Annotated in this window: 78 protein-coding genes and 1 tRNA gene (1 of these 79 cut by a window edge); 42 read left to right on the top strand and 37 right to left on the bottom strand. The window is 63.4% G+C overall.

Annotated elements, in window-relative coordinates; genetic code table 11:
* Positions 1 to 98: 98 nt before the first annotated feature.
* Positions 99 to 272 carry a SlyX family protein gene (locus NKJ94_RS10295; protein WP_352524695.1) on the bottom strand — a complete coding sequence of 58 codons (174 nt, stop codon included), beginning with the start codon at positions 270 to 272 and terminating at the stop codon, positions 99 to 101.
* A gap of 166 nt (positions 273 to 438) precedes the next feature.
* On the opposite strand from NKJ94_RS10295, the gene NKJ94_RS10290 reads away from it, so the two are divergent.
* The 6 genes from NKJ94_RS10290 to deoA are packed head-to-tail and all read left to right on the top strand — an operon-like array spanning position 439 to position 6,613.
* Positions 439 to 1,971, top strand: a complete 1,533-nt coding sequence (locus NKJ94_RS10290) for an ABC transporter ATP-binding protein (RefSeq protein WP_352524694.1) — start codon at positions 439 to 441, stop codon at positions 1,969 to 1,971.
* A complete protein-coding gene (locus NKJ94_RS10285; RefSeq protein ID WP_352524693.1) occupies positions 1,968 to 3,107 on the top strand; it encodes an ABC transporter permease in 1,140 nt (379 codons plus the stop codon). Before NKJ94_RS10290 ends, NKJ94_RS10285 begins: the two co-directional genes overlap by 4 nt.
* A 1-nt stretch (position 3,108) precedes the next feature.
* Positions 3,109 to 4,080: an ABC transporter permease gene (locus NKJ94_RS10280; RefSeq protein ID WP_352509889.1), complete on the top strand. Its 972-nt coding sequence runs from the start codon at positions 3,109 to 3,111 to the stop codon at positions 4,078 to 4,080.
* A 6-nt stretch (positions 4,081 to 4,086) separates the two neighbouring features.
* Positions 4,087 to 4,479, top strand: coding sequence for a cytidine deaminase (gene cdd, locus NKJ94_RS10275; protein WP_352524692.1), 393 nt, complete (start codon positions 4,087 to 4,089; stop codon positions 4,477 to 4,479).
* On the top strand, positions 4,476 to 5,294 hold the full coding sequence (locus tag NKJ94_RS10270; protein WP_352524691.1) for a purine-nucleoside phosphorylase: 819 nt from the start codon (positions 4,476 to 4,478) through the stop codon (positions 5,292 to 5,294). Before cdd ends, NKJ94_RS10270 begins: the two co-directional genes overlap by 4 nt.
* Positions 5,294 to 6,613 (top strand): thymidine phosphorylase, encoded by a 1,320-nt coding sequence (deoA, locus tag NKJ94_RS10265; RefSeq protein WP_352524690.1) that lies wholly within the window; start codon positions 5,294 to 5,296, stop codon positions 6,611 to 6,613. The genes NKJ94_RS10270 and deoA overlap by 1 nt, the downstream gene beginning before the upstream one ends.
* A gap of 109 nt (positions 6,614 to 6,722) precedes the next feature.
* Here deoA and NKJ94_RS10260 read toward each other — a convergent pair whose 3' ends face one another.
* From NKJ94_RS10260 to NKJ94_RS10250, 3 genes are all read right to left on the bottom strand, one after another.
* On the bottom strand, positions 6,723 to 7,283 hold the full coding sequence (locus NKJ94_RS10260) for a TIGR02281 family clan AA aspartic protease (protein WP_352524689.1): 561 nt from the start codon (positions 7,281 to 7,283) through the stop codon (positions 6,723 to 6,725).
* Positions 7,284 to 7,484: 201 nt separating this feature from the next.
* Positions 7,485 to 8,114 (bottom strand): uracil phosphoribosyltransferase, encoded by a 630-nt coding sequence (gene upp / locus NKJ94_RS10255; RefSeq protein WP_352524688.1) that lies wholly within the window; start codon positions 8,112 to 8,114, stop codon positions 7,485 to 7,487.
* A gap of 119 nt (positions 8,115 to 8,233) precedes the next feature.
* On the bottom strand, positions 8,234 to 9,208 hold the full coding sequence (locus NKJ94_RS10250; RefSeq protein WP_352524687.1) for an adenosine deaminase: 975 nt from the start codon (positions 9,206 to 9,208) through the stop codon (positions 8,234 to 8,236).
* Between the two features lie 103 nt (positions 9,209 to 9,311).
* Here NKJ94_RS10250 and ubiE point away from each other — a divergent pair, with 103 nt between their 5' ends.
* From ubiE to coaBC, 3 genes are all read left to right on the top strand, one after another.
* Positions 9,312 to 10,088, top strand: a complete 777-nt coding sequence (gene ubiE, locus NKJ94_RS10245; RefSeq protein WP_352524686.1) for a bifunctional demethylmenaquinone methyltransferase/2-methoxy-6-polyprenyl-1,4-benzoquinol methylase UbiE — start codon at positions 9,312 to 9,314, stop codon at positions 10,086 to 10,088.
* Positions 10,089 to 10,101: 13 nt separating this feature from the next.
* On the top strand, positions 10,102 to 11,676 hold the full coding sequence (gene ubiB / locus NKJ94_RS10240; protein WP_352524685.1) for a 2-polyprenylphenol 6-hydroxylase: 1,575 nt from the start codon (positions 10,102 to 10,104) through the stop codon (positions 11,674 to 11,676).
* A gap of 65 nt (positions 11,677 to 11,741) precedes the next feature.
* Positions 11,742 to 13,199 (top strand): bifunctional phosphopantothenoylcysteine decarboxylase/phosphopantothenate--cysteine ligase CoaBC, encoded by a 1,458-nt coding sequence (gene coaBC, locus NKJ94_RS10235; RefSeq protein WP_352524684.1) that lies wholly within the window; start codon positions 11,742 to 11,744, stop codon positions 13,197 to 13,199.
* 149 nt (positions 13,200 to 13,348) lie between these two features.
* Here coaBC and NKJ94_RS10230 read toward each other — a convergent pair whose 3' ends face one another.
* The 6 genes from NKJ94_RS10230 to NKJ94_RS10205 all read right to left on the bottom strand — a co-directional run bounded on the left by NKJ94_RS10230 (position 13,349) and on the right by NKJ94_RS10205 (position 18,674).
* The gene (locus NKJ94_RS10230; RefSeq protein WP_352524683.1) at positions 13,349 to 14,839 is read right to left on the bottom strand and encodes an MFS transporter; all 1,491 of its coding nucleotides are present in this window, start codon (positions 14,837 to 14,839) and stop codon (positions 13,349 to 13,351) included.
* A gap of 431 nt (positions 14,840 to 15,270) precedes the next feature.
* Positions 15,271 to 15,744 (bottom strand): DUF992 domain-containing protein, encoded by a 474-nt coding sequence (locus NKJ94_RS10225; protein ID WP_352524682.1) that lies wholly within the window; start codon positions 15,742 to 15,744, stop codon positions 15,271 to 15,273.
* A gap of 136 nt (positions 15,745 to 15,880) precedes the next feature.
* Positions 15,881 to 16,726: a tetratricopeptide repeat protein gene (locus NKJ94_RS10220; RefSeq protein ID WP_352524681.1), complete on the bottom strand. Its 846-nt coding sequence runs from the start codon at positions 16,724 to 16,726 to the stop codon at positions 15,881 to 15,883.
* A 160-nt stretch (positions 16,727 to 16,886) separates the two neighbouring features.
* Complete coding sequence (gene rpsU, locus NKJ94_RS10215; RefSeq protein ID WP_023797519.1) at positions 16,887 to 17,153, bottom strand: 30S ribosomal protein S21; 267 nt, start codon at positions 17,151 to 17,153, stop codon at positions 16,887 to 16,889.
* Between the two features lie 266 nt (positions 17,154 to 17,419).
* A complete protein-coding gene (locus NKJ94_RS10210; protein ID WP_352524680.1) occupies positions 17,420 to 17,806 on the bottom strand; it encodes an SET domain-containing protein in 387 nt (128 codons plus the stop codon).
* A 109-nt stretch (positions 17,807 to 17,915) separates the two neighbouring features.
* Complete coding sequence (locus NKJ94_RS10205; RefSeq protein ID WP_352524678.1) at positions 17,916 to 18,674, bottom strand: SDR family oxidoreductase; 759 nt, start codon at positions 18,672 to 18,674, stop codon at positions 17,916 to 17,918.
* A 193-nt stretch (positions 18,675 to 18,867) separates the two neighbouring features.
* Between NKJ94_RS10205 and NKJ94_RS10200 the strand changes: the two genes are divergently transcribed.
* The 7 genes from NKJ94_RS10200 (at position 18,868) to NKJ94_RS10170 (ending at position 25,551) form a co-directional block, all read left to right on the top strand.
* Positions 18,868 to 19,614, top strand: coding sequence for a HEAT repeat domain-containing protein (locus NKJ94_RS10200; RefSeq protein ID WP_352524677.1), 747 nt, complete (start codon positions 18,868 to 18,870; stop codon positions 19,612 to 19,614).
* A gap of 129 nt (positions 19,615 to 19,743) precedes the next feature.
* Positions 19,744 to 20,997, top strand: a complete 1,254-nt coding sequence (locus NKJ94_RS10195) for a sarcosine oxidase subunit beta (RefSeq protein ID WP_352524675.1) — start codon at positions 19,744 to 19,746, stop codon at positions 20,995 to 20,997.
* A gap of 8 nt (positions 20,998 to 21,005) precedes the next feature.
* The gene (locus NKJ94_RS10190; RefSeq protein ID WP_352524673.1) at positions 21,006 to 21,416 is read left to right on the top strand and encodes a hypothetical protein; all 411 of its coding nucleotides are present in this window, start codon (positions 21,006 to 21,008) and stop codon (positions 21,414 to 21,416) included.
* Complete coding sequence (locus NKJ94_RS10185; protein ID WP_352524709.1) at positions 21,416 to 21,712, top strand: sarcosine oxidase subunit delta; 297 nt, start codon at positions 21,416 to 21,418, stop codon at positions 21,710 to 21,712. The genes NKJ94_RS10190 and NKJ94_RS10185 overlap by 1 nt, the downstream gene beginning before the upstream one ends.
* On the top strand, positions 21,709 to 24,702 hold the full coding sequence (locus NKJ94_RS10180; RefSeq protein WP_352524672.1) for a sarcosine oxidase subunit alpha: 2,994 nt from the start codon (positions 21,709 to 21,711) through the stop codon (positions 24,700 to 24,702). The genes NKJ94_RS10185 and NKJ94_RS10180 overlap by 4 nt, the downstream gene beginning before the upstream one ends.
* Positions 24,695 to 25,273: a sarcosine oxidase subunit gamma gene (locus NKJ94_RS10175; protein ID WP_352524671.1), complete on the top strand. Its 579-nt coding sequence runs from the start codon at positions 24,695 to 24,697 to the stop codon at positions 25,271 to 25,273. Before NKJ94_RS10180 ends, NKJ94_RS10175 begins: the two co-directional genes overlap by 8 nt.
* A 53-nt stretch (positions 25,274 to 25,326) precedes the next feature.
* Positions 25,327 to 25,551: a hypothetical protein gene (locus NKJ94_RS10170; protein ID WP_352524670.1), complete on the top strand. Its 225-nt coding sequence runs from the start codon at positions 25,327 to 25,329 to the stop codon at positions 25,549 to 25,551.
* Positions 25,552 to 25,652: 101 nt separating this feature from the next.
* Here NKJ94_RS10170 and NKJ94_RS10165 read toward each other — a convergent pair whose 3' ends face one another.
* Both NKJ94_RS10165 and NKJ94_RS10160 read right to left on the bottom strand, forming a co-directional pair.
* Positions 25,653 to 25,916, bottom strand: a complete 264-nt coding sequence (locus tag NKJ94_RS10165; protein ID WP_502900654.1) for a DUF680 domain-containing protein — start codon at positions 25,914 to 25,916, stop codon at positions 25,653 to 25,655.
* 172 nt (positions 25,917 to 26,088) lie between these two features.
* Positions 26,089 to 26,730 carry a TetR/AcrR family transcriptional regulator gene (locus NKJ94_RS10160; RefSeq protein ID WP_352524669.1) on the bottom strand — a complete coding sequence of 214 codons (642 nt, stop codon included), beginning with the start codon at positions 26,728 to 26,730 and terminating at the stop codon, positions 26,089 to 26,091.
* A 190-nt stretch (positions 26,731 to 26,920) separates the two neighbouring features.
* On the opposite strand from NKJ94_RS10160, the gene NKJ94_RS10155 reads away from it, so the two are divergent.
* Positions 26,921 to 27,622 (top strand): hypothetical protein, encoded by a 702-nt coding sequence (locus NKJ94_RS10155; protein ID WP_352524668.1) that lies wholly within the window; start codon positions 26,921 to 26,923, stop codon positions 27,620 to 27,622.
* Positions 27,623 to 27,664: 42 nt separating this feature from the next.
* On the opposite strand, the gene NKJ94_RS10150 is transcribed toward NKJ94_RS10155, so the two are convergent.
* The 3 genes from NKJ94_RS10150 to NKJ94_RS10140 all read right to left on the bottom strand — a co-directional run bounded on the left by NKJ94_RS10150 (position 27,665) and on the right by NKJ94_RS10140 (position 30,340).
* Positions 27,665 to 28,144: a MaoC family dehydratase gene (locus NKJ94_RS10150; protein WP_502896069.1), complete on the bottom strand. Its 480-nt coding sequence runs from the start codon at positions 28,142 to 28,144 to the stop codon at positions 27,665 to 27,667.
* A gap of 40 nt (positions 28,145 to 28,184) precedes the next feature.
* Positions 28,185 to 29,000, bottom strand: coding sequence for an SDR family oxidoreductase (locus tag NKJ94_RS10145; protein ID WP_352524667.1), 816 nt, complete (start codon positions 28,998 to 29,000; stop codon positions 28,185 to 28,187).
* Positions 29,001 to 29,512: 512 nt separating this feature from the next.
* Complete coding sequence (locus NKJ94_RS10140; RefSeq protein WP_352524665.1) at positions 29,513 to 30,340, bottom strand: MurR/RpiR family transcriptional regulator; 828 nt, start codon at positions 30,338 to 30,340, stop codon at positions 29,513 to 29,515.
* A gap of 145 nt (positions 30,341 to 30,485) precedes the next feature.
* Here NKJ94_RS10140 and NKJ94_RS10135 point away from each other — a divergent pair, with 145 nt between their 5' ends.
* The 15 genes from NKJ94_RS10135 (at position 30,486) to NKJ94_RS10065 (ending at position 46,145) form a co-directional block, all read left to right on the top strand.
* Complete coding sequence (locus tag NKJ94_RS10135) at positions 30,486 to 31,310, top strand: N-formylglutamate amidohydrolase (protein WP_352524664.1); 825 nt, start codon at positions 30,486 to 30,488, stop codon at positions 31,308 to 31,310.
* Positions 31,311 to 31,332: 22 nt separating this feature from the next.
* Positions 31,333 to 32,895 carry an amino acid permease gene (locus tag NKJ94_RS10130; protein ID WP_352524663.1) on the top strand — a complete coding sequence of 521 codons (1,563 nt, stop codon included), beginning with the start codon at positions 31,333 to 31,335 and terminating at the stop codon, positions 32,893 to 32,895.
* Positions 32,896 to 32,988: 93 nt separating this feature from the next.
* A complete protein-coding gene (locus NKJ94_RS10125) occupies positions 32,989 to 34,359 on the top strand; it encodes a glutamine synthetase family protein (protein WP_352524662.1) in 1,371 nt (456 codons plus the stop codon).
* 100 nt (positions 34,360 to 34,459) lie between these two features.
* The gene (locus NKJ94_RS10120) at positions 34,460 to 34,864 is read left to right on the top strand and encodes a helix-turn-helix domain-containing protein (protein WP_352524661.1); all 405 of its coding nucleotides are present in this window, start codon (positions 34,460 to 34,462) and stop codon (positions 34,862 to 34,864) included.
* Complete coding sequence (locus NKJ94_RS10115) at positions 34,854 to 35,273, top strand: type II toxin-antitoxin system VapC family toxin (protein WP_352524660.1); 420 nt, start codon at positions 34,854 to 34,856, stop codon at positions 35,271 to 35,273. Before NKJ94_RS10120 ends, NKJ94_RS10115 begins: the two co-directional genes overlap by 11 nt.
* Complete coding sequence (locus NKJ94_RS10110) at positions 35,236 to 36,672, top strand: aldehyde dehydrogenase family protein (protein WP_352524658.1); 1,437 nt, start codon at positions 35,236 to 35,238, stop codon at positions 36,670 to 36,672. Before NKJ94_RS10115 ends, NKJ94_RS10110 begins: the two co-directional genes overlap by 38 nt.
* Positions 36,673 to 36,717: 45 nt before the next feature.
* Complete coding sequence (locus NKJ94_RS10105; RefSeq protein WP_352524656.1) at positions 36,718 to 37,209, top strand: DUF2569 domain-containing protein; 492 nt, start codon at positions 36,718 to 36,720, stop codon at positions 37,207 to 37,209.
* A gap of 38 nt (positions 37,210 to 37,247) precedes the next feature.
* The gene (locus NKJ94_RS10100; protein WP_352454040.1) at positions 37,248 to 38,420 is read left to right on the top strand and encodes an iron-containing alcohol dehydrogenase; all 1,173 of its coding nucleotides are present in this window, start codon (positions 37,248 to 37,250) and stop codon (positions 38,418 to 38,420) included.
* A gap of 241 nt (positions 38,421 to 38,661) precedes the next feature.
* On the top strand, positions 38,662 to 39,768 hold the full coding sequence (locus NKJ94_RS10095) for an ABC transporter substrate-binding protein (protein WP_352524655.1): 1,107 nt from the start codon (positions 38,662 to 38,664) through the stop codon (positions 39,766 to 39,768).
* A gap of 64 nt (positions 39,769 to 39,832) precedes the next feature.
* A complete protein-coding gene (locus NKJ94_RS10090) occupies positions 39,833 to 40,747 on the top strand; it encodes an ABC transporter permease (protein ID WP_023675356.1) in 915 nt (304 codons plus the stop codon).
* A complete protein-coding gene (locus NKJ94_RS10085; RefSeq protein ID WP_023675357.1) occupies positions 40,744 to 41,535 on the top strand; it encodes an ABC transporter permease in 792 nt (263 codons plus the stop codon). The genes NKJ94_RS10090 and NKJ94_RS10085 overlap by 4 nt, the downstream gene beginning before the upstream one ends.
* 16 nt (positions 41,536 to 41,551) lie before the next feature.
* Positions 41,552 to 42,616 carry an ABC transporter ATP-binding protein gene (locus tag NKJ94_RS10080; RefSeq protein ID WP_352524654.1) on the top strand — a complete coding sequence of 355 codons (1,065 nt, stop codon included), beginning with the start codon at positions 41,552 to 41,554 and terminating at the stop codon, positions 42,614 to 42,616.
* A gap of 121 nt (positions 42,617 to 42,737) precedes the next feature.
* Positions 42,738 to 44,288: a cation:proton antiporter gene (locus NKJ94_RS10075; protein WP_352524653.1), complete on the top strand. Its 1,551-nt coding sequence runs from the start codon at positions 42,738 to 42,740 to the stop codon at positions 44,286 to 44,288.
* A gap of 89 nt (positions 44,289 to 44,377) precedes the next feature.
* Entirely contained in the window at positions 44,378 to 45,292 is a 915-nt protein-coding gene (locus NKJ94_RS10070) for an endonuclease/exonuclease/phosphatase family protein (RefSeq protein ID WP_352524652.1), read from the top strand.
* A 7-nt stretch (positions 45,293 to 45,299) separates the two neighbouring features.
* Positions 45,300 to 46,145 (top strand): EamA family transporter, encoded by an 846-nt coding sequence (locus NKJ94_RS10065; protein ID WP_352524651.1) that lies wholly within the window; start codon positions 45,300 to 45,302, stop codon positions 46,143 to 46,145.
* On the opposite strand, the gene NKJ94_RS10060 is transcribed toward NKJ94_RS10065, so the two are convergent.
* From NKJ94_RS10060 to NKJ94_RS10000, 13 genes are all read right to left on the bottom strand, one after another.
* Complete coding sequence (locus tag NKJ94_RS10060; protein WP_352524650.1) at positions 46,146 to 46,457, bottom strand: Dabb family protein; 312 nt, start codon at positions 46,455 to 46,457, stop codon at positions 46,146 to 46,148.
* A gap of 15 nt (positions 46,458 to 46,472) precedes the next feature.
* The gene (locus tag NKJ94_RS10055) at positions 46,473 to 48,101 is read right to left on the bottom strand and encodes a GMC family oxidoreductase (RefSeq protein WP_352524649.1); all 1,629 of its coding nucleotides are present in this window, start codon (positions 48,099 to 48,101) and stop codon (positions 46,473 to 46,475) included.
* A 12-nt stretch (positions 48,102 to 48,113) separates the two neighbouring features.
* Positions 48,114 to 48,875 carry a 3-ketoacyl-ACP reductase gene (locus tag NKJ94_RS10050; RefSeq protein ID WP_352524648.1) on the bottom strand — a complete coding sequence of 254 codons (762 nt, stop codon included), beginning with the start codon at positions 48,873 to 48,875 and terminating at the stop codon, positions 48,114 to 48,116.
* The gene (locus tag NKJ94_RS10045) at positions 48,872 to 50,392 is read right to left on the bottom strand and encodes a GMC oxidoreductase (RefSeq protein ID WP_352524647.1); all 1,521 of its coding nucleotides are present in this window, start codon (positions 50,390 to 50,392) and stop codon (positions 48,872 to 48,874) included. The genes NKJ94_RS10050 and NKJ94_RS10045 overlap by 4 nt, the downstream gene beginning before the upstream one ends.
* A 5-nt stretch (positions 50,393 to 50,397) precedes the next feature.
* The gene (locus tag NKJ94_RS10040) at positions 50,398 to 51,513 is read right to left on the bottom strand and encodes an ABC transporter ATP-binding protein (protein WP_352524646.1); all 1,116 of its coding nucleotides are present in this window, start codon (positions 51,511 to 51,513) and stop codon (positions 50,398 to 50,400) included.
* 4 nt (positions 51,514 to 51,517) lie between these two features.
* Positions 51,518 to 52,462 carry a carbohydrate ABC transporter permease gene (locus NKJ94_RS10035; RefSeq protein ID WP_352524645.1) on the bottom strand — a complete coding sequence of 315 codons (945 nt, stop codon included), beginning with the start codon at positions 52,460 to 52,462 and terminating at the stop codon, positions 51,518 to 51,520.
* Positions 52,459 to 53,418, bottom strand: coding sequence for a carbohydrate ABC transporter permease (locus tag NKJ94_RS10030; RefSeq protein ID WP_352524644.1), 960 nt, complete (start codon positions 53,416 to 53,418; stop codon positions 52,459 to 52,461). The genes NKJ94_RS10035 and NKJ94_RS10030 overlap by 4 nt, the downstream gene beginning before the upstream one ends.
* Before the next feature lie 152 nt (positions 53,419 to 53,570).
* Positions 53,571 to 54,824, bottom strand: coding sequence for an ABC transporter substrate-binding protein (locus NKJ94_RS10025; RefSeq protein WP_352524643.1), 1,254 nt, complete (start codon positions 54,822 to 54,824; stop codon positions 53,571 to 53,573).
* Positions 54,825 to 54,883: 59 nt separating this feature from the next.
* Complete coding sequence (locus NKJ94_RS10020) at positions 54,884 to 56,395, bottom strand: aldehyde dehydrogenase family protein (RefSeq protein ID WP_352524642.1); 1,512 nt, start codon at positions 56,393 to 56,395, stop codon at positions 54,884 to 54,886.
* A gap of 25 nt (positions 56,396 to 56,420) precedes the next feature.
* Positions 56,421 to 57,197, bottom strand: coding sequence for an enoyl-CoA hydratase/isomerase family protein (locus tag NKJ94_RS10015; RefSeq protein ID WP_352524641.1), 777 nt, complete (start codon positions 57,195 to 57,197; stop codon positions 56,421 to 56,423).
* The gene (locus tag NKJ94_RS10010; protein ID WP_352524640.1) at positions 57,190 to 58,791 is read right to left on the bottom strand and encodes an acyl CoA:acetate/3-ketoacid CoA transferase; all 1,602 of its coding nucleotides are present in this window, start codon (positions 58,789 to 58,791) and stop codon (positions 57,190 to 57,192) included. The genes NKJ94_RS10015 and NKJ94_RS10010 overlap by 8 nt, the downstream gene beginning before the upstream one ends.
* A complete protein-coding gene (locus tag NKJ94_RS10005) occupies positions 58,788 to 59,804 on the bottom strand; it encodes a Gfo/Idh/MocA family protein (RefSeq protein WP_352524639.1) in 1,017 nt (338 codons plus the stop codon). Before NKJ94_RS10005 ends, NKJ94_RS10010 begins: the two co-directional genes overlap by 4 nt.
* The gene (locus NKJ94_RS10000) at positions 59,801 to 60,856 is read right to left on the bottom strand and encodes a LacI family DNA-binding transcriptional regulator (protein ID WP_352524638.1); all 1,056 of its coding nucleotides are present in this window, start codon (positions 60,854 to 60,856) and stop codon (positions 59,801 to 59,803) included. Before NKJ94_RS10000 ends, NKJ94_RS10005 begins: the two co-directional genes overlap by 4 nt.
* Positions 60,857 to 61,099: 243 nt before the next feature.
* On the opposite strand from NKJ94_RS10000, the gene NKJ94_RS09995 reads away from it, so the two are divergent.
* Together NKJ94_RS09995 and fcl are read left to right on the top strand one after the other, a co-directional pair.
* Positions 61,100 to 62,254 carry a dihydrodipicolinate synthase family protein gene (locus NKJ94_RS09995; RefSeq protein ID WP_352524636.1) on the top strand — a complete coding sequence of 385 codons (1,155 nt, stop codon included), beginning with the start codon at positions 61,100 to 61,102 and terminating at the stop codon, positions 62,252 to 62,254.
* A gap of 165 nt (positions 62,255 to 62,419) precedes the next feature.
* Entirely contained in the window at positions 62,420 to 63,382 is a 963-nt protein-coding gene (fcl, locus tag NKJ94_RS09990) for a GDP-L-fucose synthase (RefSeq protein ID WP_352524635.1), read from the top strand.
* A 90-nt stretch (positions 63,383 to 63,472) separates the two neighbouring features.
* Here fcl and NKJ94_RS09985 read toward each other — a convergent pair.
* A tRNA-Val gene (locus NKJ94_RS09985) sits at positions 63,473 to 63,547 on the bottom strand.
* Positions 63,548 to 63,651: 104 nt separating this feature from the next.
* On the bottom strand, positions 63,652 to 64,014 hold the full coding sequence (gene cpdR, locus NKJ94_RS09980) for a cell cycle two-component system response regulator CpdR (protein ID WP_006199474.1): 363 nt from the start codon (positions 64,012 to 64,014) through the stop codon (positions 63,652 to 63,654).
* Between the two features lie 153 nt (positions 64,015 to 64,167).
* Between cpdR and NKJ94_RS09975 the strand changes: the two genes are divergently transcribed.
* The 3 genes from NKJ94_RS09975 to NKJ94_RS09965 all read left to right on the top strand — a co-directional run bounded on the left by NKJ94_RS09975 (position 64,168) and on the right by NKJ94_RS09965 (position 66,841).
* A complete protein-coding gene (locus NKJ94_RS09975) occupies positions 64,168 to 65,109 on the top strand; it encodes an N-formylglutamate amidohydrolase (RefSeq protein ID WP_352524634.1) in 942 nt (313 codons plus the stop codon).
* Between the two features lie 347 nt (positions 65,110 to 65,456).
* Positions 65,457 to 66,230 (top strand): histidinol-phosphatase, encoded by a 774-nt coding sequence (hisN, locus tag NKJ94_RS09970; protein ID WP_352524633.1) that lies wholly within the window; start codon positions 65,457 to 65,459, stop codon positions 66,228 to 66,230.
* Between the two features lie 101 nt (positions 66,231 to 66,331).
* Complete coding sequence (locus NKJ94_RS09965; RefSeq protein WP_352524631.1) at positions 66,332 to 66,841, top strand: DUF1579 domain-containing protein; 510 nt, start codon at positions 66,332 to 66,334, stop codon at positions 66,839 to 66,841.
* Between the two features lie 20 nt (positions 66,842 to 66,861).
* Here the strand turns inward: NKJ94_RS09965 and NKJ94_RS09960 are convergent, their stop codons facing one another.
* Positions 66,862 to 67,833 (bottom strand): alpha/beta fold hydrolase, encoded by a 972-nt coding sequence (locus NKJ94_RS09960; RefSeq protein WP_352524630.1) that lies wholly within the window; start codon positions 67,831 to 67,833, stop codon positions 66,862 to 66,864.
* 477 nt (positions 67,834 to 68,310) lie between these two features.
* Here NKJ94_RS09960 and NKJ94_RS09955 point away from each other — a divergent pair, with 477 nt between their 5' ends.
* Positions 68,311 to 68,775 carry an Hsp20 family protein gene (locus NKJ94_RS09955; RefSeq protein WP_352524628.1) on the top strand — a complete coding sequence of 155 codons (465 nt, stop codon included), beginning with the start codon at positions 68,311 to 68,313 and terminating at the stop codon, positions 68,773 to 68,775.
* A gap of 95 nt (positions 68,776 to 68,870) precedes the next feature.
* Here NKJ94_RS09955 and NKJ94_RS09950 read toward each other — a convergent pair whose 3' ends face one another.
* Entirely contained in the window at positions 68,871 to 69,923 is a 1,053-nt protein-coding gene (locus NKJ94_RS09950) for a threonine aldolase family protein (RefSeq protein WP_352524626.1), read from the bottom strand.
* A gap of 475 nt (positions 69,924 to 70,398) precedes the next feature.
* Between NKJ94_RS09950 and gltB the strand changes: the two genes are divergently transcribed.
* Together gltB and NKJ94_RS09940 are read left to right on the top strand one after the other, a co-directional pair.
* Entirely contained in the window at positions 70,399 to 75,111 is a 4,713-nt protein-coding gene (gene gltB, locus NKJ94_RS09945) for a glutamate synthase large subunit (RefSeq protein ID WP_352524625.1), read from the top strand.
* A 143-nt stretch (positions 75,112 to 75,254) separates the two neighbouring features.
* Complete coding sequence (locus NKJ94_RS09940; RefSeq protein ID WP_352524624.1) at positions 75,255 to 76,709, top strand: glutamate synthase subunit beta; 1,455 nt, start codon at positions 75,255 to 75,257, stop codon at positions 76,707 to 76,709.
* A 94-nt stretch (positions 76,710 to 76,803) separates the two neighbouring features.
* Here the strand turns inward: NKJ94_RS09940 and NKJ94_RS09935 are convergent, their stop codons facing one another.
* On the bottom strand, positions 76,804 to 78,054 hold the full coding sequence (locus NKJ94_RS09935) for an SGNH/GDSL hydrolase family protein (protein WP_352524622.1): 1,251 nt from the start codon (positions 78,052 to 78,054) through the stop codon (positions 76,804 to 76,806).
* Between the two features lie 26 nt (positions 78,055 to 78,080).
* On the bottom strand, positions 78,081 to 79,307 hold the full coding sequence (locus NKJ94_RS09930; RefSeq protein ID WP_352524621.1) for a lytic murein transglycosylase: 1,227 nt from the start codon (positions 79,305 to 79,307) through the stop codon (positions 78,081 to 78,083).
* Positions 79,308 to 79,515: 208 nt separating this feature from the next.
* Between NKJ94_RS09930 and galU the strand changes: the two genes are divergently transcribed.
* Positions 79,516 to 80,421 (top strand): UTP--glucose-1-phosphate uridylyltransferase GalU, encoded by a 906-nt coding sequence (galU, locus tag NKJ94_RS09925; protein WP_352524619.1) that lies wholly within the window; start codon positions 79,516 to 79,518, stop codon positions 80,419 to 80,421.
* A gap of 22 nt (positions 80,422 to 80,443) precedes the next feature.
* Here the strand turns inward: galU and NKJ94_RS09920 are convergent, their stop codons facing one another.
* Positions 80,444 to 82,207, bottom strand: coding sequence for an outer membrane beta-barrel protein (locus NKJ94_RS09920; protein ID WP_352524617.1), 1,764 nt, complete (start codon positions 82,205 to 82,207; stop codon positions 80,444 to 80,446).
* A gap of 150 nt (positions 82,208 to 82,357) precedes the next feature.
* Here NKJ94_RS09920 and NKJ94_RS09915 point away from each other — a divergent pair, with 150 nt between their 5' ends.
* The gene (locus NKJ94_RS09915; protein WP_352524616.1) at positions 82,358 to 83,359 is read left to right on the top strand and encodes a KpsF/GutQ family sugar-phosphate isomerase; all 1,002 of its coding nucleotides are present in this window, start codon (positions 82,358 to 82,360) and stop codon (positions 83,357 to 83,359) included.
* A 6-nt stretch (positions 83,360 to 83,365) separates the two neighbouring features.
* Here NKJ94_RS09915 and NKJ94_RS09910 read toward each other — a convergent pair whose 3' ends face one another.
* Both NKJ94_RS09910 and NKJ94_RS09905 read right to left on the bottom strand, forming a co-directional pair.
* Positions 83,366 to 83,830 carry an NfeD family protein gene (locus tag NKJ94_RS09910; protein WP_352524615.1) on the bottom strand — a complete coding sequence of 155 codons (465 nt, stop codon included), beginning with the start codon at positions 83,828 to 83,830 and terminating at the stop codon, positions 83,366 to 83,368.
* 10 nt (positions 83,831 to 83,840) lie between these two features.
* A protein-coding gene (locus NKJ94_RS09905) for an SPFH domain-containing protein (protein ID WP_352524613.1) crosses the window boundary here: on the bottom strand, positions 83,841 to 84,545 show its 3' portion. 246 nt of this gene lie beyond the right edge of the window; only the last 705 of its 951 coding nucleotides appear in the window; its start codon lies off the right edge, out of view — the gene reads right to left on this strand; the stop codon is at positions 83,841 to 83,843.

Raw genomic sequence — 84,545 nt, 5'->3', positions numbered from 1 at the left:
CGCCATCCGCTCGTACTTCATGCCCAAGCGGGTCAAAGCGGCCCGCATCTGAATCCTGCCTCTGTCAAGCAAGGACAGTCGTGCGGTGCTCGTGACGCTTACGCTTGTTCTTCCAGCGCCAGGAAGCGCTCGGCCAACGCGTCGAGCTTGCGCTGCATGCGCTCGATCACCTTCCACTGTTCGGCGATCTGGCCGGACAGTTCCTCGATGGTCTTCTCCTGCTCGGCGGCGCGGATTTCCAGCGTCGTCAGCCGGTCGGTGGGCATGGTCATTTGAAATCCTCGATCAGGCGATTGTGCAGGCTGCGGCCACGTTGGAAATTGACAAGCATGGCGGGATTTGTCGAGAGTGAACCCTGCTCCGGCCAATTGGCACAGACGGGGCGTCATGCTAGGCGTTTGACCAAGCGGTAAAAAAATAACAGTGGGAACAGGCTGCATGGCGCAAGCCGCAATCGAGCTGATCGGCATCGACAAGAGCTTTGGCGCCGTGCGCGCCAACCGCGACATCAATCTGGAAATTGTGCGCGGCACCATCCACGGCATCGTCGGCGAAAACGGCGCCGGCAAGTCGACGCTGATGTCGATCCTCTATGGTTTCTACCAGGCCGACGCCGGCGAAATCCGTGTCGGCGGCCAGCCGGCGTCGATCAAGACGCCCAATGATGCGATCGCGCTCGGTATCGGCATGGTGCATCAGCACTTTATGCTGGTCGATAATTTCTCGGTGCTGGAAAACGTCATTCTCGGCGCCGAAAGCGATGCGCTGCTGAAGAAGAGCATCGCCAAGGCGCGTTCCGAGCTGGAGCGGCTCGAGCGCGAATACGGGCTCGAGGTCGATCCGGACGCGATCATCGAGGAACTGCCGGTCGGCCTGCAGCAGCGCGTCGAAATCCTCAAGGCGCTCTATCGCGGCGCCGAGATCCTGATCCTCGACGAGCCGACGGGCGTGCTCACGCCGGCCGAGGCCGACCATCTGTTCCGCATCCTCAGGCAGCTGAAGGAGCAGGGCAAGACGATAGTGCTGATCACCCATAAGCTGCGCGAGATCATGGCGATCACCGACACGGTCTCGGTGATGCGCCAGGGCACCATGGTTGCGACGCGCGAAACCAGGAGGACCACGGTCGAGGAGCTGGCCGAGCTGATGGTCGGGCGGCGCGTGCTGCTGCGCGTCGAAAAGGGTGAGGCGAAGGCCGGCGGCGTCAAGCTCGCGGTCAAGAACCTGACGGTCAAGGATTCCCGCGGCGTCACCATGGTCGACGACGTCTCCTTCGACGTCCATGCCGGCGAGATCGTCGGCATTGCCGGCGTCGCCGGCAACGGGCAATCCGAACTGCTCGAAGCGATTTCCGGCATCAGGCGCGCCGTGTCGGGCTCGGTCACGTTGGACGGCAAGCCGATCGACCTTACCGGGGCCGCCGATCCCGGCGAGCTGCGCGAGCGCGGCCTTGCCCATGTGCCGGAGGACCGCCATCATGTTGGGCTGGTGCTGGCCTTCGAGGAGAACGAGAATTCAATCCTCGGCTACCAGGACGACGAGCGCTATCTGAAGGGGCCATTCCTCAACATCGACGCGATCCGTAACGATGCCAGGGACAAGATCGTCAAGTACGACATCCGCCCGGCCGACTGCCGTCTCAAGACCGCCAATTTCTCCGGCGGCAATCAGCAGAAGATCGTGCTCGCGCGCGAAATGGAACAAGATCCGGGCGTGCTGATCGTCGGTCAGCCGACGCGCGGCGTCGATGTCGGCGCAATCGAATTCATCCATAAGCGCCTCATCGCCATGCGCGACCAGGGCAAGGCGGTGCTGGTGGTTTCGGTCGAGCTCGATGAGATCCGCTCGCTTTCCGACCGCATCCTGGTGATGTTCGCCGGCCGCATCGTCGGCGAGCGCGGCCCCGAGGCGACCGAGGGCGAGCTTGGCCTGCTGATGGCCGGCGTCGAGCACCGGGAGGCCGCCGAGTGAGCACTCCCTACGCCAAGCTGCCGGCCTGGGCCGACTATGTGCTGATCCCGCTGATCAATCTGTTCGTCGCCTTCGTCGTCGCCGGCTTCGTCGTCATATTGGTCGGCGAGAACCCGCTGCGTGCAGCCGTCATCCTGGTCGAGGGTGCCTTCGGCCGTGGCCAAGGCATCGCGTTCACGCTTTTCTATGCCACCACCTTCATCTTCAGCGGGCTTTCGGTGGCGGTTGCGGCGCATTGCGGCCTGTTCAACATCGGTGGCGAGGGCCAGGGCTATATCGCCGGTCTCGGCATCGGCATCGTTTGCCTGGCCTTCGACAGCGTGCTGCCGTGGTGGCTGACCTTCCCGATTGCCATTGTCGCGGCCGCGACGATGGGCGCGCTGTGGGCGCTGATCCCGGCCTATCTGCAGGCCAAGCGCGGCTCGCACATCGTCATCACCACCATCATGTTCAATTTCATCGCCGCCAGCGTGATGGTCTATGCGCTGGTGGGCATGCTGAAGCCGCCCGGCTCGATGGCGCCGCAGACGCGCACCTTCCTCGAAGGCGCACAATTGCCGAAGCTCAACTGGATCATCGAATTGTTCGGCGCGAAAATTCGTTCGGCGCCGTTCAACGTCAGCTCCCTGCTGGCGCTGGCCATGGCCTTTCTGGTGTGGGTGCTGATCTGGCGCACGAAGCTAGGCTACGAGATGCGCACCTATGGCCACAGCCCAAAAGCGGCGCGCTATGCCGGCATTTCGGAGATACGCATCATCATCATTGCGATGATGATCTCGGGCGCACTGGCCGGCATGATGGCGCTCAACCCGACAATGGGCGACCAGCACAACGTCGCGCTGGAATTCGTTTCGGGCGCCGGTTTCGTCGGCATCGCGGTGGCCCTGATGGGACGCCTGCACCCGGTCGGCATCGTGCTCGCGGCAATTCTGTTCGGCATGCTCTATCAGGGCGGCGCCGAGCTCGCCTTCGAGATGCCGGCGATCAGCCGCGACATGATCGTCATCATCCAGGGCCTAGTCATCCTGTTCGCCGGTGCGCTCGAGCATATGTTCCGGCCCTATGTCCAGGCGCTGTTCGCCTCGCTCAGCCCGAGATCGGTCGGCATGGAAGCGGTCAAGGGGAAGGGTGCCTGAGATGGATTTCTTCAACGCCATCGTACAGGTCCTGGACTCGACCATCCGCCTGTCGGTTCCCTTGCTGCTCGCCTGCCTCGCCGGCCTCTATTCGGAGCGGGCCGGCGTCTTCGACATCGGGCTCGAGGGCAAGATGCTTGTCGGCGCCTTTGCCGGCGCCGCCGCCGCCTCGGTCTTCCACTCCGCTTATCTCGGCCTCGGCATGGCCATCCTCATCTCGGTCGCTTTCGCGCTGATCCATGGCTTTGCCTCGATCACCCATCGCGGCAACCAGATCGTCTCCGGCGTGGCGATCAATTTCATTGCCGCCGGGTCGACGATCATGCTCGGCCAGGCCTGGTTCCAGCAAGGCGGGCGCACGCCGGCGCTGGCCGCCGGCGAACGCTTCGAAGCGATCATCTGGCCGGGCGCGGATGCGCTCAGGGGCGTGCCGATCCTCGGGCCGATCTATTCGGAGCTCATCTCCGGCCATTCCGTGCTGGTCTATCTCGCCTTCCTCGCCGTGCCGTTCACCTGGTGGGTGCTGTTCCGCACCCGCTTCGGGCTCCGCCTGCGCGCCGTCGGCGAGAACCCGGCCGCGGTCGATACCGCCGGCATCTCGGTCGCGTGGCTGCGCTACCGGGCACTGATCTGCACCGGCGTGCTCACCGGCATTGCCGGTGCCTATCTGTCGATGGTGCAGAATGGCGGCTTCGTGAAGGATATGACCGCCGGCAAGGGCTACATCGCGCTGGCCGCGCTGATCTTCGCCAAATGGAAGCCGGTCAACGCTATGTTCGCCTGCCTGCTGTTCGGCTTCCTCGACGCGGCGTCGATCCGCCTGCAAGGCACGCCGCTGCCGCTGATCGGCAAGGTGCCGGTGCAGTTCATGCAGGCGCTGCCCTATGTGCTGACCGTCATCCTGCTTGCCGGCTTCATCGGCAAGGCAATCCCGCCGCGCGCCGGCGGCGTGCCGTATGTCAAGGAACGCTGATCTATCATGGCTCATGATCTGTTCGAAGCGGCGAAAGCCGCCATGGCCAAGGCCTATGCGCCCTATTCGAAATTTCCGGTCGGGGCGGCGCTGCGCACCGAGGACGGCCGTGTCTTTGCCGGCGCCAATGTCGAGATCGCGTCTTACCCGGAGGGCTGGTGCGCCGAAACCACCGCGCTCGGCCATTTCATCATGGGCGGCGGCGGCAAGATCACGGAAGTCGCCGTGATCGCCGAACGCGTGGCAAAATGCTCGCCCTGCGGCGGCTGCCGGCAGCGGCTGGCCGAGTTCTGCCGGCCGGAAACGAAGTTCTATCTCTGCGACGATGGCGGCGTGGTCGAGACCGTGACCATGGGCGAGTTGCTGCCATACGGATTCAAAGGCGATGTGCTGAAATGAAGGAAGCGCTCGATCATCTCGTCGAGAAGCTGGATGGGCTGGCGCCGACCACCGCTTTGGTGCTGGGATCGGGGCTTGGCGGGCTTGTCGACAAAGTCGAGGATGCGGTGCGCATCTCCTACGCCGACTTGCCGGGCTTCCCCAGAAGCGGCGTCAGCGGCCACGCCGGCGAGGCGGTGGCGGGGCTCTTTGCCGGCGCCCCGGTGCTGATGCTGTCCGGCCGCGCGCATTATTACGAGCACGGCAACGCAGCGGCGATGCGGCCGGCACTTGAGGTGCTCGCCGGTCTCGGCATCTCCAAGCTGATCCTCACCAACGCCGCCGGCTCGGTCGATCCCGGGATGGGGCCAGGCTCGGTGATGCTGATCACCGACCACATCAATTTCTCGGGCTCCAACCCGCTGATCGGCGAACCGAGCGACCGCCGTTTCGTCGGCCTGACCGAAGCCTACGACGCCGGCCTACGCGCGGCGATCGAGCAGGCGGCGAAGGCCACCGGTACCGCGCTGCACAAAGGCGTCTACATGTGGTTCTCCGGCCCATGCTTCGAGACGCCCGCCGAGATCCGCATGGCGCGTGTCATGGGTGCCAACGCGGTCGGCATGTCGACGGTGCCGGAGGTCATTCTCGCCCGCTTCCTCGGCCTGCGCGTCGCCGCCTGTTCGGTCGTCACCAACCTTGCCGCCGGCATGACCGGAGCCGAGCTGTCGCACCAGGAGACCAAGGACATGGCGCCAGTCGGCGGCGCGCGGCTGGCGACCATTCTGCAGCGTGTTTTTCAGGACGGGTTTCCGGAGCACAAGGTCGACGCCTGATGCTTCCCCAGGAAATCATCCGCCGCAAGCGCGACGGTCAAAAACTGTCGGCTGAGGAGATGGCGGTCTTCATCGAGGGCCTGACCGCCGGCACCGTCACCGACGCGCAGGTCGGCGCCTTCGCCATGGCGGTGTTCTTCAACGGCATGAGCCGCGACGAGGCGGTGGCCTTGACAATGGCGATGCGCGATTCCGGCGATGTGCTCGACTGGTCGGATCTGCCCGGCCCGGTCACCGACAAGCATTCGACGGGCGGGGTCGGCGACAATGTCTCCTTGATGCTGGCGCCGATCGTCGCTGCCTGCGGCGCCTATGTGCCGATGATTTCCGGCAGGGGCCTTGGCCACACCGGCGGCACGCTCGACAAGATGGATGCCATCCCCGGCTACATCAGCCAGCCGGATGTTGCGCGCTTCCGCAAGACGGTGCTCGAAACCGGCTGCGCCATCATCGGCCAGACCGCCGATCTCGCACCCGCCGATGCCAGGCTCTACGCCATCCGCGATGTGACGGGAACGGTGGAATCGGTACCGCTGATCACCGCCTCGATCCTGTCGAAGAAGCTGGCGGCCGGCCTCAATTCGCTGGTGCTCGACGTCAAGGTCGGCAACGGCGCCTTCATGGAGAAATCGCGCGACGCAACCGCGCTGGCCAACAGCCTGGTCGACGTCGCCAACGGCGCCGGCCTGAAGGCCTCGGCGCTGGTCACCGGCATGAACGAACCGCTGGCGTCCGCCGCCGGCAACGCGGTCGAGGTTCGCAATGCCGTCGACTTTCTCACCGGCCGCTTCCGCGACCGGCGGCTGGAGGACGTGACGCTGGCGCTGGCCGCCGAGATGCTGCAATCGGCAGGCTTGGTGTCGTCCAACCAGGACGGCCTGCGCCGCGCCGCCGAGACGCTGGCCGGCGGCCGCGCCGCTTCCATCTTCGCGCGCATGGTGGCGGCACTGGGTGGTCCCGTCGACTTTGTCGACAATCCGGAAAAATATTTGCCGAAAGCGGCAACGGAATTCGCGGTCAAGGCGAGCGCGAACGGCTTTGTCACCGGCATCGCGACCCGCGAGATCGGGCTTGCCGTGGTCGGGCTTGGCGGCGGGCGGACGCGGCCCGACGACAGGATCGATTACGCCGTCGGCATCACCAGGCTGTTGCCGGTCGGCGCTGAAGTGCGGGCCGGCGAAGCGCTGGCGCTGGTCCATGCCCGCAATACCGGGGATGCCGAAGCGGCCGCGGCCGCCGTGCTTTCGGCCTATACCATCGGGGCTTCCAAACCGGCCACGGAGAAAACCGTCATCCGGCGGATCCTGCCGCGCGGGTAGAGCCATTCCGATGGTATCGGATGGGCTCTATTTTTCTTTGGACCACGATCTTGTCCGAAAACCGGTCCCCACTTTTCGCTGACGCGGAGCTGCGGTTCGAGATCACCGTCTACTGAACCAGCAGAAGCGTGCCGTCTTCGACCTGGTATTTTTCGAGCCGCTGAAGAAAGCTCATGCCGATCAGATTGGTGTGCAGCGCCTTGTCGTCGAGCACGACGGCCTGGACGCCCTCGACGGTGATCTTGCCGATCTGCAGGCGGTCGATCGTCACCACGGCGGCCTTGATCGCGCCGTTGGCGGTGTTGACCTGATGGCTGAAGTCCGACGAATTCAGCGAAATGCCGATCCTGCGCGCGGTCGAGCTGTTCAAGGCGACGAGCGTCGCGCCGGTGTCGATCATGCCGTCGACCTGACGGCCGTTCAATTTGAAGGCCGACATGAAATGCCCGCGCGCGTCCGCGGTGACGACGACCTTGCGGCCGAGCGGCTGCGGCGTTGCCGGCCTGTCCGGAACGGCGGCAAGGTTCAGGTCGGTTTGTGTGTCCGCCGGCTTGGCCCCGATGGCGGATTTCAACAGGCGCTCGATCACCTGTGGATTCGACTGATAGACGATCGGAAGCGATGCCGACGTTCCGGCAAACACGCCAAGGATGAGAAGCTTGCGCAGCATGGACCGGCCTTTGTGATTGCCGATCCTTAGTCCGACATAGTGATTGCCGCTTTAACGAATGCGGAAACCAGCCGTTTGCGTAAACAATCGGTAAACGGCGCATGATCCTCTCCGGAACGCAGTCGGTTCTGGAAAGGATAAGGCGCAGATTAGAAGCGTTGGAGCGTCCTTTGCGCGTCCAATCGGACGCGGCGCTCTAAACTATTTGGTTCCGTACATGCGGTCGCCGGCATCGCCGAGGCCCGGCATGATATAGCCCTTCTCGTTGAGCTGGCGGTCGATGGAGGCGGTGAAGACGGGGACGTCCGGATGCGCCTGGATGAACCGCTCGAGGCCCTCTGGTGCCGCCAAAAGGCAAAGGAAGCGGATGTTGGTGGCGCCTCGGCCTTTCAGCTTGTCGATCGCCGCGATCGCCGAATTGGCGGTGGCCAGCATCGGATCGACGACGATCACCAGCCGGTCGGCGAGGTCGCCCGGCGCCTTGAAGAAATATTCGACCGCCTCCAGCGTCTCGTGGTCGCGGTAGAGCCCGATATGGGCGACACGCGCCGCCGGCACCAGATCGAGCAGCCCCTCGAGCAAGCCGTTGCCGGCGCGCAGCACCGAGGCGAAGACCAGCTTCTTGCCCTCCAGCGTCGGCGCCTCCATCGTCTCGATCGGCGTCTCGATCGTCGTTGTGGTCAGTTCGAGGTTGCGGGTGACCTCGTAGCCGAGCAGCAGCGAGATCTCGCGCAGCAGCCGCCGGAAGCCGGCCGTCGAGGTTTCCTTCTTGCGCATGATGGTCAGCTTGTGCTGGACAAGCGGATGGTCGACGACGGTGACGCCCTTCATGGTGCTCTCCAACTGCGCAGGTGAATAGTGAATAGTGAATAGTGAATAGGTTTGCGAGTCCTGGTTGAGCGGAAAACTCGCGGTTGACGGGCCGAAGCGCCGGGTGAACCATTCACCATTCACCTGCCCTTGACGTCGAGCCTGCCCAGCAGCGCCGCCCTCGTCTTCCTGTCGACGAAGGCTGCATCGATGGCCGTCCTGGTGACGGCGGTGAGCGCCTTGTCGTCCATCGCAAAATGCTCGGCGGCGATGTCGTATTCACGCTTCAGCGACGTCCAGAAATAGGGCGGGTCGTCGGAGTTGAGCGTTACTTTGCAGCTCGCCGCTTTCAGTGCGGGAAAGGGATGGTCGGCGAAACTGTCAAAGATTTTTAGGGCGATGTTGGAGCCGGGGCAGCATTCGAGCACGACGCCTTCGTCGGCGATGCGCCGGACGAGATCGGGGTTTTCGATGGCGCGCACGCCATGGCCGATGCGAGACGGGCGGATGTGGTCGAGTGCCGCCTCGACGCTCTCCCAGCCCATCAATTCGCCGGCATGGACAGTTATGCCGAGGCCGGCCTCGCGGGCGATTTCGAAGGCCCGGACATAGTCTTCCAGATCGCCTATCCGCTCGTCGCCGGCGACGCCGAAGCCGGTGACCAGCGGATGCCCGCTGCGGGCGGCGAAACGCGCCGCCCGCTCGATCGATTCGACACCGAAATTGCGCACGCCAGTGACGATCATGCGGCCTTCGATGCCGGTCTTCGCCTTCGCGCGGGCCATGCCTTCGCCGAGCGCGTCGGTATAGGCCTTCGGGGACAGCCCGGCCTTGCTGGCATGGTCGGGCGAGGTGAAAACCTCGGAATAGATGGCGCCGTCGCGGGCGAGGCTGGTCAGGTAGTGATCGGCCAGCCGCGCATAGTCTTCTTCGGTGCGGAACAGGTCGGAGGAGAAGTCGTAGGCCGCGAGGAACGAGGTGAAATCGTGCCAGACGAAGGAGCCGTTCTGGATGTAGGGCGAGGCATCCTTGCCGTATTTCTCAGCCTGGCGGAGGACGAGTTCAGGCGCCGCTGCCCCTTCGATGTGGCAGTGCAGTTCTGCTTTCAAAGGCATTCAATTATCCCGTCAGAAGCGCGGCCGAACACCGCGCCTTAAACAATAGCGCCCACACCATCGATCGGCTATGGTCCCGCCGATTTTATGGCGGATCAAAACGATGTCGGTTGAAAGAACCACGGCTGCGGGCGGCATGGAAACCTCCTATGGTTTCAGGCGGGTAGGGTCAGGCGACAAGCAGTCCCTGGTCAATGATGTTTTCCACAAGGTGGCGAACCGCTACGACCTGATGAACGACCTGATGTCGGCCGGGTTGCATCGGTTGTGGAAGGACGCCATGGTCGCCTGGCTCAATCCACCGAAGCGGCCGGGCTGGAGCGTTCTCGATGTTGCCGGCGGCACCGGCGACGTCGCCTTCCGCATCGTTGAGGCGAGCGGCAGGCACGCCCAGGCAACGGTTCTCGATATCAACGGCTCGATGCTCGCCGTCGGCCGCGACCGGGCCGAGAAAAAGGGCCTGTCGGCAAATACTGATTTCCTCGAAGCCAATGCCGAGGAACTGCCTTTTGCCGACGCTACTTTCGATGCCTACACCATTGCTTTCGGCATCCGCAACGTGCCGCGCATCGATGTGGCGCTTGCCGAAGCCTATCGCGTGCTGAAGCCCGGCGGACGCTTTCTCTGCCTTGAATTCTCCGAGGTCGACATGCCGCTGCTCGACAAGGTCTATGAGGCATGGTCGTTCAACGCGATCCCCAGGATCGGCAAGGCGGTGACCGGCGACGGCGAGCCCTATTCCTATCTCGTCGAATCGATCCGCAAATTTGCCAATCAGCAGAATTTCGCAGCGATGATTTCCCGCGCCGGCTTCGACCGCGCCTCGTTCCGCAACTACTCCGGCGGCATCGCCGCGCTCCATTCGGGCTGGAAGCTTTGAGGCAACGCCAGCCATGAGCAGCATCGGCGCTGGTTTAAGGCTCGTTCGGGCCGGCTGGGTGCTGGTCCGCGAGGGCGTCATCGCGGCGTTACCCGGCGACGAGCTCTCCGGTCTGCCGAGATTCGGCTGGCGGATGGCCCGGCTGTTCACCCGCCGCCGCGCGCTTGCCTATGAGCGCGGCGACCGGCTGGCCAAGGCGGTCGTGCGGCTCGGCCCATCCTACGTCAAGCTTGGCCAGTTCCTGGCGACGCGGCCGGACGTCGTCGGCAACGATATAGCGCTTGATCTCGCCATGCTGCAGGACAAGATGCAGACGTTTCCGAAGGCCGAGGCCGTTGCCGCGGTAGAAGCCTCGCTCGGACGCAAGGTCGGCGAGCTCTATGTCGGTTTCGGCGAGGCGGTCGCCGCCGCCTCGATCGCCCAGGTCCATACCGCCGAAACCCTGCAGGACGGCGTCGTTACCCGGGTGGCGGTGAAGGTCATCCGGCCGGGCGTGCGCCGCCGCTTCTTTCGCGATCTCGAGAGCTATTTCCTCGCCGCCCGGCTGCAGGAAAAATACATCCCGTCGTCGCGCCGGCTGCGGCCGGTCGAGGTGACCGAGACACTCGCCCAGACCACCAAGATCGAAATGGACCTGAGGCTGGAGGCGGCAGCTTTTTCGGAGCTCGGCGAAAACACCAAGGACGATCCCGGCTTTCGCGTGCCGTCGGTCGACTGGGAGCGCACCGGTCGCGACGTGCTGACCATGGAATGGGTCGACGGCATCAAGATGAACGATATTGCCGGCCTCGCTGCCGCCGGCCATGATCTGAAGGCGATCGCCGCCAATCTGGTCCAGTCGTTCCTGCGCCATACGCTGCGTGACGGGTTCTTCCATGCCGACATGCATCCGGGGAACCTGTTCGTCGAGGCCGACGGCACCATCGTTGCAGTCGATCTCGGCATTGCCGGCCGGCTCGGCAGGAAGGAGCGCCGGTTCCTCGCTGAAATCCTCTACGGCTTCATCACCCGCGACTATCTGCGCGTGGCCGAGGTGCATTTCGAGGCCGGCTACGTGCCGCGCCAGCACAATGTCGCGGCGTTCGCCCAGGCGATCCGGGCGATCGGCGAGCCGATCCACGGCCAGCCGGCCGAGACCATCTCGATGGCCAAGCTGTTGACGCTTCTGTTCGAGGTGACCGACCTGTTCGACATGGCGACGCGATCCGAGCTAGTGCTGCTGCAGAAAACCATGGTCGTTGTCGAGGGCGTCGCCCGCACGCTCGACCCGGCCTTCAACATGTGGAAGACGTCGGAACCGGTGGTCAGCGGCTGGATTGCCCGCAATCTCGGCCCGCGCGCCCTGCTGGCCGACGCGCGCGACGGCGCCAGCGCGCTGCTGGCGCTGGCCCGTCAGGCGCCGGACCTCGCAGCCCGTACCGAGCGGCTGTCGCGTGAGATCGACCTGATGGCCGAAAACGGCCTGCGCTTCGACGAGGGGACGGCGGACGCGATCGGCAAGGCCGAGGCGCGCCACACCCGCTCCGGCCGGTTGGCGCTGTGGGTGATCGCTCTGACGATGGTGTATATTGCCTGGCGTATATTCTAGCGCTTGTTCCAAAGTGATTGCATTGCTATCGTTGCTTTCACCGATTTCGGGCAAAGTGCAATCAGATGGCCAGCATCACGATCCGCAACCTTGATGACGAGGTCAAGGACCTGCTGCGCCGACTTGCGGCGGAGAATGGCCGGTCGATGGAAGACCAGGCGCGGGTGATGATCCGCGCAGCGGTCGAAGGTCAGCTCGGTCCGGTCGGCCGCATCGACCAGATCGAGAAAACACTGCGCGAGCTGACGAGTTCGCAAAGTCCGGCAACGCCGATGGTTGCCGTCTCCAGCGTGCGAGGCATCCTCTCCGGCAAGCGCATCCTGCTAATCATCGGCGGCGGCATCGCCGCCTACAAGGCGCTCGACCTGATCCGCCGGCTGCGCGAACGCGGCGCTGCGGTGCGCGTGGTGATGACCGCCGCGGCGCAGGAATTCGTCACCGCGCTGTCGGCCGGAGCACTGTCCGCCGACCATGTCTTCACCGGACTCTTCGACCGGCAGGACGAGCACGATATCGGCCACATCAGATTGTCGCGCGAGGCCGCTCTTGTGGTCGTGGCACCCGCCACCGCCGACCTGATGGCAAAGCTCGCCAATGGCCATGCCAACGACCTTGCCTCGACCGTCCTCATAGCCACCGACAAACCGGTGCTGATGGCGCCGGCGATGAACCCGAAAATGTGGTCGCATCCGGCGGTCCGCCGCAACCGTGCGACGCTGAGCAAGGACGGCGTCGGATTCGTCGGCCCGGCGAAGGGCGAGATGGCCGAAAGCAACGAAGCGGGCGAGGGCCGCATGGCCGAGCCGCTGGAGATCGTCGCCGCGATCGAGGCGCTGCTCGACAGCCGGCCAAAGCCGCTGGCGGGCAGGAAGATCATCGTCACCTCCGGGCCGACGCATGAACCGATCGATCCGGTCCGCTATATCGCCAATCGCTCGTCGGGCAAGCAGGGCCATGCGATCGCGGCGGCGCTGGCGAAGCTTGGCGCCGACGTTCGCCTCGTCTCCGGCCCGGTCGGCATTGCCGATCCGGCCGGCGTCGCTACGCTGCACGTCGAAACCGCCGTCGAGATGAAGGACGCGGTCGAGCAGTTGCTGCCGGCCGACGCGGCGGTGTTCGTCGCCGCTGTCGCCGACTGGCGCATTCAAAGTTCAGCCGGGGAAAAGATCAAGAAGGTGGCCGGCGAGGGGCCGCCGGCGCTGCAGATGCTGGAAAATCCTGATATCCTTGCCGGTGTCGGGCATCACAAAAAGCGGCCGATGCTGGTGGTCGGTTTCGCTGCGGAGACACAGGATCTGGTCAGGAATGCCGAGGCCAAGCTTGCGAGAAAGGGTGCCGATCTCATCGTCGCCAATGACGTCTCGCATGAACGCGGTTCCCCCGGCGTGATGGGTGGCGATCGCAACAAGGTGCGGATCGTTTCGAAATCCGGTGTCGAAGAATGGCCCGAGATGAGCAAGGACGAAGTAGCTGCGCGCCTTGCGGCATTGATCACCGAGCGGCTGAAGACGGTTGTGGTTTAGCGATCTCCCCCCTCGTGGGGAGATGCCAAGTGGTGGCAAAGAGGGCAGGCCAGAGGGGGGCGCTGTCCCGCCGACGTTTCGAAGGATCGTCTGCCGCCGCGCTCGAAACAAACAGGATCCCGGGAATCTGCGCGCTCGTATCGGGTAGCTTAAGTCCACGTTTGGCGATCCGTCGCGCCCCCCTCTGCCCTGCCGGGCATCTCCCCCACGAGGGGGGAGATCGGCAGCTTCGCCGCCCCGGAAATCCTGAGCGCGGCAAGGCACCCCAGGATGCCGAGCGGTATGAAGGCGAGGAAGAGCCAGGCGGCGACATTTGCCGCGGCCTCGCGGTTCAGGCCCTCGGAAAAGCCGCTGGCGTTGGCGACGATGCCGGTCAGCGCCGCACCCACGGCATAGCCGATGCGCTGCATGGTCGGCACGGCGGCCGAGGCGATCGTCTGCTCGCCCTCCCGCGCCGATGCCACGATGACGCGCGTGACGAACGGCCAGGCAATGCCGAAGCCGCCGCCTTGCAACAGGGCACAAAGCAGGATCAACGGGATCGAGCCAGCCGGAACCGTATAGGCGAAACCGGCGACGCCTGTGGCGATCATCAGCGCACCGCCGACGATGATCAGCCGCTCGCGTTCCGGCGGCGCATTGGCGACGAGGATCGACAGGATCGACCAGGCGATCGGTTCGGCGGCGATGATATAGCCGGTGGTCAGGATCGGAATGCCGTGCAGGCTGGTCAGGAGCAGCGGTCCGTAGACGGTAAAGGAGCAGGTCGCCACCGAGAACGCCGCGACCATGGTCATGCCCGCGCCGACCGGCGAGCGCCACGAGAACAGCCGCGACGGGAACAGGCGCGAGCGTGGCTTCAGCGCGTCGATATAGATGAACAGCATCAGGCCGATCAGGCCGAGGGTGAGCAGCAGCGACGAGCGCAGCAGGGCGATGTCGACGCCGGCGGTGGCAATCAGCACGACGCTGACGGCGAGGCAGCCAAGGGCCGCAAACGGGAAGGGCGGCGCCGAGCCGCTGGCCGCCTGTGGCCTTGTCGCCTCCGGCGTGTCGAGCACGATGAAGCTTGCCAGCGCCATGGCCGCGCCGCCGAGGGTGAAGACGCCGAAGGCCCAGCGCCAGGACGAGAATTCGGTCATGGCCGCGCCGAGCACCGGCCCGCTGAAGGCAGCGACGCCCCAGATCGCCGACATGACGCCGAAGAGCTGCGGCCAGATCGCGCGGGCAAACAGCCGCTCGACCGAGACGAAGGCCAGCGACACCAGTGCACCGCCGCCGAGCCCTTCGATCAGACGGCCGGCGAGGAACAGCGGCATCGAAGGCGCGGTGGCGCAGACCAGCGCACCGGCGGCATAGAGCAGGGCGGCGACCATCATGTTGGTGCGCAGCGCGACATAGCTCACCAGCCGTCCCGCCGCAGCACCGGCGACGATGGCGCCGAGCTCGTAGATTGCGAGCGACCAGCCGACCAACTGCACGCCGGCGAGTTCGCCGACCATGGCCGGCATGACCGTTGCCACCATCGTCTCGTTGGTGGCGTGCAGCAGGATGCCGAGGCTGATGAAGCAGAAGCGCGCCAGGTCGCCGCTCGCCCACAACGCGCGCCAGTCGACCTTGTTCGTGCCGGTCTTGGTCACCCCGTCCTCCCGAATTTCCCATAGCCCAAAATGTTGGAGCGTTCTTCGCGTCCAATGACGCGTGCCGCGGTATCGGGAGGGCTTGTAGAACCTCAACCGTAGTTGAGTTCAAGCGGTTTTTATTCGCCGTTGGTAGCGGATCCAAAAATCATGCGGGTGAGACGCAAGCAAAACTGGGCTGCTGCACTCCTCAGCCACCGTAACGGTATGGATCCTAGGGCGGAGCAGGAGCGGAGCGACGTCGCGGAGACCCTGGGATGCCGTGACTTCCTGAGCGCTGCAACTTTGAACATCAGGGCAGCACATCCTCTGCGGAGTGGGCTTGCCGGAATCCATGGGCTTTCGGCTTCGGCAGCTATTCGCAGGCCGCTTCACCTGAATATCAGCACACCTACGCTGCCCCCGCCGCGCGCGGAGCCACGCTATGCCGCCTATTTGAACGAGTGGATCAGGTCCAGCGAGGTGACGGCGACTGCCAGGTTGACGCCGGTCTGTGCCTGGACGCTGAGCGGCTGCAGCGAAAAGGCGCTGCCGAGGCCGCCGACCAGGAGATTGGCGCCGCCGCCGGTGACCACGCTGGCCTCGGCATTCACGCCATAGTAGGCGCCGGCAAGATCGCCTTCATCGTGGTTGCGGGTTGCCGCCAGAACCGCCCATACCAGCTGGCCTTGATGCGTCCGGCCGACATCGACGCCGAGCTTGGAAATCACCCCGGTATAGACTTCGGAAGGGCCGCCACGATGCGGACGAAAGACACAGGAAACACCCTTGTTGGAGGTGACCAGATAGGCCGTGCCGCCGTCGATGGTGCAGTCGAGCACGCCGAGCTGAAGCTTGCCGGGGCTGGCGGGAGCGGCAAGAACCGTCGTGGCGAGAGCGGCGGCACAGGCGAGTTGCTTGATCATGGGAAGGTCCTTTCGAAACTGCTTTGAACAACGGCTGAGCACGCCGAGCGTTCCGCCGAAACCTTGGCGCCAACAAGGCAAGGGTAAACGCAGGGTTGTCGAAGTGCGGAAACGGACGCCCGATAAACCGGCCCGGTCAGCCGGCGCTGGTGCGGGCCAGACCGTCCTTGGCCGGTTGGTAGGTCGGATTGAGGTGCACTGCCTCGCGGTAGGATTTCGAGGCCCTGACCTTGTCGCCGCGCCGCTCGTAGATCAGCGCCTGGTTGGACCAGGCCTCGGCGTTCTTGCCGTCGAGCTTGATCGCCATGTTGAAGTCGGCGAAGGCATTGTCCTCGTCGTTCATGGCAAGGTAGGAGAGGCCGCGTCCGTTGTAGGGCTCGGAGGCGTCCGGCGCCAACGAAATGGCTGTCGAGAAATCCTCGATGGCAAAGGCGTGCTGGCCCTGACTCTGATAGATCAGGCCGCGATTGTGATAGGCGCGCGCGTCGGTCGTGTCGAGCTGGATCGCCTTCTGGAAATCGTTGAACGCGTCCTGGACCCGGCCGGCCCTGCGGTAGAGATTGCCGCGGCCGATATAGGCGGCGTCATAGTTGGAATTGATCTGGATCGAGCGGTTGTAGTCGGCGAGCGCGCTCGCCTGGTCACCAAGGAAGCGCTGGATGAGCGCGCGGTTCGAATAGGCCTGGTAGAAATTCGGATTGAGCTGGATGGCGGTGTTGAAGTCCTTCAGCGCCGCCTGGTACTGGCCGCCGCGGCCATAGGCCGAACCGCGCACATTGTAGGCTTCCGGATCCTGGGGGTTGCGCTGGATCACCGCCGACAGCGAGGAGATGTTCTCGCTCGAGCCTTGCGCCTTGTCGATGTTGTTGAACTCGCCGGTAGGAACCGTCTGGCAGCCGGCAAGCGCCAACCCGGAAAGCAGGGCTGCCGTCAGGACGAAGCCGCGCCACGCGGTTCTGCGCTCTACGGTGATTGCGTCCATGTCTGCCCTGTCCTCACTGCGCCGTCAGGTCCGTTCCCCCTCCGAACCGGCATCTCTCCGCACCGGCCGTCTCGACCGGGTCGAACTCAAAACAAAAAGGTGGCGGCGATTCCGCATCGCGCCACCTTGGATATCCTTGGAAAAGGACGAAAAATTGGCGTCAGAACCGCGGCGGACGCGGAGCACCGGCAGCACCGGCTGCGACCGGACGCGGCGTCATCGGCAGCAGGCCTTCGCGCTGGGCGCGCTTGCGGGCCAGCTTGCGGGCGCGGCGCACGGCTTCCGCCTTCTCGCGGGCGCGCTTCTCGGAAGGCTTCTCGTAATGTCCGCGCATCTTCATTTCGCGGAAGATGCCTTCGCGCTGCATCTTTTTCTTGAGCGCGCGAAGCGCCTGATCAACATTGTTGTCGCGGACGAGTACCTGCACGGGCAATCCTGTCTTTCGGGTTTGAAATCAACAGGCAAGCGGCCATAGCCACAAGCCTCCGCGGCGCGTTACACCACGAATTGGGGCGGCTGATAGCAGAATCAGGGCGCTCTGTCCACAGCCGATTGAGAGGCGGTGCCGACCCTGAAACGAAAAACCCGCCTCGGCGGCGGGTCGTCGGTGTGAATCAGCGCTATACGCAAATTACTAGCATAGCTGCCGGCACAAAGCAAGAACAAAATTCGTCTTGGGTCAGATAGGCGCCGCTACGCCGTGGCCAGGTGCAGCTGCTCGAAACCCTCGAAGAACTCGCCGTAGTCGCAGGTTATTTCCTCGCCGGCGGCGATGTCGCGGATCGCGGTGGCTCCGCCATATTGTGAAAAATCGGTGTTCGGCTTGTCGGCATGGTTCATGAAGCGGCCATTGTCGACCTCATAGACTATGAAGCCCGGCCGGTCCGGACTGGGATAGGCATATCTATCGAGCAATTCCCTGAGATGCGGCGGCGCCGTCTCATATTTTTCCATCGGGATCAGCCGGTCGAGGTCCAGATCGAGCCGCCAGATCGGCGTCCCTTTCCGGACCGGCTCGGCGGCGAACACGCCGACGCCTTCGATTGCGCTCGCGGCGATATAAGTCCTGATCAGCAGCATGTTTCCAACCCGTCTTCGAGGAGAAGACGGAATCGTCAAATCGCCGGAAAAATCAAGAGCCGGTTCGCGACATTTCGGCCGGCGGGCATGCGTTGTGCCCGCCGAACCCTCACGTCCGGGTGATCGAGACGCCGCCGTCGGCAAACAGCGCCGTTCCGGTGGTAAAGCTCGACGCATCCGAAGCCAGATAGAGCGCGGACCGAGCGATCTCTTCGGGCTGCGCCATACGCTTCAGGGCATGAATGCCTTCGACGAAAGCCCTGGCCTCCGGCGTGGTCGTCGTCGCGCCCGGCGTGTCGGTGCCGCCGGGCAACAGCGCATTGACGCGCAGCCCTCGCGGTCCGAATTCAGCGGCCAGAACCTGCGTCAATCCAATGAGGCCGGCCTTGGCCGCGGCATAGGCCGCCATGCCCGGCATGCCGGCGGTTCGGCCGACGAAGCTGGAGGTGAAGATCAGTGAGCCGCCACCGCGCTCCAGCATCGCTGGAATCTGGTATTTGGCGCCGAGGAAGGCGCTAGTCAGGTTGGTGTCCATCGTCTCATGCCATGTCGTCGGCAACATGTCGGGAACCGGACCCATCAAACCCACGGCTCCGGCATTGTTGAAGGCGATATCGAGCCCACCGAACCTCTCCAGCGCCAGATCGACAAGTCCTTTCGAATAGGCCTCTTCGGTGACGTCGCCGGCAAGTGCTGCGGCCATCCCGCCGGCCCCGAGGATTTCATCAACGAGGATGTCGAGCTCCGCGTGGCGGCGGGCTGCGACGACGAGCTTGGCGCCTTGCTCGGCAAAGAGCTTTGCGGTGGCGCGGCCGATGCCGGAACTGGCGCCAGTGACGATGGCGATCTTGTTGGCAAGTGCGAGCATTTTTTGCATCCTTTTTTCGCGCCGGCTCTTGCCGGCAATCGGGATGCTTGGTCGCAAATCGGGGCGGTGCGAGCCACCCGATACCTGCGCTCCCTCGATGGTGCTTCTTGACGTCCGCTGGCCACCAGGCTACGGCTCGTCATCCAAAACTCGCGGGTGGACGCGCCACCCATTTGCAATGACCCCCCAAGACATGATGAGCAAGTTGCTGGAGCCCGGCTTCGAGGGCGACGGTGAGTTGACGTGGGCTCTTCGTTCGGAATTTGCCAAAGGCTTTCCGGTAGAAAATCTCCGACCGTTGCTGGTCTCCAGCAATGCCCGGACACAAGCTGCAGCGGTGTTCATAGCGGTCGAAATAGGTTCCAGGCTCCTGAGCTTCAGGCTGAACTGTGTTGTTGCAGAGATAGCCGAACTGCTCGACAGTAAAGAGTCGCGCACCCGGTTCGATGCCATCGAGGCGCTCGGGCGCTGCACCACGCCAGCCGATGGCGCCATTCTCGGTCGCGTGATGCTGCGGCTGGATGACGAACATGCCGGCGTTCGATGGAAGGTCGTTGAGTTCATCTGCATTGCGGAGCGCTGGCAGCTACGGCTCGCGGTGGAAAATGCCGCCGCGTTGCGTCCGGACTCGGCTTTTGGGGCGTTGGTCAACGCTTACGGCCAGCATTTCATGCCGAGCTCCAGGGACCTGCCGAGGTTGCTCAACCACCCGGATGCACTTTTACGGCGCTTTGCAGCCGCAGTGGCTATAAGGCCGCGCGATGTGATCGTCGAGCGCTTCGTGGCCATGGCGGAGCAGTCGGACGATGCGGAAGTTCGTAAAATCGCCGCCGATTGCCGTCAAGGTTATTTGCGGCCGACCTATGCAATCGGGCCGTCAATCTTGAAGCGTGCGTCGTCTGAAACGTCGAAAGGCGAAACTCAGAACAACGGCCGTTGAAGGCACGGCGCAAAACGGCAAGCGCCGTCGCAAACAGTGCAAGGCTGGCAGCGTCGTTTCGCTAGTGATACAGCTCGCGCGCCGGAGCTTGAGTGGGATGCCCGGCCGCCATTTGCGAGGCCTGCGACGTTGAAGAAATACTCGGTATTCGCCATCGCCCGCGAGGCCATGCGCGGCCATAAGGGTTGGGAGGAACAATGGTCCTCGCCGGAGCCGAAGAAGGAGTACGACGTCGTCATCGTCGGCGCCGGCGGCCACGGCCTAGCCACCGCCTATTATCTCGCCACCGTACACGGCATCACCAACGTAGCGGTATTGGAAAAAGGCTGGCTCGGCGGCGGCAATACCGGCCGCAACACAACCATCATCCGCTCAAACTATCTCTATGACGAGAGCGCCGGCATCTACGACCACGCGCTGAAGCTGTGGGACGGGCTCAGCCAGGAGCTCAACTACAACGTCATGTATTCGCCGCGCGGCGTCATGATGCTCGCCCACAACATCCACGACATCCAGGTCTTGAAACGCCACGTCCATGCCAACCGGTTGAACGGCATCGACAATGAATGGCTGACGCCGGAGCAGGCCAAGGAATTTTGCCCGCCGCTCAACATTTCGCCCGATGCGCGCTATCCGGTGATGGGCGCCTCCCTGCAACGCCGCGGCGGCACGGCGCGGCACGATGCGGTCGCCTGGGGCTATGCGCGCGGCGCCTCGGCGCGCGGCATCCACATCATCCAGAATTGCGAGGTCACCGGCGTCAAGCGCGCGCCGAACGGCGCGGTCAGCGGCGTCGAGACGACGCGCGGCTTCATCGGCGCCAAGAAGGTCGGCGTTGTGGCCGCCGGCCACTCTTCAGTGATCATGAACATGGCCGGCGTGCGCATGCCGCTGGAAAGCTATCCGCTGCAGGCGCTGGTGTCGGAGCCGGTCAAGCCGGTGGTGCCTTGTGTGGTCATGTCGAACACGGTGCATGCCTATATCTCGCAGTCCGACAAGGGCGAGCTGGTCATCGGCGCCGGCACCGACCAGTATGTCTCCTATTCGCAGACCGGCGGGCTGCACATTTTGCAGCATACGCTGGACGCCATCTGCGAGATGTTCCCGATCTTCACCCGCATGAAGATGCTGCGCTCCTGGGGCGGCATCGTCGACGTGACGCCCGACCGTTCGCCGATCCTGGCCAAGACGCCGGTGCCCGGCCTCTATGTCAATTGCGGCTGGGGTACCGGCGGCTTCAAGGCGACGCCGGGCTCGGGCCATGTCTTTGCCCACACCATCGCTAGGGACGATCCGCACCCGATCAACGCGCCCTTCACGATCGAGCGTTTCCGCACCGGCCGCCTCATCGACGAGGCGGCGGCGGCAGCGGTGGCGCACTGAAGGCCGCAATGACGCGCAAGACTCACACCATGCTTTTCGGATTGGCCCTCGTGGGCGTCACGGTGCTCTTCATGCTGTTGGTGGTCAGGGAGATTTTGGTTCGAATAGTCGGGTATGAGGCTAACGGGGTCGATCCCGTCATGTTGGCCATGTTTGTAGTTGTGGGCGTACCTACTTTTTTCTGCGTGTGGGCGTTTGCCATACCGAAAATACTCAAAAACGCGTTTCTGAATATCGGTTCCCCAAGAACCTTCTCTGGACCACGAACGCAAGCTGATGTCGATCGAGCCAAAGTGAATTTGCGCGCGGTAGGATTGCTCGTCGAAGACCGCCCTGCCGAAGAAAATGTTGTGACCAATCGTGGCAGACATGACGGCTCTGCACATGATGGGTCGACCAAATCCAAGAAAGTCGATTGATGCTTCTCATCCGCTGCCCCTATTGCGAGGAAGAGCGTCCGGAACTCGAATTCCGCAACGCCGGCGAGGCGCATATTGCGCGTTCCCCCAACATCGCCGGCGAGACTGACGACGACTTCGAAAAGTTCTTTTTCATCCGCTCAAACCCCAAGGGCATCATCTATGAGCGCTGGCGGCACATGCATGGCTGCGCGCGGTTCTTCAATGCCGTGCGCGACACCGTCAGCGACAGGTTCCTGATGACCTACAAGGCCGGCGAGCCGAAGCCCGCGAAGCTGCCGGGAGCCACCAAATGAGCGCCACGTTCCGCATTGCCGGCGCCGGGCGGCTCAAACAGGCAAAGATGGCTGGCTTCAGCTTCGACGGCCGTCCCTATACCGGCATCGAGGGCGACACGCTGGCCTCGGCACTGCTTGCCAATGGCGTCCATCTCGTCGGCCGCTCGTTCAAGTACCACCGGCCGCGCGGCTTCCTGTCGGCCGGCGCGGAAGAGCCGAATGCGCTGGTCGAAATCAAGCGCGATTCCGCCAGGAAGACACCAAATGTCCGCGCCACGGTGCAGGAGCTTTACGACGGGCTGACGGCACAGTCGCAGAACCGCTGGCCGTCGCTCGCTTTCGATATCGGTGCGGTCAGCAACATCGCCTCGCCGATGCTTTCGGCCGGCTTCTACTACAAGACCTTCATGTGGCCGAAGGCGGCGTGGAAAAACCTCTACGAGCCCAAGATCCGGGCCGCCGCCGGCCTTGGCGTCGCCCCCGACCAGCCGGACCCCGACCATTATTCGGCGCGCTTCGCCCATTGCGATGTGCTGGTGCTTGGCGGCGGTGCCGCGGGCATAGCCGCGGCATTGGCCGCGGCCGAGACCGGCGCGCGCGTCATCCTTGCCGACGAGCAGGCGGAATTCGGCGGCAGCCTGCGGTTCGAGAGCGGTGCCAGGATCGACGGCCAGGACGGTTTTGCCTGGGCGCAATCGGCAGTGGCCAAGCTCAAGGCCATGGACAATGTTCGCGTGCTGCCGCGCGCCACCGCTTTCGGCTATTACGCGCAGAATTTCGTCGGGCTGGTCGAGCGCGTCAGCGACCATCTGCAGAACCCCGGCCGCGACCTGCCGCGCGAGCGGCTGTGGCAGGTTCGCGCCAGGCGCGTCGTGCTGGCGACCGGCGCCATCGAGCGGCACATGGTGTTTGCCGACAACGACCGCCCTGGCATCATGCTGGCATCGGCGGCGCGCGCCTATCTCAACCATTATGGCGTCGCCGTCGGCAGGAATGTCGGGGTCTATACGGCGAACGATTCCGCCTATGCGGCGGCGATCGACCTGAAGAAGGCCGGTCTCAATGTGGCGGCCATCGTCGATCTGCGCGACAACCCGACCGGGCCGGTGATCGACGAGGCAAGGGCGCTCGGCATCGAGATCAATTTCGGCCGTGCGGTGATCCGCGCCGGCGGCAAATTGCGGGTGTCGTCGATGACGGTGCAGCCGAAGAACGGCGGCGGCGAGCGCACCATCCCGGTGGACGCGATCCTGATGTCGGCCGGCTGGACGCCGTCGGTGCATCTGTTCTCGCAATCGCGCGGCAAGGTTGCCTTCAACGACGAGACCAAGCGCTTCGTGCCCGGCATCTATGCGCAGGATTGTGTCTCGGTCGGCGCCTGCAACGGCACTGACGGCCTGTCGGCGACCATCGACGAGGCCTACGCCGCCGGCGCCAAGGCGGCCAAGGATGCCGGTAGCAAGCCAGCCAAGAGCACCAAGCCGAAGGTCGATGCCGGCGAAAGCTGGTCGCGCGGCATGCTGGGTGCTGCGCCAGGTGCCGGAGCGGACACAACGGTGAAGGCGTTCGTCGATTTCCAGAACGACGTGACCGCCAAGGACATCCGCCAGGCGGTGCATGAGGGCATGCGCTCGATCGAGCACGTCAAACGCTTCACCACCAACGGCATGGCGACCGACCAGGGCAAGACCTCCAATATGCACGGCCTGGCGATTGCCGCCGATACGCTGGGCAAGCCGATCCCGCAGGTCGGCTTGACGACGTTCCGCGCGCCCTACACGCCGGTAACATTCGGCTCGATCGTCGGCCACGCGCGGGGTCCACTGTTCGACCCGACCCGCAAGACGGCGATCCATCCCTGGGCAGAGCGCCAAGGCGCGGTGTTCGAGGATGTCGGCCAGTGGAAGCGCGCCTGGTATTTTCCGAAGGCTGGCGAGGACATACATGCCGCCGTCGATCGCGAATGCGTCACGGTGCGCAAGACGGCCGGCCTGTTCGATGCCTCGACGCTGGGCAAGATCGAGGTGGTCGGGCCGGATGCGGCCAAATTCATGGAACTTCTCTACACCAATCCGTGGGAGAAGCTCGAGCCCGGCCGCTGCCGCTACGGCATCATGCTGCGCGAGGACGGTTTCATCTATGACGACGGTGTCGTCGGCAGGCTGGCGCCGGACCGTTTTCATGTGACAACGACGACCGGCGGTGCGCCGCGCGTCATGAACCATATGGAGGATTACCTCCAGACCGAGTTTCCGCATCTCAACGTCTGGCTGACCTCGATCACCGAGCAATGGGCGGTGATTGCCGTTCAGGGACCGAGCGCGCGGAAGATCATAGAACCCTTGGTCGAGGGCATCGACATGTCGGACGAGGCGCTGCCGCACATGTCTGTCCGCGAAGGCAAGATCTGCGGCGTGCCGACAAGGCTGTTCCGCATGTCGTTCAGCGGCGAGCGCGGCTTCGAGGTCAATGTGCCGGTCGATTACGGCGAGGCGGTCTGGGAAGCGCTATGGGTCGAGGGCCAGAAACACGGCGCTTGTGCCTACGGCACCGAGTCGATGCATGTGCTGCGCGCCGAAAAGGGCTACATCATCGTCGGCCAGGACACCGACGGCACCGTGACGCCGAACGATGCCGGGCTCGACTGGGCGGTCGGCAAGAAGAAGACCGACTTCGTCGGCATTCGCGGCATGGCGCGGCCGGACCTGGTCGCCAAAGGCCGCAAGCAGCTCGTCGGACTGAAGACCAGGGACCCGAAAGTGGTGCTGGAAGAGGGCGCCCAAATCGTCGATGACCCCAAGCAGGCGATCCCGATGAAGATGATCGGTCATGTCACTTCGAGCTACTGGTCGGAAAATTGCGGCCGCTCCATCGCGCTGGCGCTGGTCGCCGGCGGCCGCGACCGCATGGGCGAGACGCTCTACGTACCGATGCCGAACGGGGTGGTCGAGGTGGAGGTCACCGGCATGGTGTTCTTCGACGAGAAGGGGGAGCGCCTCAATGGCTAAGGCCGCTTTGAAAACTGCCGCCGCCGGGCCGTCGGTCGAACGCCGTCCGGCTCTCGCCGGCCAATCGCTTTCCGCCACCGGTGTCACACTTGCCGTGCGGCCGCCGGCCGAGCGCATTTCGCTGCGCGCGCCGGACGCCTCGATCGCGGCACTCTCGAAAGCACTCGGCGTCGCCCTGCCGCAAAGGCCGAAAACCTCGGCGGCAAAGGCTGGACGCACGGCCTTGTGGCTCGGGCCGGACGAATGGCTGGTCATCGACGAGAGCGGCAAAGATCCGCTCGCCGATTGCGCCAAGATTTCCGTACCGCATTCGGCGGTCGGCATCTCGCATCGCAATGTCGCCGTATCGGTCACTGGTCCGGCTGCTGCTGCGACGATCAATGCCGGCTGCCCGCAGGATTTGTCGCTCGACGCCTTTCCGGTCGGGGCGGCGTCGCGCACCATTCTTGGCAAGGTCGAGATCGTGCTGTTGCGCACTGCGGCCGACGCGTTCCGCGTCGAATGCTGGCGTTCCTTCTCCGACTATGTCTTTACTTTTCTGTCGGAGGCAGCGCGCGACGCGGCAGCATAGGAATGTTCGCCGCGCCTGACCGTTCTGCGACAGCGAGCCGAGGGAGAATGCCGATGCCGTCGAAACCCGCGCCGAAGGCGCCGGCTAAGACGCCGGCCGTGCGCTCTTTCGAAGACGAGCAGCGCACTGGAACGGATATTGAAGAGGAACTCGAGGAAGGACTCGAGGATACGTTTCCGGCCAGCGATCCGGTGTCGATCACCGGGACGGCGATTCCCGGCGCGCCGGCAAGACCCGGCAAGCCCAAAAACGTGGTGGGACAGAAGCGCAAGAAGTGATCTGCACGGCGTGATAAAGCAGGGCTGAGGCCGGCAAGAAGGGCGGCCGGAAATTCCTGCCGCCCGTTCGGTTTGTCACCGCGTATTATCGCCCGGTCGGCTCAGAAGCTGCTGGGCACGATCCACGGATCGATGCCGATGCCGAGCCTCGGACCCTTGCTGTCGGACGAGCCCTTGTGGGTCGCGGCACCCGTCTTTTCAAGCGATCCGGTCGCGGCGCAATCGAGCTTAGCACCGGTCTTGCTGTCAACGCAGGCCGCTTCTTGCTTGGCTGGCTGACTGCTGCCGGCAAATGAAGCGCCCGAGAGCGCCAGCAAGGCGGCGAGCGCGAGGATTGCCTTCTTCATCATCTGTCTCCGGTTCATCTACTGCATCTCGTACATGTACGACACTGCGTACAGATACGCCCAGGATTCACGGAGTTCAAGTGAAATCGTACATGTACGGAGAAATTGAGCGCAGGAATTGTCGAAAGCTCGGCGCAGGAGCGCGGATCGTTCGGAGAAAGATTTTACAGATCGGGAGGAGCGCCGCTCCTCAGCAGTTGATTGGCGTGGTGAGCGGCGCAATCTCGTGTGCGGCAATGGCCTCGAGCATAATGTCGCCGACCCGCGTGATGAACGTCTTCTGGTCGCCGAACGGGTAGAACGGGAAGGTGATCAGCAGCGCGATGGCGCCGTGGCCGACTGCCCACAGCATGGTGGCGATGGCGCGCGGATCACCCTTGAGCCTGCCGGCGGCAACGCAGGCTTCGACCCTGTCGATCAGCACTTTCATCGCCGGGTTGCCGCTCTCCATTTCCGCGAAGGTCTTGCCGGTCGGCGGCTTGACTTTTTCGGTCATGAAAACGGTGCGGTACTCGTTGGGATTTTCCAGCCCGAAGGCGGCGTATTCGACAAGCACCGCCTTGAGCGCCTCGATCGGGTCGTCGGCCGTATGATTTGCGATGCGCCTGGCCAAGGTCTCGAATGCGTCTTCGGCCAGCGCGAACAGGATGTCCTGCTTGTCAGCGAAATAGGAGTAGACCGACATCGGTGCATAGCCGACGCGCTTGGCCAGCTTCCGAATAGTGAGGCCGTCATAGCCTTCTTCCTGGACAAGTTTGTGGGCGGCGTCGACGAGTTCGGAGCGCAGTTCGGCCTTTTGTTTTTCGCGGCGTTCCTGGACGCTTATTGGCAATTTCCGACTGCCTTATGACTGATGGCTGGGTAAGTCATATATACGCTGTACGGCGTCGAGCAAGGGCGGTGTGAAGCAGAGGCTTGACGTCACAAAACGATGTAACCCGACAACAAAGTCGGCAACATCGGACTGTTACAGACAAAGGCTAATTCGCGGCTCTGCAAAAATTTCGTTTCGGGAGGCCGTTATGACCGGAACTGAGCTTTCGTCCGCCATGCCGGACGTGGATCCACTTTCCCATCGCGCCAGGCTGGCGCTCAGGCGCGTCGTAATCGTCACATGGCTGGCGATAGCGCTCGGCTTTGCCATGGAAGCCCTTATCCTGACCGTGCGATTTGCGGCGGATTCCCTGCCGGCCACCACCCAGATCCTGATCGAACTGGCGCAAGGCGTGACCTGGTCGTTCTTCGTCTGCGCCGGCGTCAGCCTCGGCACCGCGGTTGCCAATGTGCGGACCTCGCTCGGCGGCCTGATCGGTGCAATGTCGGCGCCGCTGGCGATGGGCATCGCCAAGGGCACGCAAAAGGTGATGGTCAGCGCGCTCGACGCGGCGGCAAAGCCGGCCATCCTGTCGCTCACCACGCTAGGCATGCTGCGCGCCATCGAATACGGCCTGCTCGGCTGGATACTGGCATCGCTGGCGTCGAAAGACGAACCCCGTCCGCTTCATTTTGCGCTGGCCGGCGCCTCGATCGGCGCGCTGTTCGGCGGCGGTGTCACAGCGCTGACGATAGAGGCTGCCGCGGCGCAGGATGCGGCGCTGGCGCTGCCGCAGGCGATCACAACCGGCGTCAACGAGATCGTGTTCCCGATCGGCTGCGCGCTGGTCGTCTACATCGCCCTGCAGGTCAGCCGGCACATGAAGCTCATCGCCGCCGAAGCCAGATAGATTTGGGCCAGATAGATTTGGGGGTTGTCGGCCTGACGAGAGTCAAACCGCTTCCGGTTGGCGTTCGATCAGCGTCAGCGTCAGCCAGCGCGCAGTCAGCGCCGGTTTTTTCGAACCCTCGATCTCGATGGTCACGTCGTGCGCGGTCTGCACCCAGCCCGACGGCCTGACCTTGACGTCGGCCAGCACGAAGCGGGTGCGGATGCGCGAGCCGGTCTTCACCGGCGCCAGGAAGCGCAGCGAATCGAAGCCGTGATTGACGCCCATCTTGCTGTTTTCAAGCGGCGGCATGGTTTCGAAGGTCATCGCCGACAACAGCGAAAGCGACAGGAAGCCATGCGCGATGGTGCCGCCGAACGGCGTCTCGCGCCTGGCGCGCTCCGGATCGCAATGGATGAATTGATGGTCGTCGGTGGCGTCGGCGAACTGATCGATCATGCGCTGGGTGACCACCCGCCACGGCGACACGCCGACTTCCTTGCCGACGCTGGCCAGAAGCACATCGAGACTGATCGGTTCCACGCTGATGTCCTCCGTTTCGCCCGCCGGATGGCGAGCGGTCTCATTCCTTGAACAATGTCAGCCCGTGCTGCACCGACTGCCCGCCATCGATCGGCAGGATGGCGCCGGTGACATAGCCGCCGGCACGGCTGCACAAATAGAGCGTTGCGCCGGCAATGTCATCCGGTGCGCCGATGCGGCCGATCGGAACATGGTTGCCGACGTGCCTCGCCTGGTCCTCGGTGCCGGTGGCAAAGGCAGTCATCCGGCTCTGGAAAGGGCCGGGCGCAAAGGCGTTGACGGTAATGCGGCGGGCGGCGAACTCGATGGCCAGGATGCGCGTCAGATGGTGAACCGCGGCCTTCGAGGCCGAGTAGGAGTAAGCGTCGTCGGCCAGCGGCTGCGTGCCCATCACCGATCCAAGATTGATCACCCGGGCCGGGTCGGCGTCGCTGGCGGCGGCTTCGAGCAGAGGCAGCAATTCGCGCGTCAGATGGAAGACCGCGGTGACGTTGACGCCGAACACCTTGGCCCAGGCATGATAGGGGAAGCCTTCCAGCGGCGCGCCCCAGGAGATGCCGGCGTTGTTGACCAGGATGTGCAGCCGCTCGGTCCTAGCTTTGACCTCGTCGACGAGCGCCGCAATGCCGGCTTCGCTGGAGACATCGCCGGCGAAGCCCTCGGCCCGGCCGGATGCGCCAAGTCCGTTCAACTCGCCGGCTACCTTGACGCAGTCCTCGCCCTTGCGCGAGGCGATCATCACGGCGGCGCCGGCTTTGACCAGAGCAGTCGCTGCCATGCGGCCGATGCCGGTCGCGGCGCCGGTGACCAGCGCTGTCTTGCCGGCGACTGAGAACAGCTCGTCCAGATAGCTCATCGTACCCTCCGCGCAGTTCACCGCGCTTTTGACTAGTTGTTCAAGCGAGCGGCGTCACGTCGACAAGGCTAGCCGAACTACGATCATCCTTGCCACGGGTAAAATAGCTGGACCGAGGCGATGGTGCGCTTTGCGGCTGAAATGGTTAAGCCCGAACGGCAAGGCGTCCATTTGGGCGTGACATGGGTCGGATGAATGATGCAGCCGTCCCCCTATGCGAGCACCTTGGCTAGCGGTTCATTCGCGCGTGAAGCAAGTCGTCATTACTCCTCCGCCCAAGCCGCAGGCGGGTCTTGAGGAGTTGGGAGGTGGCCGAGCAGTGAGGCGGGACTGACGTTCGTATCGTGGACTATGCTTTCGGGGGAAAGCTATGGGTAAGAAACAACGCACCGTCCTGCTGGCAGCGGTTTTTGCGACTGTCTTTGGCGTCTTTGTGCTGATCCTGATCCTGCAGATGATCAGTTTTTTAGTGGACTAGACCGAAGCGAAGAGCGTCTGTTTCCGAATGGGCTCTACCGCAGGCTTTCCAGTTCGCGGATGCGTTTGGCGCCGTCAGCCTCGAGCTGCCTTGTGACGGCGCCGATCAGCGCTTCGGCAACGACGAAAAGCGCAGCAGATGAATCCCAGGCCGACGGAACGGCGGTGCGTCCGGCGATGACATGGCGGGCGAAGCGGGCGATCGGCGATAGCCATTGGTCGGTAAAGAGCACGATCTGCACGCCACGCTGGTTGGCCGTCTCGGCGAAACGGACCAGGCTGTCCTGGTAGCGCCTGATGTCGAAGATCACCAGCACGTCGCGCTTGCCCATGTCGATCAGCCGGTCGCGCCAGACGCTTTCCTGTCCGCCGAGGTGAAAGACGTTGGGCTGGACGATGGCGAGGTGGGCGGCCATGTAGCGCGCCAGCGGGTCGGTGAAGCGGCCACCGATCAGGAATGTCTTGCCGCGCCGGTCGGCCAGCTTGGCGACGATGTCGGCAAGCTGCTTGTCGGAGAGATGCCGGAACGTCTCGCGCATATTGTCGAGCGTCGCCTCCAGCATCGGCGACACGGCACTGCCGCCCTGCGACGAGGAATTGAGCGTCCGTGACGCCGGCGACTGCAATTGCGCCGCCAGCTCGTCTTGCAGCGCCGACTGGAATTCCGGATAGTTTTGGAAGCCGAGCCGGGCGACGAAACGCAGGATCGTCGGCGACGACACGCCGGCCGCGGCCGAGAATTCGGCGACCGTCTTCAGCCCGATCAGCGGATAGCTGGCGATCAGCGTTTGCGCGGCGCGCCGTTCGCCGGCCGGCATCGTGCCGATGCGGTCGGAGATCAGTTCGGCAATGCTGGAAACCATGTTTTTCCCCACCCTGGCCGGGCCGTTACCGCGTTATCCAAATCGCGTTTGACAAAGCCGGCCAAACTGTATGAAATCATCCGCAGGGACGCAATGAGGCAAAATACGTAACATACGGTACAGCGCTCCCCGGGGACGGCAGACAATGGAGACAGCACGGCCCGCCAGCCTTGCATCGTCAAATTCCGTCAGGGTGACGAACCCCGGCGGATCAAGCCCCTTCGTGCTGACCTGCGATCACGCCTCCAATTTCCTGCCGCCGGAATTCGGAACGCTCGGCCTTGCCGCCGAGGATCTTTCCCGCCACATCGCCTGGGATCCCGGCGCCTTGCCGGTGGCGCGCCGCATGGCCGAGGCGCTCGATGCGACGCTGGTCGAAACCTGCATCTCGCGGCTTGTCATCGACTGCAACCGGCCGCTCGATGCGCCGGACCTGATACTGACGGTCAGCGCCAGCGAAAAAACCGTGGTCCCGGCCAACCAGGGACTTTCCGCCGACCAGCGAGAGGCGCGCATCGCGCTGGCGTGGCGGCCGTTTCACGAGCGGATCGCAACGATCATCGACGAGCGCCTGGCGGCCGGGCGCGAGACGCGGCTGGTCTCGATCCATTCCTTCACGCCGCTCTACAAGGGCATGAGCCGGCCCTGGCACATCGGCATCATCCATGACGAGGACCGCCGGCTGGCGGCGCCGCTGATTGCGGCGCTGAAGCCGCTTGCCGGCGTCACCGTCGGCGTCAACGAACCCTATTCGCCGGCCGACCGGGTCTATTTCACGCTGGAACGCCATGCGCGCTCACGCGGGCTGCCTTGCGCGATGATCGAAATCCGCAACGACGAGATCTCCGGCGCAGCCGGGCAGCGGAAATGGGCGGATATGCTCACCGGCATTTTTCTCAATCTGGAGCCCGAGGCGGCCAAGGGCTCCAGACCAAGCGCAGTCGGAAAGTCAGTTCAATCGGCCAGCTAAGAAACCAAAAGGGGACTTCAAAATGGTAGCACCGGGTTACAGCGAAGGTGACAAGAAGGAGGACCTGAAAGTTCTCCACGGAATGGGCTATGCTCAGGAACTGTCGCGAAGCATGAGCCGCTTCTCGAATTTCGCGATCTCGTTCTCGATCATCTGCATCCTCTCAGGCGGCATCAATTCCTTCGCGCAAGCGACATCGTCCATCGGTGGCGCGGGCGCTGGTATCGGCTGGATCGTCGGGTGCATGGTTTCGGGATTTTTCGCGCTCGCCATGGCCCAGATCGCCTCTGCATTTCCGACCGCGGGCGGCCTCTATCACTGGGCATCCATTCTAGGGAACCGGTTCACGGGCTGGCTCACCGCATGGCTCAACCTGCTCGGCCTGATCACCGTGCTCGGCGCGATCAACATCGGCACTGCGTTCTTCTTCGTCGGCACTTTCGGCGGAGCCTTCGGCATGACTGGTACGCCTGGTGAGATCGTCGGGTTTGTCGCGTTCATCACCGTGTTGCAGGCGCTGCTCAACCATTTCGGCATCAAATTGACGGCTATGTTGACGGACGCGTCCGGCTTCCTGATCCTGGCAACGACAGCCGTGCTGATCGTCGCCTGCCTGGTGTTTGCGCCAGCGATCGACATCACGCGGCTGTGGACGTTCACCAACTATTCGGGTGACGCGGGCGGCGGTGTTTTCCCGCAGTCCGATTCCATGACCTATCTCTTCCTGCTCTGCCTGCTGCTGCCGGTTTACACTATCACTGGCTATGACGCGTCGGCGCATACTTCGGAAGAAACGTTGAGGGCGGCGCACTCGGTTCCGCGGGCAATCGTTTCGTCCGTGCTCTGGTCGTCGCTGATCGGCTGGGTGATGCTGTGCGCGATCGTACTGGCGATTCCGGATCTGGCGGCCGGCGCCAAGCAGGGCTGGGGCGTGTTCTTCGCCACGATGGACGCGATCTTGCCGGCGTGGCTGAAGACACTGCTGTATCTGGCTATCCTGATCGCGCAGTTCCTCTGCGGTCTCGCGACAGTCACCTCTGCCTCGCGCATGCTTTTCGCCTTCTCGCGTGACGGTGGCATGCCGGTCGGCTCGGCCTCGCTAGCCAAGGTCAGCCCGGCCTGGCGCACGCCGGTCAATGCGATTTGGACGGCTGCGGTGCTCGAGATCATCTATGTCTTTCTTGCCCAGTTCATCTCGGTCGGTGGCACGAACATCTATACCATCGTCGTCAATTCGACATTGGTGTTCCTGTTCCTGTCCTTCATCATTCCGATCGTGCTCGGCATGATGGCTTTCGGAACGGCGAAATGGCCGAACCCCGGCCCATGGAATCTCGGCGCCGGCCTGTTCAAGTTGTTTTGCATACTGTCGGTCATCGGCATGGCGATCATCTTCTACATCGCCATCCAGCCGCCGAACGACAAAGTGCTCTATATCACCCTGGGCTTCATTGTGCTGACCGCGGTGCTTTGGTTCGGTTTCGAGAACCGCCGCTTCCAGGGTCCGCCCATTGGCGACCAGATCGCAAAGCGCCAGGCGGCGATCAAGGCAGCCGAGCTAGCCATAGGCGAAGCCGGCGCCTGACCCCCTCTCATGACCATGGCCGGCATTGGCGCCGGCCGTGGTTTCCTTTTCAAGTGACAAGCCCGAAACGACAAGCGCTGGAGTGCCGTAAGAATGGCCGGAAATTTCTCGTTCGATCAGTTGAAGCAAGCGGTCTCCAGCGGCGAGGTCGACACGGTGCTGGCCTGCATCGTCGACATGCAGGGGCGGCTCGCGGGAAAGCGGTTCCTGGCCCGGTATTTCGTCGATTCCGCGCATGACGAGACGCATGGCTGCAACTATCTCTTGGCCGCCGACATCGATATGGAACCGGTGCCCGGCTACAAGGCGGCGAGCTGGTCGAAAGGCTATGGCGATTTCGTCATGAAACCGGACCTTGCGACGCTGCGGCGTATCCCGTGGCTGGAGAACACGGCGCTCGTGATCTGCGACGTGCTCGACCACCATACTCATGACGACCTGGCGCATTCGCCGCGCGCCATGCTGAAGAAGCAGGTCAAGCGGCTGCAGGAACGCGGCTATATCGGCTATTTCGCTTCCGAGCTCGAATTCTATCTGTTCAGCGAAACCTATGATTCCGCCCGCAAGAAGCACTGGCAGGGCCTCGACACCGCATCGCCCTATATCGGCGACTACCAGATCGGCATCACCACCAAGGAAGAAGGCGTCATGCGCCGGCTGCGCAACGAGATGGAAGCGGCCGGCATCCCGATCGAGAATTCGAAGGGCGAGTGGGGTCCCGGCCAGGAAGAGATCAACGTGCGCTATGCCGAGGCGCTCGACATGGCCGACCGCCACGTCATCCTGAAGAACGGCGCCAAGGAAATCGCCGAGTCCGAAGGCAAGGCGATCTCGTTCATGGCCAAGTACAATTACGGGCTCGCCGGCAATTCCAGCCACATCCATAATTCGCTGTGGAGCGCCGACGGCAAGACGCCGTTGTTCTACGACAAGAATGCCGAGTGGACGCTGTCGACACTCGGCCAGCAATGGGCGGCGGGCCAGCTCAAATATGCCAAGGAATTCACCTGGTTCCTGGCGCCCTACATCAACTCCTACAAGCGCTTCCAGGCCGGCACGTTTGCGCCGACCAAGATCATGTGGAGCGAGGACAACCGCACCGCCGGTTTCCGTCTTTGCGGCGAGGGCACCAAGGGCATCCGCATGGAATGCCGCGTCGGCGGCGCCGATTTGAACCCCTATCTCGCTTTCGCCGCGCTGATCGCGGCCGGGCTTGCCGGCATCGATGAAAAGCTTGAACTGCAGAAGCCCTTCGTCGGCGACGCCTACCAGGCCTCGCAGCTGCCTGAAATTCCAAAGACATTGCGCGACGCCACCGCGACGCTGGCGGAATCGAAGATGCTGAGGCAGGCGCTCGGCGACGATGTGCTGGAACACTATGTCCACACGGCACACTGGGAACAGTTCGAATACGACCGCCGGATTACGGACTGGGAACTGCACAGGGGGTTCGAGCGGTATTGACGGCGTTGTACTTTATGCAATATCGTTGCGATTATTGCACCGCAACACCTGGGAGGCAGCGTTGCCCAAAGGTAGAGCCCACGTCGATAAGGCGTGGTTCATGAGTCGGATGAAGGAGCGCAAGCTCACGGTACGCAGCATGGCCAGCCGCATGAACATACACTACAGCGCCTTGTCGCGGACACTTAACGGTGAGCGGCGTATGCAGGTCGACGAGATACGCAAGATCGCTGAAATTCTCGACCGGCAGGAAAGCGAGATATTGATGCATCTCGGCAGTTCCAATGATGCGGCGAGGCTGTCGGAGGGTGGCCCCCGGTCTGGTTTCAGGGAGGAGCGAATGGATTTCAACAATGCGCCCGACATGACCGGCGAAGAATACGTCGTGCCGCCTCGGGGTGCCGATCCGTTGTTTGGATGCATGGCCGGGACGCTCACCCTGCTTCCGGATATCGATTACACCGCACCCGCCGATCCGGATTGGGGCAATGTCTATGACGACTGATGGAGTGCTGCTCGACACATGCTTCATGCTGTGGCTGTCAACGGAGCAGCCTGTCACGAGGACTGCGGTCGAGAAGGTGACCAGCGCGCGCAAAAATGGGAGCGTGATCGCCGTTTCCGTGATGTCCGCCTGGGAAATCGGCATGCTTGTCGCCAAGGGTCGGTTGCCATTCATCAAGTCGCCGCTCGCATGGTTCGAACGGTTCGTGCAAACCGGGGCAGCGAGCGTCCAAGGGGTCGACAGTGAGCTTTTGGTCGAGTCTTCGTTCCTGCCCGGCGTCGTTCACAACGATCCGACGGACCGGATCATCATAGCCACGGCGCGTTCGAAAAACCTCGAGATCATCACCCGCGATCGCGCAATCCTTGCCTATGGCGCGGCCGGTTACGTCAAAACAGTGCCTTGTTGATTTGGAGACCTTCTTGGAAACCGTGAAAATAAAATCCCCCATCGACGGTTCGATCTATGCGGAACGGCCTCTGGCCACGGACCAGGCGATCGGTGCCGCGGTCGAGCGCGCCAGGGCGGCGCAAGAGAAATGGGCCGAGACGCCGGTCGTCGAACGCGGCAAATACATGCTTGCCATGCTGGAAGCGCTGGTCGTCATGACTGACGAGATCGTGCCGGAGATCGCCTGGCAGATGGGCCGGCCGGTGCGCTATGGCGGCGAGTTCGGCGGCGTCAGGGAACGCGTCAGCTACATGGTCGAGATCGCCGAGGCGGCACTGAAGCCGGTGATGGCCTCCAATCCCAAGGACGGCTTTCGCCGCTACGTGAAGAAGGTGCCGCTCGGCGTGGTCATGGTGATCGCACCGTGGAACTACCCCTATCTCACCGCCGTCAACACCATCGTCCCGGCGCTGATGGCGGGCAGCGCCGTCATCCTCAAACACGCGGCGCAGACATTGTTGGTCGGCGAACGTTTTCAGCAGGCGTTCGACAGAGCGGGCCTGCCCAAGGGCCTGTTCCAGAACCTCATCATGAACCATGCGCAGACCGAAAGGCTGCTCGGCTCGGGCAAGATCGACCACGTCAACTTCACCGGATCGGTCGCCGGCGGCCGCGCCATCGAAAAGGCGGCGGCGGGCACCTTCATGACGCTCGGCCTCGAGCTCGGCGGCAAGGATCCGGCCTATGTCCTGCCCGACGCCAAGATGGACCATGCCGTTGCCAATCTCGTCGACGGCGCCTTCTACAATTCCGGCCAATGCTGCTGCGGCATCGAGCGCGTCTATGTCCACGAGAAGGTCTACGACGAATTCGTCGAAGGCTTCATCGCCGAGACCAGGAACTACGTCGTCGGCAATCCGCTCGACCAGGCAACCACCATGGGGCCGATGGCGCAGGCGCGCTTCGCCGACCTGATCCGCGAGCAGAAGGCCGAGGCGATGCGCAAGGGCGCCGAGGCGCACATCAATATGAAGGTGACTAACGACAAAGAAGGTTCGCCCTATCTGGCGCCGGAAGTGCTGACCCAGGTCGATCACCAGATGAGCGTCATGCGCGAGGAAAGTTTTGGCCCGATCGTCGGCATCATGAAGGTGCACAACGACGAGGAGGCGATCGCGCTGATGAACGACAGCCCCTATGGGCTTACGGCCTCGATCTGGACGCGCGACGCCGAGCATGCGGCGGCGATCGGCGATCGCGTCGAGACCGGCACGGTGTTCATGAACCGCTGCGACTATCTCGATCCGGCACTGGTCTGGACCGGCATCAAGGACACCGGCAAAGGCGCGGCGCTATCGGCCATCGGCTACGACAATCTGACCCGGCCGAAATCATACCATTTGCGCGAGGCGATTTAACTCGGTGGCGATCGGCAAGCATACGATCGCTTTTGTGGGGGAGTAATGGCGGATACGCAACAATCGGCCCTGCCAGATCGTGAAGGTCCCGAGGGTATCGGCGGATGGCTTGTCCTGCCGATGCTAGGGTTGATTCTCACGCCTATATTAGGGTTGGTACAAATGTATGATGCCGATTATCTCGGCATGGTACAGAACTGGCAAGCTTTCAGCCTTTCTCAAGGTGTGCTGCTTGTTGCCGAACTGGTGATATCCGGCATCCTAAGCCTTACAGTCCCGACCCTATTATTATTCTTCATGTTCAAGCGCTGGCAGATATTCCCCGGCTGGTACATGATTTGGGCAGTCGCGATGCCGGTATTCGCCATTCTCGATTTATGGGCCGTGTATCTAGCTTTTCCCGACGCCTTTCCGACGCTGGATGATGCGTTCGACGGAGAAACGATGCGCGACATTTACCGTTCGGTCTGGGCCGCAGCCATCTGGATTCCGTACATGATGCGGTCAGACCGTGTGGCCAATACCTTTGTGAACTAATGACATCCGAGAGCACGAAAGCAGTCAAGAAGGTCGAAATGACAAAACTCGTTTCCAAATGGAATTACCCGACGACCGTCCGCTTCGGCGCCGGACGCATCAAGGAGCTGCCGGAGGTGCTGGCGGCGACCGGCATCAAGCGGCCGCTGTTCGTCACCGATCCGGGACTGGCCAGGCTGCCGGTGGTGGCCTCGACGCTGAAGATCCTCGACGACGCCAAGGTGCCGTATGGCGTATTTTCCGAGGTCAAGCCGAACCCGGTGGATTCCAACCTGACCGCCGGCATTGCCGTGTTCAAGAAGGGCAAGCATGACGGCGTCATTGCCTTTGGCGGCGGCTCGGCGCTCGACCTCGGCAAGCTGATCGCCTTCCAGGCCGGGCAGACACGGCCGGTCTGGGATTTCGAGGATGTCGGCGACTGGTGGACACGCGCCGATGCCGATGCGATCGCGCCGATCATCGCCGTGCCGACCACGGCCGGCACCGGCTCGGAAGTCGGCCGCGCCGGCGTCATCACCAATGAAGCGACCCATACCAAGAAGGTCATCTTCCATCCAAAGCTTTTGCCGGCGATCGTCATTGCCGATCCGGAGCTGTCGGTCGGCATGCCGGGCTTCATCACCGCCGGCACCGGCATGGATGCGCTTGCCCATTGCCTCGAAGCCTATTGCGCGCCGGGCTATCACCCGATGGCCGACGGCATCGCCGTGGAAGGCATAAGGCTGGTCTTCGAAAACCTGCCGAAAGCCTATGCCAACGGCAAGGATCTGGTCGCCCGCGCTAACATGATGAGCGCCGCTGCCATGGGAGCGGCCGCCTTCCAGAAAGGGCTTGGCGCCATCCATTCGCTGTCGCATCCCATCGGCGCGCTCTACGACACCCACCATGGCATGACCAACGCCGTGTTCATGCCCTATGTGCTGGCCTTCAACCGCGAGGCGATCGAGCCGCGCATCGCCCGGCTTGCCGCCTATTGCGGCATCAAGGGCGGCTTCGACGGTTTTGCCAAGGCGATCATCAAGCTGCGCAAGGAGCTCAAGGTGCCGCATGCGCTGCCCAGCCTGATCAAGGGGCTCGACATGGACAAGAAACGCAAGGGCCTGATCGCCGACATGGCGGTGGTCGATCCGACCGCCGGCGGCAACCCGGTCAAGCTGACCAAAAAGGCGGCGCTGACGCTGCTCGAAAATGCCATCGCCGGCACCGTCTGAGACAATTTTCGCATCGGAAATCGACTTGGGAAAAGAGGCAAGGAAAGGGGGAAAGATGAAAGGCAAGATCGAAACTAGTTAGCCGGAAAAAGAATCGCGAAGCGATTGCTACAGCCGGTTAAAAAGAGTTTACTTTTTCATACTGCGGGGCATCGCTTTCACAAAGCTTTCATCTGGCTGTCACACGAAAACGATACCGCATCGCAGGCGTCCAACGGCGTCAGTTCAACGGAGAGAACACATGTTCAAATTCACGGGAAAACTGCTTTCCCTTTCGGCCGTCGCCCTGATGGCGACCTCTGCCATCTCGTCGGCCCAGTCCATGGATGAACTGGTCGCCGCAGCCAAAGCTGAAGGCCAGCTCACCACCATCGCGCTGCCCCATGACTGGTGCGGCTACGGCGCGGTCATCGACGGCTTCAAGGCGAAATATCCGGAAATCACAATCAACGAACTCAACCCCGATGCCGGCTCCGGCGACGAGGTCGAGGCGATCAAGGCCAACAAGGACAACAAGGGCCCGCAAGCGCCCGACGTCATCGACGTCGGCCTGAGCTTCGGCCCGACCGCAAAGAAGGATGGCCTGATCCAGGCCTATAAAGTATCAACCTGGGACTCGATCCCGGACAGCGCCAAGGATGCCCAAGGCTTTTGGACCGGCGACTATTACGGCGTGCTTTCGTTTCTGGTGAACAAGGACCTGGTCAAGGAAGCGCCGGCCGACTGGGCCGACCTGCTGAAGCCGGAATTCGCCAATACCGTGGCGCTCGCCGGTGACCCGCGCGCCTCGAACCAGGCCATCCAGGCAGTCTATGCCGCCGGCCTTTCCGGCGGTGCGGCTGCCGGCGAAGCCGCCGGCACGGCTGGTCTCGACTTCTTCAAGAAGCTCAACGCCGCCGGCAATTTCGTGCCGGTCATCGGCAAGCCCGCGACGCTTGCCCAAGGCCAGACGCCAATCCTGGTGACCTGGGATTATAACGCGCTTGCCGGCCGTGATACGCTGAAGGGCAATCCGCCGGTCGACGTCGTCGTGCCGAAGACCGGTGTCGTCGCCGGCGTCTATGTTCAGGCGATCAGCGCCTACGCGCCGCACCCGAATGCTGCCAAGCTGTGGCTGGAATATCTCTATTCCGACGAAGGCCAGATCGGCTGGCTGAAGGGCTATTGTCACCCGATCCGCTTCAACGACCTCGCCAAGAATGGCAAGCTCCCGGCTGACGTGATGGCCAAGCTGCCGCCGGCCGAGTCCTATGCAGCCGCGGTGTTCCCGACGCTCGACGAGCAGGGCAAGGCCAAGGAAGCCATCACCAAGAACTGGGATGCCGTCGTCGGCGCCAACGTCAAGTAAGACTTGAGATCAGCCGGGCGGCTTAGATCGCCGCCCGGCATACCTCCAGGACGGTAGCCGGCGCATGACCGATATCTCGTTGTCCGATCACGCTGTTGCCGGGAAGACCGCGCCTCCTGCCGACGCCCGCAGCATGAGGCTGCCGACGCAATGGCTTGGCGTTGCGCCTTTCTTCATCTTCGCCATCATGTTCCTGATCCTGCCCACGCTCTATCTGATGCTGGGCGCATTCCGGAACGATGCCGGCGAATTCACTTTCGAAAACATAGCGGCCTTGGCGCAGCCGTCGATCGTTGCCGCCTACTGGATCTCAATCAAGGTCAGCCTCGCCTCGTCGCTGATCGGTGCTTTCGCGGGACTTGCCATTGCCATCGCCATCGTGCGCGGCGGGCTGCCGGAGTGGATACGCTCGGCGACACTGACCTTTTCCGGCGTGGCCTCCAATTTTGCCGGCGTGCCGCTGGCCTTCGCCTTTCTCGCGACGCTCGGCCGGCTCGGGCTCGCCACGGTGCTGCTCAACGTCTTGGTCGGCTTCAACATTTATGCCCATGGTTTCAACATCCTGTCGTTCTGGGGCCTGACGCTGACCTATGTCTATTTCCAGATCCCGCTGATGGTGGTGATCATCGTGCCGGCGATCGATGGGCTGAAGAAGGAATGGGGCGAAGCGGCGGCAACGCTTGGCGCGACCCAGGCGCAGTTCTGGCGCATGGTCGTCATTCCGGTGATCTGGCCAAGTTTCCTCGGCACCGTCATCCTCTTGTTTGCCAACGCCTTCGGTGCCATCGCCACCGCTTACGCTCTGACCGGCTCCTCGCTTAACATCGTCCCTATCCTGCTCTACGCGCAGATCCGCGGTGACGTGCTGCACAATGCCCATCTCGGCTACGCCATCGCCTTCGGCATGATCGTCATCACCGGGCTGGCCAATGTCTTCTACATCTGGTTCCGGACGCGCTCTGAGAGGTGGCTCAAATGAAGTCCGGCAGATTCTGGGCCTGGATCGTCTTCGCGCTGGGCGCGGCCTATTTCTTCATTCCGCTGATCGCGACCGTGGAATTCTCCATGCGCATGCGGCGCGGCGCGTATTCCTTCGATGCCTATCAGGTCGTGCTCGGCGATCCCCGCTTCCAGGCGACCTTCATCTATTCGGTGGTCGCCGCCATCTTCACCATCGTCCTTGGCGTGCTGGTGGTGGTGCCGGCGGCGTACTGGATTCGTCTGCGGCTGCCGCAGCTCAGGCCCGTCGTCGAGTTCATCACGCTGCTGCCGCTGGTCATTCCGGCCATCGTTATCGTCTTCGGCTACATCAGAATGTACGGGTCGAACTCACCGCTGCCGTTCCTGGCCAGCGAGACGGGAGCCAATGCCTTGCTGGTCATCGGTTATGCGACACTGGCGCTGCCCTATATGTATCGCGCCGTCGACACCGGGCTTCGCACAATCGACGTGCGGACACTGACTGAGGCGGCGCAGATCCTCGGCGCCGGCTGGGGCACGATCATCACTCGGGTCATCCTGCCCAACGTGCTGATCGCGGTGCTGTCGGGCGCCTTCCTGACCTTCGCCATCGTTATTGGTGAATTCACCATGGCCAGCCTGCTCAACCGGCCTGCCTTCGGACCCTATCTGCAGAACGTCGGCGCCAACCGCGCCTACGAGCCGGCGGCGCTTGCCATCATCGCCTTTGCCATTACCTGGGGCTGCATGTCGCTGATCCAGATCCTGTCGCGCTTCGCGCCGCGATCGGCGAACCGTCCGAACTGACCCGAAGGAAAAAGCCATGGCCGAGCCATTCCTCTCAATCCAGCATGTGCAGAAATCCTTCGGCGCCGCCATTGTGGTGCAGGATTTCAACCTCGACGTCGAGCCGGGCGAATTCGTCTCCTTTCTCGGACCGTCCGGCTGCGGAAAGACGACGGTGCTGCGCATGGTCGCCGGTTTCGAGGAGCCGAGCGCCGGCAAGATCGTCGTGGCCGGCAAGGACATCACAAGGCTGAAGCCGAACCAGCGCAATATCGGCATGGTGTTCCAGGCCTATGCGCTGTTTCCGAACCTCACCGTGGCGCAGAATATCGGCTTCGGGCTGAAGGTCGCCGGCATGCCAAAGGCCGATGCCGACAGGCGCATTGCCGAAATGCTCGACATCATCAAGCTGCCGCAGATGGGCGACCGCTATCCCTACCAGCTTTCCGGCGGCCAGCAGCAGCGCATTGCGCTGGCGCGGGCGATTGCGCCGAAGCCGAAGCTGTTGCTGCTCGACGAGCCGCTGTCGGCGCTCGACGCCAAGGTGCGCGTGTCGCTGCGCGAGGAAATCCGCTCGATCCAGAAGAAGCTCGGCATCACCACCATCTTCGTCACCCACGACCAGGAAGAGGCGCTGTCGATTTCCGATCGTATCGCGGTGATGTATGGCGGCAAGGCCGAGCAGGTCGGCACGCCTTTCGAGATCTACAACCGGCCGGCAACCAAATTCGTCGCCAATTTCGTCGGCACGCTGAACGTGCTCGAAGGCACCGTCACCGACGCGGCTTCGGGCAAGGTTCGCGTCAATTCACAAGAGGTCTCGCTCAAGGGCAAGCTCAACGGCTCGAAGTCCGGCGACACGCTGTCGCTGGCGCTGCGGCCCGAGGCGATCTCGCTCGGCCGCCACCCCGGCCGCGACTCCAGCCTTTCGGGCGAAATCGCCGAGGTGCATTTCCTCGGCTCGGTCATCCGGGTTCGCGTCGGCATCGGCGGCAGCACGGTGTCGCTCGACACGTTCAACAGTCCGGCCACACCGCCGCCGGCCGTCGGCGAAAAGGCCGAGATCTCCTTCTCGTCGGGCGATATGCTGGTGCTGCATTAAGGGAAGAGTGAATGGTGAATAGTGAATAGTGAATGGAACAAGCGGAAGAATGCGCTTTGCGTACTCAAACTCTTCTGAAGATAACCATTCACCATTCACCATTCCGCCGCTACGATAGGGCATGGCGCTTTTCGAACTGACCCTTGTTCTTCTCCTGGCTGCCGTTGCTTTGACGGCGGTGTCGCGGCGTCTGCAGATTCCCTATCCTTCGTTGCTGGCGCTGGCCGGCGCCGGCATCGCCTTCCTGCCGTTTGCACCGACCATCGAGATCGACCCGGAACTGGCGCTCGCTCTGTTCATCGCGCCGGTGCTGCTCGACGCGGCCTACGACACGTCACTGCGCGATCTCAACCGCTACAAGGTTTCGCTCATCCTGCTGGCGCTCGGCGCCATCGTCTTCACCACCGTGACCGTGGCGTTGGTCGGCTGGACGATGGCAGGCCTGCCGCTTGCCGCGGCCATAGCTCTTGGGGCGATCGTGGCGCCGCCGGATGCCGTGGCAGCGGCGGCCGTGCTCGGACAATTCAAGGTGCCGTACCGCATTACCGCCATCCTGCAAGGCGAGAGCCTGCTCAATGATGCGACCGCGCTGCTGATCTACAGGATGTCGGTTTCCGCCGCCGCCGGCTCCATTCTGCTGAGCAGTGCCGTTCCGATGATCCTTCTGTCGACGGTCGGCAGCCTTGCAGCCGGCTATGTGCTCGGCCGGCTGTCTCACGCCATGCTCAGCCGCATCGACGACCCGGCGAGCGGCACCGTGGTGCAATTCGCCACGACGTTCGGCGTCTGGATCCTGGCCGACAAGATAGGACTTTCCGCGATCATCACGATCGTCGTCTATGCGATGACCATCGCCCGCACTGCGCCGCGCCGCATGCTGGCGAGAAACCGCATCAGCTCCTACTCGGTGTGGGAGACGGCGGTGTTCGTGCTCAATGTCCTGGCCTTCGTCCTGATGGGTCTGCAGGCGCGATCGATCGTCGGCAGGCTTGCCCAGCAAGGGCAGAATGAGGCGTTCGTCTTTGCCCTGGCTGTGCTGGCCGTCGTCATCGTCTCGCGGCTTGTCTGGGTGTTGGGCTGCGGCGCGGCGCTGAGACGGCTGGCACGCTCCGGCGATGAGGAGAGGCGCAAAGACGCCCCGACATTTCGCGGCGGTGTGCTCATCGGCTGGTGCGGCATGCGCGGCCTGGTGACGCTCGCGGCAGCATTCGCGCTACCTGCCGACTTTCCGGGCCGTGACCCGATCGTGCTCGCTGCTTTTACGGTCGTGCTCGGCACGTTGGTGCTGCAAGGCGTCAGCCTGAAGCCGTTGCTGCGCTTGCTCAATCTCGACCCCGACCAGACCGTCGACCGGGAGGTGGCGCAGGCGCGTGTCGCCGTCATGCAAGCCGCGCTGGACGTGCTCAGCGGCAAGACGTCGAGTGCCGCTGGGGCGGTGCGCGAACAATATGCCGCCCAGCGCGCGATCGCCGAAAATCCGGAGGATGCCCAGGCGGCGACCGAGTATGACAGGCTGCGCCTTTATGCCATCAAGAGCCAGCGCGATGCGCTGGAGCAGCTGCGCCTCGATGGAACGATCGGCGACGAAGCCTATCACCGCCTCGAGGAAGAGATCGACTGGTCGGAACTGGCCGCTTCCCCGCCGGGCCGTTTCCAGCCGCTGACGACCTAACCGCTGGCCCAAGCCCGCTGCGTCTCGCTGCACATTGCAAGGCTGTCAGTGAACCGCTACTGCCACTAGGAAATTGAGCCGGATAAGCAATGAAGCTGGTCAGCTACAACATCCAATACGGCTTCGGCAGCGATGGCCGCTACGACCTAGCGCGCTGTGCCAATGTCGTCGCCGGCGCCGACATCATCGCCTTGCAGGAAGTCGAGCGCCACTGGCTGCGCAGCAACGAGGACGACCAGCCGGAACTTCTTTCGCAATTGCTGCCCGATTATTATTGGGTCTATGGGCCGGCCTTCGACATGGAAGCCAGCCAACGGCATGAAGGCCGCATCGTCAACCGGCGGCGGCAATTCGGCACCATGGTGCTGTCGAAGCTGCCGGTCGTCTGGTCGCGGCTGCACACGCTGCCGCTCAGGCGCACGCTGCGTCCGCTCAACACCCGCAATGCCGCACTCGAATGCATGATCAGCACCCCTGCCGGCCCGGTGCGGTTCTTCTCGCTGCATCTGGCGCATATCGCCGCCGAGGAGCGGCTTGAGCAGATCGACTACCTGCTCGCCGAGCATCGCCGCGCGCCGTCCGAAGGCGGCCCGTGGAGCGGCACCGACGATGAGCCGGCGCGCAAGTGGAGCAATGGCGAGCCGGAGCCGAAAAACCCGCTGGCGGCGATCTGGATGGGCGACTTCAACATGGAGCCGGACAGCGCCGAATACCGGCGCATCGTCGGCAGCACGCCCTATCATCGTGGTGCCGCCTATCTCGACGGTTTCGTCGATGCCGCCGCCGTCGCCATCGAACCGACAACGGATTTCCACACCCATGTGAAGACCATCGACGGCAGGCTGGCAAAGCGCCGGCTCGACCACTGCTTCGTCGGCGGCATTTTTGCCGGGCGCGTGCGCTCGGTCAGTGCCGATATTGGCGAAATCGCCTCCGACCATTTTCCGCTCAGGGTCGACATCGACCTGGAAACGCCGATCGCCACCGGGACCGGCAGCGGATGAACCGGCGATGAGCCTATTTGTCTTTTTCGCGGTGCTTGCCGCCGCTTCCATGCATGCGATCTGGAACGCGCTGGTCAAGGTCCATCTCGACCGGTTCCTGTCGATCACGCTGATGACGCTCGGCATGGGCGCCGTGGCACTTGTGGCATTGCCTTTTGTCGAGGTGCCGAAGGCGGAGGTGTGGCCCTTTATCCTCGCCTCGGTGATCTTCCACATGGGCTACAGGACGTTCCTGATCGGCGCCTACAAGGCCGGCGATTTCGCCCAGACCTATCCGCTGGCGCGCGGCACCGCGCCGTTGCTGGCCGCTTTGGGAGGCATTGTGGTGGTTGCCGAAATGCCGGCGCCGCTCGCCATCGTCGGCATCGTTTTGTTGTCGGCGGGCACGCTGGTGCTGTCGTTTCGCGGCGGCGCACATCTGGAGAGATTGAACCTGCGCGCCGTCGGCTTCGCGCTGGGCACATCGATCTTCATCGCCAGCTACACGCTGTCGGACGGCAGTGGCGCGCGGCTCGCCGCCACCGCGTCGAGCTATGCGGCGTGGTTGTTCGTCTGCGATGCGCTGTGGGCGCTGGTGCTGTGCGTCGTCTTCCGCGGGCCGGAGGCGCTGCCGGTGCTGGCGCGCGACTGGAGAGCGGGAGCCTATACCGGCGTGCTCAGTGGCGCCGCCTACTGGATCGTGATGTGGGCGATGACCAAGGCGCCGATCGCCTCGGTGGCGTCGCTGCGCGAAACATCGATCCTGTTCGCCATGATGATTTCGGTGTTCGCGCTGGGCGAGAAGATGACGGGATGGCGAGGCGCGGCGGTGCTCAGCATCGTCGCCGGCGTGGTCGCGCTCAGGCTCGGGTAGTTACGCAATCTCCAGGTCGAACACCATCAGCCCGTCCGTGCCGCCTTGAAGCCCCGCGACCAGTCTTGCGCCGGCTCGCTCATGCGCCTCATGCACGAGATAGGCGTCGCGTGCCGCGGCATCGCGAAAGTCGATGGTGAAGCCGTGCGTGAAGCCGCGGGCGAAGGGTTCGGGACTGGCATTGGGGCTGAACTCGACCTTTTCCATGCCCTCGATCACGCGCCGCAGCGCTTCGAGATCGGCATGGACCGCCGCGCGCTCGGCGTCGGCAACGTCGTTGCGGAATCTGACGAAAACACAGTGCCTGATCATTTTTTGTCCCTTCGATTACGCCGCACGGTTTCCAGAAAAGAGGGCCGGCGGCAGCGGCTCGCGACCAAGGATCAGATCGGCGCCCTTTTCGCCAACCATGATGGTCGGCGCGTTGGTGTTGGAGGAGGGGATGCGCGGCATCACCGAAGCGTCGCAGACGCGTAAACCCTCGATGCCGCGCAGCCTTAGGTCAGGCGTCACTACGGCCATCGCGTCATGGCCCATGCGGCAGGTGCCGACCGGATGGTGGTCGGTCTTGGAACTGCGGCAGGCATAGTCGACCAGCTCGTCATCGCTCTGCAAGGCAGGTCCCGGCAGCACCTCTCGCAGCACATAAGGCTGAAGCGCCTTCTGCCGCATGATCTCGCGCGCCAGCCTGAGGCCTTTGATCGACATGTCGCGGTCGTAGGGATCGGACCAGTAGTTCGGGTCGATCAGCGGGCGGTCGGACGGATCGGCGCTGTTCAGCCGCACCGTGCCGCGCGAGCGCGGGCGCAGGAAGGCCGAGTTCAGTGTCACGCCCGGATTGTTCAGCTTCTCGACGCCGGCCTCAATGCCGGAGCCGAGGCCGAGATGCAACTGGATATCGGGAGAGGCGGCAGTCGGATCGGCGTACCAGAAGCCGCCGGTCTCAAACAGGCTGGAAGCCACCGGGCCTTTCTTCAGGAGCAGATATTGCAGGCCGGCCCACGCCGTCCAGTGCAGCTTGGCATAGTTGTCGTAGGTGTGGTCTCCGGTGCATTCGGCGATGACGAACAGGTCGAGGTGATCCTGCAGGTTGGAGCCGACACCGGGCAAATCGTGCACCGGTGTCACGCCGATCGACTTCAGATGGTCGGCCGGGCCGATGCCCGACTGCAGCAAAAGCTTCGGCGAGCCGATGGCGCCGGACGAGACGATCACCTCGCGTTCGGCGCGCAGGATCGCCGGCTGGCCGCCCGGCCTGTCGACGATCTCGACGCCGACGGCGCGGCCTTTGTCGATGACGATGCGCGTCACCAGCACGCCTGTCTTGACCGTCAGGTTCTTGCGTTCGCGGATCGGCCTGAGATAGGCGACCGAGGCCGAAGAGCGTTTTGCGTCCTTCTGCGTCAATTGGTAATAGCCGACACCCTCCTGGCTGGCGCCGTTGAAGTCGGGATTGAAGGGAATGCCCAGCTCCTGCCCGGCGCGGAAATAGGCCTCGCAGATCGGCAGCGGCGCGATCGGGTTTGACACGCCAAGCAGGCCCTGGTCGCCGTGAAAATCGTTGGCGTAACGTTGGTTGTTCTCAGCGCGCTTGAAGTAGGGCAGCACGTCGCGATAGCCCCAGCCGGCAAGGCCGTCTTCCTTTTCCCAGGCGTCGTAGTCGCGGGCGTTGCCGCGCGTGTAGATCTGGGCGTTGATCGATGAGCCGCCGCCGATCACCTTGGCCTGCGTGTACCGGAAGACGCGGTCCTGCATGTGCTTTTGCGGCACGGTCGACCAGCCCCAGGAGGCGATCCCCTTAGTCATCTTGGCAAAACCGGCCGGCATGTGGATCAGCGGATGCCAGTCCTTGCCGCCGGCTTCGAGCAGCAGCACCGAATTTGACGGATCTTCGCTCAGCCGGTTGGCAAGCACGCAGCCGGCCGGACCGGCGCCGACAATGATGTAGTCGGTCATGGCGTCACCTGTTCATAGCCTCGGCACCGACAGCGCGCCGTCGACATTGATGATCGAGCCGGTCGAAAAGCCGAGCTTGCCGCTGGCGAGCGCCGCCACGGCGGCACCGATATCTTCGCTTTCGCCCCAGCGCATTGCCGGCACCAGGCCGCCGTCGATCAGCCCGTCATATTTGGCGGTGACACCCGCGGTCATGTCGGTGCGGATGATGCCCGGCCGCACTTCGAACACGGCGATGTTTTCGATGGCAAGGCGCAGCGCCAGGTTCTTCACCCACATCGAAAGCCCGGCCTTGGAAATGCAGTAATCGGAACGTTCTGGCGAAGCCATCGCGGCGCTGACCGAGGTGATGGTGATGATCGATCTCGCACCAACGCTCGGCTGGCCGAGCATCGCTTTGGCAACGGCCTGGCTGAGGAACACGGTGCCGCGCAGGTTGATGCCGAGCACCCGGTCGAAATTTTCCGGCTTGAGCTCCAGCAGGTCGCCGCGTTCGACGGCGCCGATGCCGGCATTGTTGACCAGGCAGTCAATGCGACCGAAGGCGCCTGTTGCAGCATCGACCAGCGCGGCGTGGTCGTCGAGTTTGGCGATGTCGCTGCTGACATAGGCGAATTTCGCGCCGCGCGCGGTGATGTCGGCGGCGAGCCCGTCGGCGGCTTCGTCGGCAAGGTCGGCCACCAGAATATCGAAGCCGGCGCTGGCCAGCGCCTCGGCGCAGGCAAGGCCGATGCCGCGCGCACCGCCGGTGACGATCGCTGCCGGGCGGTTCATGTTGCGAACTCCGTCTTGCGGATGTGGTCGGCGACGCGCAGCGCCTGTGCGGCGATCGACAGCGCCGGATTGACCGCGGCCGAGTTCGTCAGGAAGCCGCCATCGACGACGAAAAGGTTGGTGTGGTCGAAAGAGCGGCAGAACGGATCGAGTGGCGAGGTCGCCGGATCGTTACCCATCTTTACCGTGCCGCACTGATGCGAGGGCGTGCGCTTGTCGAACGGCCGCGACAGCACGATCGGATAGCCGCAGGCGCGGAAATTCTCGCGCATCACCTTGGTCAGCCCGTCGAGCGACTGCATGTTGGAGCGCCGCCACTGCATGACGATGTCCGTCCCATCGACCATGATGCGGCTTTCGGCATCGGGCAGGTCCTCGCACATCAAATACCAGTCGACGGCGTGGCCGGCCATGAAATCCAGCGCGAATTTGGGCGCGCGCCTGACATTGGCCTTGAGGATGTTGCCGTCGATCTTGCCTAGAAGCTGGACGTTGCCGAGCGGTTTGCCGCCCTTGCCGTCGGATAGATAATAGTCGTTCAGCATCAGCGTCTTCTGGTAGACGGATTTGTTCCTGCGGCGCGGATCGATCGCCAGCATGGCGCTCGAATTGTGGTTCATGAAGTTGCGGCCGACCTGGTCGGAACGGTTGGCCAAGCCTTTGCCACCTCCTTTGCCCTTGGAAGAAGGGGAAGGCGAACGCAGCAGGATGGCGGCGGAATTGACCGCGCCGGCCGACAGGATGACCAGCTTCGGCGCGACTTTCTTCAGCGCACCGTTCTGGCGGTAATGGACGGTCTCGATCGTCCTGGCGTCCGGCGATGCCTCGAGATATTCGACATGGGCGCCGGTCTCGAGCCTGATGTCCTTGTCGGCAAGGGCAGCCGCCAACGGCCCGGATTGCGCGTCGATCTTCCCGGTCCCGGTGTTAGGAAACGCGTCCCACGGCGTGCTGCCGTCTTTCAGCCAGGCTTCGATGTCGACGCCGAGCGGCAGCGATGCCGGATGCAGGCCCAGGCTCTTCAACTCGGCGCGCGCACGCGCGATCGGCGGCTCGTCGGGTACCGGCCCGAAAGGGTAGGGCGTCGAGTGGAACGGCTCGGTCGGGTCTTCGCCGAGTGCACCGCGCACGCGGAAAAGCTGCTCGGCCTTGGAATACCAGGGTTCGAATTCCTCATAGGAGAACGGCCAGGCCGGCGAGATGCCGCCATAGTGCTCCATCTCCGAAAAGTCTTCCCTGCGGTAGCGGATCAGCACAGCGCCGTAGAATTTCGAATTGCCGCCGACATAGTAGTAATTGCCCGGGTTGAAAGGCGCTCCGCCGGCCTCGAGCCACATCTCCTTCGGCCGATAATGACCATCGACGAAGATGGCTCGGGTGTCGCGCGTGTGCGGCGTCGCCGGCAGCGGTGCGCCGCGCTCCAGCATCAGGATCGAGGCGCCGCTGCCGGCAAGGCCGGAGGCGATCGTGGCGCCGCCTATGCCGGAGCCGATGATGACGATGTCTGGATTTGTCATGGTCGTCAGACGATGCGTTTCTCGGTCGCCGGATCGAAGAACACCGCCTTGGTCAGGTTGAAGGCGAGCGGGGTGACCGTGCCCGGCTGGATATTGGCGTCGGCGCGCAGCCGCGCCACCACCGCCTTGCCGCCGAGATTGGTGACCGCGAAAGTATCCGAGCCGGCCGGCTCGATGACCTCGATGTGACAGTCGGCGCTGGCGATGTTCGAGGCGTTGCGTTCGGCGCCCTCGGGATCGGTCAGTGCTTCGGGGCGGACGCCGAAGATGATCGGTTTTCCCTGGAATGCCGACAGGCCGGCCGGCGCATTGGCCAGCGGCAGCGAGATCGGCTGGCGAGCCTCACGCTCCAGGACGACGGAGAAGCCGCTGCCGTTGCTGCCGATCGTCGCCGGGATCAGGTTCATCGCCGGCGAGCCCATGAAGTCGGCAACAAACAGGTTGGTCGGATTGTTATAGATTTCGGCCGGCGTGCCGAACTGCTGTACCTCACCGTCGCGCATCACCGCGATCTTGGTGGCCAGCGTCATCGCCTCGATCTGGTCGTGGGTGACGTAGACGATGGTGGTGCCGGTGGTGGCGTGCAGGCGCTTGATCTCGATGCGCATGTCGACGCGCAGCTTGGCGTCGAGATTGGACAGCGGCTCGTCGAACAGGAACAGCTTGGGATCGCGCACCAGCGCCCGGCCCATGGCGACGCGCTGGCGCTGGCCGCCGGAAAGCTGGCTTGGCTTGCGCTTCAGCAAATGGCCGATCTGCAGGACCTTCGCCACCTTGTCGATCGCCTTCTGGCGCTCGCCGGCCGGCACGCCGCGCATCTCCATGCCGAAGGCGATATTCCCGGCGACCGTCATGTTCGGATAGAGAGCGTAGCTCTGGAAGACCATGGCGATATCGCGCTTGGAGGGGTGGAGATCGTTGATCGTGCGTCCGTCGACGCGAATTTCGCCTTCGGTGATGGTTTCCAGGCCGGCAATGGTGTTGAGCAACGTGGACTTGCCGCAGCCGGAAGGCCCGACCAGCACGAGGAAGCCGCCCTTTTCGAGGTCGAGGTCGATGCCTTTCAGGATCTCGACCGATCCGAAGCGCTTCTTCAGCCCATCAATTTCCAGAAAAGCCATCCGATTATCCTTTAACGGCGCCAGCCATCAGGCCGCGCACGAAATAGCGGCCGGCGAGCACATAGACGAGGAGCGTCGGCAGCGCGGCGATCATCGCCGCCGCCATGTTGACGTTGTATTCGACGACGCCGGTCGAGGTGTTGACGACGTTGTTCAGCGCCACCGTCATCGGCATCACGTCGCCGGAGCCGGCATAGGCGGAGGCGAAGAGGAAGTCGTTCCAGATGTTGGTGAACTGATAGATCACCGTCACCACGATGATCGGCAGCGAGTTGGGCAGCATGATGCGCCGGAAGATCTGGAAGAAGCTGGCGCCGTCGATCTGCGCCGCCTTCACCAGCTCGTTCGGAAACGCTTCGTAATAATTGCGGAAGAACAGGGTGGTGAAGCCGATGCCGTAGACGACGTGGACGAACACCAGGTTCACGGTCGGATTGCCGAAGCCGAAGGTAAGGCCGGTCGCATTCTGCAGCTTGACGCCGAACCGGCCGAAGCTGCCGAGGATCGTTGCCATCGGCAAGAGGACCGACTGGAACGGGATGAAGCAGGCAAACAGCATCAGCCCAAACACCAGCGTCGCCCCGCGAAAGCGCCACTTCGTCAGCACATAGCCGTTGAGCGCGCCGAGCAGGGTCGAGATGATGACGGCCGGAACCACCATCTTGATCGAGTTCCAGAAATAGCCCTTCATGCCGACGCAGGTGAGACCCGAGCAAACTTCGCTCCACGCCCTTATCCAGGGTGCGAAGGTCGGCGCCTGCGGCAGCGCCAGCATGTTGCCGTTCTGTATCTCGTCCATGGTCTTGAACGAGGTCACCAGCATGACGAACAGCGGCATCAGGTAGAACAGCGCAAACAGCGCCAGCAGCCCGTAGATGACGATGCGATTAATAGTCCTGGCGCTGATACCGCCAGTGCCCTGGCGGGCAGGCGTTGCCAAGGCGCTCATCGCGGCTTCTCCCTGAGCTCGGAGTAGAGGTAGGGAACGATGATCGCGGTTATGGTCATCAGCATGATCACGGCGCTGGCCGAGCCGACGGCCATTTCGTTGCGTTTGAAGGTGTATTCATACATGAAGTTCGACGGCAGCCAGGCCGAGCCGCCAGGCCCGCCGCTGGTCAGCGCGACGACCAGATCGTAGGACTTGATGGCGAGATGCGCGAGCACGATCAAGGCCGAAAGGAAAATGGGCCGCAGCAGCGGGATGACGATGCGGCGGTAGAGCTGGAAGGTAGTGGCGCCGTCGATCTGCGCCGCTTTCATGATCTCGCCGTCGATGCCGCGCAGACCGGCCAGGAACATCGCCATGATGAAGCCCGACGCCTGCCAGACGCCGGCGATGACCACCGTGTAGATGACGAAATCCTTGTTCTTGATCCAGTCGAAATGGAAGCTCGTCCAGCCCCATTGGTGCAGCGTCTGCTCGAGGCCAAGGCCGGGGTCGAGGAACCATTTCCAGGCAACGCCGGTGACGATGAAGGACAGTGCCATCGGGTAGAGATAGATCGGCCGCAACATGCCTTCGCCGCGGATCTTCTGGTCGAGCAGGATGGCCAGGAACAGGCCGAGCGCCAGGCAGATGAAGATGTAGAGAAAGCCGAAAATGCCCATATTGGTGATCGACGTGTACCAGCTCGATGGCGGGTCGATGTCGAAGGTCCAACGCCACAGCCGCTGGTAGGCGCGCGGGCCGGTGATGGCATAGGACGGGAAGGTCTTGGAATTGGTGAAGGACAGATAGATCGTCCACAGGATGAAGCCGTAGACGAAGACGATGGTGATGGCGAAACTCGGCGCCAGCACGATCTTCGGCAGCGCATCCTGCAGGCGCGAACGCACCGAGGCGCGCGGACGAGCATTGTGCTCCGGCGTCAGCTTGATCTGGCTTGTCGCAACCGTACTCATGAGCTCCTCCCGTTCTGGGTCGTCCGTGCTTTCACCGCCAAGCGGGAAGACGGCCCGGTGCAGACGGGGTTTTGATCGACCGCGTGGTCGACCATATCTGCGGATTGGAACCTTCCCCGCCGGAGCGGGGAAGGTCTTTTTCGTGCGTGGCCTTACCTGGCGTCGTCGATCGCCTTGACCAGTTCGGTCACGGCCTCGTCCGAGGTCTTGATCTGGCCGTGGACGAACTTGGTCACGACATCCTTGTAGGCATTGGCGATCGCGGGCGGGGCGCCATAGCCCTGGGCCAGCGAACCGAACAACGTGCCCTTCTCGTTGGCGGCCTTAAGGTCGGCGATGCCCTTCTTGCCGCAGGCGTCGAAGTCGGTGTCCGGTACGTCGGTGCGGGCCGGAACCGAGCCCTTGACGACGTTGAAGGCCGACTGGAAGCTCTTCGACAAAGTGGCGGTGGCAAGTGCGGCTTGGGCGGCCTTGCGGTCGTCAGATACGTCGAACATGCCGAACACGTCGGAATTGTAGACGACGCTGCCGTCGGTGCCCGGGAAGCGGTAGCACAGGAAATCGGTACCCGGGATCTTGTTGGCGGCGTGGAACTCGCCTTTGGCCCAGTCGCCCATGACTTGAACCAGGGCATCCCCCTTGATGACCATGGCGGTGGCGAGGTTCCAGTCGCGGCCCGAGAAGTTCGGGTCGACATAGGTGACCAGCTTGGCGAGGTTGTCGAACGACTTCTTCATCGTGTCGGACTTGAGCGATGCGTCGTCGAGGTCGTTGAAGGCCTTCTTGTAGAACTCAGGTCCGCCGGTCGACAGCACGACCGAGTCGAACATGGTGGCTTCCTGCCAGTTCTGGCCACCGAGGGCGAGCGGAATGACGCCGGCCGCCTTGGCCTTGTCGAGCAGCGCAATAAGGTCGTCGAAGGTCTTCGGCTCGGTGCCGCCGATCTTGTCCATCACAGCCTTGTTGATCCACAACCAGTTGACCGAATGGACGTTGACAGGCACCGCGACCCATTTGCCGTCATAGACGGTAAACTTCTGCAGCGCCGCGGGAACAGCCTTGTCCCAGCCCTCCTTGACGGCGATAGCGGTGATATCGCCCATCTTGCCGGCCGCCGCATAGTCGAGCGCGGTGTAGCCGAGCATCTGGGAGGCGGTCGGCGGATTGCCTGCAGCCACCATTGCCTTCAGCGCAACCATTGCGGGGTCACCGCCACCGCCGGCCACCGGCACGTCCTTCCAGGCAAAGCCTTCCTTGGCCAGATCCTGCTTGAGCACGTTCAGAGCGGCAGCTTCGCCGCCCGACGTCCACCAATGCAGCATCTGGACTTCCTTGACGTCCTCGGCATGGGCCGCGAACGCAACGCCCGATGCGAGAGCCGTCCCGATAAGCAGTTTGCGCAACATGTACTTCCTCCCTTGTTGAACTTACACGACCGGCGGATGCCCACCGGGTTCTTCCCAACTCAGCCGACCCACCATCCGGTGCGCTGGCCGCGATGAAACTGGATTGTCTTTTCCTCGGTATAATCCTCGACGGCGCGCTTGCCGAGTTCGCGTCCGAGACCGGACTGCTTGTAGCCGCCGAAAGGCAGCTCGGGATAACCCTCCATGAACGTGTTCACCCAAACGGTTCCCGAACGCACATTCCGCGCCACCGACATGCAGGTATCGATGCTGGCGCTCCACACGCCCGCCGACAGACCATAGGGCGTGTTGTTGGCGATGTGCAACGCCCTTTCAATCGATTCAAAAGTCAGCACCGAGAGCACCGGACCGAACACTTCCTCGCGCGCAATGGCCATGTCTTCGGTGACGTCGCGAACGATGGTCGGATCAAGATACTGGCCGGCGCTCGAAGCAAGCTGCTTGCCGCCGCTATAGATCCGGCTGCCCTCGTTTTCCGCTGCCGTCACGTAGCCGGTGACCTTGGCCACATGGTCGGCGGAGATCATCGCGCCGACCTTGGTGCGATCGTCGAGCGGGTCGCCGACGGTCACCTTGGCAGTCAGCGCCTTTACTGCGCCGAGGAACTCGTGGGCGATCGCCTCATGGACGATCAGCCGGCTGCCGGCATTGCAGCATTCGCCGGCGTTGAAGAAGCCGCCGAATACCGCCGCGTCGGCGGCGGCTTCGAGGTCGGCATCGGGAAAGACGATCTGGCCGTTCTTGCCGCCGAGCTCCATCGAGACTTTCTTCAGCGAGTTGGCGGCAGACGCCATGGTCATCTTGCCGACGCGGGTGGAGCCGGTGAACGACACCATCTCGACCAGCGGGTGGCTGACCATCGGTGCGCCGACATCGGTGCCCAGCCCGGCAAGGATGTTGACGACGCCGTCCGGCAGACCGGCCTGCATCAGGATCTCGCCGAGAACGAACGTCGAGGCCGACGTCATTTCGCTCGGCTTGACCACCGCCGTGCAGCCGGCAGCGAGCGCGAAGGGCAGTTTCTGGCTGACGATCAGGAAGGGAAAATTCCACGGCGTGATGATCGAGACGACGCCGATCGGTTCGCGCAGCACGACACCGAGCATCGCATCGCCGAGATTGGCGTAGCTTTCGCCGTGAAGCGTGCGGGCGAGTGCCGCGGCATAGCGCCAGATGTCGACGGCGCCGCCGATCTCGCCGCGCGCCTGGGCGATCGGCTTGCCGGATTCCAGTGCATCGAGCCGGGCAATGTCCTCGAGCCGCGCCTCGATCAGGTCTGCCGTTTTGAGCAGGATCGCGGCGCGCTCGCCGGCCTTCACGCGCGGCCACGGGCCGGTCTCGAAGGCCTTGTGCGCGGCCTGTACCGCCGCCTCGACATCCGCCGCGCCGGCTTGCGCATAGCGCGAAACGGTGAAGCTGTGGCCGGGGCTGCTGCGCTCCAGCGTGCGGCCGTCCTGGGCATCGACGAACTTGCCGTCGATCAGCAACCGGTAGCTTTTCGGCGCTGCGGCTGCCTCGGCGGGCATAGCAATGTTGAGGGGCGCGTTCATGTGATTTCCAGGTTCTGCTCGCATTTTATGATCTCGAGAACGCCGGCTTCTGCTTGGCTTTGAAAGCCTCGACGCCGGCCCTGAGATCGCTTGTCAGCGCGATGAAGCCGCTGGCCAGCGCTTCGGTCGCGGCAGCACTCTCTTCGCCTTCGGCAATGGCAATCATCAGCTTGGCGGCCTCGGTCGCCAGCGGCCCGCGCTCGGCGATCTTGCCGGCCCAGGCCCTGGCTTCGGCGAACGCCTTACCGGTCTCAACCACCCGGTCGACGATCCCCAGAGTCATCGCCTCGATTGCCAGAAACACCTCGCCGCCGAGCGCCATCCGCCGCACCGCCTGTGCGCCGAAGCGGCGCACGGCGCGCTGTGTGCCGGACCAGCCGGGAACGACGCCGATCGAGGTCTCGGGGAAACCCAGCTTCACCTGTGTTTCCGCTACGCGGAAGTCGCATGCAGCCGCCAGTTCCAGCCCACCGCCCAGCGCATGGCCGGCAAGCACGGCGATCGTCGGCTGCCGCAGCCGCGCCAGCCGATCGAAGACGCGGTGACCGTAGCGCACCCATTGCACCTGGAAATCGACAGCGCTCATGGCTGCCCAAGCCTCGACGTCGCCACCGGCGCAAAAGCCCTTGCCCTCGCCGCAGATCAGCACGACGCGGACGCCTTCCGCCGTCTCGGCCTCGTCGAGTGCTTCTTCGAGCGCCCGCAGCATCGGGATGTCGAGCGCGTTGAATTTCTCCGGCCGGCGCAGCGTGACAATGCCGATGGCGCCGTCAGTTTCAAAGGTGACGAGACGCTCAGCCATGCGCGCCTCCAAGCGAGGCGCCGCCATTGAGCGACAGGCCGATCGGCCGGTCCCGGTAGAGCGCCTCCGGCGTCGTCTTCAGATCGTTGGCGACGGCGAGTGGGATCTCGGCCTGCGCCAGCACATCGCGCTCCAAGTCTACACCTGGCGCCAGCTCGGTCACCATCAGCCCTGCCGGCGTCAGCTTCATCACGCAGCGCTCGGTAACATAGGTGATGTCCTGTCCCTGGGCGACGGCACGCTTCCCGGAGAATGAGATGTGCTCGACCTCGCCGACGACTTTCTTGACCTTGCCTTCCTGGTCGATGCGGATGCCGCCATCGTCCAGCGACAGCTTGGCGCCGGCATTGAAGAAACCAGAAAAGACGATCTTCTTCGCCCGCGCGGTGATGTCGACGAAGCCGCCGGCGCCGGCGGTGACATGCGGCCGCGCCGAAAGCCTGGAGACGTTGACCGAGCCGTGGCGGTCGATCTGCAGGAAGGACAGCAGCGAGGCGTCGAAGCCGCCAGCCTGGAAATAGATGAACTGGTGTGGCGAGGGCATGAAGGCGTCGGCGTTCGACGAGCAGCCGAACTTGAAGTCGAGCAGCGGCACGCCGCCGACCGCGCCCTGTTCGATGACCCAGGTGACCTTGCCGTGCTGGCCTTCCTCGAGCAGGATGCGCGGCACATTGGCCGAGATGCCGAAGCCGATATTGACCGCCATGCCGTCGGCAAGCTCCATGGCGACGCGCCGGGCAATGACCTTCTGGACATTCATTTCGGCGTTGCGAAAGCTCGACAGCGGCCGGAAGATCTCGCCGGAGATGGCCGGATCGTAGGGCGTCAGCGTCGTCTGCAACTGGTCGGGTGCCACGACGATATGGTCGACCAGCACGCCGGGCACGCGCACATCGTGCGGCTTCAGCGTGCCGTTCTCGACGACGCGCTTGACCTGCGCGATGACGATACCGCCATTGTTGCGGGCGGCCAGCGCCTGTTCGAGGCCGCCGAGATAGGCGCCTTCATGCTCATAGGTGAGGTTGCCGCGCTCGTCGGCGGTGGTGGCGCGAATGATCGCGACCTGAGGTACGATCGAGCGGAAATAGAGCCACTCCTCGCCATCGAACTGCTGCACCGAAACGATCGGCTCGCTGGCGGCAGCATTCATGGCGCAGCCCTGGTGGCGCGGGTCGGCAAAGGTGTCGAGCCCGACCTTGGTCAGCACGCCGGGGCGCTTGGCGGCGGCCTCACGATGCATGTCGAACAGGATACCGGACGGCACGTTGTAGGCGGCGACCGTATTGTCGCCGATCATCTTCCAGATCTGCGGCGGCTCGGACGAGGACGGCCCGGACGGATAGGAGCCGCACAAAGTGCGCTTCAGCAGGCCGGGCTTGGCTAAGTGATCGATGCCCTTGATGCCGTACATGTCACCGGCGGCGATCGGATGCAGCGTCGTGATATCCTTGGGATGCCCATCTGCGTCGAAGCGCTCGCCGATAGCAGCAAGCACCGCATCCGGGCAGCCGAGGCCGCTCGACGACGACACGGAAACGACCATCCCATCCCTGATCAGACCGGCAGCCTCAGCCGCGGAGACGAGCTTGCTCACCCAGCACTCCCGAGCTTCGGGTCGATGGCAACGGCCTTGCCGGACCTGGCCGACTGCAATGCCGCTTCGGCCGCGGTCAGCGACCAGACGCCGTCCTCGCCGGTGGCGGAAGGCTGGCCCTCGCCGCGGATCGCCGCATGGAATTGGCGCAGCGAACGGGCATAGAGGTCTTCGCGGTCGAAGCTCAATTCCTCCTCGCCCGTTGCCGTTCGCAGCAACATCGAGCCGACCGGCTTCTGCGTCATTACGTCCCTGGCGATCAGCGAGCCTTCGCTGCCATGCACCTCGAAGCCGGTGCCGGCGAATTTGGTGGTGAAGCCCTCATGCGACTGGGCGATGACGCCCCGTCCGAAGCGCCAGAGGCACATGGCACCGTCTTCCAGCCCGCCGGCGGCCATGCCGGCCGATTGCGTGAAGGCCGAAATCTCCACCGGATCGTCGCCGAGCACGAAGCGCAGCGTGTCGGCATCGTGGACGGTGATGTCGAGCACCACGCCGCCGCCGGCGTCCGGCCTGGTGATGCGCCAGCCCTGCAGGTTTTCCGGCAGATAGACAGAGTGGAAGACGCGTGCGGCGATCGGCCTGCCGATGCGGCCGGCGGCGATCGCTGCGCGCATCGCCCGATGCGAGCCGGCATTGCGCAGATGGTGATTGGTGCCGAGCACGACGCCGGCAGCCCTGGCGGCGGCGACCATCTTGCGGGCGTCGGCGCTGGTCAGCGCCAGTGGTTTTTCGCAAAGCACATGCTTTCCCGCCTCGATGGCGGCGAGTGCCTGTTCGAGATGCAATTCGTTGGTGGTCGAGATGTAGACGGCGTCGATGTCGGATTTGAGCAGGGTGTCGAGCGCCGAGACCGCCGCCGGAATGCGGTTTTCGCTGGCGTAGGTGGCGGCGCGCTCCGGGCTGGAGCTCATCACCGCGGCGATCTCGCCGTCCGGCTGCGCGCGGATGGCGCCGATCATGAATTGCCTTGCGATCGTGCTGGCGCCGATCAATCCCCATCGGACGGTCATGCCGCGTCCCCCACTCCCGCACGCCGAGTTCCATCGCGATCGGGGCCGCAGCTTTCCCTGACCACGAGGTTGACGGCGCCGATATGATCCTCGGCGCGCGTGGTGCGCGACTGGATCATCTTCAGCACGACATGGGCGGCGCGCTCGCCGAGCCCGGCGGTGTTCACCGAGACGCTGGTCAGCGCCGGCATATAGTGCTCGGCCTCGGCGACGTCGTCGAAGCCGACGACGGCAAAATCCACACCGGGTTCCAGGCCACGCTTGCGCAGCGCCAGCAAGACGCCGAAGGCGACGGCATCGTTGAAGCAAAGCGCCGCGGTCGGCGGCGCGGCCATGGCGAGTGCGGTTTCCAGGCAGGCTATGCCGCCCTTGCGGCTGGTTTCGCCCTCGAAGACGAGCCTGTCGGCCGGTGTGATGCCGAGCGCTTCACAGGCCGCGCGAAAGCCGCCCAGCCGCTCGTGGTAGACGACAAGGTCGGACGAGCCGCCGAAGAAGGCCAGCCGGCGGTGGCCCTTGCCGATCAGATGGGCTGTGGCAAGATAGGCGCCGCGATGATTGTCGGGCGTGATCACCGGGATGCGGCTTTCGGGGAGGCGGCGCATGACGAAGACGACCGGAACGCCTGCGGTCTCAAGGCGGCGGAACGCGCCAGGTGTGGTGCCGCGCGCCGGCGACACGACGAGCCCGGCGACACCCTGCTCCATCAGCGATTTCAGCACCTCTTCCTGGCGCACCGGGTTTTCAGCCGTATTGGCGATGAAAGGCACAATGCCGGCCGACTGGAAGACGCGCTCCATGCCGACCGCCAATTCGGCGAAAAACGGATTGGTGAGATCGTTGATGACCATGCCGATGACGTTGGAATGGGCCTTGCGCAGATTGGCGGCGCCGCGGTTGTAGACATAGCCGACATCCTCGATCGCCTTGCGCACCTTGAGCGCGGTCTCAGGCCGGATCAGCCCGCTGCCTTGCAGCACGAGCGATACCGTCGATTTGGACACGCCCGCCTCGCGGGCGATGTCGAGTATCGTTGCTTTGGCCCGGCTGGCCATCCAGATGCGTCCTCCCGGTCGGCTTCTTGTATGAATTTATTGGAACGTTCTAATCCCTGCTGTGGATTTGAGTCAATCGCGTTTTTGGGAATTCGGAGAAATGCATAATCTGCAGGCGGAATTCGGCACGGCACAGGGCTTCTCCCGCTGCAATGCAGCAATCCAGCCCGTGCGAGACAGGGCAACAAAATATCTTGATTTATTGGAACGTTCCATTTAAGCAGCCGTGAAGGGAGAGGAGCCATGGACATCACCTTGCCCGGGGAGGGCGGCCGCGGCACCCGCTACCGGCTCGTCGGCCAGCCGGTGCAGCCCGTGGCCGGCGCGCGGTTCTCGCGCATCGCCTACGCTGCCGCCCATGTTGTCGCCAATCCGCTCGCCATGAACGATCCGTGGTCCAGGCCCGCGGTCGACTGGGACAAGACGATGGCGTTTCGCCATCATCTGTGGCGGCTCGGCTTCCGCGTCGCCGAAGCGATGGACACCTCACAGCGCGGCATGGGTTTCGACTGGGCAAACGCCAGGGAACTGATCCGCCGCTCGATTATCGAGGCGCGAAGCGTCGATGGCGCCGATCTCGCGTCGGGCGCCGGCACCGACCATCTGGCGCCGGGGGCCGCGAGCACGCTCGACGATGTCGTCGCGGCCTATGAAGAGCAGTTCGGCTTCATCGAAGGCCTTGGCGGCAAGGCGATCATGATGGCCAGCCGGGCGCTGGCGGCGGTCGCCAAGGGTCCCGAGGATTATATCGGCGTCTATGACCGCATCCTGTCCCAGGCGTCCGGCAAGGTGATCCTGCACTGGCTGGGAGACATGTTCGACCCGGCGCTGAAAGGCTACTGGGGGAGCAAGAATTTCGAGACCGCGCTCGATACGGTGGTCGCGCTCGTCGGACACCATGCCGGCAAGGTCGAAGGCATAAAGATATCGCTGCTCGATGCCGGCAAGGAGATCGCGCTCAGGGACCGGCTGCCCGACGGCGTGGTGATGTTCACCGGCGACGACTTCAATTACCCCGAGCTGATCGCCGGGGACGGCGAGAGACATTCGCACGCGCTGCTCGGCATTTTCGATGCCATCGCGCCGGTCGCCAATGCGGCGCTGGCAAAGCTGGCCGCCGGCGACCGCGCCGGCTATGACGCGCTGATGGCCCCGACAGTGCCGCTGTCGCGCAAAATCTTCGAGGCGCCGACCGAATATTACAAGGCCGGCATCGTCTTCATGGCATGGCTGAACGGCCACCAGGAGCATTTTTCGATGGTCGGCGGCATGCAATCGGCGCGCGGCATCCGTCACTATGCCGATGTCTTTCGACTTGCCGATCAGGCGGGGTTGCTGGCCGAGCCGGAACTCGCCATCGCCAGAATGACAAGCCTCTGCGCGGTAGCGGGCGTCTGATTGCAAGACGTTGCAGCGTGCGATCCATAAGCCTGGTTTGGGTGGTTTTGCGATTTGCCTTGTCTGGGCAAATCTGTATGCGGTATGCGTCCGGCAGGCAGAGAAGCCGATCCGGCGCTCTGCCGGCCAACTGGCATAGCTGCCGTTCTGCATTGGGGTAAGCTGATGACCTTCGACCTTCAGGGCAAGCGCGTTTTCGTGGCCGGACATCGCGGCATGGTCGGCTCGGCCATCCTGCGCAGATTGGCCGACGAGGATTGCGAGGTCTTGACCGCCTCGCGCGCCGAGCTCGATCTTCTCGACCAGGCCGGCGTGCGGCGCTGGATGGCCGACCACAAGCCGGATGCGGTGGTGATGGCGGCGGCCAAGGTCGGCGGTATCCTGGCCAACAACAGGCTTCCTGTCGATTTTCTGCAGGACAACCTCGTCATGCAGAACAATGTCATCGAGAGCGCCTTTCGTAACGAGGTGCAGAAGCTGCTGTTTCTCGGTTCCTCCTGCATCTATCCCAAATTCGCAGCGCAGCCGATCTCCGAGGACGCCTTGCTAACCGGCCCGCTCGAACCCACCAACGAATGGTATGCGATCGCCAAGATCGCCGGGCTGAAACTGTGCCAGGCCTATCGGCGCCAATACGGCGTCGACTACATCTCGGCGATGCCGACCAATCTCTACGGTCCGGGCGACAATTTCGACCTCAATTCCAGCCATGTCGTGCCCGCTCTGATGCGCAAGGCGCACGAGGCCAGGCGCGCCGGCCGCAAGACCTTGGAGGTGTGGGGCTCGGGCACGCCGATGCGCGAGTTCCTGCATGTCGACGACGCTGCCGACGCTCTGGTCTGGCTGCTGAAGAATTATGCGGGCGACAGCCACATCAATGTCGGTTCGGGGCAAGACATCACCATTGCCGACCTTGCCCGCACCATCGTGTCGGTCGCCGGCGCCGATGCCACAATCACATTCGATCCGACGAAGCCGGACGGCACGCCGCGCAAGCTGATGGACGTGTCGCGCCTGTTCGCCACCGGCTGGCGCCCGCGCCACTCACTGCGCAGCGGATTGGAACAGACCTATGCCTGGTTTCTTGAGCACGTCGAAACCGGCGATCTCCGCCTCGGCGCTGCCTGAGGCTGGTATTGGCGAGCTCGGCATCAGGACTGATGAGCCGGAAACGCCCGCCGATGAGAATACTGACGGCCAATTGACGGATTATCTGGATGGTGGGCGTGACAGGGATTGAACCTGTGACCCCTGCAATGTCAATGCAGTGCTCTCCCGCTGAGCTACACGCCCATCCGAAGCCGCGCATACACCATTTTTGGTTCAGCGCGTCAATAGCGGGAAAAGGGAAAGAATGACCGGCTTGTCGCGTCGGTTAAAGACGCGACAAAAGCGCGTCAGGCGGCCTGCAGCATCTTTTCGACTTCGTTGACGAGGTCGCGCAGATGGAACGGCTTCGATAGTACCTTGGCGTCTTTCGGCGCCTTGGAATCGGGGTTCAGCGCAACGGCGGCAAAGCCGGTGATGAACATCACCTTGAGGTCGGGATCGATCTCGGTGGCGCGGCGGGCGAGCTCGATGCCATCCATCTCCGGCATGACGATGTCGGTCAGAAGCAACGAAAAGGGTTCCTCGCGCAGCCGCTCATAGGCGCTGGCGCCATTGTCGAAATCGCTGACCTGATAACCGGCGCGCTCCAGCGCCTTGACGAGGAACCGGCGCATGTCGTCGTCGTCTTCCGCCAGCAGAATGCGTGCCATCTTGTCCCGTCCGAATCACCCAACCGACAATGCCGTTCGGCAAGCCCGTTAACCATGCTGTATATGAGGAGGCGACGGTAAACATCAAGTGAACGTTGGGCGCACAATCCTGTTTTGGCTTGCGCTTCGGCGGCTGGACATGCGGGCGGCGAGGTGGCACTTTCCTATCATGATGCATTGGTATTTCCGGGTTCGTTCAAATTGAAAACGGCAGCCGAGGATTTTTCGGTCGTTCCACCCTTCGAAATCCGATCGGGCGCCGAACAGCGCGTTCCCTTCCTCTTCAACTCGCCGCATAGCGGCCGCTACTATCCGGACCGGTTCATGGCGATGGCCAAGCTGGACCGCAACGCCATCCGCCGCTCCGAGGACTGCTATGTCGAGGAATTATTCGGCGGTGCCGTCGCGCTCGGGGCGCCGATGCTGGCGGCAAACTTCCCGCGCGCCTATCTCGACGTCAACCGGGAGCCGTGGGAACTCGACCCGCGCATGTTCGCCGAACCGGTGCCATCCTTCTGCAACATCCGCTCGGCGCGGGTGGCCGGCGGGCTCGGCACCGTGCCCAAGCTGGTCGGCGAGGGGCTTGACATCTATTCCGGCCGCTTGCCGCTGGCAGAAGCCGTCGCGCGCATCGAAGCGGTCTACAAGCCCTATCACGAGACGCTGAAGCGGCTCTTGACCAGAACGCATGCGCGCTTCGGCTACGCCGTGCTGATAGACTGCCACTCGATGCCGGCAAGCATAAGAGTTGGCGACAGCGGATTGCGGCCGGACTTCATCGTCGGCGACCGTTTCGGCATCTCCGCCGCGGCGGCGTTGACCGAGACGGCGATCGGCCTGCTCACCGGCATGGGCTACAGCGTCGCCCACAACAAGCCCTACGCCGGCGGCTTCATCACCGAGCATTATGGCCGTCCGGTGCGGCATCTGCATGCGCTGCAGATCGAGGTCAATCGCGGGCTCTACATGAACGAGCGGACGTTCCAAAAGTCGGCCGGGTTCGATGCGCTCGCCGACGACCTGGCACGGTTTTCGGCCGAGCTGATGGCGATGCCGGATCACCATTTCGTCGATCTGCCGTTGGCTGCCGAATAGCGCCGAATCGCGGCATTCGCCGCTCATGAGGCAGCGTAAAAAAAGACCGTATCGTTTGCACGACACGGTCGAAGTCTAGGGAGGAAACGCCCAAGGAGGGCATGGACAGGAACCCCTGTCCGAGAACAAACGTATTGTGCGCTGCACAAATGTCAAGGCGCGTTCCGGCTTTTTAATTCACTGTGAAGTGGAAATTGCATTTCCGTGATGACTGCGTTGCATTTGAGCAACAGTTGACACTGCGCGAAAGTCTCTGAACGCCCTTGTTTCGGCAAAAAACCCCCTTGTTTCGGCATAAAACCATGGGGCAAACGGGCATCTCAGACATGCTGGAGCGGGAGAATCAGTTGGACATCAGCATCGAGTTCATGCGGCGCATTGCGCGTGCCGCCGCAGCCGAGACCTTGCCGCGCTTCCGCAATCAGGGCGCGGTCGCCAACAAGGAGCATGGCAGCTTCGACCCGGTCACCGAGGCCGACCGTGAGGCCGAGCGCGCCATCCGGGCGCTGATCAACGCGCAATACCCCGATCACGGAATTCTCGGCGAGGAACATGGCAGCGAAAACATCTCCAGCCGGCATGTCTGGGTGATCGATCCGATCGATGGCACACGCGCCTTTATTTCCGGCCTGCCGGTATGGGGCACGCTGGTCGGGCTGACGGTCGACGGCGATGCCGTCGCCGGCATGATGTCGCAGCCCTTCACCGGCGAGCTGTTCTACGCCAATGCCTCCGGCTCGCATTATGAGGGCCCGGGCGGCCCGCGAAAACTCACGACGCGCAAGACGACAAATCTCGCCGAGGCGACGCTGTTCACCACCACGCCGGCTCTGTTCAAGGGCGACGCGCGTCTGCGCTATGACCTGTTCGAGAAACAGGTCCAACTCGCCCGCTACGGCACCGACTGCTACGCCTTCGCCATGGTGGCGGCGGGCAGCGTCGATATCGTCGCCGATCCCGGATTGAAGCCCTACGACATCGTGGCGCTGATCCCGATCATCGAGAAGGCGGGCGGCGTTGTCACCACCTTCGAAGGCGGGCCGGCGGAAAAGGGCGGCGACATCCTGGCGGCGGCGACACCGGAGCTGCACGCGGCAGCAATGGCGGCGCTGCGCGGCTGAGATTGGGCATTGCTGCCCAGGCGAGATCGTTGCCATACCTCCTAACAGGATGATGTCAGTTGGCATGCGCTATGGAACGCTGTCAGCGGGGAGGACAATAGATGCCGAGGCAGCCAGCAGCCAGCCATTCCGATGCTCCGGCGGACGGGCGGAGCGATTTCGACTTCTTCTTCGGGCGCTGGACCGTCGGCCATCGAAGGTTGCAGAAGCGGCTGCAGGGCGACAGCAACTGGGATGTGTTTGGCGGCACGTGCGACGTGCGGGCGATCCTTGGCGGCCTCGGCAATGTCGACGACAATTGGATTGAATTGCCCGGCGGGCCCTATCGCGCCGCCACCCTGCGGACCTTCGACCCGGCGGCGAGGCAATGGTCGATCTGGTGGATCGACGGCCGCAATCCGTCGACCATCGATGTTCCGATGCGCGGCACTTTCGTGGCGGGCGTCGGCACGTTCCTGTGCGAAGATGTCTTCGACGGCCAGCCGATCCAGGTCCGCTTCCTGTGGTCGCGGATCACGGACAGGTCGGCACGCTGGGAGCAGGCCTTTTCGCCGGACGGCGGCAAGACATGGGAGACCAACTGGATCATGGATTTTGCCCGCATGGCCTGAAGCCGGACAAGGTATGTGGCTCAGACGTCCCCGGTTCCGGGGATGAAGGCGTCAAATGCCGCAAGCAGCTGCTCGCGATAGAGGTCGGTTTCCTGGAGGATCTCATGGCGGGCGCCGTCGATCATCAGCAACGAGCCGACACGCAGACGTCTGGCATAGGCTTCGACTGCCCTGGTCGAGACGACCTGGTCGGCGCCGGCGGCGATCATCAGCAAGGGAACCTGGATCTTGGCCATGAAATTCGGGTCGCTGACGATTAAGGACGCCTCCGTCGCCGCCCTCAGCCAGCGGATCGTCGGCCCGCCGAGCGCCAGCTGCGGATAGGTTTCATAGATCAGCGTGTTGCGCCGATAGCGCGCCGGGTCGCTGGTCAGCTTGTTTATGGCGAAGGGCACTGTTTCCTTCGGCCGCGGACCCCATGCGGCATAGAGTCGGCCAAGGCCGAGCAGACAGAACAGCGAACAGATGCGGCGAACGGTTTTTATCGAAGCCGGCAGGTCGGGTACGGTGAAGAACGGCGCGATCAGCACCATGCGGCGCACGCGGTTCGCCATTGAGGGCGCAGCGAGTAGCGCAATCACCGCCCCGGCCGAATGGGCCAGTATGTAGTAGGGTCCCCGGCAATCGGGCAGCACGATCTCCTCGAAGAACTGCTCCAGATCGCCGGTATAGTCGAAGAAGCTCCTGACGTAGCCGCGCTGGCGGTCGCCGATCAGCCGGTCGGAAGCGCCCTGGCCGCGCCAGTCAAGGCTCGCCACGCCGAAGCCCCGGTCGGCAAGGTTGCGAATAGTCTCGAAATACTTCTCGATGCACTCGTTGCGGCCGGTCAGGACGACCACGGTGCCCTTCATCGGACGGCTGACCGCGGCAAACAGCCCATAGCGGATCTTCTTGCCGTCGCGCGTGGTGAAGAAGCCGCCGACTGCGTTTTCCGGCAGCGGATTGCCTGGAGTCTCATGGAAGGGCGGGGTCTGGTGGAAGAGATCGGTCATACGGTGTTTGGTTTGGGGTCGGTGCCGGCATGGGCGCAAGTTAGGCATAGACGCCCATGCGCCAAAAGCAAAGGAATTCGGGACGCCGGGGAGGTCGACCCAGGCAGCAAACAAGTGAGGCCGGAAGCAGCCTTGGGCATGCTTCCGGCCTCTGTCGACCCGGGAGGAAGGGACGTTACACCCGGTTCGGCCTCGTCGCGTCGCTTTCTCCGGCGACCTGTTCCTGATCTCGAGAACAGTTTTAGTGCCGCCTGGCTGAACGCTCGCCGAAGCCGCGGTTCATCTGCCGTTCATCGGCTTCGGGACGGTCCGGGAGCGCGATCCGGTTCGGTCGCTCGAAAATCTTGAAATGCCTTCGCCCGCTTCCCAAATTTATCGTGCGGCCGCCAATGTCGGGGCCGCTGGCCTATCCGGAACGCCGTCACGGGTTTCGCACCGGCCATACGCAAACCTTGTTGCTCAACAGGAGAACACACTATGCGTCACGTTGATTTTTCCCCACTCTACCGTTCGACCGTCGGTTTCGACCGGCTGTTCACAATGCTCGATTCGCTTGCGCAGCCGGAAGGCCAAACCTATCCGCCCTACAATATCGAACGCACGGGCGAGGATGCCTATCGCATCTCGATGGCTGTGGCCGGCTTCTCGGAAGATGAGATTTCGATCGAAGCTCACCGCAATGTGCTGACCGTCAAGGGTGAGCGCAAGGAGGAAGGCAATGGCGAAGGTTCCGAACTGCTCTATCGCGGTATCGCCAGCCGAGCCTTCGAGCGCCGCTTCCAGCTTGCCGATCACGTCGAGGTCATCGGCGCCGCGCTGAAGAACGGCCTGCTCTTCGTCGACCTCAAGCGCAACATTCCCGAAGAGCTGAAGCCGCGCAAGATCGCGATCACCTCGGCTCCGGCCAAGGCCAAGCAGATCGAGGCTAAGACCGCCGCCTAAGTCAGGCAGCTAAACTCCTCCTGGGACGCCAACTCCCCGGGAAAAAGGGGCGGTGCAGCAATGCACCGCCCTTTGTTGCTGGCGGGTAAGGCTTGCTATCCGGCGAGCAGGTAGCCGAAACGGTCGACCTCATCGGCCGTGGTCGCGAAGCTGGTGACGAAGCGATAGAGCGCTTCGTCCTCGCCGATATGGCCGTCGTAGCCGAGCGGCCTGTGCCAGTCGTAGAAAGCCGCGCCTGCCGCTTGCACTCTTTCGGCCTCGGACTTTTTCATGACCGCGAAGACCTCGTTTGCCTGCGGCAGCCAAGCCAGACGCGCTGAAGGGGAATCCTCGATCGCCGCGGCAAGCCGTGCCGCCATGGCATTGCCGTGCCGTGCCGTGTTGAGCCATAGCCCACCCCTAAAATAAGCATCGAATTGCGCGGCGATGAAGCGCGATTTCGAGAAGAGCTGGGCGGCGCGCTTCCGCAAAAAGGCCAATTCCTTGGCTCGCTCGAGATCGAACAGCACGATCGCCTCGGCGCACCAGCAGCCATTCTTGGTGCCGCCGAAGGAGAGGATGTCGACGCCGTGCTTCCAGGTCATCTCCGCTGGCGTTGTTTCCAGAGCGACGAGCGCATTGGCAAAGCGAGCACCGTCCATATGTAGCGGCAGCCTGTGCTGCTTTGCGATCGCCGAAATCCTGGTGATTTCGTCAAGTGTGTAGACGGTGCCGACCTCGGTCGACTGGGTGATCGAAACAGCCATCGGCCGCCCGGAATGGACGTTTTCGGATGCGAAACGGTCCACCGCCCTTTCCAGATTGCCGGCATCGATCTTGCCGAGTGCGCCGTCGACTGTATAAAGCCGCGAACCGCCCGTGAAATATTCCGGTGCACCGCATTCGTCCTCGATGACATGCGCTTCGCGATGGCAGAAGGAAATGCCGCCTGGCTTGTGGTAGGCGGTCAGCGACAGCGAATTGGCAGCGGTGCCGGTGGCCACAAAAAACACCGCGACCTCGCGTTCGAAGATTTCATTGAAGCGCTGGTGAACTGCCGTGTCGAGGGCACCGTCGCCATAGGCGGTGGAGAAGCCGTCGGCATGGGCCGACAGGCCGGCAGCGATACGGGGATGGGCGCCTGCCCAATTGTCGGAAGCGAAAATCATGCGTCTGCCTATGCTGGGGAAATCAGTGCGAGCTTGGCCGCTTTCGCATGCCGGCCGCAAGGGGCAGATACCGAAAATCCGCTAAAGCCTGCGAAACGCATGAGCGTACATGCAGCGCCTGAAGCTTACGCTGTCGCCGCGTTTTGCGCAATTTTCTGTCGCCAAAGCCTCAAGAATTTTGTGAATCGGTCTTGTATGCGCCGCAGATTTCTGTCATAAAAATTTAGGACAGTAGTGCTGTCTTATTTTGTCGCACAAAACTGGCCGCATTGGCATATGATTGGCCTCTGCGGCCGTTGCTGCGAGCGACAGCTAGACAGCCTGGCTCTGGCCTGTACGAATACCATATGCGAACCATGCGGAAAGCCGCACGGTCGGCAAGAATTTCGCAAGACGTGCCGCAAGATTGAAAAGGAAGCCACGCGCTTCCCGACGGAAACCAGCGCCCGAAGGGGACGGAACGGAGGACAGGACGATGACGGACATGACGCCATCTGCGACGAAGGCCGCGCAGACGAAAGCGGCAGCCGTCAAAAATCTGCGAACCAACACCGGCTATGCCGCGCACGGCCTCTACGATCCGCGCAACGAGCACGATGCCTGCGGCGTCGGCTTCATCGTTAACATGAAGGGCGTGAAGTCGCATCAGATCGTGGAGGACGGCCTTGCCGTGCTCGAAAACCTGACGCATCGCGGCGCCGTCGGCGCCGATCCGCTGATGGGCGACGGCGCCGGCGTGCTGGTGCAACTGCCGGACCGCTTCTTCCGCGAGGAGATGGCCAAGCAAGGGGTCGAACTGCCGAAGCCCGGCCACTACGCCGTCGGCCATGTGTTCATGCCGCGCGACCCGGAGCTGCAGGCGCATATCGAAGGCATCATCGCCGAGGTGGCACAGCTCGAGGGCCAGCCGCTGCTCGGTTTTCGCGACGTGCCGGTCGACAATTCGTCGCTGTCCAAGGCGGCCGACATCGCCGCTTCCGAGCCGGTGCACCGGCAGGTGTTCCTGGGCCGCGGCGCCGAGATCGAGAACGACGATGATTACGAGCGGCGGCTCTACATTCTGCGCAAGGTCATTTCCGGCCGTATCCACGAGGAGACCAAAGGCGTCGACAACGGCTTCTATGTCGTCTCGATGTCGTCGCGGACCATCGTCTACAAGGGCATGTTCCTGGCCTATCAGGTCGGCGCCTATTACAAGGACCTGACCGACCCGCGTTTCGAGACGGCGCTGATCCTGGTCCACCAGCGCTTCTCGACCAACACGTTCCCGTCGTGGAAGCTGGCGCATCCCTACCGCATGGTCGCCCATAATGGCGAGATCAACACGCTGCGCGGCAACGTCAACTGGATGGCGGCGCGCCAGGCCTCGGTCGATTCCGAACTGTTCGGCAACGACATCTCGAAGCTGTGGCCGATCTCCTATGAAGGGCAGTCGGACACTGCCTGCTTCGACAATGCGCTCGAATTCCTGACGCAGGGCGGCTATTCGCTCGCCCATGCCATGATGATGCTGATCCCGGAAGCCTGGGCCGGCAACAAGCTGATGGGGCAGGACCGCAAGGCCTTCTACGAGTATCACGCAGCACTGATGGAGCCGTGGGACGGGCCGGCGGCGGTTGCGTTCACCGACGGCCGCCAGATCGGCGCCACGCTCGACCGCAACGGGCTGCGGCCGGCGCGCTACATTGTCACCGACGACGACCGCGTCATCATGGCCTCGGAAGCCGGCGTGCTGCCGGTGCCGGAGGAAAAGATCGTCAAAAAGTGGCGGCTGCAGCCCGGCCGCATGCTGCTGATCGACCTGGACAAGGGCCGCATCGTTTCCGACGAGGAGATCAAGTCGGAGATCGCGACCAGGCACCCCTACAAGAGCTGGCTCGCCAACACCCAGCTCATCCTCGAAGATCTGAAGCCGGTCGAGCCGCGCGCCCTGCGCAGGGACGTCAGCCTGCTCGACCGTCAGCAGGCGTTCGGCTACACTCAGGAAGACACCAAGCTGTTGATGTCGCCGATGGCGACCACCGGCCAGGAAGCGGTCGGCTCGATGGGTACCGACACCCCGATTTCGGCAATGTCGGACAGATCGAAGCTGCTCTACACCTATTTCAAGCAGAATTTCGCACAGGTCACCAACCCGCCGATCGACCCGATCCGCGAGGAGCTGGTGATGAGCCTCGTGTCCTTCATCGGGCCAAGGCCGAACATCTTCGACCTGGTCGGCAATTCGCGCCGCAAGCGGCTCGAAGTGCGCCAGCCGATCCTGACCAATGGCGATCTGGAGAAGCTGCGCTCGGTCGGCCACACCGAAGACCGCTTCGACACCAAGACGATCGACATCACCTATGCTTCGAGCGAGAGTGCTGCCGGCATGCTGGGCGCCATCGACCGGCTGTGCGAGCGCGCCGAGGCGGCGGTCGCCGGCGGCTACAACATCATCATCCTGTCCGATCGTCAGCTTGGTGCGGACCGCATCGCCATTCCGGCACTGCTGGCGACGGCCGCCGTGCACCATCATTTGATCCGCAAGGGATTGCGCACGTCGGTTGGGCTCGTCGTCGAATCCGGCGAGCCGCGCGAGGTGCATCATTTCTGCTGTCTCGCCGGCTACGGCGCCGAGGCGATCAATCCCTATCTCGCTTTCGATACGCTGCTCGACATGCACAAGCGTGGCGAATTGCCGGCGGAGGTCGATGCGTACGAAGTCGTCTCCCGCTACATCAAGTCGATCGGCAAGGGCATCCTCAAGGTCATGTCCAAGATGGGCATCTCGACCTACCAGTCCTATTGCGGCGCGCAGATATTCGATGCCATCGGGCTGAAGTCGGACTTCGTGCAGAAGTACTTCACCGGCACGGCGACGCTGATCGAAGGCGTCGGGCTGGACGAGATCGCCGCCGAAACGGTCAGCCGCCATACCGACGGCTTCGGCAACGACCCGGTGCTGCGCAACAGCCTCGAGGTCGGCGGCGAATACATGTTCCGCATGCGCGGCGAGGCCCACATCTGGTCGCCCGACGCAGTGGCGACCTTGCAGCACGCCGTGCGCCAAGGCTCGTGGGAGACGTTCAAGGACTATTCCGCCCAGATCGACAGCGACACGGCGCAGGCGCAGACCATTCGCGGCCTGTTCAAGATCAAGCTTGCCGAAGAGACCGGGCGCAAGAAGGTCAAGCTCGACGAGGTGATGCCGGCGGCCGATATCGTCAAGCGCTTCTCGACCGGGGCGATGTCCTTCGGCTCGATCTCAAGGGAAGCGCACACGACGCTGGCGCGGGCCATGAACGCCATCGGCGGCAAGTCGAACACCGGCGAGGGCGGCGAAGAGGCCGACCGCTATCTGCCACTGCCGGGCGGCGGCAAGAACCCCGAACGCTCGGCGATCAAGCAGGTCGCCTCGGGACGCTTTGGCGTCACGGCGGAATATCTGGTCAATTCCGACATGATGCAGATCAAGGTCGCGCAAGGGGCAAAGCCCGGCGAGGGCGGCCAGCTGCCGGGCCACAAGGTTGATGCGACCATCGCCAAGGTCAGGCATTCGACGCCCGGCGTCGGCCTGATCTCGCCGCCGCCGCATCATGACATCTATTCGATCGAGGATCTGGCGCAGCTCATCTACGACCTGAAGAACGTCAATCCGGCGGCGGACGTATCGGTCAAGCTGGTCTCGGAAGTCGGCGTCGGCACGGTTGCGGCCGGCGTCGCCAAGGCGCGTGCTGACCACATCACCATTTCCGGCTATGACGGCGGCACCGGCGCCTCGCCGCTGACCTCGCTCAAGCATGCCGGCAGCCCGTGGGAAATGGGTCTTGCCGAAACGCACCAGACGCTGGTGCTCAACGGCCTCCGGTCGCGCGTGGCGCTGCAGGTTGATGGCGGCCTGCGCACCGGACGCGATGTCGTCATCGGCGCACTGCTCGGCGCCGACGAGTTCGGTTTCTCGACCGCGCCGCTGATCGCGGCCGGTTGCATCATGATGCGCAAGTGCCATCTCAACACCTGCCCGGTCGGTGTCGCGACGCAGGACCCGGTGCTGCGTAAGCGCTTCAAGGGCACGCCCGAGCACGTCATCAACTTCTTCTTCTATGTGGCGGAAGAAGTGCGGGCGCTGCTTGCCGAGATGGGCTTTACTCATCTCGACCAGATCATCGGTGACACCGACCTTCTGGAAAAACGCGAACTGATCCAGCACTGGAAGGCGCGCGGGCTCGACTTTAGCAAGATGTTCTACAAGCCCGATGCGCCACACGAGGCGGTGCACTGGACCGAGCGGCAGAAGCATCCGATCGACGACGTGCTCGACCGCAAGCTGATCGAACTGGCAAAGCCGGCGCTCGAAGCCAGGCAGCCGGTCAGCATCGAATTGCCGATCCGCAACGTCGATCGTTCGACGGGCGCCATGCTGTCGGGTGAAGTGGCAAAGCGCTTCAGGCACAAGGGCCTGCGCGAGGACACGATCTCGGTGAAACTCACCGGCACGGCCGGCCAATCCTTCGGCGCCTTCCTGGCGCGTGGGGTTTCGTTCGAACTGGTGGGCGCCGCCAATGACTATGTCGGCAAAGGTCTGTCGGGCGGCCGCATCGTCATCCGCCCGCCGGAGAACACGAAAATCGTTGCTGCCGAGTCCATTATTGTCGGCAATACCGTGCTCTACGGCGCAACCGAGGGCGAGGCCTATTTCTGCGGCGTTGCCGGCGAGCGTTTTGCCGTGCGCAATTCGGGTGTCGCCGCCGTCGTTGAAGGCGTCGGCGACCATGGCTGCGAATACATGACCGGCGGGATCGTCGTCGTCATCGGCCAGACCGGCCGCAACTTCGCTGCCGGCATGTCGGGCGGCGTCGCCTACGTGCTCGACGAGGCGGGTGATTTCGCCGAGCGCTGCAACATGGCGATGGTCGAGCTGGAGCCGGTTCCGGAAGAGGACGACCTGATGGAAAAGCTGCTCCACCACGGCGGCGATCTCGACCACAAGGGCCGTGTCGACGTATCCGGCGATATGACCAGCCATGACGAGGAGCGGCTCTATCAGCTGATCTCCAACCACGTCCACTACACGGGCTCGGTACGAGGTCGCGAGATCCTCGACGATTGGGCGATTTTCCGGCCGAAATTCCGGAAGATCATGCCGGTCGAATACCGCCGCGCGCTGATCGAGATGGAACGGATGCGCATGAACGTGGCGGCGGAATAGATTTGGAAATTGCCGGGCAGCCATGCGTCCCGGCAACCATCTTCATCAACAATCCTGACCTCGGACTGACGGTTGCCACGGCTGCCTTATGAGGTTAACGGGTGCGTCGCCAGGCGTGCCTTCCGGACAGCAGGGACTGGACTATGGGCAAGGTAACAGGGTTTCTCGAGATCGACCGGCAGGTGCACAAGTACCAGCCGGCTTCCGACCGCATCCGGCATTTCCGCGAGTTCACCCTGCCGATGTCGGACAAGGAGGTCGAGAAACAGGCCGCGCGCTGTATGGATTGCGGCATTCCGTATTGCCATGGGCCGACCGGCTGCCCGATCCACAACCAGATCCCGGACTGGAACGACCTCGTCTACAATGGCGACTGGGACAACGCGATCCGCAACCTGCATTCGACCAACAATTTTCCGGAATTCACCGGCCGCATCTGTCCTGCACCTTGCGAGGAAGCTTGCACGCTGAACCTCGAGGACATTCCGGTCGCCATCAAGACGATCGAGCAGGCGATTGCCGACAAGGCCTATGAAACCGGCCATATCCGGCCCTATCCGCCGGAAAGGAAGACCGGCAAGCGCGTCGCGATCATCGGCTCGGGACCGGCCGGCATGGCGGCTGCCCAGCAGCTCGGCCGCGCCGGCCACGACGTTCATGTCTATGAGCGCGAGAGCCGGCCGGGCGGGCTGATGCGCTACGGCATCCCCGATTTCAAGATCGAGAAGCACTATATCGACCGGCGCATCGAGCAGATGCAGGGCGAGGGCGTTAGCTTCCTTTGCGGCGTCAATGTCGGCGTCGATAAGCCGGTCGCCGAACTGCTCGCCGAATATGACGCGGTGCTCTATTGCGGCGGTTCTGAAACACCGCGTCCGGCCAACATCCCCGGCGACGATCTCGACGGCGTGCATGACGCAATGCCCTATCTGGTGCAGCAGAACAAGCGCATCGGCGGCGAGCCAATCCAGTCGGTGGCATGGCCGTCGCGCCCAATCGTCGCCGGCGGCCAGCACGTCGTCGTCGTCGGTGGCGGCGACACAGCCTCCGACTGCGTCGGCACCGCCTTCCGCCAGGGCGCCGTGCGCGTCACTCAGCTCGACATCCGGCCGCAGCCGCCGGAAAAGGAAGACAAGCTTTCGGTCTGGCCCTATTGGGCGACCAAGATGCGCACTTCGTCGTCACAGGCCGAAGGCGCCGAGCGCGAATTCCAGGTGGCGACGCTTGAATTCATCGGCGAAGACGACCAGCTGACCGGGGTCAAGTGCTGCGAGGTCGACGAGAAGCGCAAGCCGATCGCCGGCACCGAATTCGTCATTCGTGCCGATCTGGCCTTCATCGCCATCGGCTTTGCCGGGCCAGCCAGTCGAGGGCCGGTGTCGGAACTCGACGGGCAGATGAAGATCGTCACCGACAGCCGCCGTTCGAAGAACGTCGAGGCCAATGATCGCGACTACAGGACCAGCGTCGAAAGGCTCTATGCGGCGGGCGACGTGCGGCGCGGCCAGTCGCTGGTCGTCTGGGCGATCCGCGAGGGCCGCCAGGCGGCGCGCGCCATCGACGAGGCACTGATGGGGTCGAGCGTGCTGCCGCGCTGAGGCCGCTCCGAAACTCTACTCCTGCGGCCGTCTGAAGGCGTTTTCTGCGCCTCCGGTGCTCGCGGTCTCTGGCTCCAGAGAAAGAGGTTCTGGTTTACGGCCGGATCGCCGTCGTCGTGTCGGATGCGGCCGCCGCCGTCGCAGGCTGTGTCTTGGGCGGCCACGAGAAATCGTCGGCGCGGCCGGGCGAGGCGTCGGGCGACTTGCCTTCGACGATGAGCTTTTCGCCAGGCAAATTCTTGTCCGCCTTTGCCAGTGGTGCGGCGCCGAGCAGTTCCGAGCCGCCGTCCAGCGCCGGATCGCTCAGTAGCATCGGCACGGTGCGATCGACGGCTATCGGTGCGGCAGCAGGTGCCGGCGCCTCGACGGGAGCGCCGGCCGGGGCAGAAGCCGTCACTACGCTTCCCGGCGCGGCCAGCCCAAGGATCTTCATCAGCGGCTTTTCGGTATAGAAGGCGAGCTTGCGCTTGCCGGCCTTCGACATGTTGATGCCGTCGTCGGAGCGCAGGCGCACCGATTGGCCATTGATGTCCGGTCCGCTGGTGACAAAGGCGCCGTTCTCGTCGACGAACCCGTCCCAGACGTCGACGAATTCGCCGCCATGGCTTTCGGCGGACGAGCGGTAGATATCGTTGAAGGCCAACATGTCGGAGGTCATTTTCGAGACCCGGAAGGCCGGCATGCCAACCCACAGATACGGCACTTTGGCCGAGGCGATGGCCTTGCCGAGCGCTTCGGTCCGGCGCTCGTATTCCTTGGTCCAGTTTTCGGATCGCGGCTGCTCGCGCACATCGCCGACACGCATCTGCTGCCGATCGTTGGATCCCAGCATGACGACGACGGCTGCCGGTTGTTCGGTCGCGATCAGCGACTTGACCTGTTCGGGCCAGTTGTAGACGTCGTCACGCACGAAACCGGACGAGCCGTTGGCGCGGACGACGATCCTGACGCCGGTGTTTTCGGCAAAGGCGGCGTCGAGCCCCTCGGCCAACCCAGACGCCATGAAATCACCGACCACCAGAACGACGCGGGCATCCGGCGCCTTCTCGGCCACCGGGGTTGTCGGCTCGGCCGGCGGCGGCCGGCGAACAGATCGGGGCTTCCTCAGCTTGGGCCTGGGCTTTGCTCTCTGGAATTCTCTCTGGAATTCGGGCGGCGGCTGCTCAAACCGCTCGCTTCTGCGCGGAAACAACAGGTCACGCAGCGACCAGCCACGACTTTCCGGCTCCTGCGCCATGGCCGAGGTGTGAAAGGCGCCGGCGGCGCCGACAGCTAGAACGACGATCGCCAGAACCAGGATCGGCGCGCGACGAACGATCACCCAGATGCGCGCAGCCGAAACCAATCACCCCCTCCATCCCGTAACCGGCTCTAGTTCTGTCTGAGCCATTTGAGCACTTCCTTGCTCGGATACCCGTCCTGGGTCAAGCCGGCCTTTGCCTGGAAGGCCATGATGGCGGTTTTCGATCCATCACCGATCTTGCCGTCGAACTTGCCGTCGTAATAGCCGTGCTCGGAAAGCCGCTTTTGAAGCTCCTGCCTTTCCTCGAAGGAGAGCTTGGTGAAGGGCCGCTTCCAGTCCTGCACAAGCCCACCATAACCGGCGATTTCGTCGGCAAGGAGGCCGACGGCGAGCGCATATTTGTCGGCATTGTTGTAGCGCTTGATCACCGAGAAATTCTTGATCATCAGGAAAGCCGGCCCGCCGCGGCCGCCGGGCAGCTTCAACGTCGCCTTATCCGCACCGTTCTTGAACGGCTTGCCGTTGGCACGGGTGACGCCCAGCGCCTGCCATTGCGACAGCGACTTCGAGCCCCCAGGCAACGTCTTGCCGTCCGGAAGGCTGACCTCATAACCCCAGGTCTTGCCGGCCTGCCAGCCGTTCTTCCTCAGCAAATTGGCGGCTGTCGCCAGTGCGTCGGGAATCGAATTCCAGATGTCGCGCTTGCCGTCGCCGTCCATATCGACCGCATAGGACTGGTAGCTGGTGGGGATGAACTGGGTATGACCCATCGCGCCGGCCCATGAGCCGCTGAGATGGCTTTCGTCGATGTCGCCGGTCTGCAGGATCTTCAGTGCCGCGATCAGCTGGGTGCGGGCAAATTTCGCGCGCTTCGGGTCGGCATAACCAAGCGTCGCCAGCGAGCGCACGACATTGCGCATGATGTCATCCCGTTTGAGGGTTTCGCCGTAGTTCGATTCCATCGACCAGATAGCCAGCAGGATGTAGCGGTCGACGCCGTATCTTGCCTCGATCCGGTCCAGCCACGGCTTCCATTTCCTTGCCATCTGCTGGCCGACAGCGACCGACTGGTCATGGACGCGGTTGTCGAAATAATCCCAGGCGGGGGCGGTGAATTCGGGTTGAGTACGGGCCTTTTCCAGCACCACCGGGTCAGCATCGTTGATGCCCTTGAATGCTTGGTCGTAGACGGAGCCGGAAACGCCGCTCGCCACGGCGTTAGCACGGAAGCTGGCGACCCATTGGCGGAAGCCGGCATCGGCAAAAGCCGGCCCGCTGGGCATGAGCAAAGCAAGCGAGAGGCTGGCGGCCGTCAGGACGCTGGTGAAGCGCCTTGCGACGTTGCGAGCGGACATCTTTTCCTCCTTCTTCATCTCAGGAAGACTATTCATCGCCGAACCCGGTTAGGATTTGGTTTACCATAGGTGCCGTCCGGGATGAAAAAGATGCGTCAATGCTTTACCAGCCGAGATTTCTGTCCCGCCGTTCAGTAATCCTCGATTTCGGCATGAAAATGTCTCGAATCGGGATTGCCGAACCGGCATGCAAATGGATAATTGGCACATGAAGAGAGTTCGCAAGGCAGTATTCCCGGTTGCCGGTCTCGGCACGCGGTTTCTCCCAGCTACCAAGGCCATTCCCAAGGAAATGCTGACGGTCGTCGACAGGCCGGTCATCCAGTATGTGGTTGATGAGGCGCGCGAGGCCGGCATTGAGCATTTCATCTTCGTGACCGGCCGCAACAAGGCGGTCATCGAGGATCACTTCGATGTCCAGTTCGAACTCTACGACACACTTGCACAGCGCGGCAAGAACGACCAGCTCGCTCGCCTGCAGCGGCTGCAGCCGGCGCCGGGGCAGACCAGCTTCACCCGCCAGCAGGTGCCGCTCGGCCTTGGCCACGCCGTCTGGTGCGCGCGCGAGCTTGTCGGCGACGAGCCCTTTGCGCTGCTGTTGCCCGACATGATCATGCAGTCGGAAAAAAGCTGCATGAAGGATATGGTCGAGCTCTACGCCGAGACCGGCAACAACATCGTAGCGGTGCAGGAATGCGATCCCGCCGAGGCGCACAAATACGGCATTGTCGGACGCGGCGAGGATGCCCATCACGGTTTCCGCATCGCCGGTATGGTGGAAAAGCCGAAGACCGGCACGGCGCCGTCGAACCTCTACATCAACGGGCGCTACATCCTGCAGCCGGAGATATTTGGGATACTCGAAGGCCAGGAAAAAGGCGCCGGCAACGAGATCCAGCTCACAGATGCAATGCTGAAGCTGCAGAAACAACAGCCCTTCTACGGCTATCATTACCGCGGGCGCACGTTCGACTGCGGCTCGCCCGAAGGCTTCGTCGAGGCCAACGTTGCCTTCGCGCTGTGGCGCAGCGACATGAATGCAAGTATGGCCGGGGTCATTCGCACGCTTCTCGACGAGCTCACGCCGTCAGAGCACCGCGGCGCGGCCTTTTAGCTTAAACACCGGATTTTGCTGACTACCGCTGCAGCTTCAAGCCGACGAAAATGCTGTTGGCCGTGTAGTCGCGTCCAACAAGGTTGCTGGTCAGTTTTTCAGTCCTGGCGCGGGTGGTGAGCCCGGCATAGCGGTTCAGCCACCATGTCAGCCCAGCCTCGGCGCTCAGCGTCAAATCATGGCTGTCGGAACCGGTATAGTCGCGCCATTCAACGCCGAGAGCGGCATTTCCGGTCAGGTTGGCGCGGATTTGCCGCTCACCGGTGAGGCTGCCGGAATAGAGCATATCGCCGCTTTCGCCCGCGTTCGTCGTGTTCTCGGCGGTCGTCTGTGCGGTGAGGCCGATCGTGGTGCCGCGTTCCGGCGACCATTTGAGATCGGCATTGACCGTCGCGCCCGAAATCGCCGGCAGGGCGTCGTCGTCGATAGCTTCGCGCAGCCAGCCGGCCGAGAACTCGCCGGCAAGCTTCTCACCGAGGTCGAGCTCGACGCCGGCCCGTGCGCCAAGCCGCGTCGAGGAGCGCTGGAAGCCGTTTGGATCGACGCGCAAATCATAAACGCGCCGGCCGATCTCGATTTCGGTGAACGGAGTGATGGCAGGCGAGATTTCATAGCCGGTGCGCAAGGTGGCCGTATAGAGCGTCGAGTCGCGGCCCTTCTGGGACAGCGATCCACCCGACGAAAGCTTGGCGTCGCCAAAGATGTCATGCTCGACCGCGCCGGTCAGCGCGAAGCGCATCTTGCCGGCGTCCTTCTCGACGGCGAGGCTGCCGTTCACGGTCTGACGCACGGGCTGCCCAACGGCGCCGACGATGGCGCCCGGCGACGAGGCCGATTCGGGCACGGCCTCATAGCCCAGCTTGGCGATAGCGCGCAACTCATTGTCGAGATCGATGTTGAGTGTGCCGTCGACGCGGCCTTGCGCCTCGTGAACGTCATAGCCGGACAAGGTTTCGCGGAAGATGCCATAGCCCTCAATCGTCGCCGAATTCTCCCGCCAGTCGGAGACGGCGTTGAAGCGCAGCGTCGTTTCCGACAGCAATGCCGGCTTGCCGAGGCTGCTCGAATCGGCATTCGACGAAGACGTCAGGCCCTGCTCGAGCGTCGGCCGGATCACGAAGGAGCCGAGCTGGATGCCGGTGGCGGCGAATGGGTCGTCCTCGCTCTTCTTGTCCTGACCTTCGATGGCTTCGGTGCGCTCGGCGCCGGGGTCAAGCTTGAGCCTCTCGGCGGAATCGACAGTAACGGCCCGGCGGTTGGCCGTATCCTGCTCGTCCGCGGCGTCGGTGTCTGTGTCCCCGGCCGCCGCGGCCGCTGCAGTCGCGGTTCTCTTGCTCTTCTTGTTGTCCGCGGCCTCGTCTTCGGCCTTGGCCTTGTCCGCATCGGCGGCGCGTTGCGTTGCGCTCGGCCGCCGTCGTGGCGGGGGAGCAGGGTTGTCGGCAAACGGATCGTCGGTGGCTGCCGGCGGATCGAAAATGCCGCCGGTTGCGGCGGCTTCGCCCGTGCCGTCGTCAGGCAACGCGCCGGGGCTGGCCGGACGATAGGTAGGTAGCGGCGTATTGTCATTGGCGGTTGCGGCAGCCTGGGTTCCAGCCATGCTCAACTGCCCGGTCTTGCGCTGCTGGTCGTCCAGGATTGTCGATTCCGAAACCTCGCCGCGCAGCTCGGTTTCTTGGGCGCAAAGCAGTGCCGGACGCGACAACGCAAAGACACTGGTTGCCAGCAGCAAGGCGCAGACCGCCTTGCCTTTTCGTCCCATTTTGTTTTCAGGCTGAAACCCGGACATCGCCACCACTGCTTGCGCGGCACACGCGCGCCATACTTACGAAACCGTAAATGGGGATGGTTAACGGAGCGTTGAGGGATAGCCCGTCAGGGCGTTCAGGGCGGCAATTCCGTTGGACAGGCGCGCGCCGAAGCGCTAATCGCATCGTCCATGGACGTGAAATCCCCAGACAGGAAACGGCTCGACCGGCAGGCCGCGATTGCCTCGGCGCTGAGAACGGTGGCGACAGAGCAGGCCGGCGTCGCGGCACTGGCAGGCGCGCTCGAAAACGGGCTGGCTGAGCCGTTCGCACGGGCCGTCGACATGGTGTCCCAGATCGATGGCCGCGTCATCGTCACCGGGGTCGGCAAAAGCGGCCATATCGGCTCGAAGATCGCCGCGACGCTCGCCTCGACCGGCACGCCGGCCTTCTTCGTCCACCCTGCCGAAGCCAATCACGGCGACCTCGGCATGATCGCCAGGAACGACGCCATCATTGCCCTGTCGTGGTCGGGGGAAAGCCTCGAGCTCAAGGGCATCATCGCCTATTCGAGGCGCTTCTCGATCCCGCTGATTGCGGTCACCGCCGGTGAAAAATCGGCTCTGGCGCGCGCGGCGGACGTGGTGCTTCTGCTGCCGCGAGCACCGGAAGCCTGTCCGCACGGGCTTGCGCCGACGACCTCGACGCTGCTGCAAATGGTGATGGGCGATGCGCTGGCCGTCGCGCTGCTCGAGGCGCGGGGCTTCACCCCGGACCATTTCCGCACTTTCCATCCGGGCGGCCAGCTCGGAGCCAACCTGACGCAAATCCGCGAGATCATGCATGTCGGCGACAGGCTGCCGCTGGTGGCGTCCGGCACCGGCATGCGCGAGGCGATCCTCGAATTGTCGCGCAAGGGATTTGGCTGCGTGGCGGTCACTGCCGCGGACGGCAAGCTGATCGGCATCATCACCGACGGTGACATCAGGCGCCATATCGGCAGCGATCTCCTGGCCATGAGCGTCGATCAGGTGATGACCAGAGAACCAAAAATGGCCGCGCCCGACACGCTGGTTGCCACGGCGCTGCAGACGATCAACGATTCGGCCATCACCAGCCTGATGGTGGTCGAGGGCAGACGGCCGATCGGGCTCGTCCATCTCCACGACCTGCTGCGCATCGGTGCCGCCTAGCGGGTTTTAGACCGCCTCGACCGTCAGTTCCAGGTCCGTATCGGCAGCACCGGTTACGCGCACCTGCGTGCCGGCCGGCAGGTCAGGGCCGGAGACGCGCCACAACGTGTCGCCCAGCTTGATGCGGCCGCGTCCGTCCTTGATCGGCTCGGCAAGTGTCGCCATCCGGCCGACCATCTGCGCGCCGCGGCGGTTGAGCAGCGGCTGGTCGGTTGGATCATGGCGCCCGCCCACCAGCCGCTTGCCGACATAGGCAGAGACCAACGACAGTGCGAGGAAAGCGAGGACCTGGACCTGCCAGACCCAGAAATCGGCGTTCCAGACGAGCAGCGAGACAACACCGATCAAAAGCGCGGCAATGCCGATCCACAGCATGAAAATGCCCGGCGCGATGACCTCCATCACCAGGAGGACGAAGCCGAGAACCATCCAGTTCCACGGGCCGAGTTCGGAAACGATGCGGTCGAGCATGGCGGCGGCCTCAGGTCTCGCTCTGGCGAACCACCGGCGGGCGCGCCGCCTGACGTGCAGCACCGGCGGTGCCTTCGCTCCTGAAAACTTCCTTGGCGATTTCCCCTATGCCGCCGAGCGTGCCGATCAGCGAGGAGGCTTCGAACGGCATCAGCACGACCTTCGAATTCCCGGCCGAGCCGATCTTGGCCAGCGCCTCGGTGTATTTCTGTGCAACGAAGTAGTTGAGCGCCTGCACGTCGCCCTTGGCGATCGCCTCCGACACCACTTGCGTGGCGCGCGCTTCGGCCTCGGCCGAGCGCTCGCGCGCCTCGGCGTCGCGGAAAGCGGCTTCCTTGCGGCCCTCGGCCTCCAGGATCTGCGATTGCTTGAGGCCTTCGGCGGCGAGGATCTGGGCGCGCTTGTTGCGTTCCGCCGTCATCTGGCGGCCCATCGATTCGATGAGATTGGCGGGCGGATTAATGTCCTTGATCTCGACGCGGGTGATCTTGATGCCCCAGGGATGGGCCGCCTCGTCGACGACGCGCAGCAGGCGCTCGTTAATGGCGTCGCGGTTCGACAATAGCTCGTCGAGGTCCATCGAACCCATCACGGTGCGGATGTTGGTCATCGTCAGGTTGAGGATGGCATTCTGCAGGCCGGCGACCTGATAGGCTGCCTGCGCCGCATTGAGAATCTGGAAGAAGGCAATGCCGTCGACACCCACTATGGCGTT

This window comes from Mesorhizobium sp. M0060, assembly GCF_040323155.1.
Taxonomy (GTDB): domain Bacteria; phylum Pseudomonadota; class Alphaproteobacteria; order Rhizobiales; family Rhizobiaceae; genus Mesorhizobium.
The sequence above is the reverse complement of the archived record's forward strand: the minus strand, read 5'-3'. Positions and strand labels throughout refer to the sequence as shown.

Excerpts from the sequence above, each read along its gene's own strand:
- NKJ94_RS10295 (WP_352524695.1), bottom strand. The coding sequence starts at position 272 with ATGACCATGCCCACCGACCGGCTGACGACGCTGGAAATCCGCGCCGCC.
- NKJ94_RS10290 (WP_352524694.1), top strand. The coding sequence starts at position 439 with ATGGCGCAAGCCGCAATCGAGCTGATCGGCATCGACAAGAGCTTTGGC.
- NKJ94_RS10280 (WP_352509889.1), top strand. The coding sequence starts at position 3,109 with ATGGATTTCTTCAACGCCATCGTACAGGTCCTGGACTCGACCATCCGC.
- cdd (WP_352524692.1), top strand. The coding sequence starts at position 4,087 with ATGGCTCATGATCTGTTCGAAGCGGCGAAAGCCGCCATGGCCAAGGCC.
- NKJ94_RS10270 (WP_352524691.1), top strand. The coding sequence starts at position 4,476 with ATGAAGGAAGCGCTCGATCATCTCGTCGAGAAGCTGGATGGGCTGGCG.
- deoA (WP_352524690.1), top strand. The coding sequence starts at position 5,294 with ATGCTTCCCCAGGAAATCATCCGCCGCAAGCGCGACGGTCAAAAACTG.
- NKJ94_RS10260 (WP_352524689.1), bottom strand. The coding sequence starts at position 7,283 with ATGCTGCGCAAGCTTCTCATCCTTGGCGTGTTTGCCGGAACGTCGGCA.
- upp (WP_352524688.1), bottom strand. The coding sequence starts at position 8,114 with ATGAAGGGCGTCACCGTCGTCGACCATCCGCTTGTCCAGCACAAGCTG.
- NKJ94_RS10250 (WP_352524687.1), bottom strand. The coding sequence starts at position 9,208 with ATGCCTTTGAAAGCAGAACTGCACTGCCACATCGAAGGGGCAGCGGCG.
- ubiE (WP_352524686.1), top strand. The coding sequence starts at position 9,312 with ATGTCGGTTGAAAGAACCACGGCTGCGGGCGGCATGGAAACCTCCTAT.
- ubiB (WP_352524685.1), top strand. The coding sequence starts at position 10,102 with ATGAGCAGCATCGGCGCTGGTTTAAGGCTCGTTCGGGCCGGCTGGGTG.
- coaBC (WP_352524684.1), top strand. The coding sequence starts at position 11,742 with ATGGCCAGCATCACGATCCGCAACCTTGATGACGAGGTCAAGGACCTG.
- NKJ94_RS10225 (WP_352524682.1), bottom strand. The coding sequence starts at position 15,744 with ATGATCAAGCAACTCGCCTGTGCCGCCGCTCTCGCCACGACGGTTCTT.
- NKJ94_RS10220 (WP_352524681.1), bottom strand. The coding sequence starts at position 16,726 with ATGGACGCAATCACCGTAGAGCGCAGAACCGCGTGGCGCGGCTTCGTC.
- NKJ94_RS10210 (WP_352524680.1), bottom strand. The coding sequence starts at position 17,806 with ATGCTGCTGATCAGGACTTATATCGCCGCGAGCGCAATCGAAGGCGTC.
- NKJ94_RS10205 (WP_352524678.1), bottom strand. The coding sequence starts at position 18,674 with ATGCTCGCACTTGCCAACAAGATCGCCATCGTCACTGGCGCCAGTTCC.
- NKJ94_RS10200 (WP_352524677.1), top strand. The coding sequence starts at position 18,868 with ATGATGAGCAAGTTGCTGGAGCCCGGCTTCGAGGGCGACGGTGAGTTG.
- NKJ94_RS10190 (WP_352524673.1), top strand. The coding sequence starts at position 21,006 with ATGACGCGCAAGACTCACACCATGCTTTTCGGATTGGCCCTCGTGGGC.
- NKJ94_RS10185 (WP_352524709.1), top strand. The coding sequence starts at position 21,416 with ATGCTTCTCATCCGCTGCCCCTATTGCGAGGAAGAGCGTCCGGAACTC.
- NKJ94_RS10180 (WP_352524672.1), top strand. The coding sequence starts at position 21,709 with ATGAGCGCCACGTTCCGCATTGCCGGCGCCGGGCGGCTCAAACAGGCA.
- NKJ94_RS10175 (WP_352524671.1), top strand. The coding sequence starts at position 24,695 with ATGGCTAAGGCCGCTTTGAAAACTGCCGCCGCCGGGCCGTCGGTCGAA.
- NKJ94_RS10170 (WP_352524670.1), top strand. The coding sequence starts at position 25,327 with ATGCCGTCGAAACCCGCGCCGAAGGCGCCGGCTAAGACGCCGGCCGTG.
- NKJ94_RS10165 (WP_502900654.1), bottom strand. The coding sequence starts at position 25,916 with ATGAACCGGAGACAGATGATGAAGAAGGCAATCCTCGCGCTCGCCGCC.
- NKJ94_RS10155 (WP_352524668.1), top strand. The coding sequence starts at position 26,921 with ATGACCGGAACTGAGCTTTCGTCCGCCATGCCGGACGTGGATCCACTT.
- NKJ94_RS10145 (WP_352524667.1), bottom strand. The coding sequence starts at position 29,000 with ATGAGCTATCTGGACGAGCTGTTCTCAGTCGCCGGCAAGACAGCGCTG.
- NKJ94_RS10140 (WP_352524665.1), bottom strand. The coding sequence starts at position 30,340 with ATGGTTTCCAGCATTGCCGAACTGATCTCCGACCGCATCGGCACGATG.
- NKJ94_RS10135 (WP_352524664.1), top strand. The coding sequence starts at position 30,486 with ATGGAGACAGCACGGCCCGCCAGCCTTGCATCGTCAAATTCCGTCAGG.
- NKJ94_RS10130 (WP_352524663.1), top strand. The coding sequence starts at position 31,333 with ATGGTAGCACCGGGTTACAGCGAAGGTGACAAGAAGGAGGACCTGAAA.
- NKJ94_RS10125 (WP_352524662.1), top strand. The coding sequence starts at position 32,989 with ATGGCCGGAAATTTCTCGTTCGATCAGTTGAAGCAAGCGGTCTCCAGC.
- NKJ94_RS10120 (WP_352524661.1), top strand. The coding sequence starts at position 34,460 with ATGAGTCGGATGAAGGAGCGCAAGCTCACGGTACGCAGCATGGCCAGC.
- NKJ94_RS10115 (WP_352524660.1), top strand. The coding sequence starts at position 34,854 with ATGACGACTGATGGAGTGCTGCTCGACACATGCTTCATGCTGTGGCTG.
- NKJ94_RS10110 (WP_352524658.1), top strand. The coding sequence starts at position 35,236 with ATGGCGCGGCCGGTTACGTCAAAACAGTGCCTTGTTGATTTGGAGACC.
- NKJ94_RS10105 (WP_352524656.1), top strand. The coding sequence starts at position 36,718 with ATGGCGGATACGCAACAATCGGCCCTGCCAGATCGTGAAGGTCCCGAG.
- NKJ94_RS10100 (WP_352454040.1), top strand. The coding sequence starts at position 37,248 with ATGACAAAACTCGTTTCCAAATGGAATTACCCGACGACCGTCCGCTTC.
- NKJ94_RS10095 (WP_352524655.1), top strand. The coding sequence starts at position 38,662 with ATGTTCAAATTCACGGGAAAACTGCTTTCCCTTTCGGCCGTCGCCCTG.
- NKJ94_RS10090 (WP_023675356.1), top strand. The coding sequence starts at position 39,833 with ATGACCGATATCTCGTTGTCCGATCACGCTGTTGCCGGGAAGACCGCG.
- NKJ94_RS10085 (WP_023675357.1), top strand. The coding sequence starts at position 40,744 with ATGAAGTCCGGCAGATTCTGGGCCTGGATCGTCTTCGCGCTGGGCGCG.
- NKJ94_RS10080 (WP_352524654.1), top strand. The coding sequence starts at position 41,552 with ATGGCCGAGCCATTCCTCTCAATCCAGCATGTGCAGAAATCCTTCGGC.
- NKJ94_RS10075 (WP_352524653.1), top strand. The coding sequence starts at position 42,738 with ATGGCGCTTTTCGAACTGACCCTTGTTCTTCTCCTGGCTGCCGTTGCT.
- NKJ94_RS10070 (WP_352524652.1), top strand. The coding sequence starts at position 44,378 with ATGAAGCTGGTCAGCTACAACATCCAATACGGCTTCGGCAGCGATGGC.
- NKJ94_RS10065 (WP_352524651.1), top strand. The coding sequence starts at position 45,300 with ATGAGCCTATTTGTCTTTTTCGCGGTGCTTGCCGCCGCTTCCATGCAT.
- NKJ94_RS10060 (WP_352524650.1), bottom strand. The coding sequence starts at position 46,457 with ATGATCAGGCACTGTGTTTTCGTCAGATTCCGCAACGACGTTGCCGAC.
- NKJ94_RS10055 (WP_352524649.1), bottom strand. The coding sequence starts at position 48,101 with ATGACCGACTACATCATTGTCGGCGCCGGTCCGGCCGGCTGCGTGCTT.
- NKJ94_RS10050 (WP_352524648.1), bottom strand. The coding sequence starts at position 48,875 with ATGAACCGCCCGGCAGCGATCGTCACCGGCGGTGCGCGCGGCATCGGC.
- NKJ94_RS10045 (WP_352524647.1), bottom strand. The coding sequence starts at position 50,392 with ATGACAAATCCAGACATCGTCATCATCGGCTCCGGCATAGGCGGCGCC.
- NKJ94_RS10040 (WP_352524646.1), bottom strand. The coding sequence starts at position 51,513 with ATGGCTTTTCTGGAAATTGATGGGCTGAAGAAGCGCTTCGGATCGGTC.
- NKJ94_RS10035 (WP_352524645.1), bottom strand. The coding sequence starts at position 52,462 with ATGAGCGCCTTGGCAACGCCTGCCCGCCAGGGCACTGGCGGTATCAGC.
- NKJ94_RS10030 (WP_352524644.1), bottom strand. The coding sequence starts at position 53,418 with ATGAGTACGGTTGCGACAAGCCAGATCAAGCTGACGCCGGAGCACAAT.
- NKJ94_RS10025 (WP_352524643.1), bottom strand. The coding sequence starts at position 54,824 with ATGTTGCGCAAACTGCTTATCGGGACGGCTCTCGCATCGGGCGTTGCG.
- NKJ94_RS10020 (WP_352524642.1), bottom strand. The coding sequence starts at position 56,395 with ATGAACGCGCCCCTCAACATTGCTATGCCCGCCGAGGCAGCCGCAGCG.
- NKJ94_RS10015 (WP_352524641.1), bottom strand. The coding sequence starts at position 57,197 with ATGGCTGAGCGTCTCGTCACCTTTGAAACTGACGGCGCCATCGGCATT.
- NKJ94_RS10005 (WP_352524639.1), bottom strand. The coding sequence starts at position 59,804 with ATGACCGTCCGATGGGGATTGATCGGCGCCAGCACGATCGCAAGGCAA.
- NKJ94_RS10000 (WP_352524638.1), bottom strand. The coding sequence starts at position 60,856 with ATGGCCAGCCGGGCCAAAGCAACGATACTCGACATCGCCCGCGAGGCG.
- NKJ94_RS09995 (WP_352524636.1), top strand. The coding sequence starts at position 61,100 with ATGGACATCACCTTGCCCGGGGAGGGCGGCCGCGGCACCCGCTACCGG.
- fcl (WP_352524635.1), top strand. The coding sequence starts at position 62,420 with ATGACCTTCGACCTTCAGGGCAAGCGCGTTTTCGTGGCCGGACATCGC.
- cpdR (WP_006199474.1), bottom strand. The coding sequence starts at position 64,014 with ATGGCACGCATTCTGCTGGCGGAAGACGACGACGACATGCGCCGGTTC.
- NKJ94_RS09965 (WP_352524631.1), top strand. The coding sequence starts at position 66,332 with ATGCCGAGGCAGCCAGCAGCCAGCCATTCCGATGCTCCGGCGGACGGG.
- NKJ94_RS09960 (WP_352524630.1), bottom strand. The coding sequence starts at position 67,833 with ATGACCGATCTCTTCCACCAGACCCCGCCCTTCCATGAGACTCCAGGC.
- NKJ94_RS09955 (WP_352524628.1), top strand. The coding sequence starts at position 68,311 with ATGCGTCACGTTGATTTTTCCCCACTCTACCGTTCGACCGTCGGTTTC.
- NKJ94_RS09950 (WP_352524626.1), bottom strand. The coding sequence starts at position 69,923 with ATGATTTTCGCTTCCGACAATTGGGCAGGCGCCCATCCCCGTATCGCT.
- gltB (WP_352524625.1), top strand. The coding sequence starts at position 70,399 with ATGACGGACATGACGCCATCTGCGACGAAGGCCGCGCAGACGAAAGCG.
- NKJ94_RS09940 (WP_352524624.1), top strand. The coding sequence starts at position 75,255 with ATGGGCAAGGTAACAGGGTTTCTCGAGATCGACCGGCAGGTGCACAAG.
- NKJ94_RS09930 (WP_352524621.1), bottom strand. The coding sequence starts at position 79,307 with ATGTCCGCTCGCAACGTCGCAAGGCGCTTCACCAGCGTCCTGACGGCC.
- galU (WP_352524619.1), top strand. The coding sequence starts at position 79,516 with ATGAAGAGAGTTCGCAAGGCAGTATTCCCGGTTGCCGGTCTCGGCACG.
- NKJ94_RS09920 (WP_352524617.1), bottom strand. The coding sequence starts at position 82,207 with ATGTCCGGGTTTCAGCCTGAAAACAAAATGGGACGAAAAGGCAAGGCG.
- NKJ94_RS09915 (WP_352524616.1), top strand. The coding sequence starts at position 82,358 with ATGGACGTGAAATCCCCAGACAGGAAACGGCTCGACCGGCAGGCCGCG.
- NKJ94_RS09910 (WP_352524615.1), bottom strand. The coding sequence starts at position 83,830 with ATGCTCGACCGCATCGTTTCCGAACTCGGCCCGTGGAACTGGATGGTT.